Genomic DNA, 115343 nt, shown 5'->3' on the forward strand with positions numbered 1-115343 from the left:
ACGTCTACACCGACGGCAGCGTGATGATCAATCACGGCGGCATCGAGATGGGCCAGGGCCTGCACACCAAGGTGTGCCAGGTGGTCGCCCGCGAGCTGGGGCTCGATCTCGAAGCGGTACGCATCAGCGCCAGCCGTACCGACAAGGTGCCCAACACCTCACCCACGGCGGCCTCCAGCGGGGCCGATCTGAACGGCCAGGCGGCCCGCGACGCGGCCAGCAAGCTGAAGTCGCGGCTGTTCGACTTCGCCGCCGAACGCTACCAGCTCGACCGTCAGGACATGCGTCTGGAACAGGGCGAGCTGATCGCCGGCATCGGTGGCAGCGAACGACGTATCGCCTGGGGCGAGCTCATCCAGGACGCTTACCTGGGTCGGGTGTCGCTGTCCGAGAAAGGCTTCTACGCAACGCCGTTGATCCACTACGATCGGGCCAGCGGCAGCGGACGCCCCTTCTACTACTTCGCCTATGGCGCCGCCGTCGCCGAGGTGGCCCTGGACACCCTCACCGGCGAGTACCAGGTGGATCGGGTCGACATCCTCCACGACGTGGGCGACTCGCTCAATCCGGCCATCGACGTGGGCCAGGTGGAAGGCGGCTTTATCCAGGGCATGGGGTGGCTGACCAGCGAGGAACTGAAGTGGAACGAGCGGGGCCAGTTGACCTCGTTCGGCCCGGCCACCTACAAGATCCCCGCCTACGGCGATCTGCCGGCCACCTTCAACGTCGAGCTGATGCAGGGCCACCCCAACTCCATGGCCAGCATCTACCGCTCCAAGGCGGTGGGTGAGCCGCCCTTCATGCTGGGGATGTCGGTGTGGTGCGCGCTGCGCGACGCCCTGGCGAGCCTCACCGACTACCGCCAGGCGGTACGGCTGGACACCCCGGCGACACCTGAGCGGGTCATGGCGGCGGCACGCCTGGCACGCCGGGTGAATGAGAGTCGCGCAGGGGGCACCCCATGAGCGGCGAGCGCTGGTACGACGCCCTGGCCCGCCTCCGGCGCGCCGGCCTGCCCCATGTGCTGGCCACCCAGGTGACCAGCCAGGGGTCGACCCCGCGTGAGCCTGGCGCCAGGATGGTGATCACCGCCGACGCCATCATCGACACCCTGGGCGGCGGCACCTTCGAATGGCAGCTGATCGCCTGCGCCCGGGAACGCCTCGAGCGCGGCGAGGCCGGCCTCAGCCTGGAGGCCTTTTCGCTGGGCGGCCGCAGTGGCCAGTGCTGCGGCGGCTTCGTCAATGTGCTGCTGGAAACGGATCTCGGTACGGCCACGCGCCTGGCGCTGTTCGGCGCCGGCCACGTGGGCCGCGCGGTGGCCTCATTGGCGGCGCCGCTTGGCTGGCGACTCGACTGGTACGATAGCCGCGAGGACGCCTTCAGCGGGCTCGACCCGGCCCCAGGCCAGCATCACCACCGGCTTGACGACTGCAACGCCAGCGCCGAGTCGCTGCCTGCCGGCAGCCACGTGCTGGTGCTGACCCACGACCACGCCGAGGACTACGCCCTGGTCGAGGCACTGCTCAGGCGCGGCGACATGGCCTCGATCGGGCTGATCGGCTCGCGCAGCAAGTGGGCCAGCTTCCGCGGGCGACTGGAGCGTGCCGGCATCCCGCACGATCGCATCGACACCGTGCGCTGCCCGATCGGCGACTCCGGCGGCGACAAGACGCCCTACGCCGTCGCCCTGGCCGCCCTGGCCGAGCTGCTGCCACTGGCAAGCCCCAGGCCGGAGGGGGCACGTCGCGACGCGCTGCGCGGCCTGGAAAGCGCAGAGGTACGACGCCTGTTTTCCTGAACCTGTCCTGGCCCGGCCTTACCCGTCTGACCGGGTAGCGCCAGGCGTCTGCCTCCCTGGCCGCCGCGCCTGCCGCCCCCTGAACACAACGTCACCGCCATAGTGCGATGACGCGATGACCCTATAAGCGACGACCCGATAAAGAGTGCCCCATGACCGAGACCCCTAACGCCTCTGCCAGCACCGCACCCAAGCCCGAGGCTTTCTCCGGAACTTCCGCCGGCACCTCCACCAGCCCCGCTGGCGGCCCCTGCTCATCGAGCTGGGTCATGCGCGCGCGCATCCTCAGCTTCAATGCCGATCCCGGCGACGGCGACACCCCGCTCGAGGGCAGCGTCAGCTACTTCGCCGACGGCGTGCTGTGGTGGGCCGAGGGTGTCGTTCAGGCGGTGGGCGACTATACAGAGCTCGCCCCCCATCTGCCCGCCGACGCCAGCGTCATCGACCACCGCGACAAGCTGGTGATGCCAGGCTTCATCGACAGCCATGTGCACTATGTGCAGCTCGAGATCATGGCCTCCTACGGACGCCAGCTGCTCGACTGGCTCAACGAGTACACCTTCCCCGAGGAATGTCGCTTTGCCCAGCGCGAACACGCCGAGCAGATGGCCGACGTCTTCCTCGACGAACTGATGCGGGTAGGCACCACCACCGCCCAGGTGTTCTGCTCGAGCCACCCTGCCTCGACCGACGCCTTCTTCAGCGCGGCCCAACGCCGCGACCTGTGCATGCTGGCCGGCAAGGTACTGATGGACCGCCATGCCCCCGAAGCGCTCACCGACGACACCTACGGCGGTATCCGCGACAGCGAGCGCCTGATCAGTGACTGGCACGGCACCGCGCGCCTCGGCTACAGCGTCACCCCGCGCTTCGCGCCTACCTCTACCCGCGCCCAGCTCGACGCCGCCGGTGGCCTTCTGCGCAATGACCCAAGCCTGTGGCTGCAGACCCATCTGTCGGAGAACCTGGGTGAGCTCGACTGGGTGGCCGAGCTGTTTCCGGGCAGCCGCGACTACCTGGCGGTCTACGAGGAATCCGGGCTGGTGGGGCCGCGCAGCACCTTTGCCCACGGCATCCACCTGGACGACGAGATGCGTACGCGACTGGCCGAGCGCGGCGCCAACATCGCCTTCTGTCCCAGCTCCAACCTGTTTCTCGGCAGTGGCCTGTTCGACCGGGCCGGCGCCCGGGCCCAGGGGCTGAATCTGACGCTTGCCAGCGACATCGGCGCCGGTACCGACCTGTCGGGACTGGCCACCCTCAAGGCGGCCTATCAGGTCGGCCAGCTCAGGGGCACGCCACTGACCGCCTGGGCAGGCTTTCATGACCTGACCCGGGGCAACGCCGTATCGCTGTCACTGGACGATCGGATCGGCAGCCTGACCCCCGGTCGCGACGCCGACTTCGTGGTCATCGACCTGTTCGCTTCGCCGCTGCTGGCCCGACGCATGGGGCGCACCCAGTCACTGGCGGAGGAGCTGTTTACCCTGATGATGCTGGGGGACGACCGCGCCATCTACGAGACCTGGGCGGGGGGGCGCCTGCAGCACCGCCGCCAGACCTGAAGAACCCGACGACAGGCGCCGGCGACCGGCGCTTGCACTGGGTGATGGCTGGCCGGGAAATTCCTTGGCGAGTGCGCTAGAATGCGCGCCTTGAATACCACACGCTGCCAACGCTGCTCCGGATTTACGCTCCGGCTCGCACGAGGACAACCATGAGTCACGATACCTCACCCCCTGAGACATCCACCGCAACCGCCACTTCTGGTTCAGACACCCTGGTGGTGTGCGCGCTTTACAAGTTCGTCACCCTCGACGACTACGAGGCGCTGCGCGAGCCGCTGCTCGACACCCTGCTCGAGCATCAGGTGCGCGGCACCCTGCTGCTGGCCCGTGAAGGCATCAATGGCACCGTCGCCGGCACCCGCCAGGGCATCGACGCGGTGCTCGCCTGGCTGCGCGCCGACGCGCGCCTGGCCGAGCTCGACACCAAGGAGTCGCTGACCCGACGTGCGCCCTTCATGCGTACCAAGGTCAAGCTCAAGCGCGAGATCGTGACCATGGGCGTCGAGGGCATCGACCCGCGCCATACCGTCGGCACCTACGTGGACCCCAAGGACTGGAACGAGCTGATCCAGGACCCCGAGGTTCTGCTGATCGACACCCGCAACGACTACGAGGTCGAGGTAGGCACCTTCGAGGGCGCGGTCAATCCGGCCACCAGCGCCTTTCGCGACTTCCCCGAGTACGTGAAGAAGACCCTGGACCCGAGTCGCCACAAGAAGGTGGCGATGTTCTGTACCGGCGGCATCCGTTGCGAGAAGTCCACCGCCTACCTCAAGGAGCAGGGATTCGAGGACGTCTACCACCTCAAGGGCGGCATCCTGAAGTACCTGGAAGACGTGCCGAAGGACAAGACCCTGTGGCGTGGCGAGTGCTTCGTGTTCGACGACAGGGTCACCGTCGACCATGACCTCAAGCCGGGACGCTATGACCAGTGTCACGCCTGCCGCATGCCGATCACCGAGCAGGACAAGCAGAGCGAGTACTACCAGAAAGGCGTCTGTTGCCCGCGCTGCTACGACCGCCTGAGCGATGAGCAGAAGGCCCGCTTCGCCGAGCGTGAGCGCCAGATGCGCCTCGCCCGGGAGCGCGGCGAGGCCCACCTGGGTGCCGACGCGGTGGCACGCATGGAAGAGCGTCGCGAGGCCAAGCGACGCGCCAGGGAAGCGGCGCGCGAGGTCAATCGCCAACAGGGCTGATACACGGCTTCTGGTGTTGCACACCCGTTGATGCATGCCGGCTCGTGCACGCCGGCCCTCCAGCCACAACACCCGCCACAACACCCGCCAAACCAAAAAAGAGGCGCCCTGGGCTTTATACCAGAGACGGGCGCCTCTTTTGCGTGTCACCGAGGACTTCGCCGGTAGCAAAGGACGCGCCGAAGCGCGCCAAACTGTGTTGAAAGAAACGGCGTCGGCCTGTTCAACCTCTTCCTCGCCTCGGTCGGCGATCACGCCGAAAACACCTTAGATTCCGACGTTTTCGCTTCGACATCATGCCTCAGCAACCTTCCACCCCGCCCGTTGCCTGAAAAGCGGCCGCCGCCCACACAGGATCACCTATTACTAACACCAGCGCGGGCAAGCCTCAGTGCCATCTGGTGACATGAAGCACGCCTTGAGCATCAGGGTTCGCCATCAACCTGTGCCGCTACTGATTCCCGCTGTCGCTCGCCGGACAGCGGCAGGCTCAGTTCGCCCGCCTGGACGGCAAACCGTGACGTGACGCAACGAAGGGAATACATGATGCGACCTTGGCCCAACAACCGCCCCCCTGCTCTTGCCTGCGCTTTATTGACTGGCACTTTTTTGACCGGCACTTTTTTAACCGGCACCTTTCTCGCCTGCAGCATGGCCGTCGCCTCCCAGGCGTCGGCGGCAACCACATCAGACACCGAATCCGACGAGCAACAGGACTATCGGCAGTATTTCACCCCGCTACCCTCACTTCCCCCCATCCCCGCCGACAACAGCCTCACCGCTGAGAAGGTAGCGCTTGGCAAGATGCTGTTCTTCGAACCCAGGCTGTCAAAGAGCAGCAACATCAGCTGCGCTTCCTGTCACAACCCGGCCCTGGCCTGGACGGATCGGCTGCCGACGGCGGTCGGCCACGATGGCCAGGTGGGAGAACGCAACTCCCCCACCGTGCTCAACTCGGGTTTTCTTGGCTCACAGTTCTGGGATGGTCGCGAACCCGACCTGGAGGGCCAGGCGCTGGGGCCTATCCAGAACAGCATCGAGATGGCCCACGACCTGGACGGCGCCCTTGCCCGCCTGTCAGCCGTCGACGGCTATTCCGATCACTTCCAGACGGCATTTCCCGATGACGAGGCTCCGCTGTCCTCCGGCAACCTGGCCGACGCCATCGCCAGCTTCGAGCGCACGCTGAATACGCCGAACGCTCCGCTCGATCGCTACCTGCTGGGTGACGAGGAAGCTCTGACCGATCAGCAGAAGGCAGGCATGAAGGACTTCGTGGACATCGGGTGCATCAGCTGCCACCGCGGCGCCAACTTCAGCGACAGCCTGTTCCACCCGATTCAGGTGCCGGGATCGGATGATCTCGGGCGCTTCGCGGTCACCAACGAGGAAAGCGATCGACAGGCCTTCAGGACGGCATCACTGCGCAATGTCGCCCTGACCTACCCCTACTTTCACGACGGCTCGGCCGAGACGCTTGAAGACGTCGTGCCCATCATGGGCGAGCAGATGCTCAAGCGGGAGCTTGATGAAGCGACCGTCGAACGTCTGGTCAGCTTCCTGCATGCCCTGACAGGAGAGCAACCGGTGGTCACGGTGCCTGCTCTGCCCTGATCCAGTCCTGATCCAGCCCCGGGCCAGGCCTGACCCGGTACTATCACCAATAGCCCCCTGCAAACGCCAGCGCCGCCTCCCCCGACAAGGGGCAAGGCGGCGCTTGACGTGCCAGTCCCGGCGTCAGGCACTGTCTGAAACGTCGGCGAATGCAGGCACTTTTACGGCAAGGCCTAGGATTCCACCAGCCGCTGTCTCAGCGCCTGCCTCCTCTCCTCATCCATGAAGGCAGCCTCGATGGCGTTGCCGGCCAGCCACTTGAGGGTCTCGTTGGACCAGCCGAAGGCCCGCTGACAGGCGGCGAAGTTGTCGCGCATGCCACCGCCGAAGTAGGCCGGGTCATCGGAGTTGATGGTTACCACCAGTCCTGCGTCGATCAGCGTCGGCAGGCCATGATCTTCGAGCCGTTCCACCACTTTCAGGCGCACATTGGACAGCGGACACACCGTCAGCACGGTGCCTTCGTCGGCCAGCCGCTCCATCAGCTCGATGTCCTCGATCGCCCTTACGCCATGGTCGATGCGACACACCTGAAGCTCATCCAGTGCCTCGCGGATATAGCTCGGTGGCCCCTCCTCACCTGCGTGGGCCACGCGCTCGAGGCCCAGCTCCCGCGCCCGGGCAAAGACCTCCTGGAATTTGCTCGGCGGATTGCCTCGCTCAGCGCTGTCCAGCCCCACGGCACTGAAGTGGTCATGCCAGGGCGTGCTGTCCTCGAGCAGCTGCATGGCATCGGCGGCGGGCTGATCACGCAGAAAGGCGAGGATCATGGCGGTGGAAATATCCAGCTCGGAGCGGGCCTTGGCGCAGGCGGCCGTCAGGCCTTCCATCACCTCGGACAGCGCCACGCCACGGGACAGGTGGGCCTGGGGGTCCACGTGCATCTCGATATGCACCACCCCCTCGGCGGCGGCGCGCCGGAAGTAGTCCATCGCCAGGTCCTCGAAGTCCCGGGCGCGGACCAGCACGCTCATGCCCTGATAGTAGAGATCGAGAAAGGACTGCAGGTCGCTGAAGTCGTAAGCCTGTCGGGCCGCCTCGATATCGGCGTAAGGCAGGCTGACCCCGTTACGCTCGGCCAGCGCAAACATCAGCTCCGGCTCCAGCGTACCCTCGATGTGCAGATGCAGTTCCGCCTTGGGCAGGCGGGTCAGAAAGTCGTCGGTCATGGTGTCTGGCCCTGTGGCATCGAACCGTAGAAATCAGGTGTCGTCGTTCACATGGTGACGCATTCGCCCTCGGCTTGCCATGGCGTACCGGCCGCCATGTCGATGGCCCTGGGGATGTGCTCCATGCCGGGCGACGGCGAGTCGGGATCATGATGGTGCACCAGCATCAGCACCGTGCGTCCGGCCAACCAGGGGCCGATGCCCTCGGCCACCCGCCGCGCGGTGGCCGCATCCAGCGAGGCATAAGGCTCATCGAGCACCACCAGGGCGGGATCGGTCAGCCACAGACGCGCCAGGCCCAGACGTCGCGCCTGGCCGCCGGAAAGCTGTCGCCCCCCTTCCCCCACGCGTGTCTCGAGCCCGCCGGGCAGACCCTGCGCCCAGTCGGCCAGGCCTACCGCAACAAGCGCCTGCCACAGCCGCTCCGGGCTCGCCTCGGGGGCCCCCAGCCGCAGGTTCTCGGCAAGGCTTGCGTCGAACAGCTCCACACGCTGGGTCAGACAGCCCACTTTGGAGCTCAACCACTGCGGGTCCAGGGCTTCCACCACTTGGCCGTCCAGGGTCAAGCGACCCTGGTGGCCTCGCAGCTCCCCGGCAAGCAGCGCCATTAGCGTCGACTTGCCACTGCCGGAGGGGCCACAGATCGCAGCCCTCTCCCCCGGCGCCAGCCGGAAGCTCAGGGGCGACAGCGCCTGATCGAGCGCCCGCGGATAACGAAAGCTCAGTGACGTTGCACAGACCTCCAGCCCTCCACACTCGGCAGTCCCGCTTCGAGGCGCAGCGTGCACTGCAACAGCTCGGGTGGTGTCTGATGAGACATTTGCAGGCGCTGCACGCTGCTGGTCGATGGCATTGAGCCGCTCGGCGGCGGCGAGGCTTGCGCCGGCCTGGGTGAAGGCGGCGGGCAGACTTGCCAACCCCTCGGCCAGGGCCAGCGAGGCCAACGGCAGCATCACCAGCACGGCGGCGCCCAACTGGCCGCCACCGAAGGCGGCGAGGCCACCGATCAATACAAGCCACCAGGCGCCCCCCATCACCAGCGTCGTCAGAACATTGCCAAACCCGGTGATCAGTGACAGTCGCCACTGAGCCGCCAGCAGCTCGTCCTCGAGGGCTTCAAGCTCGCCACGGCGGCGCGCCAATGCGCCGTAGGATTCGAGTTCACTCAGACCGCCAAGGGTTTCGATCATGGCCGAGCGCAGTCGCTCCAGCCCGACGACGCGGCGACGACAGGCCGCAAGACCCAGGCGGGCCTGTCCGAGGGTCAGCCAGCTCCAGCCGAACAGCAGTAAGACACCCAGCACCAGCGCGGCCTGGGGCAGCCACACCGCTACCAACGCTACCAGCGCCGCCCCCAGCACCAGCGCCATCGCCGCCGGCGCCAGCAGCCGCAGGTAAAGCGCGTCCAGGGTATCGATATCGGCGGTCAGACGGTTGAGCCAGTCGCCGGATCGCCTTGCCCCGAGGCTGGCGCCGTCCATCGCCACCAGGCCCGAGAAGCAGCGCGCCCTCAGGCGAGCCAGCAGTCGCAGGATGGTGTCGTGGTTGTAGAGGCGTTCGACGTAGCGTGACACGGTACGGGACACCGCAAACAGACGAATGCCCGCCCCTGGGGTGTAGACGTCCAGGGTCGCCGCCATACCCGCGGCCAAGGCCGCGCCGGTCAGCGCGCTGGCGGTGATGAACCAACCCGACACCGCCAGCAGCCCCAGCGCCGACAGCGCGGTCAGCACCATCAGCACCACGCCAAGCACCAGGCGCCGACGAAACGACGCATGCACTTCGATCCACGGACGCAGACTGGCAATCCCCGCAGCGAATCCCGTATCCGTGCGCTCAGTCGACGACGCCATGGGCCACCTCTTGCTGTTCTCTTCCACTCGCGGTGACTCGCCCATCGAGCAGCTCCACACGCCGGTCCCCCATGGCCAGGATGGCCGGGTGATGGCTGGCGATGACCAGCGCCCGGCCCTGGCCGGCCAGACGCCGAAAGCCGCGAATCAGTACCGCTTCGGTCTCTCGATCCAGACTCGCCGTCGGCTCGTCCAGCAGCACCAGCGCGGCATCACTCAGGAACACCCGCGCCAGCGCCAGGCGCTGGGCCTGCCCGCCGGACAGGCCCAGGCCATTTTCGCCGATCCGGGTATCGAGTCCCTCGGGCAGAGCCGCGACCAGCGGCTCAAGGCCCGCCTGCTCGAGCGCAGTGCGCAGGTCGTCATCGCCAGCGTTCGGCGCCGTCAGGCGAAGATTGTCGGCGAGGCTGCCCTGGATCAGCAGCGGGCGCTGGTCCATCCAGGCAAAGGCGATGCCCGGTGCCGATTGGCGCGAGCCCTCGCCAGGCCCGACAAACCCCGCCAGCATCGCCAGCAGGCTCGACTTGCCGGCACCCGATGGGCCGCTGATCACCACCACTTCACCGGCGTCCACCCGAAAGTCCAGCGGACCCAGCACGCGGCCACGCCCAGGGTGATCCAGGCAGGCGCCTTCGAGCCGCACAAGCTGGCCACCGGACAACACTGAAGAAGCGGGACTTTCCGTCGCGCCAGGCGCCGAGACGGGCGACACTCGCGACGGATCGATGGGTTCATCGAGCAGTTCCGTCAGGGCCTGGGCGGCGGCCAGCGCCGAGGCACGATCGTGGTAGTGCTGGGACAGTGTGCGCAGCGGCTGAAAGAACTCCGGGGCCAGCAGCAGGATGGTCAGGCCACTGGCCAGCGTCAGCGAATCGGCCACCTCCAGCGGCAGGTCCCCGAGCAGGCCAAAGCCGATGTAGATAGCCAGCGCCGCAATCGCCACCGAGGAGAAGAATTCGAGCACCGCCGATGACAGAAAGGCCAGTCGCAAGGGCTTCAGGGTGCGCCGGCGATAGTCGTCGGCGACCTGGGCAACCTCGTCGGTGACCCTGTCGCCGGCACCGAACAGTCGAATGGTGGCGATGCCCCGCACCCGATCGACGAAGTGCCCGGACAGTCGCGTCACCGCCGCGAACTGGTCGCGATTGAGCGATTCGGCGCCCATGCCCACCAGCGCCATGAACAAGGGAATCAGCGGCGCGGTGATCGCCAGCAGCAGCGCCGCCAGCCAGTTGTGCCAGGCGATGATGGCGAAGATGACCAGCGGCACCACCATCACCACCCGAAGTTGCACCCAGAAACGTGAGGTGTAGCCGTCCAGTGCCTCGACCTGCTCGACAAGGCGATGGGCCAGCCCGGCACTGTGATGGCGACCGGCACGCACCGGTCCCAGCGCAAACAGATGCTCGAGCAACTCGTGGCGTACCGCGCGGCGAAGGCGCTGGCTGGCTCGCTGGGCCAGACACTCCTGAGCAAAGCCGGCCCCGGCACGCAGCGCCAGAAGCCCAAGTAGAGAGACAAGCCAGGGCCATAGCTGGCTCAGGGAACGCTCACCCTCGATCGCCAGTACCAGCACCTTGGCCAGCAGTACCCATTGGACCACACCCGCGAGTCCTGCCAGCACCGCGAAGGCCGCGACCAGGGTCAGCGGACGACGCTGAGCCCCGGTGTGCTGGTCGAGCCACCGCCGCGCCCTGGTGGCCTCGCCGCGAGACGACTCAGAACGAGACGACTCAGAACGAGACGACTCAGGACGAGACGACTCAGCACCAGACGACTTAGTGATAGCCGCCCCCTCTTACCTTGCCGCGGAACACCCAGTAGGACCAGGCGGTGTAGCCCAGTACCACCGGGATCACGAACAGCACCCCGAGCAGCAGAAACAGCTGGCTCTCCGGAGCCGAGGCGGCATCCCACAGGGTGATGTCCGGCGGGATCAGGTAGGGCCACTTGCTGGCCACCAGCCCCAGGTAGGTGAAGAAGAACAGTCCCAGGGTAGCCACGAACGGCTGGCCCTCACGGCGACGGGCCACCGAACGCCACACCATGGCGGCGCACAGCAACGCCAGTGCCGGGAACACCCAGAACAGTGTCAGGTGGCCGAACCAGCGCTCACGCACGAAGTCGTCGACGAACGGCGTCCAGATACTGATCACGGCAAAGCCCGCCAGCACCAGTCCCAGCAGCCTGGGCGTGATGCGGTAGGCCCATTCCTGCACCTGCCCCTCGGACTTCAAAATCGTCCAGGTCGCCCCCAGCAGCGCATAGCCCGCCATCAGTGCAAGGCCGGTGATCACGGTGAAAGGCGTCAGCCAGTCGAAAGGACCGCCTACGTAGACATTGTTGGCGACCTCGAAGCCCTCGATGTAGGCGCCGACCACGACCCCCTGACAGAAGGTGGCGACCATCGAGCCCCAGCAGAAGGCACGGTTCCACCAGTGGCGATTACGTACCGACTTGAAGCGGAACTCGAAGGCGATGCCACGGAAAATCAGGCCGGCCAACATCAGGAAGACCCCAAGATAGAGCGCCGGCAGCAGGATGGTGTAGACCAGCGGAAAGGCCGCCAGAAGTCCCGCCCCGCCGAGCACCAGCCAGGTCTCGTTGCCGTCCCATATCGGCGCTACCGAGTTCATCATCACATCCCGGGCGTGCTCGTCCGGAGCGAAGGGGTAGAGGATACCCACCCCGAGATCGAAGCCATCCATCAGGATGTACATCATCACGCCGAACCCGATGATCAGCGCCCAGATGGCAGAAAGGTTGATCAATTCCATGTCATCAACTCCCGAACTGGCGGCCGGCGTCGGCCTCGAGGGTGGCGTGGGCGGCGGACAGCGGGCGCTTGGCCGTCTCGACCTCGTCGTCGTGGGGCTCCTCGGCCAGCATGCCCTGGCGCACCACCCGGGTGAGGTAGTAGCCCCCGGTCAGGAACACCACCGCGTAGACCAGCACATAGCCGATCAGGGTAGCGAGCACCATCCAGCCACTGAGCGACGGCGTCACCCCCTCGGCCTGGGTCATCATGCCGTACACCAGCCAGGGCGCGCGGCCCGCTTCGGTGACAAACCAGCCACCCAGCACCGCGATAAAGGGCGCCACACTCATCAGCCTCAGCGTCTGCAGGAAGGGACGACTCTTGTACAGACGACCGCCACGGCGCAACCACAGGCCGGTGAAGGCCACCGCGATCATCAGCATGCCCATGCCGACCATGGCGCGGAATGACCAGAACACGAACCACACCGGAGGTTGCTCCTCTACCGGGACCTCCTTGAGCCCGGGTACCTCACCGTCCAGGTCATGGGTCAGGATCAGGCTGGCCAGGCGCGGAATGCCGATCTCGAAGTGATTTTCCTGGGCCTCCTTGTCCGGCCAGGCGAACAACAGCAGCGGCACCCCGGACTGGGTCTCCCAGTTGGCCTCCATCGCCGCCACCTTGGTCGGCTGATGCTCAAGCGTATTGAGACCGTGGGCGTCGCCGACCACCGCCTGTACCGGCGCCAGCACCAGCAACAGCCACATGCACATGGACAGGGCCTTGCGGTTGGCCTCGACGTCGCGACCGATCAGCAGATACCAGGCGCTGACGCCGGCCACCACGAAGCCGCCGGTCAGGAAGGAAGCCAGCGCCATGTGGGCAAAGCGATAAGGGAAGGAGGCATTGAACATGGCCTCGCCCCAACTGGTGACGCTGAAGTGGCCGTCGATCATTTCCACCCCGGCGGGGGTCTGCATCCAGCTATTGGTGGACAGGATCCAGAAGGCCGAGATGAAGGTGCCCACCGCGACCATGATGGCGGCGAACAGGTGAACCCCCTCGGCCACCTTGCCACGCCCAAACAGCAGCACCCCGAGGAAGCCGGCTTCCAGGAAGAAGGCGGTGACCACCTCATAACTCAGCATGGGGCCGAGGAAGTTGGACGTCGCCTGACTGAAGTTGCTCCAGTTGGTTCCGAACTGGAAGGCCATGACGATCCCGGAGACCACGCCCATGCCGAAGACCACGGCGAAGACCTTGACCCAGAAGGCGGCCAGTCGATCCCAGGCGGGATTGCCGGTCTTGTAGAAGAGTCCATGCAGGACAGCGACATAGGACGCCAGCCCTATGGTAAAGACGGGGAAGATGGCGTGGAAGGATACGACGAAGGCGAACTGTATACGTGACAGAAGCACGGGATCCAGTTCCATGAGCGACTCCTCGAGGCAGGGATGACCGACGGCACCGCCCTGCCTCGGGAACACAACCCGACCCTGGCAGGACAGCATCGAACCCGAGCGGAATCGAATCGATAGAGCGCAGCCTTGCTCGGCTAGCCTGGCAATCTATCTATGCACAATCATGCATCTTCGATCCCGCTTGCCCCCAGCATAGAGGTCCCGCAGGCCTCTGTCCCATGGCCAATTGTCGCACGCACCCATGGCCGATTACGTACCCATTTGTGCGCCCACCAGCCTTGCCTTTGCCGTGACAAGGGCACTTAGCCAGGTGTCAGGTCATGACTGCCCCAGCACCAGCGATACCAGATAGGCGGTGTAGGCCAGGTAGACGGCGACCAGGACGCCACCCTCGAACCGATTGATACGCCCCGCCCGGCCCTTCCAGCCCAACGCGAACACCGCCATCATCAGGGTCATGGCGGTCATCAACGACCAGTCTCGCATCAGCACCTCACGCCCGGCCTCGATCGGCGCGATGACGGCGGCCAGCCCCACCACCCCCAGGGTGTTGAACAGGTTGGAGCCGACCACGTTGCCCAGCACCAGATCATGCTCCTTGCGACGCAGGGCACTGATGGACGAGGCCAGTTCCGGCAGCGATGTGCCGATGGCGACCACGGTCAGCCCGATGATGACGTCGGACACCCCGAGACCCTGGGCGATATCCACCGCGCCCCACACCAGCAGCCGGGAACTGACGACCAGCAGGGCCAGGCCCAGCAGAGTAAGGAAGATGCCCTTGCCCAGCGACATGGGGTGAGCATCGAGTTCCTGCACGGTATCGGTGGCCAGGGCGTCCGCCCTGGCGGCGGCTTCCTCGCGCCGGCTCTGGATCACGCTTGCGACCATGAACACCAGCAGCGCCAGCAGCAGCAGCGCGCCCTCCAGCCGGGAGATAAGCCCGCCCCACATCATCAACGCCGACACCAGGGTGGCGGCACCGAGCACCGGCAACTCGCGCCGAATCACCGATGAATGCACCGCCAGCGGGGAGATCAGCGCCACCAGCCCCAGGATCAGGCCGATGTTGGCGATATTCGAGCCATAGGCGTTACCGAGTGCCAGCCCCGGGTTGCCCTGTGCCGCAGACAGCGCCGACACCGTCAATTCCGGTGCCGAGGTCCCGAAGCCGATGACCAGCATGCCCACCAGCAAGGGCGACAGTCCCAGCCGCGCAGCGGTGGCCGCGGCGCCTTCGACAAAGCGCTCGGCGCTCCACACCAGTACCACCAGGCCACCCAGAACCGCCAAAACGGGAAGCAACATGTCAACTCCTCACCCATGATATCGGTCGCATCTTTGTCTATGGTGTCACCCACGTCAACGTGCCACACTATTTAATTCGCAGGATCAGCTTGTTAAGCCATCAGCGCCTGATTCGCGACGAAATGCAGACGAACAGAACCCTCTTTCAAGACCGGAGTCCCCCCACCACTGTGACGACCCCCGTACGTGGCCCCCTGGAACGGATCCGCAACGCCTCCGTCACCCAGCATCCTCCCCCCGAGGTGCGCATCAGGTCGCGCCGGCGCCTGCGTGCCTGTCACGAGTGCGACTGGATCATGGCGCTGCCGCCGCTGCGTCCCGGTGAAGAAGCGGACTGTGTCCGCTGTGGTCACGACCTGGTCAAGCGTCACGCCTTCCCCGCCCAGCGCAGCCTGGCGCTGTCGCTGGCATCGCTGGTGGCATTGGCGCTGGCCCTGTCCTTTCCGTTTATCGGCTTCAGTACGCGTGGCGTCGGCAACGAAATAGAAGTGGCCCAGACCGCCACCCAGATGCTCGAGCATCACCAGCCCATCGTCGCCATGGTGGTGCTGATGTCGATCATCGTGTTGCCGGCGATCTATCTGCTGACGGTGGTGTGGCTGCAGATCAGCCTGATGCTGCCCCGCCGTCTGCCCTATAGCCGCACCCTGGCCCGCGGACTTTCCCATATCGCGCCTTGGCTGATGGCCGATGTCTTTATCGTCGGCACCATGGTGGCGCTGATCAAGGTGGCGGGACTTGCCGAAATTTCCCTCGGACCGTCGTTCTGGGCCTTTATCGCCTACGCCATCCTGCTGCTGGCGACGACCCTGTCACTGGACAAGGACTGGCTGTGGTTCTCGCTCAGCGGCGAGCCTCTGGCACCGGAGGGCACCCGCACCGGCGAGACCGCGGCTTCCCAGGGGCTCACCGGCTGCCCCACCTGCGGGCTGATCAACTGCCTGGACAGCGAGGGCCATGGCCGTTGCGTGCGCTGCAGCGAGAAGCTGCACGCCCGCCGGCCGCGCAGCCTGCAGACCACCTGGGCGCTGCTGTTCACCGCCGCAGTGCTCTATATCCCCGCCAATGTCTATCCCATCATGTACACCACCAGCCTCGGCAGCTCGGACCCGCAGACCATCATCGGCGGCGTCATCTACCTGGTCAGTCACGGGTCCTGGCCGGTGGCGCTGGTGATCTTCGTGGCCAGCGTCATCGTGCCCATCGGCAAGCTGCTGGCGCTGGTCTGGCTGTGCCTGGTGGCGCCGCGGGCACCGGGCATGCGCTCGGTGGTGCGAGCGCGGCTCTACCGATTGACCGAACTGATCGGACGCTGGTCGATGGTCGACGTCTTCGTGGTAGCCATCCTGGTGGCCCTGATCCGCGCCGGTGCGCTGATGTCGATCGATCCAGGCCCCGCTGCGCTGGCCTTCGGTGGCGTGGTGATCATCACCATGCTGGCGGCCATGAGTTTTGAGCCTCGCCTGCTGTGGGACGGCAGCGAGGATCCCTGCAACCCGATGGACTCCCGGGATGATGACGGGTTGCACGGCGACCACTCGGGCCTGGCGTCCGACGCCGCCCCTTCACCCCATCGCACTGCGCCGGATGAACAAGGAAGCACACCATGAGTGACGCCGATAAGCGCCACCCCGACAACCCGCCAGCGCCGTCCAGCAAGGACATGCACCGCGCCGCGCCGACCCAGCAGAAACGGCTGTCGCCGGTGTGGATCGTGCCCTTTGTGGCACTGCTGATCGGCGCCTGGCTGGTCTACGACAACTACGCCAGCCGCGGCCCCCAGATCGCGCTGCACCTGCCATCCGCCGACGGCATCGAGGCCGGCAAGACGTTGATCAAGACCCGTAACGTGGAGGTCGGCAAGGTCACCTCGGTAGCACTCAGCGACGATCTCTCCGGCGTCGAGATCACCGCTCAGATGGAACCCCAGGCCGAGAAGATGCTGGTCGAGGACACCCATTTCTGGGTGGTCAAGCCGCGCATCGGGCGCGAGGGTATCAGCGGACTCGGCACCGTTCTCTCCGGCGCCTATATCCAGCTCGAGCCGGGTCAGAGCGAGGTGGATGCCCGCGAATTCGACGTCAGCGACCAGCCTCCGGTGGCACCACCTGGCGCCCAGGGGCTGCGTCTCAACCTGGTCAGTCAGGTCGGCAACTCGCTCAGCGTCGGCGACGCCGTCACCTTCCAGGGGGTCAGCGTCGGACGGGTCGAGGAGGCCGACTTCGATGTCTCCACCCAGAGCATGCACCACCGCATCTTCATCGAGAGCCCCTACGACACCCTGGTCACCGAGAACACCCGTTTCTGGGCTACCAGCGGCATCGACGTGCGCTTCGGTTCCGACGGCTTCCAGGTGCAGGTCGAGTCGCTGGAAGCGCTGCTCGGCGGCGGCGTCACCTTTGGCGTGCCCGACGATGTTCCCGCCGGCAAGGAGGCGGAAGAGGACGCCACCTACGAGCTCTATGCCGATGAGGAGGCCGCCCGCCAGGGTACCTTCAATCGCTATCTCGAGTACGTGCTGCTCAACGAGGATACGGTACGCGGCCTGTCCCGCGGAGCCCCGGTGGAATTCCGTGGCGTGCGCATCGGTACCGTGGCAGCCGTCCCCTGGAACTTCACCTCGCCCCAGCCGGAAAACCGCGACAAGCTGGCCATCCCGGTGCTGATCCGCATCGAACCCCAGCGGCTGGGCATCGGCGCCAACGAACTGGATCTGCAGGAGTGGCGTGAGCGCTTCGACCGTCTGTTCGAGCGTGGCCTGCGCGCGACCCTCAAGAGCGGCAGCCTGTTGACCGGGGCGCTGTTCGTCGACCTCAAGATCGACGAAGAGCTGCAGGGCCAGTATCTGGCCGAGACCTTCGCCGACCGCCCGGTGTTCCCCACCGCCTCGGCTGGCCTTGCCCAGATCCAGGCCCAGGTCACCGCCCTGCTCGACAAGCTCAACCGCCTCGAGATCGAGCCTATCCTGTCGGGACTCGACCGCAACCTTCAGGTCTCAGAGGCGATGCTGACCCAGGCCCGCTCACTGGTGCAGAGCATGAACAGCCTGCTCGACAACCCCGAGACCCAGGGCTTGCCCGGCAACCTCAACCAGACCCTGGTCGAGCTGCGCCGCACCCTCGACGGGCTGTCGCCGGAATCCAGCGTCTACCAGGACCTGACCCGCACCCTCAACGAGGTCGAACGTCTGGTGCGTGACCTGCAGCCGGCCGCTCGCAAGATCAGCGACGATCCCCGCGCGCTGCTGTTCGACAGCATCCAGACCGAGGACCCGATCCCGCGGGCACCGCGCTGATCGCCTCCCGCCCGAGTCTGCGGACTCGGGCGGGATAGACGGAAGCATCGACAACACTGACCTCACCGGAAAGGAGTTCTCCATGAGGCCGATACATCGCCTGTGTGTTCCCCTGCTGGCGCTGTGGCTGGGCGGCTGCGCCAGCGGCACCGCCCCCATGAACCACTACGTGCTGCCCTCGGATGCAGGCAGCAGCGATGCCCGGGTCCCCAGCGCCGACGAAACGCCGTTGCTGGTGTCCACACCCAGGCTCGCCAACTACCTCGAGGCCGAAGGCATCGTCCTTCAGCTCGACGACATCTCGCTGAACGAGGCCAAGTCCCACCAATGGGCGGCACCGCTGGCACAGCAACTCGAACGCGGCCTGCGCGACCGCCTGGAGGCCAGGCTGCCTGGACGCCGGGTGCTGCTGTCCGGCGACAGTGGCAACGCCCTGACGCTGGAATTGAGCGTCGACCGCTTCCAGGGCCACTACGACGGCTACGCCGTGGCTTCTGGTCAGTGGCTGTTGCGTGACGGCCAGCGCAAGGTGGTGGACAGCGACAGCTTCGAGGCCACCGAGTCGCTGGACAGCGACGGCTATTCGGCACTGGTACGGGCGCTGGGGCGCACCTGGGATCAGGTGGCCGATGATATCGCCGCCCGGGTCCGTGTCGCCCCCTGAGCGTCTCGACAACGCCTCCGCGCCCCTCCTCAAGGTTCTGCCGGCCCGACTTCTTTTCACCCCCGCCGATGCGCCGGGCCGGCAAATCTGGCATCATGCCCGCAACGGTGACGGGGGTCCCCCGCTAGAGCGGTCACCGAATTTTTCCCCACGCCTTGTCCGGGACCGACGCCATCAGAACGGTGGCGTCCAGCGAGTGCGTGCGTGCTGGAGTTTGCATGAGTTTTTCCGATCTCGGCCTGCGTGCCGAATTGCTTCGCGCCGTCACGGCGCAAGGCTATGACACCCCGACTCCGATTCAGCGTCAGGCCATCCCCGCGGTACTCAAGGGTGGTGACCTGCTGGCCAGTGCCCAGACCGGCACCGGCAAGACAGCGGGCTTTACCCTGCCGATGCTGCAGCGCCTGGCCGATGGCCCTCGCCCCTCCAAGCGCCAGGTCCGTGCCCTGGTGCTCACGCCCACCCGTGAACTCGCCGCCCAGGTCGGCGAGAGCGTGCGCGACTACGGTCAGCACCTGTCACTGCGTCACCACGTGATCTTCGGTGGCGTCGGCCAGCAGCCCCAGATCGACGCCCTGCGGCCCGGTCTCGATGTGCTGGTGGCAACGCCTGGCCGCCTGCTCGACCTGCACCAGCAGGGCCACGTGGATCTGTCGAGCGTCGAGATCCTGGTGCTCGACGAAGCCGACCGCATGCTCGACATGGGCTTTATCCACGACATCCGCCGTGTGCTGAAGCTGTTGCCCGAGAAGCGTCAGAACCTGCTGTTCTCGGCGACCTTCTCCAGCGAGATCCAGGCGCTGGCCGACAAGCTGCTCGACCGCCCGGAGATGATCGAGGTCGCACGCCGCAATACCACCGCCGAGACCGTCGACCAGGCCGTCTACCGAGTGGACCGCGAGCGCAAGCGCGAGCTGCTGTCACACCTGATCACCAGCCAGCGCTGGTTCCAGGTGCTGGTGTTCACCCGCACCAAGCACGGCGCCAACCGCCTGGCCGAGCACCTCGACAAGCGCGACATCTCCGCCATGGCGATCCACGGCAACAAGAGCCAGTCAGCCCGTACCCGCGCCCTGGCGGCGTTCAAGGCCGGCGAGCTGCAGGTTCTGGTGGCCACCGACATCGCCGCCCGTGGTCTCGACATCGACGAACTGCCCCACGTGGTCAACTTCGAGCTGCCCAACGTCGCCGAGGACTACGTCCACCGCATCGGTCGTACCGGTCGTGCCGGCAACGAGGGCCAGGCCATCTCGCTGGTGTGCGTCGATGAACATGGCTTGCTGAAGAACATCGAGCGCATGATCAAGCGTGACCTCGAGAAGCGCATCGAACCGGGCTTCGAGCCCGACCCCAACGCCAAGCCGGAGCCCATCGAGAACGGCCGCAACAAGCGCGGTGGTGGTCAGCGCCGCAGCCAGGGTGGCAACAATAGCTCCCAGCGCGGCAACGGACGACGTGGTGACGGTGGCGGTGCCGGTGGCGGCGGTAATGCCCGCAACGGCAATGGCGAGCAGCCTGCACGTCGCAGGCGCAGGCGCTCCGGCCAGGGCAACCGCCAGGGACAGGCATAAGCTCGAGCATCGGCTCAGGCATAGCCCTGAGCGTCGGTGCAGGCAGAGCCCCGAGCGGCTAGACAAGAGCAATCCAGGGGGCGGCTTGCCGCCCCCTTCCATCTCAGCAGGACAGCGATATGGCATCTCCAGAACTGATCAAGGAATATCGCCGCTTCCGGGCCTTCCAGAAGCAGGCGCAACTCGACAACGAGCATCGCGGCGCCCAGACCAAGATCGACGAGGCGCGGGTCAGTGCCGCTCGCATGACCGAGGCCTACCGCAGCATGGCAGAGAAAGGCGCCGAGCAGGGGGCCTGCTATCGCACCCTCTACCTGCGCGACCATGACGGCGTGGCGCTGACCTGCGAAGGCTGGATGTTCGTGCGTCGCGTGCTGGCCGAAGGCGGTGCCACTCGCGTACGCGCCAGCCTGCTCGAGACCTTCCGCCTGGAGAATGGCCAGTGCGCCCCCGGCGACACCCCGGTCGAAAAGATCACCCTGGAGATCTACGACCAGCTGCTGGTCGACAAGGGGATGGCCACGGCCGTGCGCATCGATGGCGTCGACGGCGATCACCACAGCCAGTTCCTGACCTTCAATGATCAGGTGCGTGGCGATCTGCGTCGCTTCCTGAAATAACCGTATCGGCCGCCGTCCGCGGGGCCTGCGCCTCCGGCGGCGCGCCTTCCCCGCTGCGGTGGTCCACCCGCTGGAGCCCCCGATGAAGGTCTCGTCCCTGCCCTGGCGCTTTCTGGTGCTGATGGTACTGGTCGGCCTCAACCTGAGACCGGCACTATCTTCGCTTGCCCCGCTGCTCGCCCGTGTGCAGCAGGATACCGGCCTGTCCCCCAGCGCCATCGGCGCCCTGACCACCCTGCCGGTATTGTGCCTGGGCCTGTTCGCTCCGCTGGCGCCCCGCCTGTCGCGCCAGTACGGCCCGGAACGCGCCTTGTCGCTGGGTCTGGTGGTCATCACCAGCGGTCTGCTGCTGCGCTGGCAGGGAAGCCCCCTCGCGCTCTACGCCGGCACCCTGCTGGTGGGTGCCGGTATCGGTGTATCGGGCGCCCTGCTACCGGCGCTGGTCAAGCGCGAGCTGCCCCGGGGCGCCGACCTGATGACCGGGGTCTACACCATGGCCCTGTGTCTGGGTGGCGCCCTGGGTGCCGGTCTGGCGATTCCCCTGAGCGACCTGCTGGGTGGCTGGACACGCAGTCTGGCGGCCTGGTCGCTGCTGGCCATGGCGGCGCTGATCGCCTGGGAGCTTTACATGCCGCGCACCGCCGCTACCCCGCGGATGGCGGGTGACCCCGGCACCGGCATGACCCGTGGCCTGCTGCGCCAGCCCCTGGCCTGGCAGGTGGCGCTATTGATGGGCACCCAATCGTCGCTGGCCTACATCGTCTTCGGCTGGCTGCCGACGCTGTTGATGCAGCGCGGCATCGGCGAGGCAGAGGCCGGCCTGTTGATGGGCATGTCGGTGATGGTCCAGCTGATTTCTGCGCTGCTGGCACCCTGGCTGGCCCGCTTCGGTCGCGATCAGCGCCCGGCGCTGCTGCTGGTCCTCGCCAGCACCGCCAGCGGCCTGTGGATCCTGTTGATGGCCGACACCTCCCTGCGCTACCTCGGCGCACTGCTGCTGGGGCTCGGCCAGGGCGGCAACTTCTCCCTGGCGCTGACCCTGATCGTGCTGCGCAGCGCAGATTCGCGTCTGGCAGGCCGCCTGTCCGGACTGGCCCAGGGTGGCGGCTATGCCCTGGCCGCCCTGGGCCCCTTGAGCGTCGGCATCATGCTTGACCTGCAGGCACCGATCACCGCCATCGCCTGGCTGTTGATGGGGATCGCCGCCGCCGCCGCCAGCTTCGCCTGGTTCGCCGGTCGTCAGCGTCAGCTCTGCTTCGACGCCGACGATAACGTCATCACCCGCTGCGCGCCTCGCCGAGGCTCACGCTGATACTGTCACTCGTGTCTTCACTCCTTGTGCAGGAAGCCCACCCATGACCCACTCACCCCTGGACCCGGTGCTGGTGATCTACGCCGGCGGCACCATCGGCATGATCGACACCCCCTCAGGCCTCGCCCCCGGCCCCGACATGGAAGCCCGGGTGCGCGACGCCCTGGCCACACTACCCGACGATCGCCGGACCGCTCTACCCCCCTTTACCTGGATCGAGGTCGAGCAACCCATCGACTCCAGCGGCGCCCGTCCCGAGGACTGGGCCCGGCTGGCCGCGCTTGTCGCCGAGCAGGCCAATCGCCATCGCGGCGTGGTCGTGCTGCACGGCACCGACACCCTGGCCTGGACCGCCTCGAGCCTGGCCTACCAGCTTCAGGGCATCGATCGCCCGGTGGTGGTGACCGGCTCCATGGCGCCGCTGGCCCAGCAGCACAGTGACGCCCTGTACAATCTCGAGAGCGCGCTGCGCTACGCCGCCATGCCTGGATTGCAGGAAGTGGCGGTGAGCTTTGGCGACAAGCTGCTGCGGGGCAGCCGGGCTCGCAAGTGGCACACTCGCGAGCCGGATGCCTTCGAAAGCCCCAACCTTGACCTGCTGGGGAAGCGCCACGGCAACGACTTCCGGCTGCATCGCGAGCACAGCCTCGAGGCTACGCAGCGCGGCGCACCCCGCTACGAGCTCGGCGACTATCATGGCCTGGGGGAGCAGGTGGTGCGGGTGGTCCTGTGGCCGGGCATTCAACCCTGGCAGCTGGCGGCCTGGCTGGGTGATGACCGCGTCAAGGGCGCCCTGATCGAGGTGTGGGGCGGCGGCAATGTACCTGACGACACCGAGCTTGGCGCCGTGCTGGCAGAGGCCAGCGGCCAGGGCAAGCTACTGGTCGCGATCAGCCAATGCCCACACGGCACCATCGACATCGGACACTACGCTGCCGGCAAGATGCTGGCCGACGCCGAGGTGGTATCCGGCGACGACATGACCCCTGAGTCGGCCTATACCAAACTGGTGCATCTGCTGTCGCTGCCCCTCTCGCTGGAACAGAAACGTCGGCTGTTTCGAACCCCGCTGGTCGGAGAACGAGGTTGACATCCCGCAGGTCACAGAGCAATTTTATGCTCTATTGACACTCAAGGGGCCATGATGGAGTAAGGTTAGGGAGTCCCCGTCATGACAAGGAGTTGCTCATGGAACACCCGGATCATCCCTTCAGCGAGTTGTTTGAACAGCTGGGCCTGGCTTCCGAGCCGGAAGCCATCAAACGATTCATCGATCGCAACTCGCCGATTCCGGAGGGGGTCGAACTGCCCGATGCGGCCTGCTGGAATGAGGGACAGTCGGAATTTCTGCGCGAAGCCATCGAGGCCGATGCCGACTGGGCCGAGGTAGTCGATCATCTGGACGCTTCACTGCGCAAACCCTAGGGCTTGTGTGAAAAGGGCTTGTGCGAAAAGTGCCTGCGCTCGGTAATACGGCGTTAAAAATCGGGTCAAGACGCTCATTTACACCTCGTAAACTGCGCTTTCTCACCGATTTTTGCCTTGTCTAACCATCGCTCGTCGACTTTTCGTATAAAGCCTGGGGCTCGTCTGAAAAGTAGCTGCGCTCGTCGACTCTTCGGACAAGTCCTTTACAAGCTGCGCGAGCCGCTGATGTCGGCGGCTCGCGCCACTATCAGGCCGATGGATCGGCCCTGACACCAATCGCACAACGACAATCGATGGCCTTTTCGACGTGACCTGCCTTCCCCCTGATATCGAAGCGCGGCTCGAGCCCGCCACGCGTCTTCCCTCTCTGCCTGCCGTGGTGTCCGAGCTGCTGGTACTGGCGAGCAATCACGACGCGCCGCTGACCGACTTCGCGACCCTGCTGTCCCGTGACCCGGCCCTGTGCCTGCAGCTGCTGCGGCTGGCCAACAGCCCCTACTATCGCCGGGGTTGCGATCCCGTCATCTGCTGCGAGCACGCGGTGACACGCCTCGGTATCGATGGCACCCTCACCGCGCTTTTGGGTTTCACCCTGGTGCGCAACGCGACCCGCGGCCCCCTGGCCGACTATTGGCGACGCACCCTCGCAGCCGCGCACTTGATTCCGGCCATCGCCAAGGTGGTAAATCCCCGCCAGCCGGGCGAGCTGTCGACGCGCGCCCTGCTTCGCGAGGTCGGGGTACTGCTGCTGTACGCATTGGACCCGAACTACTTCGAGCTGACCGCCCAGGCCGCCAACCGCGAACAGCGCCTGGCTCTGGAACACCGGCATCTTGGCTGCGACCGCGACCAGGCGTCGAGCTGGCTGGCACGGCGCTGGCAGCTGCCCACCAACCTGTTCCTTCAGCGCCCTCTCGAGCCGGAAGGCCAGCGTCACCACGAATGGCTCGACGGCCTTTGCCTGGAGCTCGCCGACGAACTGGCCGGATGCTGTCTGGACGACGACAGCGACGCCATCCCCGCCGTGCTTCATCGCTTTCAGCAACGCATGAACATGGACGGCAATGCCCAGGCACGTCTTGTCGATGAGCTCGCGAGTCGCCTTGAGACCTTGCCGGACTTTCTCGCCACCACGCTGTCGGCAGATGAGGATATCGAACGCCTGCTGGTCGCCGGCAAGCAGCGCCTGCATGGGCTGACCATGAGCCTGGCCGAGCGGTTGCACCATCGTGAGGACCAGCTGATTTCGCTCCAACGCGACAACGAGGCGCTGGATGTGCGCGCCAGCACCGATGCCCTCACCGGTCTTGCCAATCGCGCCGCGCTGGAACGGCGCCTCGAGGAGATGCTCGAGGACGCCCATGCGCGAGACAAGCCGCTGTCGGTGTTGTTTCTCGATCTGGATCACTTCAAGCCGCTCAACGACCGCTACGGCCACCGACTCGGCGACATCGTGCTGGTCAATGTCGCCGCTACCCTGCGTGACGCCATCCGTGAGTCGGACCTGGCGGCCCGCTACGGCGGAGAGGAGTTCGTCATCGCCCTGCGGAACACGCCGGAGCCAGGAGCTTTGCGGGTCGCGCAGCGGCTACAGCAGTGGCTTGCCGAGCAGCCGATGGCCCAGGTCGACCAGCGCCCCCTTTACGTCAGCGCCTCCATCGGCATCGCCCAATGGCAGCCCGGCATGGACAGCATCGACGCAGCGTCGCTGGTGGAAAAGGCGGACCTGCAGATGTACCAGGCCAAGCAGGCCGGCCGTGCCCGCATCAGTCAAGCTCAACAACTGCAGGAGCGCGCCGGGGAAACACCCTGAAGCAGCACTTGATCAGAACAATAACTACGCCAGGCACCGATGTCAGTAGACGTCAAGGGACCTTGCCAGAACCTGGCGAGAACCTGGCTGGAACTTGGTGAGACCCGGGCGAGAAGCTGACGTGAAGCGACTCGCCAAGGCACTCGCTAGAGACGCGCCTCGACCCGCTCCAGGATCTGGGCGCTGACCTTGGCAACCAGCGGGCGAGCCGCGCGATTGACCGCCTTGGCGACCAGCCGATTGCGGATCTGGTAGTCGACGATCAGGCTGACCGCGGTACCTTCATCGACCGCTTCGAGTTCATAGCGGCCCTGATTGCGCACACCGTCGATCGACTCCCAGGCCAGTCGGCTGGGCGGCGACTTCTCGGTTACCTGCACCTCGAAGGTCCAGTCCATGCCGACCGCGTGGACATGCCAGCGATAGCGATCGTCCCCGAGCGGCTCGATCTCGGTGATCAGATCCGAATAGTCGGCGAAATCCTCGACCTTTTCGAGCAGGGCGAAGACGCGCTCGGGAGGCGCGGGAAGCGTGGCGCTGTGTTCGATGGTGGGCATGGCCAGACCGACTCCTTGCCTGAGGGATGCTCCAAGGTAAGGCTGCTACGGAGCCTAGCATCCCGGTTCCCCAGGCCCTTGTAAAGCCGTGCCTATCATCAGGCTGACGGCAGGTCCCGCAGCAACAGAGCGAACTCGAATTCATCAGGCGACAGCGCCTTCCCCGGCAGCTTGAGCCTTACCCGGTGACCATCCCCGGGCGCCACCTTCAGCGCGCTGCCATTGCCCGCCTCCATCGCCTCAAGGGTGAAACGACGGTTGCCGGAGGGCAGCATCAGCTCGAGGCGATCACCGACCTCGAAGCGGTTCTTGACCTCGATGTCCAGCCAATCTGGTCGCGACTGCCTCACTACCTGGCCGACAAACTGCTGGTGGACTCCCACCGAGTGCCCACGCTCGTAATTCTGGTACTCGTCGTGGACGTGGCGTCGGTAGAAGCCTTCGGTATACCCCCGGTTGGCCAGGTTTTCGAGCTCATCCATCAGCCCCATGTCGAAGGGCCTCCCGGCCACGGCGTCATCGATGGCACGACGATAGACCTGGGCGGTACGTGCCACATAGTAGGGCGACTTGGTCCGCCCTTCGATCTTCAGCGAACTGACCCCCATCTCGGCGAGCCTTGCCACGTGCTGAACGGCGCGCAGATCCTTTGAATTCATGATGTAGCTTCCGTGCTCGTCCTCGAACACCGGCATCAGTTCGCCAGGCCGCTGTGGGTCCTCGATCAGCGCCGAGCTCTCCTCCCGACCCTTTGCCACGTCCTGCGCAGGGATCAGATCGCCACAGGCGTCAGTGCCGGCCGGGTGGGTCCGGTAGTTCCAGCGACAGGCGTTGGTACAGGTGCCCTGATTGGGGTCGCGCCGGTTGAAGTAGCCCGACAGCAGACAGCGTCCGGAATAGGCGATGCACAGGGCACCGTGAACGAAGGTCTCGATCTCCAGGGTCGGGCACTCGGCACGGATCTCGGCGATTTCCTCAAGCGACAGCTCTCGCGACAGGATCACCCGAGAGATACCCTGGGACTGCCAGAAGCGAGCCGCCGCGTGATTGACCACGTTGGCCTGCACCGACAGATGGATCACCTGGTCAGGCCAACGCTCTCGCACCATCATGATCAAGCCAGGGTCGGACATGATCAGCGCATCCGGCCCCGCCTCGACGATCGGTGCCATGTCCTTAAGGTAGGTCCTGAGCTTGGCATTGTGCGGAGCGATATTGGAGGCCACGTAGAAGCGCTTGCCACGCGCCTGGGCCTCAGCGATGCCTCGGGTCAGGTTGTCGAGGCCGAAGTCATTGTTGCGTACACGCAGTGAGTAGCGCGGCTGACCGGCATAGACCGCATCGGCGCCATAGGCGAAGGCGAAGCGCATATGCCGGTAGGTGCCGGCCGGTGACAGTAGTTCAGGGGCATTCATCCAGGCGTCTCTCTCGTGGGCCGGGCTTTGGCCAGGGTTAAGCCGGGCAGACAGCAGTAAACCGCGCAGCCTGCCACAACCGCGAGCAATGCACGTTGACAAGGAGCAAGTCGCCGGCATCAACGCCGCACTGGTGTTGCCGTCCGGCTTTCGTTACCCTTGTCGCGCCGGACCGGACCCCGGCCGCTGGCGATCCTTGTCGCCACCCCAAATTCTCCGAATCGAGACCCCCTTCATGAGCACGACTTCCCGCTCCACCGTGGTGATCTACTCCGGTGGCATGGACTCTTTCACCGTACTTCATCGCGCCTTGCACGAAGGCCTCGAAGTTCACGCCCTGTCATTCGACTATGGCCAGCGCCACGCCCGCGAACTCGAGGTGGCCCGCCATGTCTGTCAGGAGTTGAAGATCCCTCATCAGGTCGTCGACATCACCGCCATCCATGGCTTGATCGACAACTCTGCGCTGACCGACGCCAATCGCAAGATCCCTGGCGGTGACTACGCCGAAGACAACCTCGCCGCCACGGTGGTCCCCAATCGCAACATGGTGCTGCTGTCGCTGGCCATCGCCAAGGCGGTGAATATCGGCGCCAGTCGCGTCGACTACGGCGCCCACGGCGGTGACCACGTGCTCTATCCGGATTGTCGTCCCGAGTTTGTCGAGCAGATGAATGCGGTGGCCGCCATCGCCAATTTCTCGCCGGTAGAGATCCACGCACCCTATCTACGGTCCAGCAAGAGCGAGATCCTGGCCGACGGACTGTCCATGGGACTGAACTACCGCGACACCTGGACCTGTTACGAGGGCCGGCGCCTGGCCTGTGGCCGCTGCGGCAGCTGTCTGGAGCGGCTCGCCGCCTTCGCCGACCAGGGTGTCGAAGATCCGTTGGCCTACGCCGCCAATACCCGGCAGGAGCCGGCGATTGCACAGGCAGACCAGGGCGGAGCGCACCAGGATGTATAGCGTCAAGGAAGCCTTCTATACCCTTCAGGGAGAAGGCGTACAGGCCGGCCGCGCCAGCGTCTTCTGTCGCTTTGCCGGCTGCAATCTCTGGTCGGGCCGTGAGCAGGACCGCGCCAGCGCCCAGTGTCGCTTCTGTGACACCGACTTCGTCGGCACCGATGGTCAGAACGGCGGACGCTTTGCCACCGCCGAGTCCCTGGCCGAGCACATCACCCGCTTGTGGCCACACCCCCACGAGGGTGTCACGCCCTACGTCGTGTTCACCGGTGGCGAACCCTTGCTGCAGCTGGATGCCGCCTTGATCGAGGCGGTGCACGCTGCCGGCTTCGAGATTGGCGTGGAAACCAACGGTACTCTGGCTGCGCCGGACGGCATCGACTGGCTATGTGTCAGCCCCAAGGGCAATGCGCCGCTGGTGCAGACCCGCGGTGACGAGCTGAAGCTCGTCCATCCCCAGATCGACGCCCCGCCTGAGCGTTTCGAGGGCCTGGACTTCGACCATTTTCTGCTGCAGCCGATGGACACCTCCGGGCTGATGGCCAGCGACGCTCGCAAGGAGCCACTCTGTGCCACGGTAGAGCACTGCATGGCGCATCCACGCTGGCGGCTGTCGCTGCAGACCCACAAGATCGCGGGAATCGACTGATGGCACTCTTTGTACGACGACTGACACATCTCGACGTGTCGCTTTGGTGTCCCGATCGTGGACTGATCGGCGCGAGCTGGCTGGTCGACGTCGAACTCGATGGAGAGCTCGGTGAAGACGGCATGCTATTCGACTTCGGCGAGGTCAAACCCTGGATCAAGGCACGTCTCGACGGCGGCGCCGATCACACCCTGCTGGTGCCTACCGAAGCCCCTGGCGTCAGCGTCAGCGAATGTCGCGAAGGTATCTGCGTACGCACCACGACGCCATACGCGATGGAGGTGCGCGGGCCCCGCCAGGCCTTTACCCTGCTACCCTGGCGCAGAATCACCCCCGAGGCCATGGCCGAGCACCTGTCACGCCAGTTGATGCGCCAACCGCCCGAGCGGGTATCCAGCATCGAACTCAGCCTCGCCGATGAGTCCATCGATGGCGCCGCCTACACATACAGCCACGGCCTTCGCCGCCACGCCGGCAACTGCCAGCGTATCGCCCACGGCCACCGCTCGCGGCTGGAAATCGTTCAGCGCGGCGTGCGACAGCCGGAGCTCGAGCGCCGCTACGCCCGCTGGCTCGACGATACCTACCTGGTGGACGAACACGACCTGGAACAGCACCAGGGCGACATGCTGCAGTGCGGCTACCGCTCGCCCCAGGGCCTGTTTCACCTGCGCCTGCCCCGCGAGCGCTGTCATGTCCTGCCCGGCGCCACCACGGTGGAACGCATCGCCCAGTGGCTGGCGGCGACCGTCGCCCGAGACACCGGAGAGGACACCGCGGTGCGCGCCTATGAAGGCGTCGACAAGGGCGCCACGGCAAGAAGCCCCGGTGAACGATCTCGATAACGTCTCGATAACTTCTCGATAGCATCTCGAGATCCGCAAGAGAGACCGACCACCGAGACAACCAAGCGCATTTGAAGAATGCCATGAGCCAACCAACGTCATGAGCGAACTGATCACCTCCTCCTCGCCGCAAGAGACCCGCACAGCGACCGGCGAACAGGGCTGCCGCCCCGGCTGCGGCGCCTGCTGCATTGCGCCGTCGATCAGCTCCCCGATTCCCGGCATGCCGGCGGGCAAGCCCGCCGGCATCCGCTGCGTGCAGCTCGACGACGACAACCTGTGCCGCCTGTTCGGCCGACCCGAGCGTCCGGCGGTGTGCGAGCGCTTCGACTACGACGCCGATATCTGCGGCAGCCACAGAGACCAGGCGCTGGCCAATATTGACGAACTCGAACGCCTGACCTGAGTCTGGCTTACTTGCGCCGAGTAGCCGTCGCTCAGCATCATCTGCACCTGGTGTGCTCAGCTCGACCCCTTCTTGCTGCGCCCCCTACTGATGCCCTCTCGACCGACGCCCCATCCGTGACCCTCCAACTAGAAAAGACCGGGCCACCCAAAGGTGGCCCGGTCTTCCTTGTGACGACCTTCATGACGACCAAGGCCGTTCCCCATGCTCTACTCCACGTCGAGCTGCCCGTTATTTCGCAGCATCGTCAGGAAGGCCTCCGACGACTGACCCTCCATGCTGACACCGTCCAGGGTAATCTTCTGGTCGGCGTTGCTGTGCTGGACGTCGAGCCCGCCATCGCTCTTGATGTAGAGCACGGTGTCTCCGTTCTCCTCCTGGGCAAAGATAAAGCTGTCCAGCGCCGACTGGTCGGGGTCAGTGCTCGTGGAGTCAAAGTCGTTGAGCAGATCCCCCAAAGCCAGCTTATCGGCGTCTGGATCCATGCTCAGAGCCGCATCCTTGATGTGGAAATCACCTACCGTATCGTGGGCGGGGTCAGTCGTACTACCGACATCACCCAGACTCCACTGGAAGGTGTCGGAACCGAGCCCACCCAGCAGCAGGTCATCGCCAGCACCGCCAATCAGCACGTCGTCCCCGCTGCCCGCGAAGAGCTGATCGTTGCCTTTTCCACCAGCGATGCGATCCTGACCACCGTCGTTACGGCTGTCACCCGACAGGGCTTCATAGTTATCCTTGATAAAGGCCAAGATCTCTTTCTGGGTCGGCTCTGTCCCGCTGTTCTGAGTGGTCAAGTAATCGACGAGCCCAGCATAGCCACTACCCGCCTCACCACCGACACCCGCAGGATCGATCTGATCACCGAACAGCACGTCATCACCCGCGCCACCGTCCAGGGTGTCACCGCCAAGGTCCGCTGGCTGATCGAAGGACGCCCCCCCCTCCAGCGCCGTTGCAAACTCCTCGGCAGAATTGACGATGGCCACCTCACCGGCCGGTACAAGCTGGTCGTCCGTATAGCTGTAAAGATCGAGTGAAATGTCATGAATAAGCAGTGAGAAGAAGTTCCCAGCAGCGTTTTCTACTTCGAACTGCAGCCTGTATGTTCCTCCTTTCAACCCATTTGCCATAAACTGAGTCGAGCTACTATTGATACTGCCCGACGGCGATATTGGCAGCGAGGTGGCAACAACATCCCAGTCGCCTTCCTCATTTTGCATTTCCAGCAACCAAGAGAATCTGTCGCTTGGATTCCCTTCCTTTTCGAAGTCGTTTGGGGTGTCGGTCACGTAGTCAAATGACAAGGTATAGAACTGGTTGGCACCAGCAGGCTCATCCAGGACGATAGCATCGCTGGTGGCGACAGTACTGCCATCGCCAGCACCACTGTCTCGAACGCGCAGATAGGTGCCGACCGGGGTTCTATCAATGGCTATGTGGCCATTGGTTGTCTCCACCGCCCAATTATCGATGGAAGCGAGTCTTCCCGTGTCCCCCGTGTCAAAAGTGGCAAGCATTTCGGTACTGCCTACCGAAGCCCCGGATTCCAGAGGAATCGGCACCATCTCCAACTCACCATCTGCCGTGTTGTCGAAAATCTTCAGAAAATCGCGACCTACATCATCACCTATCCCGATCGCTTCCACCCGACTGATGGCGGCCAGCGGTTTGTATCCTTCAAGCGCATTGGTAACATCCTTATAGGTGGTAATATTCCCCGCATCACTGACACCAACTTGACCGTTGTCATTGTGAGAATTAGGCTGACCATCCGTCATGAAGTAGGCAACGTTATTGAAACCGCTCCGACTAACATCCGTCATCCACTCAGTAGCGGTAACAAAGGCTTGCTCGAAATTGGTTCCAGAAATAATCGCTCTACTATCCAGAAAGTCATTGACGTCACCCAGATCTTCAGGTGAGAAATCATTGAATGCGATCGAAGGCGAATACTTCCCGCCGAACGCCACGATCTGGACATGGATTGTCCCCTCGAAATCGGCCAGCTCGGTAAGCTTGGCACGTATCGCCTCGATCGCCACCTTGAAGCGTGAATTGCCGTTTTCCAACACGGCGCCCATGCTTGGCGAAACATCCACGATAAAGGAAAGGTTATAGTCCTTGGCAGGTTCAAGCACGGCATGCTTCCCGCCAGCATCACCGAGAACCACATCATCACCACTCCCACCGGTGATGCTGTCATCGCCACCGCCTCCGACGAGTAGCTGGTCATCATCCGGCAGTGCCAGGGTCAGGGTGCCATCGACAGTGTCGCCGTCACCATCCGTTCCGGCCAGTGACAAGGACAGCGCCGGATCTTTCTCCGCCTCGGAATAGGCGAAGTCGCCGACCGAAAATGGCCTTGTGCCGTCCAAGCCACGAAACTCGATCGCTTCAAAGGCCTCGCCGGTTGTAAGCACCAGCTGGGCATCGGCGGGAATGTTTCTCACATTGAGGGTGCCATCGGCGTTTTCCTCAATCGTCACCAACGAGGTGATATCCTTGCCGGCACCATTCACCAACCGAACATCACTTTTCGCAAGTTCCAGCACGTGGCCGCTGACGGCAACCGGATGGCCACTGGTATCGGTACCATCTGGAGCCGAGGCAATCGCTTTGATCCCGACATCCGTCAACGTCCCGTTTTCCGCATTGATAAACTGACGGAAGTGCGTAATGCCTCGATGGTTATCCCAGCTTGGTGCGGTGTCAGAAAAACGCAGGTTATCAACGAAATCGAGGCGTACAGCTTCGTCGAGTCCCGTCAGATTGTCGTGACCCGCGGCTAGTTGTGTATCCCCATCAGTTCGCAACCAGGACGCCCAGGGGCCTTTATAGGTCCAGGCGGACGCCACGACATCGGCTGCTCCATCGGCACCCTCAAAGGCGATGAAACGATGGCCCGAGCCGGACCCATCGGTGCCAAACTCACGCACAACGTGCTTGCTGCCTTCACTGATTTCCTTGCTGGCATCATCAAATGCCCTGATCCCCTCATCGATGACCTCTACCTCGTAGGTAGAGCCATCCGCCGACAGGCTCGCCTTGAAGGCCACGCCGCCACTCGCGGTCTTCGCCTCCAACGTCTTGCCGTCGCCACTCAATTGGTAAGTCAGAACCTCGCCGTTCGACGTGAGCAGCGTCCCGCCATTGACACTCGTGACCTCGGTACCGTTCATTACGTCGCTGAATGTCACTTTACCAATGTCATCGGCACCCGCCTCGAAGCGAACCTCACCCGTCTGGCCAGATTTTAACTGCGCTTGCTCCGCCTCCCAGACAACAGGCGTATCATCGTCAATCAGCACCGACAGCGTGCCCTGGACCTCGCTGCCATCGGCATCGGTCACGGTGTAGCCGATGTCAAACGTCAGGTCGTTCTCGTCATCGCCCGCCGCATGCTCAAGCGCCTGGTGCAGCGTCACCTTGTACTTGCCCTCGGCCTGATCGGCCATGGCGATGGTGATCACCGGTTCTTTTTCGGAGTTGCTATCGGTCACCGTCCCGGTGAGCGTGTGGCCATCGGTACTGCGCTCAAAGCTCACCTCACGACCGTCCGCCGTCTTGAGGTCGTCGGGCAGACCAGCCAGGTTCCACTGGAAGGCGTTGCTATCGGCGGCGCCATCGTCGCCAAAGCGGTAGCTCAGCGTCCCTTTCGCGACGGTGGCCTCTCCGGCCACATCACCACTACCCCCGGCGTTGCCACCGGCCAGTCCGTCTTCGTCGACGGTCGCCTTCGGGCTCTGGGTAGTCGGGTTGTCGCCATCTCCGGGAACGCTGGGCGTGGAGTCTTGCGCCACCTTCACCGTCAATGTCGAAGACGACTTGTCTCCGTCACCATCGGTGATGGTGTAGTCGATCACGGCGTCGCCTTCGAAGGCCCCTGCCGGAGTAAAGGTGATCTCACCGTTGGACGCGATGGCCACCGTACCGACGCCTTCCCCACCCCGGACCGAGGCCTTGGTCAGGATTGCGCCATCATTGCCCTGGGTGTCGCTTGTGCCGTCATTATTAGTCAACACGTTGTACGTTTTCGCCGTGTTTTCCGCCGTCTCGGTGGTGTCGGCGACCGCCTCTGGCGAGGTATCGAGGATGTTGATCTCCAGGTTGGTGCTCGTGCTATCGCCCTCGTTATCGGTCACCGTCAGCGCAAAGCTGTCCAGCACCGTGGCGTCATCGCTGTGATCAGCCCTCTCGCCATTCTCGGTGTAGGAGTAGGTGATCTTGCCGCTAGCCGCATCGTAGTCGGTCACCGTGACGCTGCCGTGCTTGCCTTCCACCACAACGCTCTTGGGTGCCCCCGGACCAGTGCTCGCCCCAGTGATATCGACGGTCTTGCCGCTCTGGTCGGTCAGGGTCACCTGCTTGATGCCGGCATCCGCCGCCACCGTCATGGTGCCAATGACCGTGGCTCCGCTAGCTTCCACCACGCTGTGATCGCCGGCCACCACCTCTGGACCGTTCGGATCACTGCCGTCAGGCTCGTTGCCATCAGGCTCGTTGCCATCAGGCTCGTTGCCATCAGGCTCATTGCCGTCGGGAATCTCGATCGTCGGCACGTCGTCGTCGCTGCCGTTGATGGTGATCGTCAGCGTCGCGCTGCTGGTATCACCGTCGGCATCGGTGAGGGTGTAGCTGAAGGTTTCTTTCAGCGTCTGGTTGTCCTTCAACGCTTGAACGTCGGCGTTGTCAGGATCCACGCGGTAGCTCCAGCTACCGTCGTCATTGTGGATGAAGCTGCCATAGCTGGCGGAGGCGTTGCCGGTAAAACCATCAAAGGTCATGCTGTCAGCGCCGGCGCTGTCATTGTCGAGCACATTACCGCTGATCGCCGTCACCGCCTCTTCACCCAGTGCCGCGCTGTCATCCTTGGCCTCGGGGGCGGTATCGAGGATGTTGATGTCCAAACTCTCGCTGACAGTTTCACCGGTAGAATCGGTCACCACGATGTCAAAACGATCAACCACGCTACCGTCACCAGCCGCGTGGTTGGCAGCCAGTCCATTCTCGGTGTACTGGTAGGTAACGACTCCGCTTTCCGGATTAAAACCGGTAATGGTTAACGTACCGTGCTCCCCTTCAAGCACCAGTGGATTCTCGTCGGAAGTACCTGCGATGTCTCGCCTACCAACACTGATCGATGCGACTCCAGCCGGCGCCGACACAGTAAAACGGCCGGCCACAAACGCCTGACTGCCCTCCACGGCACTGTGGAACCCGGCAGTTGCCCCTCCATCACCGTCTTCAAACTCTATTGACGGAGCGCCCGAGTCGGCATCGTTATCATCCATGTCATCAGCTATACCACCCACCTCCCCGTGCCCAGCCGATTCGACAATGAAAGGATCACCGAAGGAATAGGACTGTGAGCCAGAGGTTTCGGTAATTCTCATCAAACGTACAAAGTCAAACCCATCATGGCTTGCCCCCGCCACACCACCCGCACTGGGCTCCTCGAGCGCTTCGAGAATGTCGGTGGAGCCCTCAGCGATCAATTCCAACAGTTTCGAAACATCCTCCCGGCCCAGAAAGTCGACGGAGCTTGCATCGCCCTGTCCCTGCTCTTCGGGCAACGAAACCTGTTGGGCTCCTACGAGGAGGGCCGCGGGTCTACCATCATCGAACTGAAGAGCCACACGCGAACCCTCGGCAGTGACAATGATATCGCCGGCGTTCAGGCTATCTCCTTCTTCCAGAGCGATAACTTCACCATCCGGGCGTTTAGCCCAGGCCTTACCTTGCAGAGAAGTGACGACGACGTTTGTCACAGGCACATGGACCTCGCAATATTCGTATATAAAAGTAATAATATAATCACAAACTAATACGAATAATGCTATCTATGTAACAGGAGGCTACACAGTGTACCAATGGACAATAGGACATTAGACCTCGAAATGTATCGCCCTGATTTTTCCTTTTTTCTTTGCAGTTACGGTATTTTTTACTCTCCGCTGTAAACGGATATGCTTGTTATTGCAGATTTTGTAGGACATTCCTTTCTGTTGTGCCCGATCTAGAACAGCGTGTCACTAGATACTCCGTTGCAAGAGACCGCCGGCTGGAGAACATACAGGAAAGGCGAATCTTTAGTAGGCAATTAAAGGCGAAAGGAAAAGGGGCAAAGAACTAGGCGCTGTCCGAAAAGTCGACGAGCGAAGGTTAGACAAGGCAAAAATTGGTGAGAAAGCGCAGTTTACGGGGTGTAAATGAGCATTTTGATCCGATTTTTAACGCCGTATTACCGAGCGCAGGCACTTTTCAGACAAGCCCTAAGGAATCGAGCAGAAATAAACGTTGCCTTTTAACATCCTGTTCGCAATCCAAGAACAAGAAAATGCCGGGCCACCCAAAGGTGGCCCGGCTCTCTCTTATGGCAACTCTGGTCATGATGACCCAGGCCTACTCCACGTCGAGCTGCCCGTAATTACGCAGCATCGTCAGGAAGGCCTCCGACGACTGACCGCCCATGCTGACACCGCTCAGGGTGATCTTCTGATCGGCGTTGCTGTGCTGATCATCGAGCCCGCCATCGCTCTTGATGTAGAGCACGGTGCCACCGTCTTCCTCTTGGGCGAAGACAAAACTATCCAACGCCGACTGGTCAGGGTCAGTGCTCGAGGAGTCAAAGTCGTTGAGCAGATCCCCCAGGGACAGCTTGTCGGCATTCGGATCCATGCTCTGTGTCTGGTCTTTGACGTGGAAATCGCTGACCACGTCGAGGGCCGGGTCGGTGGCACTGCCGGCGTCTCCCAGATTCCATTTGAAGGTGTCGGCCCCCAGTCCACCCAGCAGGAAGTCGTCACCGGCGCCGCCGATCAAGATGTCATCGTTGGCGCTGGCAAACAATTGATCGTCGCCCTGGCCGCCTTCCAGAAGGTCCTGGCCGCCATCGGCACGGGTCTTATCGATCAACTTGTCGTAGTTGGCCTTGATGAAGTCGAGCGTCTCTTTCTGGGTCGGCTCCGCACCGTTCTGGCGGGTCAGATGATCGACCAGACCGTCGTAGCCACTACCGGCCTCACCACCGACGCCTGCGGGTTCGATCTGATCGCCGAACAGGATGTCGTCCCCAGCGCCCCCGATCAGATGGTCGTTGCCCACCTCCTGCGGCACATCGGAAGACGAGCCACCATCGAGTGCGGTCTCGAACTCCTCGGCGGAATTGACGATAAGATCTTGACCGGCTGGCACCAGTTCGTCGTCAGTGTAGCGATAGAGACTGCGTGAAACGCCTCCCACCGCTAATACGAAGTCGGACGAACCGGTACCGGTACCGGTATCGGTACCGTTATCCACATCGAAAGCGAGCCGGTACGTCCCCCCTTTCAGACTATTGGCCATGATCTGGGTAGTGGTGGTGGTACCTACCGCATTCTCGAAATTGTTTGACACGACTTCCCAGGTGCCATCATCGTTCAGCTTTTCCACTCGCCAGACAAAGTGGTCCCGAACAATTCCGTTGGAACTTTCTCTGTCACTTGTCTGGTAAGTAAAGGAAAGACTGTAGAAGTCGTTGGCGTTAACCGGCTCAGACATTGTGATGCTGTCGCTGACCACCGTGGTAGCTCCATCATTGGTGCCGCTGTCAGCGATACGTAGATACGTCCTGCTGCCATTTCTCACGACGCTGACCGACCCGCTGCCACCTGTCTGGTGCCAGTTCTCCAGTTGTCCCAGGCTGCCCGTGTCACCGGCATCGAAGGTTGCTGGATAATCGACCGATTGCGTCTCACCTGACGCATAGGGTAACGGCACCATTGTCAAGCCACCGTCAGCGGTGTTATCAACCACCTTGAGTATCTCGCGATTGACATCGTTGCCGATACCAATGGCTTCCACTTGACTAATCTGGGCAAGTGTCTCGTACGCCTTGACAGCCTGCGAGACGTCCAGCGCAGTGGAATCGTTGGGCGAAGCGGTCACACCAGTGCCCGCAGTGGTGTTATGAAGTGTCGGGCTACCGTCACTCAGGAAGTAAGCCACATTGTTGTAGCCATTGGAGCTGGTTTCCGTCATCCAGTCGCTGGCGACGTTAAAGGCTTCTTGGTAGTTGGTGCCATCTTTCGCCTCTAAAGAATCCAGAAAGTCCTTGGCATCCTGGACATTGTCCTGTGACAAGTTCAAGAACGGTTCCGACTTCGCAGCCTGGGCAAAACCGACAAGTTGTACATTAATGATGCCCTCAAACGTCGCGAGCTCATCAAGCTTGGCCTTGAGCGCCTCTACCGCGACCTCAAGCCGCGTCTTGCCGGTATCGCCAAGCTTAAACGCCATGCTGCCCGACGTATCCAGGATAAAGGACAAGTTATAGTTCTGCGCCGGCTCCACCACGGTGTACTTGCCGCCGGTGTCGCCGATCAGGACGTCATTGCCACCACCACCCTGGACGGTATCGTCGCTGTTGGTTCCAACCACCAGGGCGTCGTTGTCGGTGGCGGTCACGGTAATGGTCAGGCTGGCGTCACTGGCATCGCCGTCCCCATCGGTCAGCGTATAGGTAAAGCTCTCATCGACGGTCTGGCCCTTGTCGAGCGCCGCGACCTCGGCATTGTCACTATCAAGCGCGTAGCTATAGCCGCCCTGGGCGTCGAGGGTCAGGGTGCCGTACTGCCCCTTGATCACCAGCTTGCCGTCGGCATTCAACGAGGACACCGTGGTAGAACCCTGGCTGACGGCGGTGACGCTGGCCCCATCAGCACCGGGGGCGTCGGCCTGATCACCACTGGACGCCCCCGGACCACCGATCACGTTGCCGGAGACCGGCGCCATGTTCTCGATGATGGCGTTGGTGTCGCTCGTCGCCACCGGGGCATCGTCATCGATGACCACTGACAGGGCACCATCGGCCTGGCTGCCATCGGCGTCGACGATGGTATAGGTGGCATCGAACAGCAGATCGTTTTCGTCGTTGCCGGCTGCATGAGCGAGCGCCTGGTGCAGCGTCACCTGATAGGCTCCACTGCTCTGATCGATCAAGGCGATGGTGACCACGTCTTCGCTGCCGCCACCGCCATCGCTCGCCGTGCCGGTCAGGGTGTGGCCATCGCTGCTCAACTGGAAACTTACCGCTCGACCATCTGCGGTCTTCAGATCGCCCGGCAGGCTCGCGACGTTCCAGGTAAAGGCCCCGCTCGCCGCAGCGCCATCGTTGCCAAAGCTGTAGCCCAGTGTTCCGCTCGTGACCGTGTCCTCACCCGCCACATCGCCGCTGCCGCCAGCGTTGCCACCGGCCAGGCCATCCTCGTCGAGGGTGGCCGTCGGGTTCAGGGTGCTCGGATCGCCATCGCTTTCCGGCGTTGACGGGATCGCTGCCTCCCTGTTTTCCAGCGTCAAGGTACCGCTGGCGGCATCCCCGTCGTTGTCGGTCGCACTCAGGGCGATGTCGATGCTGCCGGCCTCGGTCAAGGCCGAGTTCGACGTGCGCGTCAGATAGAAGGCACTGGCATTACTGACGCCATACAAGTTGATGGCCTCGAACGGCTCATCGGTGTTTAGATGCACGTATCCGCCACTGGGGACGCCACTGATCCTCAGACTACCGTCAGCCAGCACCGTCACGTTGCCACCCGACGGTAATCTCACATCGTCTGGCGAAAGCGCAAGCACCCTGCCTTGCTGCTCGAAGGGTATCCCTGAACCGCCCCCATCACCGTCATAGACGATAGCCTGCAAGATATGGGTAGAGGTTGCCTGACTGGAAGGACCGCCGGCCGCGCCGGGGTTGATACCGTAGCTGAAGCGAACGACCTCTTGATGCTCCCCCCAGGATAGGCCTTGGCCGCCATAGGTGGCTGAATCGACAAAATCGAAGCGCATCACCTCGTTGGCACCGGTCTTCTGCGTTCCCGCATCATTGCCGTTGAACCCGCCAACAAAGAGCCGATCCGCACTACTGGCACTGTTGAAATTCGCACCAATCGCACTGTTGGCATTGGTGTTATAGCCGGTAAACAACACGACCGGGGCTTCGTCATCAGCGGAGTTGGTAAAGGTACGAGCGCTATTTCCTCCCCCGAAGGTCTTGGCATCCCGTTGAACGAAACCAGATTGTACCTGGCCAGCGTTGATACGCTCGAAGCTGGTCACATCGTACTGTGAGCCGTCTCCTGCCAGGCCCACCTCAAAGGCCACTGTGTCGCCAGCGACCGCTTGAAGGGTCAAGCCGTCGGCACTCAACTTCCAGAGTAGCGGCCGAGTCACCAGGAAAAGCGCGTTACCATCTTGATCAAACACTCGCTGTCCATCGAGCGAGGCGTCGAAGCCGATATCGCGAAGACCGTCTGCGCCGGCCTCTTCGAAGTTGATATGGCCGCTGGAGCCCGTCACCAGGAGCCCGGTGTCTGCCACAAAATCAGAGGGAGTATCATCGATGATGGCGACATCCAGTTCGCCAGACGCCGTATTGCCCCGGACATCAACCACCTCAACAGCGAAGGTATCCGCGAATTCCGTATCCGTGGCCCCGCTCTGACTGTCGTTGTCGACCTTACGCTCCAGCAGATACTCGTAGCTGAGCGTACCTCCGCTCGCATCACCGCTGTATCCCGTCAAGGTCAGAGTGCCGTACGGGGTATCCAGGGCGACGGGATCGCCGGACAAGGCTTGCAGGTCGGCAAGCGTCAGGCTCCGACCTCCGATGCTCAGCGTCTCGAGTCCATCCGGCGTATCGACATCGAAGCTGCCGGCGCGTGTCAGTTCGCTGCTATTGCGCTGACTACCATCGGCCAGGTTGGCCTCGCTGACGACCAGTTCGGAAGCGAAAGGGTCGAGTCCGGCCAACTGAGCTCTGCCCGGCAGCGTAAGCTCCAGAGTCCCCTCGGCGGTGTCACCATCCCCGTCGGTTCCCTGCAGCGCCAGGGACAATGCGTCGTCAGCATCGAAGGTCCCGTTCAGCCAGGTGTACTCGAAATCCCCCAGGGTAAAACCGACTCGCGTATTGGTATTCGTGGCGCGGATTTCGATCGCCTCGAACGCACTCTCGGTCTCGAGGACGAGTCGAGCGCCATCGGGAACCCCAGACACCGAAAGAGTTCCATCAGAATTCTCCACGATCGTCACGGACGCGGTAATGTCGTTTCCTGAGCCATCCAGAAAACTGAGCTCATCAACATCCAGGGCAAGCGCATCGCCGCTGACCTCGTGCGGATGACCGCTGGTGTTGTCACCGTCAGGGGCCAAGGCAATGGCGGTTACCTTGAACGATGCGGGTGTTGTCCGCCCATCCAGGTTGGCGAGGTCGACTACCTGTTCAAAACGAGTAACGCCCCGGTGTTGCTCCCAATTGGGCTCCTCGTCGGAAAAGCTCAGATTATCGACGAAGTCGAAACGTGCCACTTCGTTGTACGTGGTCCTGTCGTCACCGCCTGGTGCCAATTGGGTGCCGCCATCCGTTCTCAACCAGGACTCGCCCGGAAAATTGAAAGACCAGGCGGACACCACCACATCGGGGCCGCCATCGCTACCGTCAAACGCCACAAACCGATGGCCTTGAGTAGAGGTATTGTGCCCTTCATAAAAGACTTCTGTTCTGCCATCACTGATAGCCTGGCCTGAGTCCGCCAGCGTCATGATGGCATCATCAAGGACATTCACCTCGTAGCTGGAGCCATCCGCCGCCAGAGCTATTTCGAAGGCCACGTCGCCACCGGCCGTCGTCGCCTCAAGCGTCTTTCCTCCATCGTTCAGCCGGTAGGTGAGACGTTCGCCATTTGAGGTCACCAGGGTCGCGCCGTTCAGGCTCAGCACAGCGCTGCCATCCAACGCCGAGGAAAACTGCACGGCGCCGATACCGTCGGCTCCCGCTGCATCTGCGAAGTTGATATCGCCAACGGTGCCTGAAGACAACACGCCATCGACGGTATCGAAGGCCACCGGCGTATCGTCATCGATCACTACCGTCAACTTGCCTATCGCCTTGCTACCATCGCCATCGGTGATGGTATAGCCGACGTCAAATGACACATCATTCTCGTCTTCGCGCTCGGCGTGCTCGAGCGCCTGATGCAGCGTCACCTGGTAATCGCCGGCGGCCTCATCTGTCAGCTTTATGGTGATGACTGACTCGGCGCCGCTGGCGCCGGCTACGCTGCCGGCCACGGTATGTCCACCGTCGACAAGTGAGAACGCGACCTTGCGCCCGTCTGCTGTATAGAGCTCGGGCAGATCCGTCAGATTCCATTGGAAAGCCTTGGTGCTAGCCGCACCATCGTCGCCAAAGCGGTAACCCAGATCTCCAGTGGCGACAGTGAACTGTCCGTCCAGATCGCCAGTACCGCCCTTGTTGCCACCGGACAAACCATCCTCATCGACGATCGCAACGGGGCTCTGGGTGGTCGGATCGGTGTCGGTCGACGGTGTGGTTGGCGTGGCGTCGGGCTCCACCGTCACGGTCAGGGTCGAGGACGCGGTGTCACCGTCGCCGTCGGTGAGAGTGTAGTCGATGACCGCCTTGCCTTCGAAGCCCGCCGCCGGGGTAAAGGTGACGTTACCGTCGCTGGTGAAGGTTACGCGACCGACGCTATCGCCGCCCTGCACCCTGGCCTCGGTCAGGATCGCGCCATCGGCGCCCGGGGTGTCGCTGGTGCCGTCATCATTCTTCAGCACGTTGTAGGATTTCGACGTACCTTTATCGGTGCTGGTGGTGTCGGCTACCGCACTCGGGCCATCGTCACCGATGGCGATGCTCAGGGTGCCATCAGCGGAGGTATCGCCATCGCTGTCCACTACCCGCACACCGAAGGTCTCGGGCACGCTGTCATCCAGACCCGTTTTGCCCTTGTCGTCCTGACTCGCACTGCTTGTCAGGGTATACGACCAGCTGCCGTCGGTGTTCACCGTCAGGGTGCCGTACTCGCCGCTGACCGTGGTGCCATCGGCGGTGATCGGGACCCAGTCGCCGTCCTTGTCCTTTGCCTCGTAGCGCACCAGGTCATCGTTGCCGGTGCTGCTCTTGAACTGGCCGTCGGTGGTCTCGCTGTTGCTGGCGGCGTTACTGCCCGGGGACTGACCTGCACCGCCATCCAGTCCTGCTTCCTGCACGCTGTAGGCGCCATCGGCGGTCGTCGGATCGCCGTCCGGGCCGCTCGGGTCGATGGTCGGTGTGGAGTCGGCCGCCACCGTCACGGTCAGGGTCGAGGACGCGGTATCACCGTCGCCGTCGGTGAGGGTGTAGTCGATCACCGCCTTTCCTTCGAAGCCCGCCGCCGGGGTAAAGGTGACGCTGCCATCGCTGGTGAAGCTCACGCTGCCCTGGCTCGGATTGCGCAGAGTGGCGGTGGTCAGGGTGGCACCATCGGCACCCTGGGTGTCGCTGGTGCCGTCATCATTATTCAGCACGTTGTAGCTGACCGCCGTGTCCTCGGCGGTGCTGGTGGTGTCGGCCACCGCACTCGGGCCATCGTCACCGATGGCGATGCTCAGGGTGCCATCAGCGGAGGTATCGCCATCGCTGTCCACCACCCGCACACCGAAGGTCTCGGCCAGGCTGTCGTCCAGACCCGTTTTGTCCTTGTCGTCCTGACTCGCGCTGCTTGTCAGGGTGTACGACCAGCTGCCGTCGGTGTTCACCGTCAGGGTGCCGTAGTCACCGGTGACCGTGGTGCCATCGGCGGTGATCGGGACCCAGTCGCCGTCCTTGTCCTTCACCTCGTAGCGCACCAGGTCATCGTTGCCGGTGCTGCTCTTGAACTGGCCGTCGGTGGTCTCGCTGTTGCTGGCGGCGTTACTGCCCGGGGACTGACCTGCACCGCCATCCAGCCCCGCTTCCTGCACGCTAAAGGCGCCATCGACGGTCGTCGGATCGCCGTCCGGGCCGCTCGGGTCGATGGTCGGTGTGGAGTCGGCCGCCACCGTCACGGTCAGGGTCGAAGACGCGGTATCACCGTCACCATCGGTGAGGATGTAGTCGATCACCGCCTTGCCTTCGAAGCCCGCCGCCGGGGTAAAGGTGACGCTGCCATCGCTGGTAAAGCTCACGCTGCCCTGGCTCGGATTGCGCAGAGCGGCGGTGGTCAGGGTGGCACCATCGGCACCCTGGGTGTCGCTGGTGTCATCACTGTTGTTGAGCACGTTGTAGCTGACCGCCGTGTCCTCGGCGGTGCTGGTGGTGTCAGCCACCGCACTCGGGGCATCGTCACCGATGGCGATGCTCAGGGTGCCATCAGCGGAGGTATCGCCATCGCTGTCCACCACCCGCACACCGAAGGTCTCGGCCAGGCTATCGTCCAGACCCGTTTTGTCCTTGTCGTCCTGACTCGCGCTGCGTGTCAGGGTGTACGACCAGCTGCCGTCGGTGTTCACCGTCAGGGTGCCGTACTCGCCGCTGACCGTGGTGTCATCGGCATTGATCGGAACCCAGTCGCCGTCCTTGTCCTTCACCTCGTAGCGCGCCAGGTCATCGTGGCCGGTGCTGCTCTTGAACTGGCCGCTGGTGGTCTCGCTATTGCTGGCGGCGTTACTGCCCGGGGACTGATCTGCACCGCGATCCAGCCCCGCTTCCTGCACGCTATAGGCGCCATCGGCGGTCGTCGGATCGCCGTCCGGGCCGCTCGGGTCGATGGTCGGTGTGGAGTCGGCCGCCACCGTCACGGTCAGGGTCGAGGACGCGGTATCACCGTCGCCATCGGTGAGGGTGTAGTCGATCACCGCCTTACCTTCGAAGCCCGCCGCCGGGGTAAAGGTGACGCTGCCATCGCTGGTAAAGCTCACGCTGCCCTGGCTCGGATTGCGCAGAGTGGCGGTGGTCAGGGAGGCACCATCGGCACCCTGGGTGTCGCTGGTGCCGTCGTCATTATTCAGCACGTTGTAGCTGACCGGGGTGTCTTCGCCGGTGCTGGTGGTGTCGGCCACGGCCTCGGGCTCGGTATCGAGGATGTTGATGTCCAGACTGTCGGAACGGCTTTCACCGGCAGTGTCGGTGACCACTACCTCGAAGCGATCGACAACACTGTCATCGCCGGCGCTATGATCCGCGCCTTGCGAGTTCTCGGTATAGCGATAATCAACGGCACCGTTGTCAAAGCCGATGATTTCGAGCTTGCCCTGCTCGGTTTCTATCACCACCGGATTGTCGGCGGTAGCCTTTGTAATATCCGACCCGGCGATGGTCGCAGTGCCGATTCCTGCGCTGGCTGTCAGCAGCATCTCGCCTGAGACCGTCTCGCCACTGCCCTCCACTACGCTGTTGTCGCCGGCCGTGACGTCACCATCGCTGTCCTGGATCACCACATTGGGATCACCATCCGTGCTGCCGTCGATCAGCACGGTCAAGGTCGCAGTACTGATATCGCCATCGGCGTCCTTGACGGTGTAGCTGAAGGTCTCCATCAGATGCTCGCCATCATCAAGGGCCTGCACCGCCGCATTCACCGTATTGACGGAGTAGCTCCAGGTGCCGTCACCGTGATCGGTGAAGGTGCCATATCTTGCTGAAGTGTCGTCGAAACCTACGAAACTCAGTCCATCGGACCTGGCGAGGTCGTTATCCAGCAGGTCACCGGAAATCGGCGCACTGCTATCTTCGCCGACCCGGGCAGCGTCATCTTCAGCCAACGGCACGGTATCGAGGATATTGATGTCGAGGCTGTCGCTGGCTTGCGCCCCCCGGTTGTCGGTCACCACCACCTCGAAGCGGTCAAATACGCTGTCGTCTCCGGCAGAGTGGTCGGCTGGCTGGCCGTCTTCGGTATAGACGTAGTCGATCGTCCCGGTATCAGGATCGAAGCCCGTGATCGCAAGGGTACCGTGCTGTCCATCGATCAGGACCGGAGATGCGGCCGAAGCGCCCGATACATCGACGCCCGAGACAGCAACACGCGCCACACCGGCAGGAGCCGTCACTGTCACGCTGCCGGTGACAGATTGGCCACTTCCTTCAACGACGCTGTTGTCTCCGGCCGAAACGGAGCCCTCTCCCGCTTCGATCGGCGGTAGATCGGGCTCACCTTCCGCCAGGAAAACCTCTTCGTCGTCGGCGACGGGAGTCCCACCGCCCTCTACCGGCTCCAGCGACTCCACTGCTCCCGCCCCACCAAAGGAGTAGCTCTGGGGATCAACAGACTCGGAGATGCGCAACAGGCGCAAGAAATCGAAGCCCTCTTCCGCGCCACCGCCACTTTCCCCCAGGCCAGGTGCCTCTATCGCCTCGAGCAGATCGGGTACCTCCGACTCGAGCAGACGCAACAGCTCCGTTACTTGCTGCTGGTCCAGAATCTCGACCGAGGAAGCGTCGCCCTGCCCCATATCCTCGGGCAACGAAACCTGCTGCGCATCGACCAGCGTGACACCGGGCCTGCCGTCCGCAAACTGCAGCGTCACGAGGGCGCCGTCCGCCGTGATGACGATATCGCCGACGTCCAGACGATCCCCTTCTTCCAGAGCGATGACGTCGCCATTCGGCCGTTTGACCCAGGCGTTTCCTTGCAATGAGCTGACAGTAGCGATGGTAACAGGCACGGGGACCTCGAATTTTTCGTAACGGAGCGTAAGACAATGGCTAGTAAACTGGTACGAATAATACTACTTACGTTACACGTCGTTACACACTGTACCAATGGCCAATAGTCGCTACGATCAAGTAATGCACCTTCCGAGATACTGCTTTCCTCCTAGTCACCATAGAAAGTCATGCTTTTTGCTGCCACTTTTGTACGTTTTATCGTCTGTTTCATGCTGATTTCGGAACAGCGTGGTGCGAAATTGGCCCTTGCCAGGAGCGCTGGCGACGAGAACACGCAGACTGGGGACGCCTGGAGCTGACAGCGCGAGGCGCCTGGGAGAAACAAACAGAAACGCCCGACTGGCCAAGCCAGTCGGGCGTCGTCTTGTCGGTGAGACGTCAGTGAATGGGTAGCTAGCGCATCAAGCGTCGGTGGTCTGCGATACCCGACGATCAAGCAGGCTTCGCCAGCGCATCAACACCGGCGCATCGCTCAGGCTGACCTGGGACAGCAGGCGGCGAAACTCGCTTCGAACCGCATCGTCGTCGGGATCGACACACGTCAGCCAGACTTCCAGGGCCCCGAGCAATTGATGAAGGTTGCCGTCCCGCTCCGCCTGGGTACGCGCCTGCTCGGCGAGGGTCCGTACCGCTTCGGCGTCGCGACCCAGGCGGTGGCGTACCAGCGCCAACTGGGTGGCAAGCTCCGGGACAAACAGCGTCGTGCGCTCTCGGGCCATCAGCAGACACTGATCCAGATAGTCTTCGGCCTGCTCCAGCTCCCCCATGGCAAGACAGGCGTCCACGTACCACAGGTTCGGACGCTGACTCGGGTCCCGGCCGGTCACTTCCGCCAGTTCCTCGTGGGCCGCCTGAAGCTGCTGCAGGCCTTCACGACTCCCCGCCAACGCCTGCTGCCATCCCAGTACCGCACGGGAGGCGACCTGCCATAGGTGCAGATCGGAGCTGCCGGTGAGCTCATACGCTCGCTGGGCCCGATTGGCCGCCTCGTGGACATGCCCAAGCTGGCGGTACAACGCAGAGGCGTACATCAGCGCCATCGCCAGACTGCCGGGATGATGGATCTCTTCCGCCAGGCGGATGGCCGATTCCACATGGCGTTCCGCCCGCTGGTAGTCGCCACGCAGACACAGCGCCCATCCCTGGAAGCAGGCAGCCGCCACCTGCGGGTGGTCAGAGAACGGCAACCACTCGATCATCATCGGCTTGTTCAGCGGATCCAGCTCTTCCAGATGGTCATAGGCCTGGCGAATTCTGCCAGCCCAGTACTCACAGCTTGCCCCGGCGTAGTCGGCCAGGCGCTGGTAGCGCGGGTCCTCAAGGCGCAAGGCGAGATCGTTCAGCCGCGAGGCCAGCAGAAAGGCGTCGGCGTGGGCGTTGCGCTGACTGCAGCCAACCCATAGTCCCCACTTGACCAGGAACGCCTGCTCGAGATCGTCCTCATCCTCGAGGTCGGTGGTGCACTCAGCCAGCAGCTCACGTGCCTTGACGAAGCTCTCGTGGGCGGTAGGCGAACCATGCCCCTCCAGAGCGAAAGCGGCCTGACCACGCACCGTCAGCAGGCTGATTTCACGCTCAGCCTGAGGCTCGACCTGGCGCAGACTGGCGAGGCCGGCGTCGGCCATCTTCAGCGCCGTGCGATTGGCACTGACCTTGAGCGCCTCCCGGGCGGCAAGCTCGAAGTAGCGCGCGCCTCGAGCGTAGTGACCGCTGCGCCGCAGGTGCATGGCGAAGTCACCGGGATGACGACTGATCCACACCGGGAAACGTTCTTCGATCAACTGAACCACGCGGCGATGCATGTCGACCCGCACGTCACGCGGACAGGAAAGATAGGCTGCCTCATGCAGCAGCTGGTGGGTGAACTGAAATTCTCGCGCCCCCACATCACCATCGGACGGCTCGATGATCTCGAGTCGACGCATTTCTTCCAGCGCCCGGCTCAGCCGTTCCGGCTCCCAACCACTGCACTCGGCCAGAAAGTCGAAGCGGAAGTGGCGCCCCAGCACCGCCGCGATGTGCGCCACTTCGCGATCGCCATCCAGTTGATCGATGCGACTGGTCAACAGGCCAAGCAGGCCGTGGGGCAGTTCGTCGAGCTGGACGCTACGCCCTTCCCGCCGGTCCATGTCGAGACGACGACAGATCTCCTGCAGGTAGAGCGGGACGCCATCGCAGCGCTCGATGATCTGGCCTCGCAGGCGCGGCGACAGATGCAGCCGATAGCGCCGAGCCAGCTGGGTCAACAGCCGCGATGACTGCATGGCATCGAGCCTGCCAAGCGCAATCTGCTGATCCCAGTGCAGTCGGGTGGGCAAGGATTCACGACCATGATGGCTGGCGATCAACAACAGCGGACAGTTGATCGGCAGCCGCGCCTGGAGGCCGGCCAGCACCTTGAACGATGGCTCGTCGACCCACTGCAGGTCGTCGATCATCAGTACCAGCGGACGTTCCTGTGACAGCTCATGAATCAGCCCATGCAGAAGCGCCACCACCGCTTCCACCGCCTCGCTGCTCTGCGCCAGCAGCGAGACTTCGTGAGGTTCGCGAATACCCATGGCCTCTTCAAGCCAACGAATATCGTCGTCATCCAGCTCGCTTAGCCCCAGGCGCTCGACCAACGCCGCCAGGCCCTCGCTGTCGATCTCGCCCCCCAGGTGCCAGCGCACCAGGTGGCGCGCCACACCATAGGATTCCTGCACCGACATGCGGGTGTTGGGCTGCCAGCAGATGGTGGCATCGCGACTCTGCTCAAGGTGACGAAACCCCACCAGCAGAGCCGACTTGCCAAGCCCGGAAGGCCCCTTCACCAGCACGCTCTGACGCAGACCGATACCGGCCCGCGCCAGGGCGTCGCGCAGCATGCGCAGCGCGTTTTCGCGCCCCACCAGGCTTGGCGGCGTCGCGTCACGGCCGCCCTCATTGGTGCCCAGCACCAGGGCACGCAGGCGGACTCGGCCGTCGCTTGCCACCAACCGGGAAAACAACCTCGGTTGCAGGTCCAGCGCCGGCGGCATGTGCTGGCTGGCCTCCTGAGAAATGACGAGTTCGCTGCCCTCGGCGGCGCTCATCAGGTCGAGTGCCCGCTGGGTCACCTGACCCAGCGGATCCACCAGGTGGCGCGACGGCAGATAGACCACCTGGCCGCTGTTCAGGCCCGCCGCCAGGGTCATGCGGGGCAGGCTCCCTTCACCGGTCCAGTGTCGCTGCGACTCTTCCGCCAACAGACGTCGACAGTGTTCGTACAGGGCCACCAGTTCGGCCAGCTGATGCGCCGGCCCATGGGTACCGAAACACGCAAGCCCCAGCCCGCCCGTGGCACCGGGCAACCAGAAGCCACCCAGATGGTGGCACTGCTTCTCGAGCCAGCGCATCAGTTCGATCTGTAATGCCAGACAGGCCCGCGTCTCGGCCCGGCTGCCCATGTCGCCGTCCAGTGTCAGGCGAATCGCCATGACCGACAGCTGCCGGTGCTCGACCTCCTCTTCGCCGAGCGGCGGACTGTCCATCGCCAGGGTCCGCGAGAAGGCGCCCTTGGGCGACAAGGACGGGTTTTCGGGCTGCCCGTCGGACCAGTAGCAAGCCAACTGCAGGAAACTGGGGTCTGGCTGTTGCCCGGACAGCGCCAGCAACTGCAGGAAGGCGTTGTACTGCTCATGCGCCGCCGCCATCTGGCCTTGTTCGGCCAGTTGGCGCACCAGCTTTTCATGAAAGGGAGCGTAGCCGGAAAATCGGCTGACCAGCTCCTGCAACAGCGCATCGGGGATGCTGCCTTCCTGGTCGAGCACGTCTTCAGCGAAGCGAATGACTCGCTGGCGCCACTCGTTGCGCACCTGAATCAGCCAACGCTGGAAGTCGGGACAGGCCGGCAGCTGCAGCTCCTCCACCAGGTCGCCTCGATACAACCCCAGCAATTCTTCCAGGGTGTCGATGTCACGACTACCCTCCAGTAGCCGCTGCAGGTCATGAACATCGAACCCCCATTGCACCGGCAGTTGAAAGGCGATGGTCTGGCGCGACACCGTCAACACCTTGTCGGCCTCATCCCCCAGCGACTGGCGCAGACAGTGAAGGGCATGTCTCAGGTTGGTGCGACCGGAGGACAACCCCTGGTCGGGCCACAGCAGTTCGGCCAGGGTCGCGCGGTTGACCGGCTGCTGATGCAGCAGCAGGTAGACCAGCAGCGCCTTGACCTTGTCGTAGCTGAATTGAACGAGGACATCGTCTCCCAGGTTGAGGGAAAAGTGCCCAAAGAGTGCCAGGTGGTCCTGGTCCGTTATCTGGGAAGCATCGTGTTGGGCGTCCCGCATGATGGTGTCCCTGCGTGGCGGTGCTATCGGCCTCAGGCCGGCACACCGCTGTGAAATCGAAAGGCGACGTCCGGGGTCGTCACAAGTTGCTCTTCGCGGGCCTTGAAGACCGCAATGCGCGCTTCTATCGGCGCGTCTGAAAGCTGGCTCGCCAGTGTGATGTAGTCCTCGAAGTGGCGTCCTTCCGACTTAACCAGACCTCGGTAGAACTTGGCAAGTTCGTCGTCGAGATGTGGAATAAGTCGCGCAAAGCGTTCACAACTGCGCGCCTCGATCAAGGCACCGACGATCAGCACATCCACCAGACGCTCCGGCTCATCGCGCCTGACCAGTTCCCTCAGTCCTTCAGCATAGCGCGATGCGCTGAGATGGCGGTACTCAATCCCCCTGGCGCGCATGATTTTCACGACCTGCTCGAAGTGCAGAAGTTCTTCACGGGCCAATTGCGACATCTTGGTCAGCAGGTCGACGTGATCCACGTAGCGATACATCAGACTCATGGCCGTGGACGCCGCTTTCTTCTCGCACTGGGCGTGATCGATCAACAACAGGGTTTCATTGTCCAGCGCCCACTCGACCCATGCATTCGGCGTCGCACACGGCAGGAAATCGAGAAGCTCCTCAGGCAGCGAGGTGTCGTGGTCGGGGCTGATGGTGACATTCATGAAAGCGGTTTCCATTGCTGGGCCCCATCGGGCCCGGACTCGAGATGAAGTGTCCGACGTTGTTCGGCGGCCTGCTGAAGGGCCTGGCTGATGGCGGCGTACAACTGCTGAGGCTGGCCAGGAACGCCTGGGCGCAGCACGATACCGTAGGCTGCCAGGTCGCCGATACGATCACGCCCCACCCGCAGCAGCTCTATCACCCGTGACGCCGCCGGCTGGGACGAACGAAAACGCACGCGATGACGTCGCATCTGGCGCTCCAGCAGGTCTTCGTCGATCACCTCGACGAAATTCGCGGCCACCTCGATACGCAGGGCGTCCAGTTCCCCGATCCGCCTCTCGCGCTCATCGCCATCCAGCGAGAACCAGCGCAGAATTTCCTGATCATGGCGCTGACAGCCGCGGCAGACGTTATCGCCCACCGTGGTCGAACACAGCCCGACGCAGGGCGACACCACAACTTGGGTCATCGTCGGACACCTCATCGTGCTAAAAATTGAATCGGCACATGGTAACGCCTGCCTCGAGCGGACACACCCCTACCCCAGTCGAATAGGCACGAACCGGCCTCGGCGACCAAAGTTCAAAGCCCGTCATGACGGGCTCTCTTAACATTGTCGACAGTTTATTCTAGAATCCCGGCCACCGTTGACAACGTGTCCCTCACGTTCGAGCGAGACGCGTTCGAGCGTGACCACCACAAACCAATGAGGGCCCCCACGTGCTTGAAGCCTATCGCCAACATGTCGAAGAGCGTGCCCAGGAAGGCATTCCCCCCAAGCCGCTGAACGCCGAACAGGTCGCCGAACTGGTCGAACTGCTCAAGGCGCCGCCCGCCGGAGAAGAAGAGACTGTCCTCGATCTGCTGACCAACCGCGTTCCGCCCGGGGTGGACGAGGCCGCCTACGTCAAGGCCGGTTTCCTGACCGCCCTGGCCAAGGGCGAAGCCGAATCTCCGCTCATCGACAAGGTGCATGCCGTCAAGCTGCTGGGCACCATGCAGGGTGGTTACAACATCGCGACCCTGGTCGAACTGCTCGATGATGCCGAGCTTGCCAAGGAAGCCGGCGAGCAGCTCAAGCACACTCTGCTGATGTTCGACGCCTTCCACGACGTCGCCGACCGCGCCAAGGCCGGCAACGAGGTGGCCAAGGACGTGATGCAGTCCTGGGCCGACGCCGAATGGTTCCTGTCCAAGCCGGCACTGGCCGACAAGATCACCCTGACCGTGTTCAAGGTACCCGGCGAGACCAACACCGACGACCTGTCCCCGGCCCCCGACGCCTGGTCACGTCCGGATATTCCGCTGCATGCCAACGCCATGCTCAAGAACGAGCGTGACGGCATCGAGCCCGAAGTTCCCGGCACCAAGGGCCCCATGGCGCAGATCGAAGCGGTCAAGGCCAAGGGCTTCCCGGTGGCCTACGTCGGCGATGTGGTGGGTACCGGTTCCTCGCGCAAGTCCGCCACCAACTCGGTGCTGTGGTTCTTCGGCGACGACATCCCCAACGTGCCCAACAAGCGCGCCGGTGGCTTCTGCTTCGGCGGCAAGATCGCCCCGATCTTCTTCAACACCATGGAAGACGCCGGCGCCCTGCCGGTCGAGATGGATGTGTCGAAGATGGAAATGGGCGACGTCATCGACGTCTACCCCTACGAAGGCAAGGTCTGCCGTCACGACACCGACGAAGTGATCTCCACCTTCGAGCTGAAGACCCAGGTCATCCTCGACGAGGTCCGCGCAGGCGGCCGTATCCCTCTGATCATCGGTCGCGGTCTGACCGACAACGCGCGCAAGGCGCTGGGTCTGGAGCAATCCGACGTCTTCCGTCTGCCCGAGCAGCCCAAGGACACCGGCAAGGGCTTCACCCTGGCCCAGAAGATGGTCGGCAAGGCCTGCGGCCTGGAAGGCGTGCGTCCCGGCATGTACTGCGAGCCGAAGATGACCACCGTCGGCTCTCAGGACACCACCGGTCCGATGACCCGTGACGAGCTCAAGGATCTGGCCTGCCTGGGCTTCCAGGCGGATCTTGTCATGCAGTCGTTCTGCCACACCAGTGCCTACCCGAAGCCGGTGGACGTGGAAACCCACCACACCCTGCCGGACTTCATCATGAACCGTGGCGGCGTATCGCTGCGCCCGGGCGACGGCATCATCCACTCCTGGCTGAACCGCATGCTGCTGCCGGACACCGTCGGCACCGGCGGTGACTCCCACACGCGTTTCCCGATGGGCATCTCCTTCCCGGCGGGCTCTGGTCTGGTGGCCTTCGCCGCCGCCACCGGTGTCATGCCGCTGGACATGCCAGAGTCCATCCTGGTGCGCTTCAAGGGCAAGCGTCAGCCTGGTGTCACCCTGCGTGACCTGGTCCATGCCATTCCCTACTACGCCATCCAGAAGGGGCTTCTGACCGTCGAGAAGTCCGGCAAGAAGAACGCGTTCTCTGGTCGCGTGCTGGAGATCGAGGGCCTCGAGGATCTTACCGTCGAGCAGGCCTTCGAGCTGTCCGATGCCAGTGCCGAGCGCTCCGCGGCGGGCTGCACCATCACCCTGTCCGAAGACTCTGTCTCCGAGTACCTGAAGTCGAACATCACCCTGCTCAAGTGGATGATCGCCAATGGCTACGGTGACAAGCGCACCATCGAGCGTCGCATCCTGGCCATGGAAGAGTGGCTGGCCGACCCGAGCCTGATGCGCGCCGACGCCGACGCCGAGTATGCCGAGGTCATCGAGATCGACCTGGAGCAGCTCAAGGAGCCGGTACTGTGTGCCCCCAACGACCCGGACGACGCCCGTCTGCTGTCCGAGGTGGCAGGTCAGAGCATCGACGAGGTGTTCATCGGTTCGTGCATGACCAACATCGGCCACTTCCGTGCCGCCGGCAAGCTGCTCGAAAAGCAGCCCGCCGGCAGTCTGAAGACCAAGCTGTGGCTCGCCCCGCCGACCAAGATGGACCAGCACCAGCTGACCGAGGAAGGCTACTACGGCATCTACGGCCGCGCCGGCGCGCGCATGGAAATGCCGGGTTGCTCGCTGTGCATGGGTAACCAGGCCCGCGTCGCCGCCAAGAGCACGGTGGTATCCACCTCCACCCGCAACTTCCCCAACCGTCTGGGTGATGGCGCCGACGTCTTCCTGGCCTCCGCCGAACTGGCCGCCGTGGCCGCCGTGGAAGGTCGCCTGCCGAGCGTCGATGAGTACCGTCGCTACATGGGCGAGTTCGACGCCATGGCCGGCGAGATCTATCGCTACATGAACTTCCACGAAATCGAGGAGTACCAGAAGGCCGCCTCGAACGTGATTCCGGTGGCTCAGGAAGCCTGAATCATCTGACGGTCAACGACTCGAGCCTGTCGCCAGACCGACTAGAGCCTTGAATCACAAGGAAGCGCCCCGGGGAGCGAGTTGCGTTCAACTCCCCGGGGCGCTTTTTCATGCCTTGCCAGCAAAGGCCGTGTCACTGGGTGGGCGGCTGACCGCCCACCCCACCTTCCCTCGCCTGCTTTACTTGCCTGCTTTCCTCGCCTGCGTTACTCAACTCTCAACTGACCATCGTCGAGCAGGTTCTGCAGGAAGGCGTCACCGTCTGCGCCCATCTGCACGCCCTGAAGCACAACGACCTGATCGGCGTTGGCACCTCCAGCCGCCAGGTTGCCTTCGCTGCTGATGGACAACAGGGTATCGTCCCCGTCCTGACTGGCCTGAAGGTAGTCCGCCAGATTGTCCTCGTCGGCGCCCTGAAGAAGATCGGCAAGATCGAGCCGGTCGGCCTCGGCCTCAACGCCATACTCACCGACGGTGAAGTCGGCCACGGTGTCCTGCGCCGGTGACGTTGTGCTGCCCGCATCAGCGAACTCCCAGGCGAAGACATCGGCCCCGGCACCGCCGACCAACAGATCATCATCGGCACCGCCGATCAGCAGGTCGTCGCCGCCGCCACCGATCAGGATGTCATCACCGGCACCGCCGGACAGGCTGTCTTTGCCACCGTCAGACCGATCCGCGATAGCCAGGGTCTCGACGTTGTCCCTGACGTAGTCGATGATCTGCTGATCCGTCGGCTCCGCCCCACCATTCACGCCCCACCTCAGGAACTCGACAAGGCCGAGATAACCCAAGCCATCGTGTTCTCCCGCCTGGAAACTCTCGCCACTGTCGCCATCCACCCAGGACAGTCCATCGCTGTTGACGGTATCGCCGAACAGGACATCGTCTCCCTCGTTGCCTGCCAGGACATCATCGCCCAGCGCGGCCAACTCGGCCTGGCTGCCTCCGCCAAACAGGGCCGCTTCCAGTTCTTCGGCGGTATTGACCACCTCCACCTGCCCGGTCTCGAGAATGTCTCCATCGTCGAGCAGGCGCTGCTCCAGTCGGATCTGATCGATATCGAGACTGTCGTTGGTGCGGTTGCCGCTGTCGACCAGGAACCGGAGACGATACTCCCCCGTCTCGAGAAAGCCGGTATCGACCGTCGTCCAGTTCGGGGCGTAGGTCAGTGAACTGCTGGCGTACTCCTGCCATTGGCCACCTTCCCGCACCTCGACCACATAACCCATCGAATCGTTCGACTGACTGAACACACTGGTGCTGTAGCGAAACAGCAGCGAGGTGTACAGCTGGTCATCGGGATCGTCATCGACGAAGAAAGAGGTACTGACCACTTCCGCCGCCTGGTCGTCATTGGCGTTGTCCCTGATCCGCAACTTGCCCCCGAACTGGGCCGCCACCGTGTTGGCGCCGGAGACCTTGGTCCAGGTCTCCACCCTCAGCGCGTCCGTCGAACCGCGCGTGAAATTGGCAAGCCTGACACCATCGACCACGGTGCCCTGGTAAGACAGCGCCCCGGTTCCCGACACATCCGTATTGTCGAAAAACTCGAGAACATCTTCCCTGGTCGCGTCACCGATGCCCACCGCTCGCACGCTACTTAGCGCGGCCAGCTCGGTATAGGCGTCGGCGGCCTCCTTGATGGCGGTGGCGTCGATCGCTGTGGCGCTCACCGTGCGTCCAGCATCATCCGTGTAGTGTGTGGGCCCACCATCGGTCAGGATGAAGCTCAGGTCCTCGAAGTCAGCGAATTGGGGATCGGCGTCCTGCGCCGCCAGCCACCCAGATGCAGTGCGAATGCCGGCTTCCAGATTGGTGCCGCCCTCCGCCCTGAAACCGTCGATGAAGCTCACCACATTGGCGATATCGTCAGCGCTGTTGATGTCGATGACGATATGATCGACGGCATTGGTGCCAAAATCGACGATCTGCAGGTTGATCTGGCCGTCATGGGCCACCAGGTCGGTCAACAGGTTCTTGAGCGCCGCCTGAACCAGCTCGAGTCGACTCAGGCCTGGCGTCCCCGACGGCACCACCATGCTGCCGGTGGTATCGACAATCAGCGAAATGTTGTAGTTGGTGGCCGGCGTCAGCACCGCCTCCAGGCCACCTCGATCACCGATCAGCACGTCGCCACCGGCCCCTGTCGCTTCGTTATCGTCGTCGTTGTCCCCCACCACCAGTTCGTCCGCAGGACCTTCGACGCTGACCGTCGCTTCGGCCTCGGCGCTATCCCCATCGTTGTCGGTCAGGGTGTAATCGATCACCGCCTGCCCGCCAAAGGTCGGGTTGGGGACGAAGGTCAGCGATCCGTCGGTGTTCACGCTTACCGTACCGACGCTGTCTCCTCCACGCACCGCAGCCGCCGTCACGCTTGCCCCATCGGCACCCGCTTGATCATTGTCGAGCACCTCGATGACCACCGGCGCGCCGCCGCTCGCGCTTGCCGCGTCGTCCGCCGCCAGCGGCGAATCGTCGTCGACCACGACATTCAAGCTGCCCTGGGCTTCGTCGCCGTCACTATCGCTGACGACGTAGTTCAGGGTCAGATCAATGTCATCCTCGGAGCCAGGGTCGCTGTGGTCCAGCGGACCGGCCAGGGTGACCTGATAGGCACCCGTGAGCAGATTGGTCAGTACCGCCGTCAAGACGACACTGCCGCCTGCGCTGCCCACCAGCTGGCGACCATCGCCGCTGACCGAGAACATGACCGGCATGCCCCCGGAGGTCAGCCCACTCGGACTCGGGGCCAACCAGCGGAAGTCGCCGGCGCCATCCGTGCCGGCATCGTAGCCAAGTACTCCGGCCACCTGAGTCGCTTCACCCGCGACATCGTCGATACCCCCCGCGATACCTCCCGCCAGGCCATCCTCATCGACCACTGCCACGGGCACGTCATCACCACTCGGCGTCGTCGGGGTACCGTCGGCGTCCACGATGATTGTCCACTCGGCAAAGCGAGGGTCGCCATCGCCGTCGGTCAGGGTGTAACGCACGGTGGCCACACCACTCTGGCCGGGGTCGGGGGTAAAGGTCAGGGTGCCGTCCTGGTTGAGCACTACCGAGCCGGTAACCTCGCTGTCTCCCACCACATTGGCGGCTGTCACGCGGCCACCATCGGCGCCGACGGCATCATTGGCCAGCACGTCCAGGGTCACCGCAGCACCATTGTCGGATACCGAGCTGTCATCCTCGGTCTCTGCGGTGTCGTCATCGATGAGCAGCTCGAGCTGCCCCTGAGCGGTGTCACCGTCGGCGTCGGTGACCGTGTAGGACAGACCAAAGAAGATATTGTCCTCGCTGAACGGCCGCAGATGATCGATGGGTCGATGCAGAACGGCGCGAGCCACGTCCGAGCCGTCTTCCAGACTCACCGTGATGACACTCTCGCCTGCCTCGTTGCGGCCGATCAGGCCGCGCCCCCCATCGACCACCTCAAAGCTCACCTCGCTACCCTGGGAGGTGAGGCCATCGAGATCACTGCGAGGATTGTCGTCGGTAGGGCTCTGGGGGCCTGCGGTCAGCGCGATGTCCGCACTCCAGGCGAAGCCGCCTCCCGCCGCCGGTCCATCGGCACCAAAGTCAATCTGGAGGTCCCTCACGGCGCTGATCGGCTCACCGACCACGTCGCCATTGCCGCCGGCATTACCCCCTGGCAATCCATCCTCATCGAGCACGATGCGATGCACATCACTGGTCACCGGCTTGCCATCGGTGTCCTCGACCTTGACGGTCCAGTGGCCGACCATCGGGTCTCCGTCGCAGTCCAGCACCTTGTACTTGATGCGGGCGGTGCCGCTGAAATCATCAGCGGGGGTGAAGGTCAGCGTCTGGTCGTCATTGATCACCACCTGCCCCTGGCCCGATACCACTTCGGCACTGACCAGGTGCCCCAGATCTGCGCCCGGGCTGTCATTGGCCAGCACATCCGCGTTCACCGACTCGCCGGACCCGGCGCTGGAATAGTCGTCGACGACCACTGGGGTGTCGTCGTCGACGGTGACCGCCAGATAGCCCTTGGCCTCGCTGCCATCGGCATCCTTCACCACGTAGCCGAAAGACAGATCGATGTCGTCCTCGGTGCCGGTGGCGAAGTGATCCAGCGGGCGCAGCAGGGACACCGTTACCAGATCCGAGTCATCTGCGCGCACCACCGTGAACACGGCTTCGCCGCTCACCTCGTCACGGCCGGTCAGGCTGAGGCCGTCGGCCGACACCTCGTAGACGACGGCGCTGCCCTGGCTCTGCAGATTGGTCGGCAGGCCGTCCGTGGTCCAGTAGAAGGCCCCGCTGGCGGCAGGTCCATCGGCACCAAAGTCATAGCCAAGCCGCGCGCTGGCGCTGGTGGCCTCACCGGCCACGTCCTCAGGGCCTCCGGGGTTGCCCCCAGCCAGGCCGTCCTCGTCGACCACCACCGAGGGAGACCGGGTGTAGGGGTCATCATCGCTCGTTGGCGTCGTGGGGACATTGGCGTCGGTAATCTCTACGGTGACCTTCGCCCGTCCGCGGTCCCCATCGTTATCGATGGGCCTGAGGGTGAACTCGAGCTCCGGATGGGTGGTCTGGTCGAGCCCGTCCCTGGCCTCGAACTCCCAGCTACCGTCGGAGTTCACGATCAAGGTGCCCACCGACAACTCGATGGGTGTGTCCAGACGGTAGAAGCCGATCTCCTCCGACACGTAGACGCGCATTTCACGCAGACCATCGGCGCCAGCATTGACCGACCAGGTACCGCGCGCCACCTCCCCTTCGGCCACCGAGCTCGGTGCCGTGGCGGTGGCATCGGGCACGTCATCCTTGACGAAAATCCGCAGATTGTCGGTCTGCACCCCTTGGCTTCCGCCGTTCACTTCCACCTTGAACGGATCATTGATGCCCTCGTCGCCGCGCCCCTGGGAACGGTGATCGTCAGAGTTGTCGGTCAACTGGTAGTCCCAGCGATAGTTGCCCTGGGCGTCCACCGCCACCGTCAGGGTGCCAAAGTCACCGCTGAGGCTGCCGCCACCGGTCAGGTCGACACCGTTGACGACAAAGCCCTCGATCTGTCCTCCGGGCGGCCGCTCATAGACGCCCCCTACCGAGGTCGCAACGGATCCCGCCCGGGTGCCGTCATCCAGCCCCGCCTCATCCACCCTGAAATCACTGCTCTGGTTCGCCATGACGCCATCCCCTGTGTCGATGCCAAGAAGGAAAGACGCCGGGTCCGCGGCGTGCACGATCAACGCACGACTGGAGCTTGGCCGAGTGACGCCTTTCACCTGGCCAAAGATATGCGGACGGCTGGCATTGCGACGGCCGAACTTGGTCATCGCCGATGGCTTATGCGGAAATCGGCAATGACCTCAAGATCCCCTTATCCGCAACGGATCTTTGGATTCAAGTGGAGAGTCTGGCGACACCGCTCTCGCGCTGGCGTCTCCGGCTTCCCCCGCGGCTTGCAGCGCTGCATAGTACCGGCCTTGCACGACCGACCCTCGGCCCGGCCCGCTATCGATTCGCCAGCATCACGAAAGATCAGCGCCGGTCTGATGCCGGAATCATGAGAGCAACTCACCACCAACGAATGGAGGCCAACGACATGCACTCGCACTCGGGTGCCAGGCAAGTCATCGTACCTTCAGTGGAAAAAGGATCAGGCGGATTGCCAGGGCGCTTCGCCAAGGCATCGATCACATCTCTGGGCTGAACGTGGACAAGCCGGTGAAACGACGCCACTTTTCAACGACCGATATGACGACTCGCGCACAATTCATCAGAGATCGCCGAAATCCATTCCCACACTCGACCTCCTCAGCCCGTCATCCCCCGGGGGCTGGATAACATCGACACCTGTGGCATCATGCCAGGACTAGCCACGGAGACGCTCCAATGACCCAGATTGTCACGCCCGATATCTGCGACGCCTACCCAGAGGTGGCGGTGTGCGACCCGATCTTCGTCAACTACGGGGGCCAGGAGGCCTTCTTCGGCCCGGTGAAAACGGTCAAGTGCTTCGAAGACAACTCGCTGGTCAAGCAGGCGGTCGCCGAACCAGGAGACGGCGCAGTGCTGGTGGTGGACGCAGGCGGGTCAACCCGCTGCGCCATGCTCGGCGACATGCTCGCGGAACAGGCGGCCGGCAATGGCTGGGCCGGGGTGATCATGTATGGCTGCGTGCGCGATGTGGACATCCTGGCGGAGACCGATCTGGGCATCCAGGCCCTCGGCGCCCACCCACGCAAGAGCGAGAAGCGCGGCGAAGGCAAGCGTGATGTTCCCGTCGCCTTCGCCGGTGTCGACTTCGCACCGGGCCAATGGGTCTACGCCGACAACAACGGCATTCTGGTCGCCGAGTCCCGCCTCGAACTCGATTGACGGGCCATCGCTCTTCCTTGGTCCACCGACCGTCGGGGGTCCTGTGACCCCCACCACTGACGCCATCGCCCACTCGGTGGGTCCTCGGCGCGCAGCGCCCCCTGCTCCTGCTACCCACGTCCAACGGCACACTTTAGACTCATGACGCTTGCCAGGGATGTCTACACCAGCCTGCATGACCACCTGCGTCCTCTGCTGGCCTACCATCTACTGTTCACGCTGTTCGCCTCGGCTGCATTGCTGCCGGCCATGGGCTGGCTGCTGGCCGGCTGGCTATCGCGGGTTGGCCGCCCCCTGGTCACCACGGTGGATGCGGTCGAACTGCTGCTGTCGCCGCTCGGCTTCAGCTGGATCCTCGCCTTTGCCGTCATCCTGCTGACGCTGCTTTACCTGCAGCAGGCCGGGATGATGCTGGTGGCGGTGGAGCGCCAGGGCTCCCACGCGCGCCAGGCCTTGATCGCCCTGTGGCAGAGCCTGCATCGTCTTCCCAGGCTGTTAGGCCTCGCCAGCCTGCAGGTGTCGATTCACCTGCTGGCCCTGACCCTCGTCGCCGCCTGTGCCAGCCTGGTCCACGATTCCCTGCTCGGTCACCTGGATCCCTACTATGTGCGGCGGGTGCGCCCACCGGCCTTCTGGCTCTACGCCTCGACCCTGCTTCCGCTGGTCGGACTCTGGGCCGCGCTGGCGGCGCGACTCTACATCCGATGGTGGCTGGCGCTGCCCTGCGTGGTACTGGAGGGTCTCTCGCCTGTCGCAGCGATGCGCCGCAGCTACCAGTTGACCCGGCACCGCCAGGGGGGACTTGCTCGGGTCATCTTTTCGATGCTGGCGGTACTGCTGGTGCTGCCATCGGCGGTGTCGATCGCCTTCAGCGCCTGGGTCGCCCCCCTCTTGTCGACACTGCCCGAGATCGGCGCGGTGGTCATCACGACCATGTTGCTGGTGGTCACCGCCGCGACCCTGCTGACGCTCAGTGTCGCCTTCGCGGTGATCGTGCTCAACGCCCTGCTGGCGACCTGCCTGTACCTGCGCCGCGCCCATCGACTGCCGCGCCCCGATCCCCCACCGGCAGACGCCCACCCGGGGCGGCTGGCCTGGGCGGTGGAGGTCGGCATCCTGGTATTCGCCGTCTCCCAGGCGTGGCTGATGGTGGAGCGACAGGAGCTCAATGACGAAGTCGAGGTGATCGCCCACCGGGGTAGTTCGGAGGTAGCGCCGGAAAACAGCCTGTCAGCCATCCGCCAGGCCCTGGAAGACGGCGCCGATCAGATCGAGATCGATGTACGCCTGAGTGCCGACGGCAGCGTGGTGCTGAGCCACGATGCCACGCTGCAGCGTCTTGCGGGAGACCCGCGGCGGGTCACCGACCTGAACTGGCAGGAGTTGGCAACGCTGGATGTCGGATCAGGCTTCGGTCATGCCTTCGCCGGCGAACGCCTGGCCAGGCTCGACCAGGCTTTGGCTGCGGTGCGTGGCCGCGCCGACCTGATCATCGAGCTCAAGCCGAGCCGTGGCAAGGAACAGGCGCTGATCGAGGCGGTCGTGGCAGAGCTTGACGCCGAACGCCGCTGGCGCCTGCACTGCCGAGACCAGGCAGAAGACCGCCTGGCGCGCATGATCTGTGGCGATCCCAGGCTATTCGAGACCACTTGGCTTGCGTCCTTGTCGTACCGTCAGATCCATCTGATCGACGCCCAGGAACCTCGCGCCAGGACACTGCTGCTGGCAGAGTGGGCCCTGCCCGGCAGCCTGCCGCAGCGTCGCTTCGACGGGCTCGGCCTGCGCAACAGCCAGATCGACGATGATCAACTGCGACGCGCCCACCTCAACCAGACGCCGCTCTACGCCTGGACGGTCAACGATCCTGGCCGCATGGCCAGACTTATCGACATGGGCGTGGACGGCATCATCACCGACCGTCCCGAAAGACTCAGCGCGCTGCTGCGCGAACGACGCAGGATGAGCGACGCCGAGCTACTGCTGACCAAGCTGCGCCACTGGCTGGCCGACGACTGAACGAAGAACCCCCGCCCCGGCGGTAGCCGGGAGCGGGGGCAACATCAGTCCGTGGAGCGAATGGCGCGCCTCAGTCGCCCATGACCACGCCTTCACGGCGGGGGTCGGCACCCCCATAGAAGCCGTCTTCGGTGACCTTCAGCGCCTGCAGACCGCTGGTCAACTCGCGGGTCTCGACCTCGTGGCCAAGTCCCCGCAGATCGCGCAGCGTGGCCTCGGGGAAGCGGCCCTGCTCCAGATAGACGGTGCCACCGGTGGTGATCGCATGGGGCAGATCGAGCGCCTGCTGGGCGTCCACACCACGCGTAAGCATGGCATCCAGTGTCTGGGCGGTGTAGTGGATGATCGCCGCGCCTCCGGGAGACCCGAGGCTCGCTACCAGCTCGCCGCTCTCACGTTCGAACACCAGCGTCGGACTCATGCTCGAACGCGGCCGCTTGCCGGGCTGCACCCGGTTGGCGATCGGTGTGCCCTGCTCATCTGTCGGGGTAAAGGAAAAGTCGGTCAACTCATTGTTGAGCAGATAGCCGCCATCAAGCTCACCGCCACCGTTGGCCATGATGCGCGAACCAAACGCCTGCTCGATGCTCGAGGTCATGGCGACCGCCTGGCCCCGGGGGTCGACGATGCTGATATGGCTGGTGCCGTGCTCGGGCTGCTGGGGCTGAGAGGCGTAGGCGGTCTCCAGCGAACCGGGGTTGCCGGGGCGCGCCTCGCCGCTACCCATGCTCTGCTGCTTGATCAGCTCGGCGCGCTTCGCCAGATAGTCCGGTGCCAGCAGCGTGTTCCAGTCACCGCCGGGGGGTTCGACGAAATCGCTGTCACCGATATAGCGGCCGCGATCGGCAAAGGCCAGGCGCGAGGCCTCGAGAAACGGATGCAGCCAATCCACCGTGGGTACACCCTCGTGGGTGGCGGTCTCGATCTCCGGCAAGGCCTCCATCATGCCGAGTATCTGCATCACGGTCAGGTGTCCCGACGAGGGTGGCGGGAAACCGCAGACCTCCCAGTCACGCCAGGGGGTACACAGCGGCTCACGCTCGAGTGCTGCGTAACCCGCCATGTCCTCGAGACTCAGGGTACCGGGCAGCTCCGGGTGATTCCGCACCCGGGACACCAGATCCTCGGCGAACTCGCCGGTGTGCAATGCAGAGCTGCCCTCCTCGGCCACCTTGGTCAGAATCGCCGCCAGGGCGGGATTGCGCAGGGTCGCTCCCACCTCAAGCGGCTCGCCCTGGTCATCGAAGAAGTAGGCCCCGGCGATCTCGTCCTCGGCAAGGCTTGGCGTCGACACCAGGCTCTGATGCAGACGCGGGCTGATCTCGAAACCTTCCGTGGCCAGGGTGATGGCCGGCGCAAACAGTGACTTCCACGGCAGCTCGCCGTATTCGTCGTGCGCCAGCTCCAGCATCCTCAAGGTACCGGGCACCCCCACCGAACGCCCGCTCTCGACCGCGGTCATGAAGTCGATCGGATCGCCGTCGGCATTCAGAAACAGGGACTCGTCGGCGCCCAATGGGGCCTTTTCACGGCCATCGAAGGCGTGAACCTCTTCCCCGTCGAACAGCATCAGAAAGGAACCACCGCCGATGCCGCTGGACTGGGGTTCCACCAGCGTCAGCACCATCTGCACCGCGATGGCGGCATCGATGGCCGAGCCTCCGGCCTTGATCACCTGATAGCCGGCGTCGGTGGCCAGAGGGTTCGCCGCCGCCACCGCAAAGGACGAGGTCGACCAGCCGGGCTTCTCCTGGTAGCCGGAACTCGATTCCGGCGAGATGTCCGGACGAGCGTATTCAAACCCCTCCTGGGCAAAGGCCGGTGTCGTCAGCAGGCCGGCCAGCAGCAGATTGCCGCAAACGATGGAAGACGCCAGACGCGCCAACCGTGGCGAAGTACGCGATGTCATCACCGCTCCTTTTGTGATGAGTAATACGGGAGAGTCTTGATTGCTTGATTCAGCATAGGCCTTGAGCGTCGAGACGGCACGCAGGCTCGCTGTGATGTGCGCGTTTCACCGGCATCCTTTACCGCCGACGAGCAGCGCTGACTCATTGCCGGCGCTCGTAGCGATCCAGCCGCCAGCGGCAGAACCGCGAGACCAGTGCCAGCGCCAGCAGCGCCACGGCGGTCACACCGAGCACCGACACCAACTGGTGATAGCCCTCAGGGGTGCTTTCGGCTCTGGCCGCCATGCCCTTCTCGGCCAGGCGTACCACACCGTATATCAACGCCATCAGCAGGCCCAGCGGCAGCGCCGAGCCAAAGCGTGACAGGCCCCGAGTCAATGCCCAGGGAGGCGTAGGCTCCTTGTTCTTGACCGCCTTTGACGAAGCAGCCTTGCCCCGTGAGGCCCTGGGTTCCTGCCTGGGTTCTGACTTGGCCTGGGCCTTGTTCGCGGCCTTGCTCGAGGCCTTGGTCGGGGAATCGCTGCGACTGCGGGCCCTGGGTCCTGGCTTCGCCTTTTGTGTTGCCGTGCCCGATGACTGACGCCCCCCTGGCAGCAGCCGCCCGAGAGTCCAGCGCCCCAGCGACCAGCAGGCCCAGCCCAGGCACACCCCGATGGACAGCAGCACGCTGCCCATGACCAACAGATACGCCATCACAAGATCCTGAAAAGAAAAGCTTCCCATGGTGCCAAGTTAGCGGGCACTTGGGGAGCCCCTCGAGGCGATTGAGCGAGTTTCGCACACCCGCACAACGCAACGACGCCGCGGAAGGTCCGCGGCGTCGACAGGCGGGCGATCGCGTCGCCGTCTCACAGCATGGTGATGCTCAGCCGATGGTCTCGCCGGCCAGCATGAACCAGGTCTCCAGCACCGCGTCCGGGTTCAGTGACACCGAATCGATGCCCTGCTCCATCAGCCACTTGGCCAGTTCCGGATGGTCAGACGGCCCCTGGCCGCAGATCCCCACGTACTTGCCCTTGGCCTTGCAGGCCTGGATCGCCATGGCCAGCAGCTTCTTGACCGCCGGGTTCCGCTCATCGAACAGGTGCGCGACGATACCGGAATCGCGATCGAGACCGAGGGTCAACTGGGTCAGATCGTTGGAGCCAATGGAGAAGCCGTCGAAGTACTCGAGGAACTCATCGGCGAGCAGGGCGTTGGCCGGCAGCTCGCACATCATGATGACCTTGAGCCCGTTATCGCCGCGCTTGAGGCCATTGGCCGCCAGCAGGTCGACCACTTCACTGGCTTCTTCGGTGGTACGCACGAAGGGAATCATCAGCTCGACGTTGTCGAGGCCCATCTCGTCGCGCACCCGCTTCATCGCCCGACACTCAAGCTCGAAGCACGGCCGGAAGTTCTCGGAGATGTAGCGCGAGGCGCCGCGGAAACCGAGCATCGGGTTCTCTTCACCGGGCTCGTAGAGCTTGCCGCCGATCAGGTTCTCGTACTCGTTGGACTTGAAGTCCGACATTCGCACGATGACCCGCTCCGGATAGAAGGCCGCCGCCAGGGTCGAGATACCCTCGACCAGCTTGTCGACGTAGAAGCTGACCGGATCGTCGTAGCCGGCGATACGCAGATCGATGGTCTGCTGCAGTTCGCTGGGCAGGGTGTCGTATTCCAGCAGCGCCTTGGGGTGAACGCCGATCATGCGGTTGATGATGAACTCCAGACGCGCCAGGCCGACACCGGCGTTGGGCAGGGTGGAGAAGCTGAAGGCGCGATCCGGGTTGCCCACGTTCATCATGATCTTGAACGGGATGTCCGGCATGGCATCGACGCTGGTGACGTTGCGGTCGAACTCCAGCAGACCATCGTAGACGTGGCCGGCATCGCCCTCGGCGCAGGACACGGTGACTTCACGGCCATCGCGCAGCACGTCGGTGGCGTCACCACAGCCCACCACCGCCGGGATACCCAGTTCGCGGGCGATGATCGCCGCGTGACAGGTGCGCCCGCCACGGTTGGTGACGATGGCAGAAGCGCGCTTCATGATCGGTTCCCAGTCCGGGTCGGTCATGTCGGTGACCAGCACGTCCCCGGCGTTGACCTTGTCCATCTCGTCCGGGCTGAGGATGACCTTGACCGCACCGCGACCGATGCGCTGACCGATGGCGCGACCGGTGACCAGGGTGCGCCCCTTCTCCTTGAGCTGGAAGCGCTCAAGCGAGCCGCCCTCCTGCTGGGACACCACGGTCTCGGGACGCGCCTGAACGATGTAGAGCTTTTGATCGTCACCGTCCAGTGCCCACTCGATGTCCATGGGACGGCCGTAGTGCTCTTCGATGGTCATCGCCTGACGCGCCAGCGCCATCACCTGTTCGTCGTTGATGCTGAAACGGCCACGATCGGACAGCGGCACATCCACGGTCTCCACCGACTTGCCGGCGCTGGCATCACCGGTGTAGACCATCTTGATCAGCTTGGAGCCGAGGTTACGCCGCAGCACCGCCGGGCGGCCTGCCGCCAGGGTGGTCTTGTGGACGTAGAACTCGTCAGGGTTCACCGCGCCCTGCACCACGGTCTCGCCGAGGCCCCACGACGAGGTCACGAACACCACATCACGGAAGCCGGACTCGGTGTCCAGGGTGAACATCACGCCGCTGGCCCCGGTCTCGGAGCGCACCATCTTCTGCACGCCGGCGGACAGCGCCACGTTCTCGTGGGCATAGCCACGGTGCACCCGGTAGGAAATCGCGCGGTCGTTGAACAAGGAGGCGAACACCTCGTGCACCGCCCGCTTGATGTTGTCGTAGCCTTCGATATTGAGGAAGGTTTCCTGCTGGCCGGCGAAGGACGCGTCGGGAAGATCCTCGGCGGTAGCGGAGCTGCGCACCGCCACCTTGAGGTTGGGATGCTTGCCGAGCATCAGCTCGTAGGCTTCACGCAGGGCGGCCTCGAAGGCCGGCGGCAGCGGGGTATCGATGACCCACTGGCGAATCTTGCTGCCGGCCTCGGCAAGGGCATTGACGTCATCGACGTCGAGACGCGCAAGCTCCTGGTTGATTCGATCGTTGAGCCCCTCGTGGGAGAGGAACTCGCGATAGGCCTCGGCGGTGGTGGCGAAACCGCCAGGCACCGTGACGCCGGCGCCGGACAGGTTGGAAATCATCTCGCCCAGGGAAGCATTCTTGCCCCCGACTCGCTCGACGTCGTTCATGCCCAGCTGATCAAACCACAGAATGTACTTGTCCACGTGACCCCCTTGGATGTCGACGACCTCGTCCGTGACGCGCCGTCATGACTGGATGCTGGCGACTCTATCAGCGCCTCGCCATATTCGCCATTGGTCTAAGAGCGAAGTCACTGGAGGATTTTTACAACACCCGGGGGAAATCGACGATTCCTGTAGTCAGCGCCCTGACGCCGCTATCGAGGTCTCCGCCAGGGCGCGCAAATCATGACGTCGGATGCTGGCGTCAAAGTATCTGAAAGGCGCGCGAATGCTTGGCTCGGCCCCGCCGCCAGGACTTTTTTCAGAGGCTGATCGAAAGCCAGCCTATCTTGTAGTCGGGCACGCCTGTGCCGCCTTAGGTTTACTTTGGAACAGCGACAACTTGTCTCACCGCAGCGGTAAACGGACAATGCCATCACTGTCTTCAAGGGAATCGTCATGACCCGAACCGCCTTCTTCATTTCCGACGGCACCGGCATCACCGCCGAGAGCCTGGGCCGCAGCCTGCTGGCCCAGTTCGAGAACGTCGACATCCGCAAGCTGACCAAGCCCTACATCGACACCATCGAGAAGGCGCGCTCGCTGGTCAGCATCATCGAGGCCACCGCCGTGCGCGACGGCGTGCAGCCGATCATCATCGACACCATCGTCGACGAGAAGATCCGCGCGGTGATTCGCCAGGCACCGGGCTTCAAGGTCGACATATTCTCCACCTTCCTCGAGCCGCTGGAGCGCGAGCTGGACACCCACTCCTCCTACAGCGTCGGGCGTACCCACGCCATCTCCAGCGACGATGTCTATATGGACCGCATCCACTCGGTACACTTCGCCCTCGACAACGACGACGGCGCCCGTACCCACCAGTACGACCAGGCGGATGTCATCCTGGTCGGGGTGTCACGCTGCGGCAAGACGCCGACCTCGCTGTACCTGGCGCTGCAGTTCGGGGTGCGCGCGGCCAACTATCCGCTGACCGAAGACGACCAGGACGACAGCGGCACCCTGAAGCTGCCGCCGGTACTGGCCAAGCAGCGCCACAAGCTGTTCGGCCTGACCATCGACCCGCGCAGGCTTGCCGCCATCCGCCACGAACGTCGCCCCAACAGCCGCTACAGCAGCATGGACCAGTGCATGCAGGAGGTCGCCCAGGCCGAATCCATGTTCCGCCAGCTGCATATCCCCTTTATCGATGCCACCCGCTTCTCGGTGGAGGAAATCTCCACCCGCATGATCGCCGAGACCGGCATCAACCGCCGCTTCTCACCGCGCTGACACCCGCCTGCGTCCGCCGGTCCATGGCGGGAAGGTGCCTCCTTTCCGCCATCTCCCTGTCGGCTCGCTGCCCCCTGCTCGGCTGCATCACAGCGCAGGGTCCGTGGGCTTGGGCATAGGGCTGAGTCACCAGGCTCCGGACCGTTCCAGCGCACCCAGCGACTTGCAATGATAGTCAATCTCGTTACTATTTCTTTCCGTAGTGGACTCCCCGGCGCAGCCATCCCTTACCTGTCGTCGCCGCGCAAGAATAACCGCCCTGAGAAAAGGTAACGCCCCATGATCTCCCGTCTCGTCCGCCGTCCCCTGGCGCTTGCCATTGCCGCCAGTGCCCTTGTCGTGTCTAGCCACGTCGCCGCCGAAGACGTTACCGCCAAGGCGGTGGTGAGCCACTACACCGATCTCGCCCACACCACCTATAGCGACGCACTGAAGACGGCCAAGGCGCTGGACGAGGCCATCGACAGCCTGCTGGCCGCGCCGACCCCCGAGACCCTGGCCGCGGCCAAGAAGGCCTGGCGCGAGGCGCGGGTGCCCTACCAGCAGAGTGAAGTCTTCCGCTTCGGCAACGCCATCGTCGACGACTGGGAAGGCCAGCTCAACGCCTGGCCGCTGGACGAAGGCATGATCGACTACGTCGCTCAGGACGGCTACCAGCACGAGCTGGGCAACGCCGGCGCTACCGCCAACATCATTGCCTCCGAGCGCATCAACGTCGGCGGCGAAGAGATCGACGTCAGTACCCTGAGCCCGGAGCTGCTGGCCGAGCTCAACGAGATCGGCGGCTCCGAGGCCAACGTGGCCACCGGCTACCACGCCATCGAGTTTCTGCTGTGGGGCCAGGATCAGCACGGCTACGAGGCCGGCGCCGGCGAGCGCCCCGCCAGCGACTTCGCCCAGGGCGAAGACTGCAGCAACGGCCACTGCGACCGCCGTCGGGCCTATCTGAAGGCAGCCAGTCAGCTATTGATCAACGACCTGGAATGGATGGTCGCCCAGTGGGCGCCGGTAGACGGCGACAACTACCGCAGCGAACTGACCGCGCAACCGGCTGAAGAAGGCCTGCGCCGCATCCTCTTCGGCATGGGCTCACTGTCACTGGGGGAGCTCGCCGGTGAGCGCATGAAGGTCGCGCTGGAGGCCAACTCCTACGAGGACGAGCACGACTGCTTCAGCGACAACACTCATAACTCGCACTACTACAACGGTCAGGGCATCCAGAACGTCTACACCGGCAGCTACCAGCGCATCGACGGCACCACCCTGGAAGGACCGGGCGTGGAAGCCCTGCTGGCCCAGCGCGACAGCGAGCTGGCCCAGACCCTGGAGCAGCAGATCGAGGCCTCCATGGACGCGCTCGGCACCCTCAAGGAGACCGCCGAGCGCAGCGACTCGCCGATGACCTTCGACATGATGATCGCACCGAGCAATGACCAGGGCGCCGCCATCGTCAACGATGCCATCCTGGCGCTGGTCACCCAGACCGGCTCCATCGAGCAGGCCGCAGGCGAACTGGGCGTCACCTCGCTGCAGCCCGACGACGCCGGTCATACTTTCTGACCCCGTCACTGGACCCCGCTTGATCCAGATCAGGTGATAACGCCTTGGCGGATGATGCAATGAGAGTCATTCGCCCCAAGAAGCCGCACCGCCCGCGTGCGGCTCACCTGTTTCAAGGAAACGCCTGATGCGTCAATTTCCGTCGCTCCCCCCTGCCCTGTCAGCGTTGCTGGCGGCCCTCGTCATCGGCGCGCCGGTCAGCGCAAACGACGCGCCAGTCAGCGCAAACGACAGTCCGCCCATCCAGAACGACCCACGCTCTGGTGGCGAAGGCTCGGTCAGCCAGTTCGACCACAACGCCTACTCGCTGCCCCTTGGCAACATGAGCATGACCAAGCGCCTGGACTTCAGCGTCGGCAACAGCTTTTTTCGCAACCCCTGGGTGGTGGCACCGGCCAGCACCGATGCCCGTGACGGCCTCGGACCGCTGATCAACACCAACAGCTGCCAGGGCTGCCATATCAAGGACGGCCGCGGTCACCCTCCGGCCCCTGGCGAGGCGCCGGTGTCTCTGTTCCTGCGCCTGTCGCTGCCCGCTGAAAGCGACGAGGATCATGACATCGTAAGGCGCACCGGCGCCGTTCCGGTGCCCCACTACGGGCGCCAGCTTCAGACTGCGGCGATTCCCGGCGCCACGCCGGAAGCCGACATGGTACACACCCTCGAGGATCGCGAGATCAGCTTCGACGACGGACACCACGTGGTGCTCGCGGCGCCCGTCTATTCCATCGAGAACCCCGCTTACGGGGAGCTGCCCGAGAATCTGCTGACGTCCCCCCGGGTCGCCCCGCCGATGATCGGCCTGGGCCTGCTCGAGGTGGTCGACGAGGCGCAGATCCTGGCCTGGGCGGATGAGCAGGACGCCGACGGCGATGGCATCTCGGGCCGGCCAAACCGAGTGTGGGACGTGCGCCAGCAGACCACCGTGCTGGGACGGTTCGGCTGGAAGGCCGGTGAGCCCACGGTGGAGCAGCAGAGCCTGCACGCCTTTGCCGGTGACATGGGCCTGACCTCGCGCCTGGCCGCGAGCACCGACTGTATGCCGGGCCAGGGCTGCGAGAACTTCCCCGATGGCGGCGATCCCGAAGTCAGTGACGAGGTCGCCGACTTCATCACCTTCTACGCCTCGAGCCTGGCCGTACCCGAGCGGCGCGACATGGATTCGCCAGACGTCCAGGCCGGCGCCCGTCACTTCAACACCCTGGGTTGCGCCAGCTGTCATCGCCCGTCGCTGACCACGCCGGAAGACACCGAGCGCGCCGAATTGGCCGGACAGACCCTGTGGGCCTACACCGACATGCTGCTGCACGACATGGGCGAAGGCCTCGCCGACGGTCGCCCCGAGTACCAGGCCGACGGCAATGAGTGGCGCACCCCGCCACTGTGGGGGCTAGGCCTGGCCCAGAGCGTCAATCCCCAGGCTGGCTTCCTGCACGACGGACGGGCTCGCACCTTGGAAGAGGCGATCCTGTGGCACGCCGGTGAAGCCGAATCTTCACGAAATGCCTACAAGGCGCTTGAGGCCCACGAGCGCCAACAACTACTGGACTTCCTGAACTCCCTATGACGACTTTTCCACGACACTCGGGTAGCGCCCTGGCAGCCGCCCTGCTGCTGGCGACCGCCGGCTTGACGCTGGGCGGGCCCGGGACGGCCCTGGCCCAGGGGTCCTCTGACGCCAGCGCTGACACCGCGCACGATGCAGAGAACGAAAGCACCCCGCGCAGCGTCTGGCATCACGATATCGGGCTTGGCTATCGGCAACTGGCGAGCCGGACTCAGGCACTGGCCGAACGCCTGAAGGCGAGCTGCGGCGAGGCCGGGGTCGACCGCCCGGCGCTGCGCAGTGAGTGGCTTGCGGCCTACCAGGCCTGGCAAGCGGTGCGCTTTGTCGACTTCGGGCCGATCGAGGTGGACAGCCGTGCCTGGCAGCTCCAGTTCTGGCCCGACGCCAAGAATCTTGTGGGTACCCGCGTCGGCGCCAGGCTACGCCAGGACGCCCCCGTCGGCGCCGACGACATCGCCGAGGCCGGCGTCGCCGAGCAGGGCTTCCCGGCGCTGGAAGTACTGCTCTACGACGACGTCATGGCCAGCCGCTCGCTGGGCGACCCCCTGCCCTGCGCCCTGGCTGGGGCCATCGGCAGCCACCTGGTCGCCGTCAGCGACGCCGTGGTTGCCGACTGGCAGGCCTTTGCGCCGCACTACCTGGCCACCGACAGCTACAACGAGGCGACCCTGCACGGTGCGATGCAGTCTCTCGAGATTCTGGAGGACAAGCGCCTCGGCGAGCCGCTCGGCTTGATGGGCGCCGCGCCCAATGCCTATCGCGCAGAGGCCTGGCGCAGTGGCCAGTCGGTGGCCCTGGCGGCCGCCAGCCTGGCGGGCCTGCAGCAGTACTTCCAGCCGGGCCTTGCGACCTGGCTGGATCAGGCCGGCCATGCCGAGCTGGGCGACGCCTTTGCTCGCCAGCTGGAGGACACGCTCGATCAGGCCGAGGCGATCGATACCGGTATCGTCGATGCGTTGGACGAACATTCAGATGGCGATGCCAGCTCCCCGGCAGCACAACAAGAACTGGCGACCCTCTACCTGGAGGTGGCCCAGCTGCGGGCGCTGCTCGATGATCAGATCGCCCCCGCCCTGGGGGTGGTCAAGGGCTTCAATTCCAGCGACGGAGACTGACCCGGTGGCGTCACTTCCTTCTCTGTCCCGGCGGCGCCTGCTCAAGGCGTCGCTGCTGGGACTCGCCGCCACCGGCCTGCCGGCCAGTCTGTGGGCACTGGACGATGATGGCCGCCGGCAGTGGTACTTCAGCGCGGTGGACGACAGCGACGGTGGACACCACCTGGCAGGGCTGCGCCGCGACGGCGCGGGTCACTTTCTGCTGCCGAGCCCGGAGCGCTGCCACGGCGGCTGCCTCAGACCGGGCCGCGACGAGGTGGTACTGTTCGCTCGACGGCCAGGCCAACGCTTCCATGTGCTCGACGCCAGGCGCCAGGCATCGACACTCGAGATCAGCGCGGGACAGGGCCGGCACTTCTACGGCCACGGCGTGTTCGACCCGAGCGGTCGCTGGCTCTACGTCACCGCCAATCGCATCGACGACGCCATGGGGCTGGTTCAGGTGCACGACGCCGAGCAAGGCTACCGGCATGTGGGCGACCACCTTCTCGACGGCATCGGTCCCCACGAGCTCGGCCTGATGCCCGATGGCGAGACCCTGGTGGTGGCGCTGGGCGGTATCCGCACCCAGCCCGACAGCGGACGGGCCAAGCTCAACCTCTCGGACATGGACCCCGCCCTGCTGCTGCTCGATCGCCATAGCGGCGAGATCCTCGAACGCCATCGGCCATCCCACCACCAGCTGAGCTGTCGCCATCTGGACATCGCCCCCGACGGCACCGTCGTCGCCGGCTACCAGTTCCAGGGCCCCGAGTGGGAGACCGACCACCCGCTGATCGCCAGGCGCGCACCGGACGGCAGCTTCAGCGAGCAGGTGCTGCCTTCGCCCCTGCAAGGGCGTCTGGCCCAGTACACCGCCAGCGTGGCGACCAGCCAGGTGCGCCCGAGCGCGGCGATTTCCGCCCCACGAGGCAACAAGGTGCTGGTGCTGGGCAGGACCAGCGGCGAGCTGCTGGCACAGTTCGATATCGAGGACGCGGCAGGCGTTCGCTGCGACGGCGCAGGGGGATATCTGGTCACCACCGGCGGTGGCGAGGTCCACCGCATCGACGATGGCGGCCGCCATCACGAACTGGCCGCCTTGCCGCTGCGCTGGGACAACCACCTGACCTGATCACCACCCGCGTGTTATCGGCCATCGGGCCGTCGACCAAGACATCGCCCCTGGCATCAATCCTGACATCGCCCCTGGCATCGACGACCGCGCCAACAACACGGCCAGGCCCCTTCGGGCCTGGCCGTGTGCACTCGGGTACTGCTGGGGGGGGGCTTAGCGGATGATGCCTTCCCTGCGCAGCCGCTCAATATCGGACGCCGACAACCCCATCTCGGTCAGCACCCTGTCGCTGTGCTCACCAAGGCGTGGTGGCGCGGAATCGGCGGTGGCACTGGCCCCATCGAAGCGCAGCGGGTTGGCGACCTGGGGCACGCCGTCGATTTCCCGGGCCATGCCACGGTGACGCACCTGAGGATCGGCGAACACTTCCGGCAAGGTATGGATGGGCCCTGCCGGTATCCCCTGGGCCTCGCATTCGGCGAGCCAGTGATCGCGCTCGCCGCCGCTCAGAATGCCCTGGATCAAGGCCACCAGATCCTGGCGATGGGCGACCCGTCCTTCGTTGGTGGCGTAGTCGCCTTCGGCCCATTCGGGGTGCCCGAGCAGCTCAGCCAGGCGGGCGAACTGGGCGTCGTTGCCCACGGTGAGCACCAGATGACCATCGCGGCAGGCGAACGCCTGGTAGGGCACGATATTCGGATGAGCATTGCCGAAGCGCTGCGGTGCCACACCGCTGACCAGGGTGTTGAGCGCCTGGTTGGCCAGGGTCGCCACCTGAACGTCGAGCAGCGCCAGGTCCACGTGGCTGCCCTCACCGGTCTCGCGCCGGCGATGCAATGCCGCCAGCACCCCGACAGTGGCGTAAAGCCCCGTCATCACGTCGGTGATCGCCACTCCGGTCTTCATCGGCATGCCGTCGGCGTCGCCGGTCAGACTCATCAAGCCGCCCATGGCCTGAATCATGAAGTCGTAGCCGGCCCGGTGGGCGTAGGGTCCGGTCTGGCCAAAGCCGGTGATGGAACACACCACCAGCGCCGGATTGATCTCTCGCAGCGAAGCAGCGTCGAGGCCATAGCGAGCTAGCCCGCCGACCTTGAAATTCTCGAGCACGATGTCGGCGCCCTTGGCCAACGCCTTGATCAGCCGCTGGCCATCCGCGCTTGCGATGTCCACCGCCAACGACTGCTTGGCACGATTGGCGCAGAGGTAATAGGCGGCCTGGCGTTCGACCGCATCACCGTCGATCGGCTCGCCCTGATGCCAGGGCGGCCCCCAGCCGCGAGTGTCATCGCCACGACCGGGGTGCTCGATCTTGATCACCCGAGCGCCGAGGTCGCCGAGTAGCTGGCCGCACCAGGGGCCGGCCAGCACCCGCGACATGTCCAGCACGGTAACCCCCTCGAGCGGCCTGGCGGCGCTGGCAGCTTGCGTGCTCTCGCCTGTCGTATTGCCGGCGCCGGCCTCCGCTGAGCTGTCTGCCTGGTGCATGGCGGTGTCACTCACCCGGTGAAGGCCTGCAGGCCGGTCTGGGCACGCCCGAGGATCAGGGCATGCACATCGTGGGTGCCTTCGTAGGTGTTGACCGCCTCGAGGTTCATGACGTGACGGATGACGTGGTACTCGTCGCTGATGCCGTTGCCGCCGTGCATGTCCCGGGCGACCCGGGCGATATCCAGCGCCTTGCCACAGTTATTGCGCTTGATCAGCGAAATCGCCTCGGGCACCAGTTGGCCGTCGTCGATCATCCGCCCCACCCGCAGCGACGCCTGCAGGCCCAGGGCGATCTCGGTCTGCATGTCGGCGAGCTTCTTCTGGATCAGCTGATTGGCGGCCAGCGGGCGGCCGAACTGCTTGCGCTCCATGGTGTAGTCACGTGCGGCGTGCCAGCAGGCCTCGGCGGCGCCCATGGCACCCCAGCTGATGCCGTAACGGGCGCGGTTGAGACAGGAGAAAGGCCCCTTCAGGCCCTGCACGCCAGGCAGACGCTGGTCGTCGGAGACCTCGACGTCCTGGATCGCGATCTGGCCGGTGATGGAGGCGCGCAGGCTGAACTTGCCCTCGATCTTGGGCGCGCTGAGACCAGGCATGCCCTTCTCGAGCACGAAGCCGCGGACCACCCCCTCCTCGTCCCGTGCCCAGACCACGAAGACGTCGGCGATCGGCGAGTTGGTGATCCAGGTCTTGGTGCCGTTCAGGCGCCAGCCGGAGTCGGTGCGATAGGCCCGAGTCGACATGCTGCCGGGATCGGAGCCATGGTCCGGCTCGGTCAGGCCGAAGCAGCCCACCCACTCACCGCTGGCAAGCTTCGGCAGGTAGCGATCGCGCTGAGCGTCGCTGCCGAAGGCGTGGATCGGGTACATGACCAGGCTCGACTGCACGCTCATGGCGCTGCGATAGCCGGAATCGACCCGCTCGACCTCACGGGCGATCAGGCCGTAGCTGACGTAGTTCATGCCGGCGCAGCCGTAGCCATCGATGGTGGCGCCGAGCAGTCCAAGCTCCCCCATCTCGTTCATGATCTCGCGATCGAAGCGCTCGTGACGGTTGGCCTCGAGCACCCGGGGAAGCAGCTTTTCCTGGCAGTAGTCGTGGGCGGTCTGCTGGACCATACGCTCTTCCTCGTCGAGTTGATCGACGAGGCGGAAGGGATCTTCCCAGTTAACGGGGGTGATGCTGGTCATGGCGGGGGCTCCAGAATTTCTACATTTTCACCAAATGTAGACCTAATGGTCGGTCTTGCCAACCCCCACCTTGGTCGAGCGATGACGAATCACGGGCCTCGACGTCGAACGACGAGGCCCGAACGTCGTCAGCCCGGCTATTGGCCGGACGACTCGCCGGCCCGGTACAGCGACTGGATGCTGGAAAAATCCAGACCGCCGTTACCCTGGGCGCTGTGCAGCGCGAACAGGTTGCGCGCCTGGGAACCCATCGGCACGCTGGCGCGGGACTCAAGCGCCAGCTCCCAGGCAAGCCCCAGGTCCTTGGCCATCAGGTCGGTCAAGAAGCCGCCCTGATAGTCACGTGAGGCGGCGGAACCCTCCATCACCCCGGGCCAGGGGTTGTAGACGTTCAATGCCCAGTTGCCGCCGCTGCTCTGCTTCATGATCTCCGACAGCACGGCCGGATCCATGCCGTTCTTGACACCCAGAGACAGCGCCTCGGCGGTACCGCTCATCAGGATGCCAAGCAGCATGTTGTTGCAGATCTTGGCCACCTGGCCGCTGCCACTGGGGCCTGCGTGGAACAGGTTCTTGCCCATGGCCTCGAGCACCGGACGGGCCTGCTCGTAGGCGTCGGCGTCGCCACCGACGATAAAGGTCAGGGTGCCGGCCTTGGCGCCCCCGATGCCGCCGGACACCGGCGCATCGAGGTAGGCCAGGCCGCGATTGGCGGCCTCGCCCGCCACCAGCCGGGCATCGTCCGGCGAAATGGTGGAGGCATCGAGCAGCAAGGGCCGCGACGAGAGCTGGTCAAGCAGTCCCTCGGCACCGTCACGGCCGAGGTACAGCGCCTTGACGTGCGCCCCCGCCGGCAGCATCGAGACCACCACCTCGGCGCCTTCGGCGGCCTCCAGGGCGGAACTCGCCCGACTCGCGCCCTGCTCTTCAAGCGTCGCCATGGCCGACTCGACCAGGTCGAAGACCCGCACCTGGTGGCCCGCGCCGACCAGATTGGCGGCCATCGGCGCGCCCATGTTGCCAAGGCCGATAAAGGCGATTTGCATAAGATGTCTCCTGGCTATCTAACGAATTGTGATTGTTGTGCTGTCACGTCAAGCGGCGATCAAAGGTCGTCCAGTGGCCCGGGACCGTTACCCCAGGGGGCACCGAACATCGCCGCCAGATCGGCGCTGCCTACGCTTGCGACGTCTCGATGCCGCCACTGCGGTGACTTGTCCTTGTCGATCAACAGCGCGCGCACTCCCTCGGCGAAGTCGCCCAGCACGTTGCACTGGATCGACACCACCAGCTCGTCGCGGAAGGCGTCGGCCAGCGAGGAGTGGCGATGTCGCTCGAGCATCCGCCAGGCCAGTTGCGCGGTCAGTGGACAGCCCTTCTCGAGTCGTGCGCGATTGGCCGAAAGCCAGTCATCGTCGCGATCATCGCCCAGGATGGCAGCCACGGCGTCCTCCACGCGGCCCTTGAGGGTCAGCGAGGTGATGTGATCCAGATGGGGCCAGACCTGCGCCCCGGGGGCCTTCTCCGGCGCCTCGAATTCACCGAGTACGTCGCACACCAGCGCCTCGGCGTCATCCACGTGGCCAGGGGCGAAGTGGCAGTCGCAGAGTCGCGCGAGCAGCTCGTCGCGCCGCTCGCGCGGCACGAAACGATCCGCCATGCCCAGGTCAAGGGCGTCCCTGGCGTTGATGCTGGCGCCGGTAAGACCCAGGTAGAGCCCGACCCCCGGCGGCATCTTGTTGAGAAACCAGCTGGCCCCGATATCCGGATACAGACCGATGGTGATCTCCGGCATGGCGATCCGAGTGGTCTCGGTCACCAGACGATGCCGACCACCGGCGGTCAGGCCGAGCCCACCGCCCATGACGATGCCGTCCGCCCATACCAGCAACGGCTTGGGATAGGTATGCAGTCGATAGTCGAGGCGATACTCGGCGGAAAAGTAGTGGCTGGCATAGCTGCCGACACCGCGCCCGGCCTCCTGCTCGCGCTTGAGCTCTCGCACCAGCGCCACCACATCGCCACCGGCGCAGAAGGCCTTGTCCCCCTCACCGTCAAGCCATACCGCGTGAACATCGGGGTCCTGGGCCCACTCCTCGAGTCTTTCGTCGAGCAGCTCGATCATCTCGAGCGACAAGGCGTTCAAGGCCTTGGGCGCGTTCAGGGTGGCGATACCGATGCAACCGCCGCCGGCCGCCGGGCGGCGTTCGAATCTGACCAGGTCGTGACTCATTGTTTGGCTCCTTGCACTCTTTTCCATGCGCTGTCTGTTCAATCCGACGTCACTGCAGCGATTCGACCACGCCGTCGGCGAGCAGGCGACGACCGACGATCAGGCGCATGATCTCGTTGGTCCCCTCGAGAATCTGGTGCACCCGGGTATCGCGGACCAGGCGCTCCAGCGGGTACTCACGAATGTAACCGTAGCCCCCGTGGAGTTGCAGTGCCTCGTTGCAGACCTTGAAGCCGATGTCCGTGGCAAAGCGCTTGGCCATGGCGCAGTGGGCGGTCGCCTCGGGATCGCCCTGGTCCAGCCGCCAGGCGGCCTGGCGCACCATCAGACGGGCCGCCATCAATTCCGTGGCCATGTCGGCGAGACGGAACTGCAGCGCCTGAAAGGACGACAGCTCGCGACCGAACTGCTTGCGCTCGCCGAGGTAGTCGCGCGCCAGGGTCAGCGCATGCTGGGCCGCCCCCAGCGAACAGCTGGCGATATTGAGACGGCCACCGTCCAGCCCCTTCATGGCAAACCGGAAACCCTCGCCCTCTTCACCCAGACGATGATCGGCGGCCACCCGCACACCATCGAAGCTGACCAGTCGAGTCGGCTGGCTCTTCCAGCCCATCTTGTCCTCGTTCTTGCCATAGCTGACGCCCTCGGCGTCCGCCGGTACCAAAAAGGCCGAGACGCCACGGGCGCCGCTGTCCGGCTCACCGGTGCGCGCCATCACCACCAGCACCTCGGTGGAACCGGCACCGGAGATAAACATCTTGGCCCCATCGATGACATAATTATCACCGTCTCGCACGGCCTTGGTACGCAGATTGGCGGCATCCGAACCGGCACCGGGTTCGGTCAGGCAATAGGAACCGAGCCACTCACCACTGACCATGGCCTCGACGTAGCGATCACGGACGCCGTCGGTGGCCCAGTTGGCAATCATCCAGGTGACCATGTTGTGGATGGTCAGGTAGGCGGTGGTGGCGATACAGCCCTGCGACAGCTGCTCAAAGATCAGCGACGCATCCAGCCGCGAGAGCCCCAGACCGCCGTGTTCTTCCGGGGTATAGATCCCCAGAAAGCCCGCTTCGCCGGCGCGCCGGATGACGTCCAGCGGAAAGTGCGACGTGGCGTCCCACTCGGCGGCGTGATCCTTGAGTTCGACTCGGGCAAAGTCGGCGGCGGCGTCGACCAGGGCCTTCTGATCGTCGGTAAGGGAAAAGTCCATGGTGGCATCCTCATGTTCAAGACGTCGATGGCGAGCCAGACAGCGAGTCGGACAGCGAACCGTTCGGCTGGCCATTCAGCCGGCCGGGCGGCTTCCCCGCCATGCAATGGGACCCAACCTAGCACTTGCTCGGTTTTCGACCTATCAACCCATAGTCGTACACGGCGCTGCGGCCCTGGACACCGGGGCGCCTTGCCCGGGCGAGGGTCAATTTCGCTACATCCACTTTACGTTAACGTAAACTTTGACTAGTGTCTTTTCCAAGGACCCCGCCGCGTCGGGTCCTCCCAACAGGACAGAGCATCATGAGCAAAACCGCCAGCGCCAACCGCGCCTCAGGCTCCTCCAGCGAAGCTCGCCAGCCCACCGCGATCTCCCGCACCTACAGTATCGGAGAGCTGGCCAAGATGTTCGAGGTGACGCCTCGGACTATCCGCTTCTATGAGCAGGAGGGGCTGTTGGCGCCCCGACGTCAGGGTCAGAAGCGCATCTATCGCGAGAAGGATCGGGTGCGCCTGAAACTGACGCTCAGAGGCAAGCGGCTCGGGTTCTCGCTGGCCGAGATACGCGAGGTGGTGATGATGTACGACGCCATGCCGGACGGAAACGCCCGCCAGCTCAAGCGTCTACTCGAGATCATCGCCGAGAAGCGTGCCGAGCTAGACCGTCAGCTCGAGGATATCCGCCTGATGCGCCTCGAGATGGACGATGTCGACCGGCGAGCCCGGGACGCCCTGGGACAGCTCGGTGAGAAGGGCTAGCTCCCGTCCTCCATGACTGGCCGCTGGTCCCTCGCCTGCTGCGACACCCTGACTGCCAATGCTCTGCCCCGAACAATGACAACACCCTGCCCCACGGCAATCACCAGACGACAAGACGAGAGCCACGATGACACGCCAGTCTGCTTCCTCTCCCGATCTCGCTCCCTCGACCGCGCCCTCACCCTCGAGCGTGAGCTACGTCAGCGGCATCAGTGACCTGCCCCTGAAGGGCCAGACCATCGGTGACTGCTTCGACGAAACGGTATCCCGCTTCCCCGACCAGGACGCCTTGATCAGCCGCCACCAGGGGCTACGCTATCGCTGGCGCGAGCTCCAGGACGAGGTGAACCAGGCGGCCCGCGCGCTGCTGGCCATGGGCGTCAAGAAAGGCGACCGGGTGGGCATCTGGTCACCCAATTGCGCTGAATGGACGATCACCCAGTTCGCCACCGCCAAGATCGGCGCCATCCTGGTCAACATCAATCCGAGTTACCGCACCCATGAGCTCGACTACGCGCTCAAGCAGTCGGGCACCTCGACGCTGATCCTCCAGGGCAGCTTCAAGACCTCGGACTACGTAGCCACCCTGGCGGAGCTTGCCCCGGAGCTCAACGACGTCCAGGGGGCTGGCCCGCTCAAACTGGCAGGACTACCCGAGCTCAAGCGTGTCATCTGCCTCGACTCGGCCAAGACCCTGCCAGGCATGCTGGCCTGGGAGCGCATCTTCGAGCGCAGTGACGAAGTCAGCGCCGAGGAATTGGCCGAGGTGCAGTCAGGTCTGCAGTTCGACGAACCAATCAACATCCAGTACACCTCCGGCACCACCGGTGCGCCCAAGGGCGCCACCCTGTCCCACCACAACATCCTCAACAACGGCATGTTCGTGGCCAGGGCGATGAACCTGACCGATCAGGACCGCATGGTGATTCCGGTACCGCTTTACCATTGCTTCGGCATGGTGATGGGCAACCTGGGCTGCGTGACCCACGGCGCCACCATGATCTACCCCGCCGACGGCTTCGACCCCGAGACCACCCTGGCGGCGGTGGCGGAAGAAAAGGCCACCACGCTGTACGGTGTCCCCACCATGTTCATCGCAGAGCTCGAGCATCCGGACTTCGAGAGCTACGATCTGTCGTCGCTGCGTACCGGGATCATGGCAGGCTCCATCTGCCCGATCGAGGTGATGCGCCGGGTCATCGACCAGATGAACATGCAGGATGTGACCATCTGTTACGGCATGACCGAAACCAGCCCGGTCAGCTTCCAGACCACCACCGATGCCCCGCTGGACAAGCGCGTCACCACGGTGGGCACCATCCACCCGCATCTGGAGGTCAAGCTGGTGCATCCGGAAAGCGGCGCGGTGGTCCCGAAGGGCGAGACCGGCGAGCTGTGCACCCGTGGCTACAGCGTGATGCTCGGCTACTGGAACAACGAGGAAGCCACCGCCAAGGCCATCGACAACGCCGGCTGGATGCATACCGGCGACCTGGCGACCATGGACGATGAAGGCTATGTGGCCATCGTCGGGCGTATCAAGGACATGATCATTCGCGGTGGCGAGAACATCTACCCCCGCGAGATCGAGGACTTCCTCTACACCCATCCCGCCATCTCCGACGTTCAGGTCATCGGTGTACCCGACCAGAAGTACGGTGAGGAGGTCATGGCCTGGGTCAAGCTCAGCGAAGGCGAACAGCTCGACGAGGAAGGACTCAAGGCCTTCTGCAAGGGCAAGATCGCGCACTACAAGGTGCCGCGCTACGTCAAGTTCGTCGACGAGTTCCCGATGACCGTCACCGGCAAGGTGCAGAAGTTCAAGATGCGAGAGGAAGCCACCCACGAACTTGGACTGGCCTGAGTCCTGAATAGCAGGACCTGAAAGCCAAGGTCCTGAAAGCCAAGCTCCTGGCTTACCTGGCACCCCAAAACAGAAGCGCCCCGGAGGCTATCCCCGGGGCGCTTCTTGTATTGCTGACGCCGGACACTGGCGGTCGGTCTTGCCCTAACCTTTTTACATCCCCTTCGGCGCGAAGATGCCGGGGGCGTTTCGCCAGTAACCTTTACCGACCATATATCAGCATACCGAAACCAAAGACGTAGTGGTCGGCCTTACCTTTTCACATCCCCTTGGGGGCAAAGATCCCCGGGGCGTTGCGCCAATAGCCTTTAATGTCCATCCCGAAACCAAAGACATAGCGGTCGGCGACCTCCAGGCTGCAGTAATCGGCCTTGAGGCCAGGCACTGCCTTGCGGTCGTGATTCTTGTCCACCAGTACCGCGGTGGAGATGCTCTTGGCGCCGGCCTCGCGGCAATAGTCGAGGATGGCCGCCAGGGTGGCACCTTCGTCGAGGATATCGTCGACGATCACCACATGACGTCCGGCCATGGGAATCTCCGGCGAGACACGCCAGAACAGCTCGCCCCCTCGGGTCTTGCCGCGATAGCGAGTGGCGTGCAGGTAGTCCACCTCCAGCGGAAAGCCCAGACGCGGCAGCAGGTGACCGGTCGTGATCAAGCCACCGTTCATTACGCAGTAGAACACCGGCAGTTCATCGCCGAGATCCCGGGTAATCTCCTCGGCCATGCGATCGAGCGCACGCTCGACTTCATCATGGCTGATCAGGCAATCCGCGGTGTCCATCACCTCACGCATATCGTCACGTGAAGCGCTATGGGCAGGGTCCAGTTTCGGCATAACAGTCAACTCGTTTCAAACATCAATCGGAAGTCATCGCCTCGAGGCGAGCGTGTACCCGGCGCCAGCGAGACAGGGCCGGCAAGGCGTCCAGGTCAGGACGAGCGCGGCCATAGCGCAAGCGTGAAGCCCGGCGAACGGTACGCTCGGCGCAGGCATCGAGCACCGCCTTGGCAGCGGCTCGGTCATTGCACACCAGCACCATGTCACAGCCGGCGTCGAGGGCCGCCTGGGCGCGCTCCACCGGCCCACCGGCGACCTGAGCGCCGGCCATGGTCAGGTCATCGGAAAAGATCAGGCCCTTGAAACCCAGGCTCTCACGCAGCATGCCAAGCCAGGGGCGCGAGAATCCTGCAGGCCTTGGGTCAAAGGCCGGATACACCACATGAGCCGGCATCATGCCATCGAGCTTGGGTGCCAGAGACTGAAACGGCACCAGGTCGTGCTGTCGGAGTTCGTCGAGGCTACGTTCGTCACGCGCGACTTCATGGTGGGTATCGGCCTTCACCCCCCCATGCCCCGGAAAGTGCTTGCCGACCGCCGCCATCCCCGCGTCGTGCAGCCCCTCGACAAAGGCGCCCGCCAGCAGCGCCACGGTCTCGGGGTCACCGGCAAAGCTGCGATCACCGATCACCGATGACAGCCCGACGTCGACATCCAGCACCGGCGCGAAGCTCAGATCGAGGCCACAGGCGGCCATTTCCATACCCAGTAGCCAGCCGGCGTCCTGGCACAGCCGTACGGCCGTCTCGGGTGAGTCCAGGTACTCCTGCCCCAGGCGGGACATCGGCGGCAGCCGGGTGACTCCGTCTTTCAGGCGCTGGACACGCCCTCCTTCCTGGTCGATGCCCAGCAGAAGATCAGGACGCACCTCTCGAATCGACCGGCACAGTTCGCGCACCTGGTGCGCATCTCGAGTGTTGCGTCCAAACAGGATGACACCACCGGTGGCGGGATGCTCGAGCAGCGATCGCTCCTCTGCCGATAGCTCATGGCCATCGAGATCCAGCATCACGGGTCCGAACGTCTGGGTCATGTCGCTTACCTGATCGGAAAAAGGGAACAATTTTAGACTAATGGCTGAGCAGGTGACACCCCAAGGGCGACGCAGGAAGCCCGGCAAGGGACGTCCAGGCCCCTGACATCACCCGCTGCCTTGCCGTATCACCAGACAATCGCCTCTTGCCAACGGTAGAATAGCCTCCTTTGACCGCCCCCGAACCACGGAGCTCCTTTTGCTTTTTTCGGATGTCACTTTCGCTTCTCTTGCTCTTGTTGCTCTGCTGGGGTTATGCCTCGGCAGCTTTCTCAACGTCGTCATCACCCGCCTTCCGGTCATGTTGATGCAACAGTGGCGCACCGAGGCCCGCGCGGCTCTCGAATTGTCAGACGATATCGAGGAGCCACTGTCACTGGCCCACCCACGCTCTCGCTGTCCGCGCTGTCTCACCCCCATCGCCTGGCACGACAACCTGCCGTTGCTGGGATGGCTCAAGCGTCGCGGACGCTGCGCCAACTGCCAGGGACGCATCAGCATCCAGTATCCGCTGGTGGAACTGGCCAGCGCCCTGCTAGCGGTCTGCTTCTGCATCCTCCACGGGCCCACCTGGCCTGCCCTGTGGCTTTACGGCGCCAGCCTGACGCTGCTGGCCCTGGCGGTGATCGATCTGCGCACCCAACTGCTTCCCGACGCCCTTACCCTGCCCCTTTTATGGTGTGGCCTGCTTTACCAGCTGCTGTTCAACCCCGCCAGCCTGGATGATGCGGTGATCGGGGCCACCGCCGGCTACGCCGTGCTGTGGGCCATCGGCAAGGCCTTTCACGTCCTCACCGGACGCGACGGCATGGGGCTTGGTGACGTCAAGCTGATTGCCGCACTCGGCGCCTGGCTCGGCTGGCAACTGTTGCCACTGGTGATATTGATCGCCGCCTTGCTAGGTGCAATTTCGGGTCTGCTGATACAGTGGAGGTCCCGACACCTGAAGGGCCAGCCCTTGCCGTTCGGTCCTTCGCTGGTATTGGCCGGCGGTCTCGGCCTGCTCGCCGGCAATGAACTGCTCACCGGATATCAGGCGCTGTCGGGACTGACATGAAGACGGCTGCGCTCGGTGACACGGGGTGAATGGCGTCTCGAAATGCAGGGTTGCACCTCGTAAACTGCGTTCTCTCAGCGCTGCAACCTTTGATCGTCGCTTGCCGACGTTGCACTCAAGGCCCAGGCTACTGCACCACACAAGCACTACGCTGAACACACGAAGGGAGTACGGGTGGCATGATAATTGGACTGACTGGTGGCATCGCCTCAGGCAAATCGACGGTGGCCCGTCTGTTTGGCGATCACGGCGCTCGCTGGGTCGATGCCGACGATATCGCGCGAGAGGTGGTCGCCCCGGGCGAGCCGGCCCTCAAGGCCATCGTCGACCGATATGGAGATGCCATACTGACCAGGGAAGGTCGCCTCGACCGTGCTGCTCTGCGCGCCCTCGTCTTCGCCGACGAAAAGGAACGCCGCTGGCTTGAAGCGACCACCCATCCACGCGTGCGCGAACGGCTGGTCACGAGACTGTCGCTGCTGCGGCAGCAAGACGCCCCCTATGTGCTGCTGGTTTCCCCGTTGCTGTTCGAATCCGGGCAGGTGGACATGGTCCAGCGCACCCTGGTGGTGGACGTACCAGAAGCGCTGCAGATCGAACGCACTACCCAGCGCGATGATGTCGACCTGGCCCAGGCCAAGGCTATCGTGGCCTCGCAGATGGGTCGTGACGAGCGGGTGTCACTGGCCGACGATGTCATCACCAATGACGGTGATCTAGCGGCGCTCTCCGAGGCCGTCAAGGCACTGGATGCCACCTATCGCAGACTCGCCGCCAAGGCCTGAGCCTGCCTCTTCCGCTATCGACGTTTACGTCTTGCATCAGGAGCCCCACATGTCACACAGCACTCGTCAGGGCACCTTGAAGGTTGCCTGCCCACAATGTCGCAAGGAAGTACTCTGGACGCCCGAGAACAGCTATCGCCCCTTCTGCAGCAAGCGCTGTCGTCTTATTGACCTGGGGGCCTGGGCCGATGGCAGCCATCGCATTGCCGGCGAACCCGCCATGGACGAAACCAGCATCGATGAGTGGGTCGCCAGAGCCGAACGCGACCTGCATAACCAGGACTGAACGATGGACCGGCCAGGCAATGCCAGCGCCCCGTCACGGCCCGCCTACCAGCTATTGGCAGAGCTCGACGCAGGGTTCGATCGGATCATCGCGTGCGCCAGAGAGGTCGTCGACCGCTGGCAGGCATCACGCCTTCCTGCCTGGTCCTTCGATCGCGAGACAGCCGATGCGGACTGGCTGCGCCAGGCGTTACTGGATCTGTGGTATGCCGACGGCCAGGACGGCCGTGTCACCCGCAGCTATATCGGACTGGTGGCCGCGGACCCGGTTACCTGCGAGGCGGCTCTGGCGCTGAACCAGGCCAAGGCTGAGTTTTCTGAACGGCTGAGCGACATTCGCCAGCAATCGCCCCAACTGATACCCGAGATCAAGGCCAGGCTGCCGATACGCCACCCGGAACTCAATGATCACCTGGGGGGCGCCGGCCTCGCCCGCCTCCATCTGAAACAGACCTGGCGCGTCCTGCCCATCGCCGAGGCGCCGGTGGAGCGGGTTCGTCTGGCCTGGTACGCCAGCGGACGCTCCATCACCCGCTTGAGCGTGGCCGAAGTCGAGCGCAAGCTGATGGCCTTCGACACCGAGTCACCGCACATTCGCATTCAACTCGAGCGCCTCGCCGGCATTCCTTCCAGCGAGCCCCTGGCCCAGGTGCAACGACAGGCACCGCTGATGCGAGCCAACCTCTTTTACCGGGCACCTCTGCCGGACGGTCGCCTCAGACGTGCCATGAATGCGGCTCTGCCCCTGCTTGTGCCCCAGGCGCAGCTCCCCCATCACAACCTTCCGCCGGCACAACCGCCAGCCGAACGCCAACGCGCCCGGAGAAGCGACGAACGCCTCGAGGACACCCCCTTCCTGCCAAGCTTGAGAGTCTTTCGCTACCGCTGAAAGGCCCGGTGCGTCGCACACCAGCGCGCCCGCTCAACGAGGCTTGCCCCTGACCTGCCAATGCACCTGCACCCCACCTCAGGCGCCTGCGTTCCGGCAACCGCCATAAGCAGCGCGCGCCTGTCGGCAAGCGCTGACATCAGCAATTGCTGACATCATTTTGCAGTATTTGCGCAAAGACGCCACGGCCTTTACCCACAGAGCCGTCGGAAAATCCCTGTCAAAATCGCACAGGTTGAAGTCCGGCAAGACCCATCTCGATGACCCCTGACAAAGGCAGAGGTCATGCGGTCAGGCGATGCGCCCCATCGATTGCAGCGTGGCGACCAATTCCCGCACCGATTCAGGGGTCTGGGCATATTCCTGGATCAAGCCCAGCAGCCGCCGCTCGAAGTCCTCTTCCTTACGACGCTGCTCTTCTTCTTCCAGGCTGTCGATGGAGCGGACCGGAGGGCCGGTGGGGATCTCGGCGGCCTTGTTCGGGTTGTCCAGGCTGCGCAGCGCTTCCGCGAAGGCGTCATCCAATTCACGAAAGCGGCGAAGCTTCTCGCGTTCATCCATAGGCTTTTGGGAACTCTGAGATTTCATTTGTTACCAGTCGTTAACGTCGATGGAGGTGCGACAGATTCAGTATCCTGCGGCACCACCTTATCAAGAAAGGCTCGAAAATAACGCCTTTTTTACTTTCACAACAACATGTTAGATATGCAATCCATCACTGACGTTTTGTGCACAAACGATCAAAACGGCACATTGCACTTGCCAGACAGGCGCGCTAGACTGCATAACTACGTAACAGGATGTATCCTAACGCTACAAACCTACACCATCATACCTCGGGACAGGCGGATGTTCCGACTACAACGACCAGCGATACGGACGCTCGGATTCGCTCTCCGAGGACCCAGGGAGGGTCGGGTCCGCGCCGATGGTTCAGGGAGGCAAGACCATGTTCAACGAGATGATGCGCGCCGAAATCTGGCTCCAGGAAACCCTGGACAGTCAGCTGAGTATCGAAGATCTTGCCACGCGTATGGGGTACTCCTCATCCCAGGTGCGTCGGCGCTTCCGCCAGTCGTTCGGCATTTCGCCAAGTGCCTACCGCGACATGCTGCGGCTCGAGAAGGCCGCCAGGCTGCTGATCCATACGCCCCACGGCGTACATGATATCGCCAAACGCTGCGGCTATCGCAATCACTCGGCGTTCACCCGCGCCTTCCAGCGCCGCTACCGTGTCGCTCCCCGGGAGTACCGCCAGAACCAGCGCCTGGAACTCTATCGCCAGCGCCACAATCTGCCCCACTTCTCGGTGAAGATGGCCGACCTGCCGCTGCGGCGTGCCGCGGTCACCCGCCTCTATCAGCCGCCCGAAATCATCGAGAACCTGGACAACTGGCAGCGTAATGCCGAAGGCGCCTACGATCTCCCGGCACGCCTCACCAATGCGGCACCGATCGCTATTCTTCACGATCACCCGCTGGCCAGCGAGGCGCCCCGTATCGACCTGGGTGTCCACGTCGACGAAGAACACGCACACCGCCTGGCGCTGCCACTGCCGTTCCGCCTGGTCATGCTGCCGGCCCAGCGACACGCCTGCATCACCCTCGAGGACAGCTCACACCTGACCAGCGCCATGCTGTTCATGGCCTGTCGCGGCCTGTCTGAACACGGCGTCTACCTGAGCGGCGAAGCGCCTCAGCTGGTCAAAGGCAAGTATGGGCTGGAACTGCGACTGCCGCTACTCGAAGAGGACTGATCGCTTAGCCTCTCCGAGCCCGCAAACCTCCCTTCTGGTGGCCACTTCGGTGGCCACCTTTTGCGTTCCATCATACCAGAATTCAAGCAAAGTACCGGCAACGACAAGGCCACAGCCCCGCTTCGCCTGGATCACACTGTTCCTGCATCACACCGGTGCAGTGGGAGGCCACGCTTCGTCCCCTCCCCGGAAACCAGAAACATCGCAAGGGGCAGTCGAAGCTTCGGGCTTCGGGCTTCGCCTCCAACGAGACGCAGCCGATCAAGGAATACCGTGCAAAAAGAAACCGTCCCGAACAATACGACGACGTCACTGTCATGTCGATGGTTCAAGACGGCTTCTGGCACCGCAAGCCTGAAGATCGAAACAGTGCCGGACCGATGCAACGTCCAAGGCACTGGCTCATCTGCGGCTCAAACAATCATCAGTCTTCTACACGCACCAGCCAGGACTCGACGGTGTCATTACCGTGCTCTTCCTTCCAGGCCTTCAACGTCTTCTGATTGCCACCACGAGTTTCGACGACTTCGCCGGTATTCGGGTTCTTGTAGATCTTGAGCTTGCGCTTGCGACGACCGCCAGCGGCCGGGGCAGCGGCCTTTGCCGGGGAAGCAGCGGACTTCGGATCCAGGATGGCGATGACGTCAGATGCGCTCTTGTCGAACTCTTTCATCAGCTCTTCGAGCTTTCCCTTGAACTCGAGTTCGGACTTGAGACGGTCATCGTTCTGGAGCTGACCAAGTCTTTCCTGCAGTTGCTGGAGCTGCTGCTCCATCTGCATATAGTCATTCAAAAGTGAAGACATTAAGGTACGCCTATAGTAGTTGCTTTCGGATGCAGGGGCATTATCACTCCTGCATGAGTATATGACAACCAGCCAAACGACGTTATTCAAACGTTATTGGCCAAAAGCAAAGTCAAAATCCTGTCAAACAAACGGTAGATGCTTACAACAAGGGCATCAACCCTAAAACACGTCCCCTCAAGCATATGCGGTAAAAACTCGCCCAACTCACCAATAATACTGAGGCAGCGCCGCCACGAGGGACATTCCAGCCCTCTACAATTTCTTACATATAAAAAAAGAGCGCTCCCCGAAGGAAGCGCTCTTGACCATTACCAGTCCCGAACAGTGTCGGGGTCCGGCTTAGTCCTGACCCATCTGCTGCTTGATCAGGTCGCCGATGGTGGTCGGGCCACCGGTCTCGACTTCCTGGTCGCGCAGCTTGCTCATGTTGCGACGGGTGTCGTCCTGGTCCTTGGCCTTGACGGACAGGGCGATCTGACGGTTCTTGCGATCGACACCGACGATACGGGCCTCGACGCTGTCGCCTTCGTTCAGCACGTTGCGCGCGTCTTCGACACGGTCAGCGCTGATCTCGGACGCCTTGAGCACGGCAACGACGTCAGTCGCCAGCTCGACGTGAGCTTCCTTGGCGTCAACCTCGACGACACGACCGGTAACGATGGTGCCCTTGTCGTTGACAGCCAGGAACTCGGCAACCGGGTCGGTATCGAGCTGCTTGATACCCAGGGAGATGCGCTCACGCTCCGGATCGATGGACAGGATGACGGCTTCGGCCTCATCGCCCTTCTTGAAGGAACGCACGGCTTCTTCGCCAGTCTCGGTCCAGGAGATGTCGGACAGGTGAACCAGGCCGTCGATGCCGCCGTCCAGACCGATGAAGATACCGAAGTCGGTGATGGACTTGATGGTACCGGCAACGCGGTCGCCCTTGTTGAACTGGGCGTTGAAGGTTTCCCACGGGTTGGCGGTGCACTGCTTGATACCCAGGGAGATACGACGACGCTCTTCGTCGATATCCAGCACCATGACGTCAACATCGTCACCGACCTGAACCACCTTGGACGGATGGATGTTCTTGTTGGTCCAGTCCATTTCGGAGACGTGAACCAGACCCTCGACACCCTCTTCCAGCTCGGCGAAGCAGCCGTAGTCGGTGAGGTTGGTGACACGGGCGTGCACCTTGGTGCCTTCCGGGTAACGATCCTTGATGTTGACCCACGGATCTTCGCCCAGCTGCTTCAGACCCAGGGAGACGCGATTGCGCTCGCGGTCGAACTTCAGCACCTTGACGGTGATCTCGTCGCCGACAGCCACGATCTCGCTCGGATGCTTGATGCGCTTCCAGGCCATATCGGTGATGTGGAGCAGGCCGTCAACGCCGCCCAGATCAACGAAGGCACCGTAGTCGGTCAGGTTCTTGACGATACCGATGATCTGCTGGCCTTCCTGCAGGGTGGCGAGCAGCGCTTCACGCTCGGCGCTGTTCTCGGCTTCGAGAACGGCACGACGGGAAACGACAACGTTGTTGCGCTTCGGATCGAGCTTGATGACCTTGAAGTCGAGCTCTTTGTTCTCCAGGTGCGTGGTGTCGCGCACCGGACGAACGTCGACCAGAGAGCCGGGCAGGAAGGCACGGATGGAGTCGACGTCGACAGTGAAGCCGCCCTTGACCTTGCCGTTGATCACGCCCTTGACGATCTCTTCCTTCTCGAAGGCAGCTTCCAGCACCTTCCACGCTTCGGCACGCTTGGCCTTCTCGCGGGACAGGCGGGTTTCGCCGAAGCCGTCTTCCACAGCTTCGAGGGCCACGTGGACCTCGTCACCGACGGCAATGGTCAGTTCGCCGCTGTCGTCGCGGAATTGCGCGGCAGGGATCTGACCTTCGGACTTCAGGCCGGCATTGACGGTGACCCAGTCACCTTCGATGTCGACGACAGTAGCCGCGACGATCGCGCCCGGCTCCATGTTGATGTCCTGGAGAGACTGTTCAAACAGTTCAGCAAAGCTTTCGCTCATGATGTTCCTACGTGATCAACGTTGAGTGCGGCAGGGCCGCTTCTCCGCACCACCAGCAAGTGCGGGCCATATTCAAAAACCCCCGGGGATGTTGGCACTGGTTGGACCTGACCGAGTTTTCCGTTTCCTGTACTCGGGCACGTCGTGACATCTGGCCGGGGACGCCGCAAGGGAGTTCAGGTGCCGGACAGGAGCCCCTTTCGGGACAACAGTTCGGACAGCCGATCAACCACTTCCGGTATGCTCAGGCGGGTCGTGTCGAGCTCGATGGCATCATCGGCCGGCACCAACGGCGCCACGCTACGCTGCGTATCGCGGTCGTCGCGCGCCTGAATCTCCTTCAAAAGACTCGATAGACTAGCATCCACCCCGGCCTCCCGCAACTGCAGGTGACGCCGGCGCGCCCTTTCCTCGGCGCTGGCGGTCAGAAATATCTTCAGGGGCGCATCGACGAACACCACGGTGCCCATGTCACGGCCATCGGCGACCAGGCCGGGCGCCTGGCGGAAGTCCCGCTGACGCTCGAGCAGCGCCTGGCGCACCGCCGGCAACGCCGCCACCAGAGAGGCGCTGTTTCCCACCTGCTCGGTGCGAATCTCGCGAGTCACGTCACGCCCTTCGAGCTCGACCACCGCCTCGCCATTCTCGGCGCGAAAGACCACATCGAGGGCCGAGGCCAGTGCCGCCAGCGCCGGCTCATCGTCCAGCGCGATGCCCTTGCCGATAGCCGACAGCGCGGTCAGTCGGTAGAGGCTGCCGCTATCCAGCAGATGCCAGCCCAGTCGCTCGGCAATCAGCCGGCTGATGGTGCCCTTGCCGGCGCCGCCGGGGCCATCGATGGTCAGCACCGGGGCCGAATGGTCGTCATGATCGCTCATGCCTGCTCCTCGCGTACCTCTTCGAGTTCAAGGCCGACACCTCGTGCCAGCTCCACAAAGCCGGGGAAGGACGTGGCCACGTTGGCGCAGTCGTTGACCTCGATCGGGCTTGATGCGCGCAGGGCCGCGATGGTGAAGGCCATGGCGATGCGATGGTCCTCATGACTGTCCACGCGCCCGCCGCCATAGTTGGCGCCATCGCCGCCCTTGCCGACGATGTCGATGCCATCGTCATAAAGGGTGTTGTCGATACCCAGCACGCTCATGCCGTCGGCCATGGACTGCAGGCGGTCGGACTCCTTGACCCGGAGCTCCTCGGCGCCGCGCAGTCGCGTGGTGCCTTCGGCGTTGGCCGCGGCAATGAACAGTGCCGGGAACTCGTCGATGGCCAGCGGCACCTGGTCCTCGGGAATGTCGATGCCCTTTAGCGGCCGATAGCGGATATGCAGGTCGGCGACCGGCTCGCCCCCTACCTCTCGCTCGTTCTCGAGGCGCAGATCCGCCCCCATGGCGGTCAGGATGTTGATCACCCCGATCCGGGTCGGATTGATGCCGACGTGTTCCAGCACCAGATCCGACCCCGGGGTGATGGCCGCCGCCACCAGGAAGAAGGTCGCCGAGGAGATATCCGACGGCACATCGATCGGACCAGCGGCCAGCTTGCCGCCGCCCTGCAGCCAGCAGGTATCGCCCTCGCGCTCGACGGCATAGCCAAAGCCATTGAGCATGCGCTCGGTGTGATCGCGAGTCGGTGCAGGTTCACGCACTCGGGTCTCACCCTCGGCAAACATCCCCGCCAGCAGCAGACAGGACTTCACCTGGGCGCTGGCCATGGGCATGTCGTAGTGGATGCCCTTGAGCGCCTGGCCGCCCTTGATCCTGAGCGGAGGACGCCCGCCTTCGGCGGTGTCGATCACCGCCCCCATCTGGCGCAGCGGATCGGCCACCCGCCCCATGGGACGACGCGTCAGCGAGGTATCACCGGTCAATTCGGTGTCGAAGGCCTGCCCCGCCAGCAGCCCGGCAAACAGCCGCATGGCGGTGCCGGCATTGCCGACGTAGAGCGGACCTGCCGGCTTCTTCAAGCCGTGCATGCCGACCCCGTGGATGGTCACGCGGCCCTGGTGCGGGCCCTCGATGGCCACCCCCATCTCGCGGAAGGCCTGGAGTGTGGCGAGGCTGTCCTCGCCCTCGAGGAATCCGGACACCTCGGTAACGCCCTCGGACAGCGCACCAAGCATGATCGAACGATGGGAAATCGACTTGTCGCCGGGGACCCGGATGCGACCGGTGACGCTTCCGCCCGGGGCCACCCGGTAGCGCAGCATGGCTGATTCTTGCATCTGATATTCCGCCTGATAGCTGGTCTGATTCAACAGAGTATCGAAATAGTGGCGCGCATGACTGGCGCGGTCGAAGGTGGCCAGCAGACCATCGCCATCACCACGGTTCACCGCGTCCCTGAGTCGGGCCAGACCTGACTCGAAGTCATCCAGAGCTTCGAGCACGGCGCCCCGGTTGGCCTGAAAGATGTCTCGCCACATCACCGGATCACTACCGGCGATGCGGGTGAAGTCGCGAAAGCCGCCGGCGGCGTAGCGGAAGATCTCGAGCCGCTCATCCTGGCGCGCCAGGGTATCCACCAGCGAGAAAGCCAGCAGATGCGGCAGATGACTGGTGCGCGCCAGCACCTGATCGTGGCGAGCCACGTCCATCTCCAGCACCTCGGCACCGGTCAACTGCCACAGGGCCCGCACACGCTCAAGCGCATCGGGGTCGGTAGCGCAGGTAGGCGTCAGGATCACCTTGTGGGCCTGGTACAGCTCCGGATTGGCCGCCACCACGCCGCTCTTTTCCGACCCGGCGATGGGATGCCCCAGCACAAAGCGCGCGGGAAGCTCACCGAAGGCCTCGATGGCGGCCGCCTCGATCGCTGCCTTGGTGCTGCCGACGTCGGTGATCACCAGATCGCCGGCGGCGCGGCTACGCAACTCGCCTAGCTCGCCCATGACCTGGCCCATGGCCAGCACCGGTACCGCCAACACCACCAGGGTAGCACCCTCGATGACCTCGGAGAGTTGCGTCGAACCTGCGTCGATCAACCCCATGCGACGTCCGCACTCAAGCCCCTTCGGGTCTGGGTCACAGGCTAGGATGAGACTGTCATCCCCCTGCCCCACCCCCGCCTTGCGCAAGGCGGCGGCCAGCGACCCTCCGATCAAGCCGAGTCCAACGATGACGATGCGTGAAGCCCGAGGCAAGGATGCGGGCACTGCGCCACGCGTTGCGACTTCCTGCATTGCGACGTCCTGCATTCCTTCTTGCTGCATTCCTTCTTCCTGCATTACTACAGGACCCCCTGGGGGTAGGAGCCAAGCACCTTGACCTCGGAGACACGCAAGCGCACCTCCTCGAGCAGCGCCGACACCCGCGGCTCCTCGACGTGGCCACAGAAGTCGATGAAGAAAACATAGTTCCAGGCACCGGTGCGCGAGGGTCGCGTCTCCAGACGCGTCAGGTCGATCTGGTGGCGGTGGAACGGCTCGAGCAGGTCGTGCAAGGCACCCGGCTGGTTGCGGGTCGCCACCACCAGCGACGTCTTGTCGACCCCGGACATGGGCACGTCCTGGTTGCCGATGATCAGGAAACGCGTGGAGTTGTCCGGGCGATCCTCGATCTTCTCCGCCACGTGGCTAAGGCCATAGAGCTTGGCCGCCATGTCGCCGGCGATGGCCGCACTGTGCCACTCGCTCTTGACCAGCCTGGCCGCCTCGGCGTTGGACGACACCGGTACCCGCTCGGCGTGGGGGAAGTGGGCATCGAGCCATTTGCGACACTGGGCGAAGGACTGAGGGTGCGAGTAGATACGCGACACCTTGTCCTTGAGAGTAGTGTCGGCCACCAGCAGGTGATGATGGATGCGCAGCACCACCTCACCGCTGATGCGCAGCCCCGAATCGATGAAGGAATCCAGGGTATGGTTGATCACGCCTTCGGTGGAGTTTTCCACTGGTACCACGCCGTAGTTCACCGCGCCGGCCTCGACCTCACGGAAGACCTCGTCGATGGCCGCCATGGGCAGGCTGATGGCGCTGTCGCCGAAGTGCTTGAGCGCAGCCTGCTGGGTAAAGGTACCCTCGGGGCCGAGATAGGCCACCTTGATCGGCTGTTCCAGCGCCAGGCAGGCCGACATGATCTCGCGAAACAGCCGTGCCATTTCTTCGCTGTCCAGCGGCCCCTGGTTGAGCTCCATCACCCGGCGCAGCACCTGGGCCTCGCGCTCGGGGCGATAGAACACCGCCTGGGGGTCGCTTGCGGTCTTGGTCTCCGCCACCTGGCGCGCACACTCGGCACGCTCGCTGATCAGGCGCAGGATCTCGGTGTCGATATGGTCGATGCGCTGACGCAGCGACGAGAGGTTCGGCTCTTGCGAATCACTCATGGGTTGTCTCCTTGTAACGCCCCGTGACCGGGCGTTGACGCATGGCTGGCGAAACCTGGCCCCGCCACCTCTTTACTGGGTGCGCCAGCTCTCGCACGAACCTCAGCCGCGCCGCTTCTCGAAATCGCCCATGAACGCCACCAGGGCGTCCACCGCGGCCTCAGGCACCGCGTTATAGAGGCTTGCGCGCATACCGCCGACGCTGCGATGGCCCTTGAGATTCAAAAGCCCCGCTGCTTCCGCCTCTTCCAGGAAGGCGTTATCCAGGGCGCTGTCGGCCAGCACGAAGGGCACATTCATCTTCGAGCGATTACGCACCGCGATGGGGTTGGAATAGAAGTCGCTGCGGTCGATGGCCTCGTAGAGCTTGGCCGCCTTGCGATCATTGATCTCGGCCATCGCCTCGAGACCCCCGACGTCGCGCTTGAGCCAGTCGAACACCAGACCCGCCAGGTACCAGCTATAGGTAGCCGGCGTGTTGATCATCGACCCTGCCTCGGCCAACTGACGATAGCTGAACAAGGACGGCATCTCGCTCACCGCCTGGTCGAGCAGATCATCACGCACGATCACCAGCACCAGCCCGGCCGGCCCGATGTTCTTCTGGGCGCCAGCGTAGATCACACCGAAGCGCGAGACGTCCAGCGGCTCAGACAGGATGGTCGAGGAAAGATCCGCCACCAACGGCACCTCTACCCCGTCGCCGCGCCGCGCCACGGGCACAAAGTCCAGTGCCAGACCACCGATGGTCTCGTTGGGGGTCACGTGGAGGTAGGCGGCGTCGTCGGACAGCGCGATATCAGCCTGCTGCGGTGCTTCGACATGGCCATTCTCGGCGCTGGAGGCGGCAATGTGGGCGCTGCCGAATAGATGCCGCGCCTCCTTGATCGCCTTGTTGCCCCAGATACCGGTTTCGATGAAGTTGGCCCGGCCGCCGTGGCCAAGCAGGTTCATGGGCACCGCGGCAAACTGCTGGGTGGCACCACCCTGGGTGAACAGCACCCGATAGTTGTCGGGCACTGCGAGCAGTTCACGCAGGTCGGCCTCGGCGCGCTCGGCGATGGCCACGTACTCGCTGGAGCGGTGGCTCATCTCCATCACCGAGAGCCCACGGCCCTGATAGTCCAGCATCTCGCGCTGGGCACGTTCGAGTACTGCGGTAGGCAGCGCGGCGGGCCCCGCGCAGAAATTGTAGTGGCGTGTCATGGTGTCCTGGCGATTGATCGTCAAGGGCAGGCGTCCGGCGACGCCCGCCAGTCACTATATAGGTGGGCCACGGCGTCCATCGCGGACACCGTGGCACCCCGGATCAGTCGTTATTGTCGGTGTTGCTGTCGTCGGCCGCGCTGTCGTCGCCCGGTTCGGCGCTGCCACCCTCGGCGGCGTCATCTGCCGAGTTCTCGACGGCGTCCTCACTACCTTCTTCGCCCTCGGCATCGAGCTCGTCGTCGCCTTCAAGCTCCTGGATACGCACGGTCTTGACCAGCGCCTCGGCCTCGCCGAGGCGGATCAGGGTGACGCCCTGGGTGTTGCGCGAACTGATCGAGACTTCCTCGACCCGGGTGCGCACCAGGGTGCCGCGATCGGTGATCAGCATCATCTCATCGCTGGAACAGACCTGCATCGCCGCCACCATGGCGCCATTGCGGGCGCTGGTCTGCATCGCGATCACGCCCTGGCCGCCACGACCACGCAGCGGGAACTCCTCGAGACGGGTACGCTTGCCGTAGCCGTTTTCGCTGCCGGTGAGGATATAGATCTGGCCGTCGTCACCGCTGGCGTCGACATCACCGGCCTCGCCACGCTCACCGCCCTCGGCGTCGGCATCGATCTCGAGACTCTGCGGGATGATCAGGCTGATCACCTCGGCGCCATCGAGCAGTCGCATGCCACGCACACCGCGCGCGGTGCGGCCCATGGCACGGACCTGGGACTCCTCGAAGCGGATCGCCTTGCCGTTGGACGACAGCAGCATGGCGTGGTCGCTGCCGGAGGTAATGGCGGCGCCCACCAGGCGATCGCCCTCCTCCAGGTCGATGGCGATCAGGCCAACGCTGCGCGGACGCGAGAACTGCTCGAGGCTGGTGCGCTTGACCGTGCCCCGGGCGGTGGCAAAGAAGATGTAGCAGTCCGGATCATAGTCCTTGACCGGCATGATGGCGTTGATCGACTCGCCTTCTTCCAGCGGCAGCAGGTTGACCAGCGGCTTGCCGCGGGACCCGCGACTGGCCGCAGGCATCTCGTAGACCTTGAGCCAGTAGACCTTGCCGCGATTGGAGAACAGCAGCACGGTGTCGTGGGTCGAGGCCACCAGCAGGTGCTCGATGACGTCCTCGTCCTTCATCGCGGTGGCCGACTTGCCACGACCACCACGACGCTGGGCCTGATAGTCCGACAACGGCTGGGTCTTGGCGTAACCGGAACGGGACACCGTGACCACCATGTCTTCCTCGGCGATCAGGTCCTCGATGGACAGGTCCAGGTGGCTTGCCTGAATGTCGGTACGACGCTCGTCGGCGAACTGATCGCGCACCGCGATCAGCTCTTCGCGAATCACCTCGAGCAGGCGATCGGCGGAGGCCAGGATGGCCATCAGCTCGGCGATCTTCTCGAGGATCGACAGATACTCGTCGAGCAGCTTCTCGGTCTCGAGGCCGGTCAGGCGGTGCAGGCGCAGCTCGAGGATGGCCTGGGCCTGGGCCGGCGACAGACGGTACTCGCCTCCGGCCTGGTCCAGACCAAAGCCTTCTTCCAGGTCTTCGGGCTTGCACGAGGTGGCGCCGGCGCGCTCCAGCATGCCGGTGACCTGGCCGGGCTGCCAGGACTTGGCCAACAGCTTTTCCTTGGCTTCGGCAGCATTCGGCGAGGCCTTGATCAGCTCGATCACCTCGTCGATGTTGGAGATCGCCACCGCCAGGCCTTCGAGGATGTGGCCGCGCTCACGCGCCTTCTTCAGTTCGAACAGGGTGCGCCGGGTGACCACCTCGCGACGGTGGCGAATGAAGGCCTCGAGCACCTGCTTGAGGTTCATGGTCTTCGGCTCGCCGTCCTCCAGCGCCACCATATTGATGCCGAAGACATTCTGCAGCTGGGTCTGGGCGAACAGGTTGTTCACCACCACCTCGCCACTCTCGCCGCGCTTGACCTCGATCACCACCCGCAGACCGTCCTTGTCGGACTCGTCGCGCAACTCGGCGATTCCCTCGATCTTCTTGTCCTTGACCAGCTCGGCGATCTTCTCGATCAGCCGCGCCTTGTTCACCTGGTAAGGCAGCTCGGTGACGATGATGTGGTCACGGCCGGACTTGTCGTCGTGTTCGATGGTGTGCTTGGCGCGAATGTAGATGCGCCCGCGGCCGGTACGATAGGCCTCGAGGATGCCCGCGCGGCCGTTGATGATACCGCCGGTGGGGAAGTCGGGCCCCGGCACATGCTCCATCAGATCATCGACGCTCAGGGTGTAGTCGTCGACTAGCGCCAGGCAGGCGTTGATGATCTCGTTCATGTTGTGGGGCGGGATATTGGTCGCCATGCCCACGGCGATGCCCGAGGAGCCGTTGACCAGCAGGTTCGGCACCTTGGTCGGCAGCACGTCGGGGATCCGCTCGGTACCGTCGTAGTTGTCGACCCAGTCGACAGTATCCTTCTCGAGATCGGCCAGCAGCTCGTGGGCCAGGCGCGCCATGCGCACCTCGGTGTAACGCATGGCGGCGGCGTTGTCGCCGTCGATGGAGCCGAAGTTGCCCTGGCCATCGACCAGCACGTGGCGCATCGAGAAGTCCTGGGCCATACGCACGATGGTGTCGTACACCGCACTGTCGCCGTGGGGGTGGTACTTACCGATCACGTCACCCACCACACGGGCGGACTTCTTGTATGGCTTGTTCCAGTCGTTACCCAGCTCGTGCATCGCAAACAGCACACGCCGATGAACCGGCTTCAGGCCATCGCGCACGTCCGGCAGCGCTCGGCCGATGATCACGCTCATCGCGTAATCGAGGTACGACTGCTTCAGCTCGTCCTCGATATTGACTGGCAGAATCTCTCTGGCGATGTCACCCATGGGTCGTCAAGTCCTTTGCACAGCAACAGGTAGGCGCGTCACGCAGCCGTGACAAGGCGCACAAATACAGCGACCTAGCATACCACCCTTGGGGCCTTCCGCGCAGCGTCTGTCGTTGTGTGCGGCGCCTTGACCGCTGCCGTCATGACACCACCAGCGGCGCCAGGGCATCACGCAGCTCACCCTCGATCGCCACCGCACTGTTGCTGGCCACGTCCAGCAGCACGAAGGTTAGCTCGGCGCGAGCTACCATGGCTCCATCGCGGCGGCGCAGGATCTCGTGGCGCATCTTGGCGCTGCGCCCGCCCAGGGCCGACAGACGGGTGGAAATGTCCAGCTCGTCACCGGCCACCGCCGCCTGGCGATAGTCGATATTGAGATTGACCGCGACGAAGGCGACATCTCCCTTTCCCAGGCGAGACATCAGCGCCGGATGCTTGTCGAAATAGTCCCAGCGCCCTTCCTCCATGAACTCCAGGTAACGGGCGTGATTGACGTGGCCATAACCGTCCAGGTGGTAGCCACGAACCTTCAGCGAAGTGGTGCTGATAGCGTCTTCCATGTCATTGCTCCTCATTTAAACTACTGTTTGATTCTGACCTTGAGCGGGCAAAGTGGCAACACTGTCACCAAAGAGGGACGGGCGCGGGCGACGCAGCCTGCTAGGCTTGGCCGCAACCCTGTTCAATCGACCATCGCGATGGCTGGCAACTGGCACCCGAAGGGACCATTCGCCATAATGTGCCTCCTTTTTGACCCGAGAATTGCTCCATGTGGTTCAAGCACTTGCACCTCTACCGTCTGCACGACGCCAGCACCCTGGACAGCGAGCAGCTGGAGACGGCCCTCGCCGAACAGGCTTTCCGCCCGCTCGGTGGCACCGAAGCCCGCCGCATCGGCTGGACGACGCCTGCCGGACGGGGTAGCGATCGCTATCTCCACGAGCTGCAGGGCCAGCGCCTGATGACCGCCCTGCGCCAGGAGCGCATCCTGCCCGCTTCGGTGGTCCGCGAAGAAGTCGACGAGCGCGTCGAGGTCATCGAGACCCAGGAAAGCCGCAAGCTACGCCGCCAGGAAAAGCAGGCAATCAAGGAGCAGGTCTACGAGGAACTGTTGCCCAGGGCCTTCGTACGCAGCCAGAAGACTGACCTATGGTGGGATACCCGGCGAAACTTGATCGCCGTCAACAGCTCCAGCCGAAAGCGCGCCGAAGAGCTGCTGGATCTGTTGCGCGAGTCCCTGGGAAGCCTCAAGGTAACGCCGCTTTCGGCCCAGACACTGCCGATTCGCGCCATGACCACCTGGCTCAACGACGCCTCCTCGCGCCCCGCCGACATGCTGCTCGGCGACCAGGTCGAACTCAAGGCCAAAGGCGACGACGGCGTGCTCAAGGCGCGCCAGGTGGACCTGGACGGCGACGACATTCAGCAACTGCTCGAAAGCGGCCGACAGGCCAGCAAGCTGGCGCTGGGCATGGAGGGGCGCCTGCGTTTCGTGCTCCACGACGACCTGGCGGTCAAGTCACTGGCCTTCGATGACGCCTTGATCGACGAAGCCAACCAGGCAGATGACGGCGACGATGCCGTGCTGCGCATGGAAACCGACTTCATTCTGATGGCCCAGAGCCTGGGTGAAAGCGTCGACCGCCTGATCGACTGGCTGGGCGGCGAAGCCCAGAGTTCTTCTGTTTCGGCTACTGACCTCACTGCGACGACACCATGACTTCGACATCCGATGCCCCGCAGGATCCCTGGCACGATATTCGCCCCTATCAGGACGACGAGGTGGCGACGACCCTGACTCGCCTGGCAGAGGACCCGGAGCTGTTGAGCGCCCTGACCCGCTACCGGCTGCCGCGCCTTTCCCGCATGATGCCCCGCCTGTCACGCACGCTGGCCAGCTGGGCGATCAAGCGCGAGACCCGTGACGTCACCAGCGTGACGGCGTTTCAGCAACGCATCGCGGCCTACATGCAGCGCATGCTGAAGACCTCCACCGACGACTTTCGCGTCGACGGCCTCGATCGTCTGGACCCCGATACCGCCTACCTGTTTATCGGCAACCATCGCGATATCTCGCTGGATCCGGCCTTCGTCAACTATGCGCTGTACCTCGCAGGCCGCAACACCGTGCGCATTGCCATCGGTGACAACCTGCTCAAGAAGCCCTACGTCACCGATCTGATGCGACTCAACAAGAGCTTCATCGTGCCGCGCAGTGCTCGCGGCAAGCGCGCCATGCTGCAGGCCTACCACAAGCTGTCGAGCTACATCCGCCACTCCATTCAGGACGACAATCACTCGATCTGGATGGCCCAGCGCGAAGGCCGGGCCAAGGACGGTATCGATCGTACCGACCCCGCGATCATCAAGATGATGACCATGGCCCACCGTGCCGACAACCGTCATGCCCCGCTCGGGGAAGGCATTGAAGCCCTGCGCCTGGTGCCGGTATCGATCAGCTACGAGTACGACCCCTGCGACGTGCAGAAGGCCAGGGAGCTGAAGGCCGTCAGTGAAGACGGCAGCTACAACAAGAGCGAGTTCGAGGACATCAGCTCCATCGTCGCCGGCATCACCGGCCACAAGGGGCGGGTTCATCTGCGCTTCGGTACGCCGATCGATCGCAGCTTCGATACGCCGGAAGCGGTCGCTGCCGAGATCGACCGCCAGGTGCTGAGCGGCTATCACCTCTTTCCCAGCCACCATCTGGCGCTGGAGACCCTGGGCAGCCATCCTGAGCTGGTGGACCTGTCCGAGGTGTCAGAGGCCGACCGCGATCGGTTCGCGCAACGTCTTTCCGAAGTCCCGGAAGACCTCAGATCCTGGTGGCTGGCCCAGTACGCCAACCCTGTCATCAACTGCGCGCGGAGCGAGCCTTCGTCGTGAGCCAGAAAAGCCAGCCGGGGCGCTCCAGACACGCCTTTGCCTGGACGGCCCAGGGCGTCACCCTGATCGGCGCCGGCGTGGACCTTGTCGTCGGCGTGCTCAAACTGGTGACCGGCGTGATCGTCGGGTCGGCCGCCCTGATTGCCGACGGCATCCACTCCTTTTCGGATATCGTCACCGACGCCTTCGTGCTGGCGGCCACCCACTACGGCCGCCAGGAACCCGACCGCGACCACCCTTACGGCCACGGCCGAATCGAGACCCTGGCGACACTGTGGCTCGGCAGTGTGCTGATCTTCGTCGCGGGTGCCATCGCCTGGTCGAGTGTCGAGCGCCTGCTCGATCGGTCTTCGAGCGCCGCACCCGGCCTCGTTGCCATCGCCGTGGCCGTGGTCTCGCTGCTGGCCAAAGAGGCGATCTACCACTACACCTTGCGCGCCGCCCGCCGCTTCGACTCACCGCTGCTCGAGGCCAACGCCTGGCACTCACGCACCGATGCCATGTCCACTCTGGTGGTGCTGGTCGGCCTGGTGGCGGGGCAGTTCGGCGTCGGCTGGATGGACGCGGTGGCCGCCATCGTGGTCGGCCTGATGGTGGGTTGGGTCGGCGGACGGCTGATGTGGCAGTCTTCGCGGGAGCTGATCGACACCGCCCTGCCGGTCGAAGAGCAGCGTGCGATGCGCCGACTGGCGGAGTCGGTCCCGGGCGTCAAGAGCGTGCACGATCTGCGCACCCGCCAGCTCGGAAGCGACGTCGTGCTCGATCTGCATATCGTGGTCGCTCCCAGGGTCACGGTGTCCGAAGCCCACGAGATCGGTAATGCGGTCAGTCGACAACTACGCGAAGCGCACACCCGCCTGAAGGATGTCACCTTCCACATCGACCCCGAGGACGACGAAGGACAGACCGAACACAGCCTGCGCCCGGGCTTGCCGCTGCGCGAGGAGATCGAGCAACTGCTGGATGAACGCTGGTCGCATCAGCGTGCCTGGCAACACCGTACGGCGCTGAATCTGCACTATTTGGATGACCGCATCGACATTTCGTTGTACGTTGACTCTGATATCCATCATGGGGATCTCGATGACTTGGCTCATCAATTGTGCCGAGACCTCGACACCCTGCCCTGGGTAGGCCAACTGAAGCTGTGGCAAGGGCCCGGCAAGGCCTGACCTCCGCCCGGCTTGGAACTCGCCATGAGCCCAGATGCCGTCTTGTCTCGCCCGTCTCGCCGCCGTCCCCCTTTCTGGCTCGCCTGGGGGTCTGCGAGCCTGTTGGGCGCCTTCCTGGCGCTGGCACCCGCACCGGTGGACGCGACGCTCGACCATGCGCGGATGCGCGCGGCCATGAGCGCCGAGTACGGCAGTCAGGGGGTAAGAGCCCTGGACGAATGGCTCAACCTGATCAATCGCCTGAGAGGCGCCGACCTTCGTACTCAGCTTCGCGACGTCAACGACTTCTTCAATCGCAAGATGCAGTGGCTCGAGGATCGCACCATCTGGCGCCAGAGCGACTACTGGGCTACTCCCATCGAATCGCTGGGACGCGGCGCAGGCGACTGCGAAGATTACTCCATCGCCAAGTACGTGACCCTCAAGGAGCTCGGCATTCCCATCAGCAAGTTGCGCATGATCTATGTGCGTGCTCGACTGGGACGTAGCCAGATCACCCAGGCCCATATGGTGCTCGGCTACTACGAGACGCCAGGCGCCGAGCCCCTGATTCTCGACAACATTGCCGCCGGCATTTCCCGTGCCAGCCTGCGCACCGATCTGGACCCGCTATTCAGCTTCAACAGCAGTGGCCTGTGGGCGGGTGGCACCACCCAATCGCGGGCGGATCCTCTGGCGCGCCTGTCGCGCTGGCGAAACGCGCTGGATCGCATGCGCCAACAGGGAATCCAGTGACATCATGCCAATCCTTCATCTAGAGACGCCGCCATGTCGTTGATCAAACAACTCTGGCTCGCCATCATTGCCATCCTGCTGATTGCCCTGATCGGCAGTCTGGTGGTGGCCGTATCGGGCAGCCGCGCCTACATCGAACAGGAAATACTGATCAAGAACGCGGACAACGCCAATGCCCTGGCGCTGAGCATGAGCCAGATGCCTGACAAGGATGAAGTGACGCTGGAGCTTTTGATCTCGGCGCAGTTCGACACCGGCCACTACCGCAAGATCCAGCTGCTGGACACCCAGGACAGACCGATCATTCGTCGCGTCTCTTCAGCCCCCGAGGATACCGGCGTGCCGGGATGGTTCCGTGAGCTGGTCGCCTTCGAGGTCCCCGCCGGCACTGCGGTCATCCAGGATGGCTGGCAGCAGCTTGGCACCTTGCAACTCGAAAGCGCACATGGCTTCGCCTACCAGTCGCTGTGGCAGAGCACCCTGCGCATGGCCGCCTGGTTCGTGGCAGCAGGTGCCCTCAGCCTGCTGATTGCCTACCTGCTGGTGCGCCAGATCCGCACCCCGCTGAAGACCCTGACGCGCCAGGCCAACGATATCGGCCAGCGTCGCTTCACCGTCGCCCCGCTGCCCCGCACACTGGAACTGCGCGAAGTATCCGACGCCATGAACCGGCTGTCGGAAAGCGTGCGCGAGATGCTCCAGCGCGAGAGCGAGCAGATCGACCGGCTTCGCCGCCAGTTGCTGCATGACACGGTGACCGGGGCCTTGACCCGGGAAGCCTTTATCGACCGCCTCAACTACAGCCTCGAGCAACAGGGTGAATCCAGCTACGGCGTGGTGGCGATGATCCGCGCCACCGACCTGGCCGCGCTCAACGAACGCCGCGGCCACTTGCACACCAACGGCGTGCTCAGCGACCTTTGCCAACGCCTGACCGCCATCGCCGAGGCCCATGGCGAAGGCTATGTGGGTCGCCTCAACGGCAGTGACTTCGCCCTGATGCTGTGCGGCAACGTCGACGAAAGCTGGGCCCGCGAACGGCTGGACGACAATCTGTCGACCCTGGCCGCACAGAACGCTCCGGTACTGCGGCTCCCCGCTGCCCTGGCGGTCTACCACCACGGCCAGGAGCGCACCACCCTGATGGCCGCACTGGATGGCGCCCTGTCGCTGGCCGAGAGCCGTCCTGGACAGGCGATCGAGTCCTGCCACAACGTGGAACAGGAGACGCTCTACCGTAGCCGCGCCGAGTGGCGCTCATCGCTGGTCGAGGCGATGGAGCACGGCGTGCTGCTGGGGCAGTATCCGGTGCTGGATCGGCGCGGACAGTTGCTGCATCACGAGGCCCCTGCACGGCTAAACATCAAGGGCGAATGGCGTCAGGCGGGTGTCTTCATGCCCTGGATCGCCCGTCTGCGCCTCCACGACAGCCTGGATATCAAGGTGATCGATGCCGCCCTCGACACCATCCATCACCACCGGCAGCCGCTGGGCATCAACCTGTCCCATGCAGCGATTACCCAGCCGAATGTCGTGATCGCCCTGCAACAACGCCTCAGCGCCCGCCCGGACTCGGCCCCCTTCCTGTGGATCGAGGTGCCGGAGTCGATCGCCCGAAGCGATCTCGAGAGCTTCCGATATCTGTGTCAGTCGCTGGCCCCCTTCGGCTGTCATCTGGGCATGGAACACGTCGGTGCGGCCTTCCGCCAGCTGGGAGATCTGCAGGATCTTGGGCTGTCCTACATCAAGATCGACGCCACCCTGTGTCGTGGCGTGTCGGAGCGGCCGGAGCAGCAGACCATTCTCAGGGGCATGGCGACCCTGTGCCATTCGCTGGCGATCCAGGCCATCGCCGAGGGCATCGACGAGGATCGCGATATCGACACCCTGTTCGAGCTGGGCCTGGACGGTGTCACCGGCCCTGCTGTGTCCGCCAGGATGGAAACCGACAAGCACTCGTGAGCGTCGATGACATGAGGGGTACACAACAAAGGGCCACCCGAAGGTGGCCCTTTGTCTTGCCCAAGTCGACGCATGCGACTTGAGAGGTGCAGATGCTCAGCGCTTAGATGAGGGGGTCGTCGTCCCCTACCAGATCCACATCATTGTAGCGACGACGCAATGACTGGCGGTCCATGATCTTGCGGCGGGCCGCGTCAGGCAGATCGGTGAAGCTGATCACGCCCTTGTCCATCAGCAGATCAAGCACGTCCTCGAGCACCCGCACAAAGGCCAGGTCGGAGGCATGGAACTGGGACTGTTCGTTGCGCTCGTTACCGTCTGACAGGAAGAACAACAGCTCCTGATCATCCGGCGCCATGAATTCGTCGCAGGTCGCTGTAGGCTCCCGGCTGACACAGACAAGCTTTCCTTCCCCGTCACGCTGGACGTACATGTCACGTTCTCCGCAATCTTTGTTGGTCGAGCATATATCAAGTTTCCCTTGATCAGTAGCCCTCGGCGTTTACCGCCGAGGGCCTTGCCCGTTTCGCGCTATACGTCTGGACCGAGCGCTTGCCTACACATCCAGCTGGCCCTGGTTGAGCAACTGCGTCAGGAAATCATCGGGGCTTGGGGCCGCGTTGGCCACGCCTTCCAGGGTAATGACCTGATCAGCGTTGCCATTGTCGTCCGCCAGATTTCCGTCACTCTTGACGTACAGCACAATATCATCCCCTTCCTGTTCGGCGTGGATATAGTCATTCAGCGACTGCTGGTCGTCGTCCTTGTCGTAGCCTTGCAGCAACTCGCTGAGATCCAGCACATCGGCCTCTGGGTCCTGGCTGGCGTCGACACCGGCAGGCGCGACGTGGAAGTCGGTGATGACGTCGTCGGCGGGATCTCCGACCACTCCCTCATCACCCAGCACCCAGGCGAAGGTATCCGCACCGAGTCCTCCGACCAGGGTGTCATCGCCGGCACCGCCGAGCAGCAGGTCATCGCCTTGCTCACCATATAGCGTGTCGCTACCACCGCCGCCGATCAGGGTGTCGTCACCGTCACCGCCCTTGAGGGTGTCGGCGCCGCCATCCTTGCGCTCGGTGTCCATCAAGGATTCATAGTTTCCTCGAATGTACTCGAGCACCTGGGTTTCGTCGGGATCTGCTCCGCCATTTTCCGACCACTTGAGGAACTCGAACAGCCCGGCAAAACCAAGGCCATCATGCTCGCCTGCCCTGAATTCCTCTCCATCGCCATTGGTCCATTCGAGATGGTCGGTATTGATGGTGTCGCCGAAGATGATGTCACCGCGATCCGTCCCATCGAGTACATCGTCGCCGAGTTCCGCCAGCTTGTCGAAGGACGAGCCGCCCTTGAGCACCGCCTCGAGCTCCTCGGCGGTGTTGACGACAGATGCCTCGCCGACCGGCGCAGTGGGATACCCGAAGTCGTTGATGGTGATGCTGTCGAGCTGGACCAGATCCTGCTGCCCACCCCCGTTGACGACCTCGATGACGATACGATAGACACCGCTGTCAAGCTGATCGGTTTCGAAGGAGGAACCCCGTTGGCTTTCGCGGGGATAACCGGAGTCGACCGTCACCCAGTCACCGCTGCCATTGGATTTCTGAACCTCCCAGCCGAAGTAGTCAGCCCCGCCGTAGGCATCGGTACTGTAGCTAAATTCGAGTGTCGAGTAGCCGGTATCAGGCGTGTCAAGAACGAAGGCGGCACTGGTCGCCACGGTACTACCCGAGAAACGGCTGATATCCGTCAACGTCAGCGAACCATTTCCCACGACTAGCGTACCGGTGGCGTCCCCGGACTTGGTCCAGCTAGTCGCCGAGTCTAGCGGACTATCCAGGCCGGTGAAGTCGGCAAGTTGGCGACTTCCCGTCTGTGTAACCGACGAGTAGGGAATGATCTCACTCGCGCCGGTGACATCGGTGTTGTCGAAGAACTTCAGCACGTCTTCGTTGATGCCGGAGCCGATACCGATCGCTTCGACGCGACTGATTGCCGACAGGCCTTCGAAGGACTCGATCGCGTTGTTGACCTCATCAAAGCCGGTATCCCGACCGTTACCACCGGTACCGCCACTGTCGTTGACGTAGAACGTCGGCAGCCCATCGGTAAGGAAGTAGGTCAGATTCTCGTAGCCGTTACTGCTCGACTGTTCCTCCAACCAGCCTTTCGATGCCTCGAATGCCGCCTCATAGTTGGTGCCGCCCCCGCTATTGCTGCTGCCATCGACGGAGTTGATATAGGTGACGATCCGTTCGACTTCACTGTCGACCGAGCCCAGATCCATGGTCTGGGTAAACCGCGCTCCCGTATCGAAATCGACGACCTGGAGATTGATTACCCCGTCGAAATCGGCCAGTTGCTCGACCAGATTAGCCAGAGCCTGCTTGGCCAATTCCATGCGGGACAGGCCAGCGGTACCGGAGCCTCTACTCATGCTGCCCGAGGAATCGAGAATCAGGGAGATATTATAGTTCTGCGCAGGATTCACCACGGTGAAGTTGCCACCACCATCACCCACCATGACATCACTGCCGCCACCGCCGGAGACAGTATTGTCGGAGTTGTCACCGACGTATAACTGATCCGGAGCGCTGACTTCGACGGTCAGGCTGCCCGCAGCGTTGTCGCCGTCACCGTCAATACCGGTCAATCCGAGCTCGATGTCAAAGGCATCCCCCGCCTCACCAAGCCGATAGTCCATATCGCCCAGGGTAAAGGGCGTATTGCTACCGCCCACCACCTCGATACCCTGGAGCCCACCATCCGGACTGAGTTCGAACGACCATCCATCCTCCACACCATCCAGAATCAGACGGCCGGCCCCATCGACGCTGATGGACACCTTGTTGGTAACATCGGTGCCTGTCTGATCGAGAATGCGGACGTCATCGGCGCTCAGACGAATATCGTTGTCCACCGTCTGGCTGGGAGACCCAGAACCCGGCACATCACTTGCGTAGTTGAAGGCAGCCACGGTGACCACTGCCTTGGCACCGTCACCTTCAACATGGATGGTCTGGGTCACCTCGGACACACTTTCGTGCCCCTGCCAGCTCGGCTCACCGGTGACAGAGAACCCCAGGCTATCGAGGAAACTGATGCGGATGACTTCGTTAAGCTCGATACCGGGACTTACACCACCGAAGACACCGAGCGTGCCGTCCAGCGGCACCATGCCAACGCCATTGGGCGTCGAGTAGAGAACGTCGTTGTCACCCTCATCGTCCTGGTAGTTAATGCCGTGGTACTGCACGACACCATCGAGACTCAGTTCAGAGATATCGGCACGCTCGACACGCCCGTTGCTGATCTCGCCATCGGCAACGTTGATCTGATAGCCGTCTCCGGCCGGATCCAGGGTGACCGTAAAGCCGACAACCCCATCCGCAGTCACCGCCTGCAACTGATGACCGTCGGTGGATACCTGATAGGTCAGCGCCTCGCTGTCAAAGTAGAGGGGGTTGCCGTCCGCGTCAGTGGCTGGCTGCCCCTGCACATCGGTGAAGGTCACGTCCTTGACCCCATCGGCACCAGACACGCCAGCAAAGTTCAGCTGACCGCCTCGACCATCGACGAGAGCAGCCGAATCCGAGGTAAAGGCCTCCGGGCTGTCGTCGTTGACCAGCACCTGCAACTGACCACTGGCCGGGCTGCCATCGGAATCGACGATGGTGTAGCCGACATTGAACGCCAGAGAGTCCTCCGTACCCTGCTCACCATGGTCCAGAGGCTGGTGCAGTGTCACCCTGTAGGCGCCGTTCGCCACCCCGGTCAGGGCAACGGTCAACACCAGTGCGTTGGAGGCGTCACGCCCCGTGACCGTGCGGCCGTCGTCGCTCAACGTGTAGGACACCGCCTGGCCACTGGCCGTTACCGTGGGCAGGCCATCAAGACTCCAGCTAAAGGCACTTGAGCTCGCTGCCCCATCGTTGCCAAAGGAATAGCCAAGCGTCCCGGTGACGACGGTCGCCTCACCGGCCGCATCACCCGGGCCACCGGCATTGCCACCCGACAGGCCATCTTCGTCCACGCGAGCGACACCATTGGTGGCCTCCGGCGTGGAGTCAGCCGCCACATTGACCGTCAAGGTGGCGTTGCTGGTGTCGCCGTCGGCATCGGTGATGGTGTAGTCGATGACCGCGGCGCCCTCGAAGCCCGCCGCCGGAGTGAAGGTCACCTCACCGCTGTCGCTATCGATGGTCACCCTGCCAGCACTCTCGTAGCCCGACGCCATGCTCGCCGACACCAGAGTGGCGCCATCGGCTCCGCCCTCGTCGTTGGCCAGTACGTCGACGGTGACCTCAGTGTCCTCGGCGGTGCTCACAACGTCATCGACCGCCGTTGGCACGTCATCGACAATATTGATGCTGATGCTGGCAGTCGAGCTATTGCCGTGGGCATCGATCACGGTATAGCTGAATACGTCCTGGCCATTCAGGGTGTTCTGACCGTTATCCGCCTCAGCGCCGGTCACGGCGGTATCGAGGGTATAGGTGTAGGACCCATTCTCCTCGATGACCAGAGTGCCGTAGCTGCCGCGCAGGGTCGTGGCGGTGAACGTCAGTGCATCGCCCTGGGCATCACTTGCCTGAAGCTGGCCTTCCGCCACTTCGCTATTGCTGGCGGCATCGCTGCCCGTGGCAAGCCCGGCCTCGCTGACGGTAGCTGCGCTGGCATTGGCCGTGGGCGAGCCGTCGTTCACCACAAACTTGATGGTCGCCTGGCTGGTATCGCCATCGGCGTCCCTGATGGTGTAGCTCACTACCTCTTCATAACTATCGTTGGCGTCGGCGGTGTAGGTGTAACTGCCGTCGGCGTTCCAGCTGAGCTGACCACGCAGCCCGCTGTCATCGACGGAGATGACCGTGGCCCCGTCCGCACCCTGGACGTCATTGGCCAGCATTCCGTTGCCCGCTGTGGTGGTCAACGAGGTACCGGACTGCAGCGCGGCGGGGGTGTCATTGGCGGCCTGAGGCACATCATCGATGACATCGACGGTAATGGTGCCGGTGGCGGAATTGCCGTGACTGTCGGTCACCGTATAGACAAAGCTCTCGGCGTCATCGACGGGGTTATCCGACGAGGTGACCGGTTTGGTCAGGGTGTAGGTAAAGGAACCATCGGCGCGGATGTCGATCTCGCCATAGTTGCCCTTGATAGTCTCCGCCTTGAAGGTCAAGTCGTCGCCCTGGGCATCGGTCGCCACCAATTGCCCATTCACTTGCTCTGAATTGGTCGCCGACTGGGAACCCTCGTCAAGCCCGGCCTCGTTGACCTGCACGTTGGTCGGCTGAGTCGTCGGCGTACCGTTTTCGACATTGATGGTCAGGGTGGCCTGACTGGTATCACCGTCGGCGTCGGTAATGGTGTAGTTGACCACCTCGGTGTAGCTGGCGTTGTCCTTGGCCGTATAGTCAAAGCTGCCATCGGCGTTCCACGTCAGGGAACCCTGCAGGGAAGACTCATCGACGAAGGTCACGGTGGCGCCGTCGGCGCCCTGGGTGTCATTGGCCAGCAGACCAACATCGGCACCCTTGCTGATCACCTGCGAAGACTGCACGCCATCGAGCTGATCATTCACCGCCTCCGGCGCGTCATCGACCACCGAAACCTTGACGGTCGCCGTCGTACTATCCCCATCAGCCTGGCTCGCCACCACACTCACGCCCTCGATAGACAGTGAGTTCTTCAGCGTCGCTGCCACCCCATGGGGCAGACTGTCGCTGAGCGTGGCCGTGACACTGACATCGCCACTGTTCTGAGCCGCCACCGAGGCCGGCGCCTGCAGGCTCAGGGTCAGCACCAGGTCGTCGCTGCCAGCGAGTCGAGCCTCCAGTTCACCCTCGTCGTTTGCGCTCCAGACCAAAGACTCACCAGCCGCCAGACCCTGGACGCTGATGCCGGTGACGCTGTCATCGGCACCGATATTGCCAAAGCCGAAGTTCACCAGGCTGTCGCTACCCGCGTTAAACGTCAGTACGCCACTGTCCTGATCCGCAGAGACTCCGGTGTCGGCGTCCTGCAGTGTCAGATCCAGCGCCTCGGTAGTAGCATCATCGTCGCCTTCCTTGATGCTGACACTCGGGCCGCTGCCGTCGGTGATGGTGACGGTGTGGCTATCGGTGGCGGTATCGCCATCGCTGTCTTCGGTGGTGATGGTAAAGTCGATCGACGGACTGTTGGCCTGGTCGAGGTTGTCCTTGGCCTCGAAGGTCCAGTTGCCGTCGCCAGTGACGGTCAGAGTGCCTTCGGCGAGCTTGAAGCTGACGAAATCGGTATCGCCATCGCCCAGCGGCTTGGTTTCGCCTGCCGCTGTCACGCTGACGGTGGCACCATCGGCACCGGCGTCGGTGCTCCAGGTGCCGTCTACACTCTCGCCTTCGACCACGCTGGCAGGCGCTTCAACGAACTCGATGGACGGGCTGTCATCGGCGATCGCGATGCTGAGGCTTCCGTTGGCCGCACTGCCGTCATCGTCGGTGACCACCAGGGCCACCGTCTCGGTGAAGCCGGCATCCGTGGCACCTGCCTGACTGTCGTTGTCGACGCGGGTGTCCAGCGTGTAGCTGTAGCTCACGGTGCCGCCGGCGGCCGGGTTGGCACTATCCGACGGTGTAAAGCCGGTCAGGCTAAGGCTGCCGTATTCGGTATCGACCACCACCGGGCTATCGGCGGTCAGGCCCTGCAGCTCGCCCAGGCTCAGCGACTGGTTGCCCACCTGCACGCTTTGCACGCCATCGGCGCTGGTAAAGGTGAAATTACCGGGCTTGGTCAGCGCGTCCTCGCTCGGGGCAGAACCTTGCTCCAGATTGGCTTCACTCACCGATACGTCACTGCCCCCGGTAGCCAGCCCCGAGAGGCTGACGCCGTCGTCGGTGCCGGTCACGGTGATGGTCAGCGTCGCCGGTG

The 115343-nt window shown here is 63.7% G+C and carries 74 protein-coding genes (2 of these 74 only partly in view); 38 read left to right on the forward strand and 36 right to left on the reverse strand.

Translation table 11 applies throughout. The features are described 5' to 3' along the window. From xdhB to trhO, 4 genes are all read left to right on the forward strand, one after another. On the forward strand, positions 1-965 hold the final stretch of the coding sequence (gene xdhB, locus NFH97_RS20325) for a xanthine dehydrogenase molybdopterin binding subunit (RefSeq protein ID WP_349625459.1). It extends 1444 nt beyond the left edge of the window; the window shows 965 of its 2409 coding nt (coding positions 1445-2409); its start codon lies beyond the left edge, outside the window; it ends in the stop codon at positions 963-965. After that, entirely contained in the window at positions 962-1801 is an 840-nt protein-coding gene (xdhC, locus tag NFH97_RS20330; protein WP_045994320.1) for a xanthine dehydrogenase accessory protein XdhC, read from the forward strand. The genes xdhB and xdhC overlap by 4 nt, the downstream gene beginning before the upstream one ends. A gap of 269 nt (positions 1802-2070) precedes the next feature. After that, complete coding sequence (gene guaD / locus NFH97_RS20335) at positions 2071-3366, forward strand: guanine deaminase (RefSeq protein WP_213229100.1); 1296 nt, start codon at positions 2071-2073, stop codon at positions 3364-3366. 152 nt (positions 3367-3518) lie between these two features. Beyond that, the gene (trhO, locus tag NFH97_RS20340; protein WP_287164510.1) at positions 3519-4565 is read left to right on the forward strand and encodes an oxygen-dependent tRNA uridine(34) hydroxylase TrhO; all 1047 of its coding nucleotides are present in this window, start codon (positions 3519-3521) and stop codon (positions 4563-4565) included. Between the two features lie 425 nt (positions 4566-4990). Here trhO and NFH97_RS20345 read toward each other — a convergent pair whose 3' ends face one another. Beyond that, entirely contained in the window at positions 4991-5218 is a 228-nt protein-coding gene (locus tag NFH97_RS20345) for a hypothetical protein (RefSeq protein WP_349625460.1), read from the reverse strand. Here NFH97_RS20345 and NFH97_RS20350 point away from each other — a divergent pair. Next, positions 5217-6179 (forward strand): cytochrome-c peroxidase, encoded by a 963-nt coding sequence (locus NFH97_RS20350; RefSeq protein WP_349625461.1) that lies wholly within the window; start codon positions 5217-5219, stop codon positions 6177-6179. The genes NFH97_RS20345 and NFH97_RS20350 overlap by 2 nt on opposite strands. Before the next feature lie 173 nt (positions 6180-6352). Here the strand turns inward: NFH97_RS20350 and NFH97_RS20355 are convergent, their stop codons facing one another. The 6 genes from NFH97_RS20355 to NFH97_RS20380 form a co-directional block, all read right to left on the reverse strand. After that, positions 6353-7348: an adenosine deaminase gene (locus NFH97_RS20355; protein WP_222569082.1), complete on the reverse strand. Its 996-nt coding sequence runs from the start codon at positions 7346-7348 to the stop codon at positions 6353-6355. A gap of 47 nt (positions 7349-7395) precedes the next feature. Continuing rightward, positions 7396-9201, reverse strand: coding sequence for a thiol reductant ABC exporter subunit CydC (gene cydC, locus NFH97_RS20360; RefSeq protein ID WP_349625463.1), 1806 nt, complete (start codon positions 9199-9201; stop codon positions 7396-7398). Further along, on the reverse strand, positions 9185-10987 hold the full coding sequence (gene cydD, locus NFH97_RS20365; protein WP_349625519.1) for a thiol reductant ABC exporter subunit CydD: 1803 nt from the start codon (positions 10985-10987) through the stop codon (positions 9185-9187). Before cydD ends, cydC begins: the two co-directional genes overlap by 17 nt. Further along, positions 10980-11978 (reverse strand): cytochrome d ubiquinol oxidase subunit II, encoded by a 999-nt coding sequence (cydB, locus tag NFH97_RS20370; protein WP_108133771.1) that lies wholly within the window; start codon positions 11976-11978, stop codon positions 10980-10982. Before cydB ends, cydD begins: the two co-directional genes overlap by 8 nt. Positions 11979-11982: 4 nt before the next feature. Beyond that, the gene (locus NFH97_RS20375; RefSeq protein ID WP_108133772.1) at positions 11983-13392 is read right to left on the reverse strand and encodes a cytochrome ubiquinol oxidase subunit I; all 1410 of its coding nucleotides are present in this window, start codon (positions 13390-13392) and stop codon (positions 11983-11985) included. Positions 13393-13698: 306 nt separating this feature from the next. Further along, positions 13699-14688, reverse strand: a complete 990-nt coding sequence (locus NFH97_RS20380) for a calcium/sodium antiporter (protein ID WP_287164502.1) — start codon at positions 14686-14688, stop codon at positions 13699-13701. Between the two features lie 170 nt (positions 14689-14858). Here NFH97_RS20380 and NFH97_RS20385 point away from each other — a divergent pair, with 170 nt between their 5' ends. The 9 genes from NFH97_RS20385 to NFH97_RS20425 all read left to right on the forward strand — a co-directional run bounded on the left by NFH97_RS20385 (position 14859) and on the right by NFH97_RS20425 (position 25391). Continuing rightward, complete coding sequence (locus NFH97_RS20385) at positions 14859-16298, forward strand: PqiA/YebS family transporter subunit (protein ID WP_108447839.1); 1440 nt, start codon at positions 14859-14861, stop codon at positions 16296-16298. Continuing rightward, positions 16295-17983 (forward strand): intermembrane transport protein PqiB, encoded by a 1689-nt coding sequence (gene pqiB / locus NFH97_RS20390; RefSeq protein ID WP_083970576.1) that lies wholly within the window; start codon positions 16295-16297, stop codon positions 17981-17983. The genes NFH97_RS20385 and pqiB overlap by 4 nt, the downstream gene beginning before the upstream one ends. Before the next feature lie 82 nt (positions 17984-18065). Continuing rightward, positions 18066-18647: a PqiC family protein gene (locus NFH97_RS20395; RefSeq protein WP_045994327.1), complete on the forward strand. Its 582-nt coding sequence runs from the start codon at positions 18066-18068 to the stop codon at positions 18645-18647. A 218-nt stretch (positions 18648-18865) separates the two neighbouring features. Then, positions 18866-20218, forward strand: a complete 1353-nt coding sequence (locus NFH97_RS20400; RefSeq protein WP_108447837.1) for a DEAD/DEAH box helicase — start codon at positions 18866-18868, stop codon at positions 20216-20218. Positions 20219-20337: 119 nt separating this feature from the next. Beyond that, positions 20338-20838, forward strand: coding sequence for a hypothetical protein (locus NFH97_RS20405; RefSeq protein WP_349625464.1), 501 nt, complete (start codon positions 20338-20340; stop codon positions 20836-20838). Positions 20839-20920: 82 nt separating this feature from the next. Then, on the forward strand, positions 20921-22150 hold the full coding sequence (locus tag NFH97_RS20410) for an MFS transporter (RefSeq protein WP_231498726.1): 1230 nt from the start codon (positions 20921-20923) through the stop codon (positions 22148-22150). A 43-nt stretch (positions 22151-22193) separates the two neighbouring features. Continuing rightward, positions 22194-23240 (forward strand): asparaginase, encoded by a 1047-nt coding sequence (locus NFH97_RS20415; protein ID WP_349625465.1) that lies wholly within the window; start codon positions 22194-22196, stop codon positions 23238-23240. A gap of 98 nt (positions 23241-23338) precedes the next feature. Further along, a complete protein-coding gene (locus tag NFH97_RS20420; RefSeq protein WP_045994332.1) occupies positions 23339-23575 on the forward strand; it encodes a DUF2789 domain-containing protein in 237 nt (78 codons plus the stop codon). A gap of 310 nt (positions 23576-23885) precedes the next feature. Further along, the gene (locus tag NFH97_RS20425; protein WP_349625466.1) at positions 23886-25391 is read left to right on the forward strand and encodes a GGDEF domain-containing protein; all 1506 of its coding nucleotides are present in this window, start codon (positions 23886-23888) and stop codon (positions 25389-25391) included. A 146-nt stretch (positions 25392-25537) separates the two neighbouring features. Here NFH97_RS20425 and NFH97_RS20430 read toward each other — a convergent pair whose 3' ends face one another. Beyond that, the gene (locus NFH97_RS20430; RefSeq protein ID WP_045990888.1) at positions 25538-25948 is read right to left on the reverse strand and encodes an SRPBCC family protein; all 411 of its coding nucleotides are present in this window, start codon (positions 25946-25948) and stop codon (positions 25538-25540) included. A 98-nt stretch (positions 25949-26046) separates the two neighbouring features. After that, positions 26047-27363: a prephenate-dependent tRNA uridine(34) hydroxylase TrhP gene (gene trhP, locus NFH97_RS20435; protein WP_349625467.1), complete on the reverse strand. Its 1317-nt coding sequence runs from the start codon at positions 27361-27363 to the stop codon at positions 26047-26049. 235 nt (positions 27364-27598) lie between these two features. Between trhP and queC the strand changes: the two genes are divergently transcribed. The 4 genes from queC to NFH97_RS20455 all read left to right on the forward strand — a co-directional run bounded on the left by queC (position 27599) and on the right by NFH97_RS20455 (position 30227). Beyond that, a complete protein-coding gene (gene queC / locus NFH97_RS20440) occupies positions 27599-28330 on the forward strand; it encodes a 7-cyano-7-deazaguanine synthase QueC (protein ID WP_108133779.1) in 732 nt (243 codons plus the stop codon). Then, positions 28323-28976, forward strand: coding sequence for a 7-carboxy-7-deazaguanine synthase (gene queE, locus NFH97_RS20445; RefSeq protein WP_222516883.1), 654 nt, complete (start codon positions 28323-28325; stop codon positions 28974-28976). Before queC ends, queE begins: the two co-directional genes overlap by 8 nt. Beyond that, positions 28976-29821: a 6-carboxytetrahydropterin synthase gene (locus tag NFH97_RS20450; RefSeq protein WP_124804678.1), complete on the forward strand. Its 846-nt coding sequence runs from the start codon at positions 28976-28978 to the stop codon at positions 29819-29821. The genes queE and NFH97_RS20450 overlap by 1 nt, the downstream gene beginning before the upstream one ends. Positions 29822-29921: 100 nt before the next feature. Next, on the forward strand, positions 29922-30227 hold the full coding sequence (locus NFH97_RS20455; RefSeq protein WP_124804677.1) for a YkgJ family cysteine cluster protein: 306 nt from the start codon (positions 29922-29924) through the stop codon (positions 30225-30227). A gap of 209 nt (positions 30228-30436) precedes the next feature. On the opposite strand, the gene NFH97_RS20460 is transcribed toward NFH97_RS20455, so the two are convergent. The 5 genes from NFH97_RS20460 to NFH97_RS20480 all read right to left on the reverse strand — a co-directional run bounded on the left by NFH97_RS20460 (position 30437) and on the right by NFH97_RS20480 (position 52137). Then, on the reverse strand, positions 30437-35998 hold the full coding sequence (locus tag NFH97_RS20460; protein ID WP_349625468.1) for a retention module-containing protein: 5562 nt from the start codon (positions 35996-35998) through the stop codon (positions 30437-30439). A gap of 634 nt (positions 35999-36632) precedes the next feature. Beyond that, positions 36633-46685 carry a retention module-containing protein gene (locus NFH97_RS20465; protein WP_349625469.1) on the reverse strand — a complete coding sequence of 3351 codons (10053 nt, stop codon included), beginning with the start codon at positions 46683-46685 and terminating at the stop codon, positions 36633-36635. Positions 46686-47090: 405 nt separating this feature from the next. Further along, complete coding sequence (locus NFH97_RS20470) at positions 47091-51002, reverse strand: ATP-binding protein (RefSeq protein ID WP_287164477.1); 3912 nt, start codon at positions 51000-51002, stop codon at positions 47091-47093. A 32-nt stretch (positions 51003-51034) separates the two neighbouring features. After that, the gene (locus NFH97_RS20475) at positions 51035-51667 is read right to left on the reverse strand and encodes a MiaE family protein (RefSeq protein WP_045994931.1); all 633 of its coding nucleotides are present in this window, start codon (positions 51665-51667) and stop codon (positions 51035-51037) included. Then, positions 51664-52137, reverse strand: a complete 474-nt coding sequence (locus NFH97_RS20480) for a DUF1289 domain-containing protein (RefSeq protein WP_349625470.1) — start codon at positions 52135-52137, stop codon at positions 51664-51666. The genes NFH97_RS20475 and NFH97_RS20480 overlap by 4 nt, the downstream gene beginning before the upstream one ends. Before the next feature lie 251 nt (positions 52138-52388). Between NFH97_RS20480 and acnB the strand changes: the two genes are divergently transcribed. Beyond that, positions 52389-54992: a bifunctional aconitate hydratase 2/2-methylisocitrate dehydratase gene (acnB, locus tag NFH97_RS20485; RefSeq protein WP_108133813.1), complete on the forward strand. Its 2604-nt coding sequence runs from the start codon at positions 52389-52391 to the stop codon at positions 54990-54992. Between the two features lie 206 nt (positions 54993-55198). On the opposite strand, the gene NFH97_RS20490 is transcribed toward acnB, so the two are convergent. Then, the gene (locus tag NFH97_RS20490) at positions 55199-60154 is read right to left on the reverse strand and encodes an Ig-like domain-containing protein (protein ID WP_349625471.1); all 4956 of its coding nucleotides are present in this window, start codon (positions 60152-60154) and stop codon (positions 55199-55201) included. A 709-nt stretch (positions 60155-60863) separates the two neighbouring features. On the opposite strand from NFH97_RS20490, the gene rraA reads away from it, so the two are divergent. Continuing rightward, positions 60864-61349, forward strand: coding sequence for a ribonuclease E activity regulator RraA (gene rraA, locus NFH97_RS20495; protein ID WP_349625472.1), 486 nt, complete (start codon positions 60864-60866; stop codon positions 61347-61349). A gap of 141 nt (positions 61350-61490) precedes the next feature. Further along, positions 61491-63365, forward strand: a complete 1875-nt coding sequence (locus NFH97_RS20500; protein WP_349625473.1) for a glycerophosphodiester phosphodiesterase family protein — start codon at positions 61491-61493, stop codon at positions 63363-63365. Positions 63366-63435: 70 nt separating this feature from the next. Here the strand turns inward: NFH97_RS20500 and ggt are convergent, their stop codons facing one another. The 3 genes from ggt to ppsA all read right to left on the reverse strand — a co-directional run bounded on the left by ggt (position 63436) and on the right by ppsA (position 68513). Further along, the gene (gene ggt / locus NFH97_RS20505) at positions 63436-65274 is read right to left on the reverse strand and encodes a gamma-glutamyltransferase (protein ID WP_349625474.1); all 1839 of its coding nucleotides are present in this window, start codon (positions 65272-65274) and stop codon (positions 63436-63438) included. A gap of 142 nt (positions 65275-65416) precedes the next feature. Further along, positions 65417-65968 carry a hypothetical protein gene (locus NFH97_RS20510; protein ID WP_349625475.1) on the reverse strand — a complete coding sequence of 184 codons (552 nt, stop codon included), beginning with the start codon at positions 65966-65968 and terminating at the stop codon, positions 65417-65419. Between the two features lie 172 nt (positions 65969-66140). Next, positions 66141-68513, reverse strand: a complete 2373-nt coding sequence (ppsA, locus tag NFH97_RS20515) for a phosphoenolpyruvate synthase (protein ID WP_349625476.1) — start codon at positions 68511-68513, stop codon at positions 66141-66143. Positions 68514-68930: 417 nt separating this feature from the next. Between ppsA and ppsR the strand changes: the two genes are divergently transcribed. The 5 genes from ppsR to NFH97_RS20540 all read left to right on the forward strand — a co-directional run bounded on the left by ppsR (position 68931) and on the right by NFH97_RS20540 (position 75120). Continuing rightward, entirely contained in the window at positions 68931-69764 is an 834-nt protein-coding gene (gene ppsR, locus NFH97_RS20520; RefSeq protein ID WP_045994921.1) for a posphoenolpyruvate synthetase regulatory kinase/phosphorylase PpsR, read from the forward strand. 279 nt (positions 69765-70043) lie between these two features. Beyond that, positions 70044-71324 carry an imelysin family protein gene (locus tag NFH97_RS20525; protein ID WP_045994920.1) on the forward strand — a complete coding sequence of 427 codons (1281 nt, stop codon included), beginning with the start codon at positions 70044-70046 and terminating at the stop codon, positions 71322-71324. Between the two features lie 127 nt (positions 71325-71451). After that, a complete protein-coding gene (locus NFH97_RS20530; protein WP_349625477.1) occupies positions 71452-72891 on the forward strand; it encodes a di-heme oxidoreductase family protein in 1440 nt (479 codons plus the stop codon). Then, positions 72888-74006 carry an imelysin family protein gene (locus NFH97_RS20535; protein WP_306168850.1) on the forward strand — a complete coding sequence of 373 codons (1119 nt, stop codon included), beginning with the start codon at positions 72888-72890 and terminating at the stop codon, positions 74004-74006. The genes NFH97_RS20530 and NFH97_RS20535 overlap by 4 nt, the downstream gene beginning before the upstream one ends. A 4-nt stretch (positions 74007-74010) precedes the next feature. Next, positions 74011-75120 carry a DUF1513 domain-containing protein gene (locus NFH97_RS20540; protein WP_349625478.1) on the forward strand — a complete coding sequence of 370 codons (1110 nt, stop codon included), beginning with the start codon at positions 74011-74013 and terminating at the stop codon, positions 75118-75120. Between the two features lie 156 nt (positions 75121-75276). Here NFH97_RS20540 and NFH97_RS20545 read toward each other — a convergent pair whose 3' ends face one another. The 5 genes from NFH97_RS20545 to NFH97_RS20565 form a co-directional block, all read right to left on the reverse strand. Continuing rightward, positions 75277-76566, reverse strand: coding sequence for a CaiB/BaiF CoA transferase family protein (locus tag NFH97_RS20545; protein WP_349625479.1), 1290 nt, complete (start codon positions 76564-76566; stop codon positions 75277-75279). Beyond that, a complete protein-coding gene (locus NFH97_RS20550; protein ID WP_349625480.1) occupies positions 76563-77744 on the reverse strand; it encodes an acyl-CoA dehydrogenase in 1182 nt (393 codons plus the stop codon). Before NFH97_RS20550 ends, NFH97_RS20545 begins: the two co-directional genes overlap by 4 nt. Before the next feature lie 137 nt (positions 77745-77881). Further along, positions 77882-78790, reverse strand: coding sequence for a 3-hydroxyisobutyrate dehydrogenase (gene mmsB / locus NFH97_RS20555; protein WP_222517235.1), 909 nt, complete (start codon positions 78788-78790; stop codon positions 77882-77884). Between the two features lie 59 nt (positions 78791-78849). Then, positions 78850-79977, reverse strand: a complete 1128-nt coding sequence (locus NFH97_RS20560; protein ID WP_253028707.1) for an enoyl-CoA hydratase/isomerase family protein — start codon at positions 79975-79977, stop codon at positions 78850-78852. 49 nt (positions 79978-80026) lie between these two features. Then, positions 80027-81193 (reverse strand): acyl-CoA dehydrogenase family protein, encoded by a 1167-nt coding sequence (locus NFH97_RS20565; protein WP_253028708.1) that lies wholly within the window; start codon positions 81191-81193, stop codon positions 80027-80029. Positions 81194-81498: 305 nt separating this feature from the next. On the opposite strand from NFH97_RS20565, the gene NFH97_RS20570 reads away from it, so the two are divergent. Then, a complete protein-coding gene (locus NFH97_RS20570; protein ID WP_083970354.1) occupies positions 81499-81954 on the forward strand; it encodes a MerR family transcriptional regulator in 456 nt (151 codons plus the stop codon). Between the two features lie 127 nt (positions 81955-82081). After that, positions 82082-83818, forward strand: a complete 1737-nt coding sequence (locus NFH97_RS20575; protein ID WP_349625481.1) for an AMP-binding protein — start codon at positions 82082-82084, stop codon at positions 83816-83818. A gap of 259 nt (positions 83819-84077) precedes the next feature. On the opposite strand, the gene NFH97_RS20580 is transcribed toward NFH97_RS20575, so the two are convergent. Then, complete coding sequence (locus NFH97_RS20580) at positions 84078-84656, reverse strand: hypoxanthine-guanine phosphoribosyltransferase (protein ID WP_045992365.1); 579 nt, start codon at positions 84654-84656, stop codon at positions 84078-84080. A 22-nt stretch (positions 84657-84678) separates the two neighbouring features. After that, positions 84679-85692, reverse strand: a complete 1014-nt coding sequence (nagZ, locus tag NFH97_RS20585) for a beta-N-acetylhexosaminidase (RefSeq protein WP_108133799.1) — start codon at positions 85690-85692, stop codon at positions 84679-84681. 199 nt (positions 85693-85891) lie between these two features. On the opposite strand from nagZ, the gene NFH97_RS20590 reads away from it, so the two are divergent. From NFH97_RS20590 to NFH97_RS20605, 4 genes are all read left to right on the forward strand, one after another. Further along, a complete protein-coding gene (locus NFH97_RS20590) occupies positions 85892-86749 on the forward strand; it encodes a prepilin peptidase (RefSeq protein WP_249743029.1) in 858 nt (285 codons plus the stop codon). Between the two features lie 179 nt (positions 86750-86928). After that, complete coding sequence (coaE, locus tag NFH97_RS20595) at positions 86929-87534, forward strand: dephospho-CoA kinase (RefSeq protein ID WP_045992368.1); 606 nt, start codon at positions 86929-86931, stop codon at positions 87532-87534. 49 nt (positions 87535-87583) lie between these two features. Next, positions 87584-87820 (forward strand): DNA gyrase inhibitor YacG, encoded by a 237-nt coding sequence (gene yacG, locus NFH97_RS20600; RefSeq protein WP_045992369.1) that lies wholly within the window; start codon positions 87584-87586, stop codon positions 87818-87820. 3 nt (positions 87821-87823) lie between these two features. Then, complete coding sequence (locus NFH97_RS20605) at positions 87824-88708, forward strand: DNA replication terminus site-binding protein (protein ID WP_306168844.1); 885 nt, start codon at positions 87824-87826, stop codon at positions 88706-88708. Positions 88709-88999: 291 nt separating this feature from the next. On the opposite strand, the gene NFH97_RS20610 is transcribed toward NFH97_RS20605, so the two are convergent. Continuing rightward, positions 89000-89296 (reverse strand): hypothetical protein, encoded by a 297-nt coding sequence (locus NFH97_RS20610; protein ID WP_045992371.1) that lies wholly within the window; start codon positions 89294-89296, stop codon positions 89000-89002. 361 nt (positions 89297-89657) lie between these two features. Between NFH97_RS20610 and NFH97_RS20615 the strand changes: the two genes are divergently transcribed. Continuing rightward, entirely contained in the window at positions 89658-90464 is an 807-nt protein-coding gene (locus tag NFH97_RS20615) for a helix-turn-helix transcriptional regulator (RefSeq protein WP_045992373.1), read from the forward strand. Positions 90465-90888: 424 nt separating this feature from the next. On the opposite strand, the gene NFH97_RS20620 is transcribed toward NFH97_RS20615, so the two are convergent. The 8 genes from NFH97_RS20620 to NFH97_RS20655 form a co-directional block, all read right to left on the reverse strand. Next, positions 90889-91269, reverse strand: a complete 381-nt coding sequence (locus NFH97_RS20620; RefSeq protein ID WP_045994818.1) for a histone-like nucleoid-structuring protein, MvaT/MvaU family — start codon at positions 91267-91269, stop codon at positions 90889-90891. A 342-nt stretch (positions 91270-91611) separates the two neighbouring features. Then, positions 91612-93288: a 30S ribosomal protein S1 gene (gene rpsA / locus NFH97_RS20625; protein WP_253028711.1), complete on the reverse strand. Its 1677-nt coding sequence runs from the start codon at positions 93286-93288 to the stop codon at positions 91612-91614. Positions 93289-93464: 176 nt separating this feature from the next. Then, complete coding sequence (cmk, locus tag NFH97_RS20630; RefSeq protein ID WP_253028712.1) at positions 93465-94166, reverse strand: (d)CMP kinase; 702 nt, start codon at positions 94164-94166, stop codon at positions 93465-93467. Then, positions 94163-96466 carry a bifunctional prephenate dehydrogenase/3-phosphoshikimate 1-carboxyvinyltransferase gene (locus tag NFH97_RS20635; RefSeq protein ID WP_349625482.1) on the reverse strand — a complete coding sequence of 768 codons (2304 nt, stop codon included), beginning with the start codon at positions 96464-96466 and terminating at the stop codon, positions 94163-94165. The genes cmk and NFH97_RS20635 overlap by 4 nt, the downstream gene beginning before the upstream one ends. 47 nt (positions 96467-96513) lie before the next feature. Beyond that, a complete protein-coding gene (gene pheA / locus NFH97_RS20640; RefSeq protein ID WP_045994814.1) occupies positions 96514-97608 on the reverse strand; it encodes a prephenate dehydratase in 1095 nt (364 codons plus the stop codon). Between the two features lie 102 nt (positions 97609-97710). Next, positions 97711-98814: a 3-phosphoserine/phosphohydroxythreonine transaminase gene (serC, locus tag NFH97_RS20645; RefSeq protein WP_253028713.1), complete on the reverse strand. Its 1104-nt coding sequence runs from the start codon at positions 98812-98814 to the stop codon at positions 97711-97713. Between the two features lie 103 nt (positions 98815-98917). After that, a complete protein-coding gene (gene gyrA / locus NFH97_RS20650; RefSeq protein WP_222569874.1) occupies positions 98918-101671 on the reverse strand; it encodes a DNA gyrase subunit A in 2754 nt (917 codons plus the stop codon). Positions 101672-101813: 142 nt separating this feature from the next. Further along, on the reverse strand, positions 101814-102233 hold the full coding sequence (locus NFH97_RS20655; RefSeq protein WP_349625483.1) for an acyl-CoA thioesterase: 420 nt from the start codon (positions 102231-102233) through the stop codon (positions 101814-101816). A 209-nt stretch (positions 102234-102442) separates the two neighbouring features. On the opposite strand from NFH97_RS20655, the gene NFH97_RS20660 reads away from it, so the two are divergent. From NFH97_RS20660 to NFH97_RS20680, 5 genes are read left to right on the forward strand one after another with little or no spacing between them, the layout of a single operon-like run. Then, positions 102443-103393, forward strand: a complete 951-nt coding sequence (locus tag NFH97_RS20660; RefSeq protein ID WP_349625484.1) for a recombination-associated protein RdgC — start codon at positions 102443-102445, stop codon at positions 103391-103393. After that, positions 103390-104559, forward strand: coding sequence for a 1-acyl-sn-glycerol-3-phosphate acyltransferase (locus NFH97_RS20665; RefSeq protein WP_287164450.1), 1170 nt, complete (start codon positions 103390-103392; stop codon positions 104557-104559). Before NFH97_RS20660 ends, NFH97_RS20665 begins: the two co-directional genes overlap by 4 nt. Further along, positions 104556-105731 carry a cation diffusion facilitator family transporter gene (locus tag NFH97_RS20670; RefSeq protein WP_108133790.1) on the forward strand — a complete coding sequence of 392 codons (1176 nt, stop codon included), beginning with the start codon at positions 104556-104558 and terminating at the stop codon, positions 105729-105731. The genes NFH97_RS20665 and NFH97_RS20670 overlap by 4 nt, the downstream gene beginning before the upstream one ends. Positions 105732-105755: 24 nt before the next feature. Then, a complete protein-coding gene (locus NFH97_RS20675; RefSeq protein WP_287164449.1) occupies positions 105756-106466 on the forward strand; it encodes a transglutaminase-like cysteine peptidase in 711 nt (236 codons plus the stop codon). Between the two features lie 33 nt (positions 106467-106499). Next, positions 106500-108428, forward strand: coding sequence for a bifunctional diguanylate cyclase/phosphodiesterase (locus tag NFH97_RS20680; RefSeq protein WP_349625485.1), 1929 nt, complete (start codon positions 106500-106502; stop codon positions 108426-108428). A gap of 103 nt (positions 108429-108531) precedes the next feature. Here the strand turns inward: NFH97_RS20680 and NFH97_RS20685 are convergent, their stop codons facing one another. Together NFH97_RS20685 and NFH97_RS20690 are read right to left on the reverse strand one after the other, a co-directional pair. Next, entirely contained in the window at positions 108532-108861 is a 330-nt protein-coding gene (locus tag NFH97_RS20685; RefSeq protein WP_045994806.1) for a hypothetical protein, read from the reverse strand. Between the two features lie 123 nt (positions 108862-108984). Then, positions 108985-115343: part of a cadherin-like domain-containing protein coding region (locus NFH97_RS20690; protein ID WP_349625486.1), annotated on the reverse strand (this coding region is incomplete at its 5' end). Its footprint extends 376 nt past the window's final position; the window shows 6359 of its 6735 annotated nt.

The sequence above is a fragment of the Halomonas sp. SCS19 genome, assembly GCF_040147015.1.
In the GTDB taxonomy this organism is placed as follows: domain Bacteria; phylum Pseudomonadota; class Gammaproteobacteria; order Pseudomonadales; family Halomonadaceae; genus Halomonas; species Halomonas litopenaei.

Bases quoted from the DNA above. Each gene is read 5' to 3' on its own strand.
- mmsB (WP_222517235.1), bottom strand. From the start codon at position 78,790: ATGCAAATCGCCTTTATCGGCCTTGGCAACATGGGCGCGCCGATGGCC.
- cmk (WP_253028712.1), bottom strand. From the start codon at position 94,166: ATGAGCGATCATGACGACCATTCGGCCCCGGTGCTGACCATCGATGGC.
- NFH97_RS20400 (WP_108447837.1), top strand. From the start codon at position 18,866: ATGAGTTTTTCCGATCTCGGCCTGCGTGCCGAATTGCTTCGCGCCGTC.
- NFH97_RS20450 (WP_124804678.1), top strand. From the start codon at position 28,976: ATGGCACTCTTTGTACGACGACTGACACATCTCGACGTGTCGCTTTGG.
- NFH97_RS20345 (WP_349625460.1), bottom strand. From the start codon at position 5,218: ATGCTGCAGGCGAGAAAGGTGCCGGTTAAAAAAGTGCCGGTCAAAAAA.
- cydB (WP_108133771.1), bottom strand. From the start codon at position 11,978: ATGGAATTGATCAACCTTTCTGCCATCTGGGCGCTGATCATCGGGTTC.
- NFH97_RS20530 (WP_349625477.1), top strand. From the start codon at position 71,452: ATGCGTCAATTTCCGTCGCTCCCCCCTGCCCTGTCAGCGTTGCTGGCG.
- NFH97_RS20605 (WP_306168844.1), top strand. From the start codon at position 87,824: ATGGACCGGCCAGGCAATGCCAGCGCCCCGTCACGGCCCGCCTACCAG.
- NFH97_RS20480 (WP_349625470.1), bottom strand. From the start codon at position 52,137: ATGACCCAAGTTGTGGTGTCGCCCTGCGTCGGGCTGTGTTCGACCACG.
- yacG (WP_045992369.1), top strand. From the start codon at position 87,584: ATGTCACACAGCACTCGTCAGGGCACCTTGAAGGTTGCCTGCCCACAA.
- trhP (WP_349625467.1), bottom strand. From the start codon at position 27,363: ATGAATGCCCCTGAACTACTGTCACCGGCCGGCACCTACCGGCATATG.
- ppsR (WP_045994921.1), top strand. From the start codon at position 68,931: ATGACCCGAACCGCCTTCTTCATTTCCGACGGCACCGGCATCACCGCC.
- gyrA (WP_222569874.1), bottom strand. From the start codon at position 101,671: ATGGGTGACATCGCCAGAGAGATTCTGCCAGTCAATATCGAGGACGAG.
- NFH97_RS20655 (WP_349625483.1), bottom strand. From the start codon at position 102,233: ATGGAAGACGCTATCAGCACCACTTCGCTGAAGGTTCGTGGCTACCAC.
- NFH97_RS20560 (WP_253028707.1), bottom strand. From the start codon at position 79,977: ATGAGTCACGACCTGGTCAGATTCGAACGCCGCCCGGCGGCCGGCGGC.
- rraA (WP_349625472.1), top strand. From the start codon at position 60,864: ATGACCCAGATTGTCACGCCCGATATCTGCGACGCCTACCCAGAGGTG.
- NFH97_RS20575 (WP_349625481.1), top strand. From the start codon at position 82,082: ATGACACGCCAGTCTGCTTCCTCTCCCGATCTCGCTCCCTCGACCGCG.
- NFH97_RS20355 (WP_222569082.1), bottom strand. From the start codon at position 7,348: ATGACCGACGACTTTCTGACCCGCCTGCCCAAGGCGGAACTGCATCTG.
- NFH97_RS20475 (WP_045994931.1), bottom strand. From the start codon at position 51,667: ATGAATGTCACCATCAGCCCCGACCACGACACCTCGCTGCCTGAGGAG.
- NFH97_RS20510 (WP_349625475.1), bottom strand. From the start codon at position 65,968: ATGGCGTATCTGTTGGTCATGGGCAGCGTGCTGCTGTCCATCGGGGTG.
- guaD (WP_213229100.1), top strand. From the start codon at position 2,071: ATGCGCGCGCGCATCCTCAGCTTCAATGCCGATCCCGGCGACGGCGAC.
- NFH97_RS20635 (WP_349625482.1), bottom strand. From the start codon at position 96,466: ATGCAGGAAGTCGCAACGCGTGGCGCAGTGCCCGCATCCTTGCCTCGG.
- cydC (WP_349625463.1), bottom strand. From the start codon at position 9,201: ATGGCGTCGTCGACTGAGCGCACGGATACGGGATTCGCTGCGGGGATT.
- coaE (WP_045992368.1), top strand. From the start codon at position 86,929: ATGATAATTGGACTGACTGGTGGCATCGCCTCAGGCAAATCGACGGTG.
- NFH97_RS20380 (WP_287164502.1), bottom strand. From the start codon at position 14,688: ATGTTGCTTCCCGTTTTGGCGGTTCTGGGTGGCCTGGTGGTACTGGTG.
- NFH97_RS20550 (WP_349625480.1), bottom strand. From the start codon at position 77,744: ATGACCAGCATCACCCCCGTTAACTGGGAAGATCCCTTCCGCCTCGTC.
- nagZ (WP_108133799.1), bottom strand. From the start codon at position 85,692: ATGACCCAGACGTTCGGACCCGTGATGCTGGATCTCGATGGCCATGAG.
- NFH97_RS20685 (WP_045994806.1), bottom strand. From the start codon at position 108,861: ATGTACGTCCAGCGTGACGGGGAAGGAAAGCTTGTCTGTGTCAGCCGG.
- NFH97_RS20525 (WP_045994920.1), top strand. From the start codon at position 70,044: ATGATCTCCCGTCTCGTCCGCCGTCCCCTGGCGCTTGCCATTGCCGCC.
- queC (WP_108133779.1), top strand. From the start codon at position 27,599: ATGAGCACGACTTCCCGCTCCACCGTGGTGATCTACTCCGGTGGCATG.
- NFH97_RS20675 (WP_287164449.1), top strand. From the start codon at position 105,756: ATGAGCCCAGATGCCGTCTTGTCTCGCCCGTCTCGCCGCCGTCCCCCT.
- NFH97_RS20680 (WP_349625485.1), top strand. From the start codon at position 106,500: ATGTCGTTGATCAAACAACTCTGGCTCGCCATCATTGCCATCCTGCTG.
- pheA (WP_045994814.1), bottom strand. From the start codon at position 97,608: ATGAGTGATTCGCAAGAGCCGAACCTCTCGTCGCTGCGTCAGCGCATC.
- NFH97_RS20570 (WP_083970354.1), top strand. From the start codon at position 81,499: ATGAGCAAAACCGCCAGCGCCAACCGCGCCTCAGGCTCCTCCAGCGAA.
- NFH97_RS20665 (WP_287164450.1), top strand. From the start codon at position 103,390: ATGACTTCGACATCCGATGCCCCGCAGGATCCCTGGCACGATATTCGC.
- NFH97_RS20500 (WP_349625473.1), top strand. From the start codon at position 61,491: ATGACGCTTGCCAGGGATGTCTACACCAGCCTGCATGACCACCTGCGT.
- NFH97_RS20375 (WP_108133772.1), bottom strand. From the start codon at position 13,392: ATGGAACTGGATCCCGTGCTTCTGTCACGTATACAGTTCGCCTTCGTC.
- pqiB (WP_083970576.1), top strand. From the start codon at position 16,295: ATGAGTGACGCCGATAAGCGCCACCCCGACAACCCGCCAGCGCCGTCC.
- NFH97_RS20565 (WP_253028708.1), bottom strand. From the start codon at position 81,193: ATGGACTTTTCCCTTACCGACGATCAGAAGGCCCTGGTCGACGCCGCC.
- NFH97_RS20580 (WP_045992365.1), bottom strand. From the start codon at position 84,656: ATGCCGAAACTGGACCCTGCCCATAGCGCTTCACGTGACGATATGCGT.
- ggt (WP_349625474.1), bottom strand. From the start codon at position 65,274: ATGACATCGCGTACTTCGCCACGGTTGGCGCGTCTGGCGTCTTCCATC.
- serC (WP_253028713.1), bottom strand. From the start codon at position 98,814: ATGACACGCCACTACAATTTCTGCGCGGGGCCCGCCGCGCTGCCTACC.
- NFH97_RS20410 (WP_231498726.1), top strand. From the start codon at position 20,921: ATGAAGGTCTCGTCCCTGCCCTGGCGCTTTCTGGTGCTGATGGTACTG.
- NFH97_RS20395 (WP_045994327.1), top strand. From the start codon at position 18,066: ATGAGGCCGATACATCGCCTGTGTGTTCCCCTGCTGGCGCTGTGGCTG.
- NFH97_RS20430 (WP_045990888.1), bottom strand. From the start codon at position 25,948: ATGCCCACCATCGAACACAGCGCCACGCTTCCCGCGCCTCCCGAGCGC.
- queE (WP_222516883.1), top strand. From the start codon at position 28,323: ATGTATAGCGTCAAGGAAGCCTTCTATACCCTTCAGGGAGAAGGCGTA.
- NFH97_RS20660 (WP_349625484.1), top strand. From the start codon at position 102,443: ATGTGGTTCAAGCACTTGCACCTCTACCGTCTGCACGACGCCAGCACC.
- NFH97_RS20455 (WP_124804677.1), top strand. From the start codon at position 29,922: ATGAGCGAACTGATCACCTCCTCCTCGCCGCAAGAGACCCGCACAGCG.
- NFH97_RS20415 (WP_349625465.1), top strand. From the start codon at position 22,194: ATGACCCACTCACCCCTGGACCCGGTGCTGGTGATCTACGCCGGCGGC.
- NFH97_RS20620 (WP_045994818.1), bottom strand. From the start codon at position 91,269: ATGTCTTCACTTTTGAATGACTATATGCAGATGGAGCAGCAGCTCCAG.
- xdhC (WP_045994320.1), top strand. From the start codon at position 962: ATGAGCGGCGAGCGCTGGTACGACGCCCTGGCCCGCCTCCGGCGCGCC.
- NFH97_RS20405 (WP_349625464.1), top strand. From the start codon at position 20,338: ATGGCATCTCCAGAACTGATCAAGGAATATCGCCGCTTCCGGGCCTTC.
- NFH97_RS20420 (WP_045994332.1), top strand. From the start codon at position 23,339: ATGGAACACCCGGATCATCCCTTCAGCGAGTTGTTTGAACAGCTGGGC.
- NFH97_RS20490 (WP_349625471.1), bottom strand. From the start codon at position 60,154: ATGGCGAACCAGAGCAGTGATTTCAGGGTGGATGAGGCGGGGCTGGAT.
- NFH97_RS20535 (WP_306168850.1), top strand. From the start codon at position 72,888: ATGACGACTTTTCCACGACACTCGGGTAGCGCCCTGGCAGCCGCCCTG.
- NFH97_RS20615 (WP_045992373.1), top strand. From the start codon at position 89,658: ATGTTCAACGAGATGATGCGCGCCGAAATCTGGCTCCAGGAAACCCTG.
- NFH97_RS20470 (WP_287164477.1), bottom strand. From the start codon at position 51,002: ATGCGGGACGCCCAACACGATGCTTCCCAGATAACGGACCAGGACCAC.
- trhO (WP_287164510.1), top strand. From the start codon at position 3,519: ATGAGTCACGATACCTCACCCCCTGAGACATCCACCGCAACCGCCACT.
- NFH97_RS20610 (WP_045992371.1), bottom strand. From the start codon at position 89,296: ATGAAATCTCAGAGTTCCCAAAAGCCTATGGATGAACGCGAGAAGCTT.
- NFH97_RS20350 (WP_349625461.1), top strand. From the start codon at position 5,217: ATGGCCGTCGCCTCCCAGGCGTCGGCGGCAACCACATCAGACACCGAA.
- rpsA (WP_253028711.1), bottom strand. From the start codon at position 93,288: ATGAGCGAAAGCTTTGCTGAACTGTTTGAACAGTCTCTCCAGGACATC.